The sequence below is a fragment of the Arthrobacter zhangbolii genome (assembly GCF_022869865.1).
GTDB classification, from domain to species: Bacteria; Actinomycetota; Actinomycetes; order Actinomycetales; family Micrococcaceae; genus Arthrobacter_B; species Arthrobacter_B zhangbolii.
The window spans coordinates 1891922-2007264 of sequence record NZ_CP094984.1; the positions used below are offsets into that span (position 1 = coordinate 1891922).

Here is a 115343-nt window from a genome sequence, read left to right on the forward strand (position 1 = left end):
GGCGGTCCCGTGCAGGCGGGGCGCTGCTAAGGTTTTGCTCATGATTGATGCTGCCGCCCTGCTGCTGCGGGCCAAGGAACTGGATGCGGCTGATCCGCTGGCGGGCTACCGGGACCGTTTCCTGCCCGCAGAGGGAGTCCGTGCCTATCTGGACGGTAATTCGCTGGGCCGTCCGCTGCGTGCCACTGCCGAACACCTGCAGGAATTTGTTGCCCGGCAGTGGGGCGGACGGCTGATCCGCGGCTGGGACGAGGAATGGCTGGAGCTGCCCGCCCGCATCGGTGACGAGTTGGGGGAGGTAGCCCTGGGCGCGGCACCCGGCCAGTGCATCGTGGCAGATTCAACCACCGTACTGCTCTACAAACTTGCCCGGGCCGCCGTCGCCGCCCGACCGGACCGCACCGAGATCCTGCTGGACGCGGACAATTTTCCCACCGACCGGTACGTGCTGGAGGGTGTGGCCCGGGAATGCGGCCTGACCCTTCGCTGGGTCAGCGCAGACTATGCCGGCGGCGTGAGCGCCGGGGCGGTTGCCGATGCCGTGGGACCGCAGACCGCGCTGGCTGTCTTCAGCCATGTGGCGTACCGGTCCGGCTACCTGGCCGACGCTGCCGCCATTACCGAAACCGTGCAGCGGGCCGGCGGGCTGGTGCTGTGGGATCTCTGCCACTCCGCGGGGGCCGTTCCGGCAGAGCTTGATACCTGGAACGCGGACTACGCCGTAGGCTGCAGCTACAAATACCTCAACGGCGGTCCCGGTGCGCCGGCCTGGGCCTATGTTGCTGCCCGCCACCAGCCGGATTTCTCCCAGCCGATCCAGGGCTGGCTGGGTTCCCAGGATCCGTTCGGCATGGCCCAGGGCTATGTTCCGGCGGACGGCATCCGCCGTCTGGTGTCCGGCACACCCCCGATCCTGGGCATGCTCGCCATGCAGGACATGATTGCCCTGATCCGCGAAGCCGGCATGGAGGCTGTCCGGGCCAAGTCCGAGGCCCTTACCGCGTATGCCGTAACTGCTGTGGACGCGCTGCTGGCGCCGCACGGCGTGGTACTTGCCTCACCGCGCGATCCGGAGCGCCGTGGCAGCCATATCACCATTGACGGCCCGGGTTTCAAAGCGGTGACTGCCAGGCTCTGGGAACAGGGGATCATTCCCGACTACCGCAACCCGGACGGTATCCGGTTGGGGCTCTCGCCGCTGTCCACGTCCTTTGAAGAGACGTTTACCGGCGTTGAGGCGGTGCTGTCGGAACTCTAGGCCTGCCCGGCCTTAACCGCGAGCACCGGGCAGCCGGCCTCCAGCAGGACCCGCTGGGCGGTGCTGCCCATCAGCAGTTTCCCAACCGGGGTGCGGGGCCGCAGCCCCAGCACGATCAGCCGCGCGTCATGGCTTTCCGCTGCCTTGAGGATCTCCTCCGCGGAATCGTAGTCGCCTACCGGATGCAGCAGCTGATGGGGCAGCCGTGAGCCCTGCAGCACCGTCTCCAGTGCCTGGAGGTAGTCCCGTGGGGCGGCACTCCGGGCGCCGTGGCTGCTCTCCACATTCACCACCACAAGCCCGGTACCCAGTTCCCTGGCAGCACGGATGCCGGCGCTCAGGGCCGATTCGCCCTCCGGTGTGGGGACGTATCCGACGACGACGCTCATGGTCTCCTTCTTCCTGATGTGTACGGGCCGTGCCTTCGCACCTAATTCAACTCCGTGGGGTCGGTAAACCGGGTCCTGCGTGCCTTGACGGCACGGTTCCAGAACCAGGTCAGCACCCAGAGCACCAGGCCCAGGAGCAGCAGGATCCCGGCGATGCGGTATTCGATGGGATCCTGGGCCCACGGGCCGAGCAGGAAGGCACAGGTCAGGGCGCCGATGAAGGGCATGATGCCGGGGGAGCGGAAGTGCGGCCGGTCCGTTGGCGTCCGGCGAAGCACGATGCACGCAATGTTCACCACCGTGAAGACGGCCAGCAGCAGCAGCGCGGTGGTTCCGCCGAGGGCCGTGACCGTTCCCCGGCCCATGAAGTTGGTGACCACCACAATGAGGCCCACGGCAATCGCCGTCGTAAAAACAATGGCCGCCCACGGCGTCCGCCGTCCGTGCAGTACCAGCGAGAGCCCGCGCGGCAGCACATCCTGCCGCGCCATGCCGTAGAGCAGCCGGCTGGCCATCAGCATGTTGATCAGGGCGGTATTGGCTACGGCAAAGATGGACAGGAACGGATAGATACTGTCCACCGGCAGGTTCGGGGCTCCTGCCCGCACCACTTCCAGCAGCGGTGTTGCGCTTTCGGAGAGCTGGCCCACGGGGACCACGGCCACCGCCGCGATGGACACCAGCAGGTAGACCGTCACGGTGATGCTCAGGCCAGTCAGCATTACTTTCGGGAAGATCCGCACCGGGTCGTGGGTTTCCTCCGCCATGTTCACGCTGTCTTCGAAGCCAACCATGGAGAAGAAAGCCAGGGCGGTGGCGCCCGTGAGCGCAAGGAACACGCTCTTGCCCGCCTCGGTCTCGAACACCACCACGCGGGAGAAGTCCGCATTCCCCTGGCCCATGGCCCAGAAACCAATAACGATCACAATCAGCAGCCCGGTCAGTTCAATGGCTGTCAGGACGATATTGAAGCGCACACTCTCCGCGGCTCCGCGCAGGTTAATCGCGGCCAGCAGCAGCATAAAGGCGACCGCTATCCAGGTGACTCCGGTCTGCCCCCATTCCAGCCGGAATCCGACAATGAAGTTTTCGGCCAGGAACTTGGCCGCAGTGGACGCGGAGGTAATACCCGAACAGAGCACAGCGAACGTGACCAGGAAGGTCAGGAAATGTACCCCGAAGGCCTTGTGGGTGTAGAGCGCCGCTCCGGCCGCCTGCGGATACTTGGTGACCAGCTCCAGATACGACAGTGCCGTGATGGTGGCCACTGCGAAGGCCAGCAGAATCGGCGCCCACGCCGCTCCGCCGATCTCACCGGCGACCTGCCCGGTGAGTGCGTACACACCGGTTCCCAGAATGTCACCGACGATGAACAGCAGCAGCAGTTTGGTCCCCATGACCCGCTTGAGCTCGGTCTGACCGGTTTCCGCTTTGATGTCAGCCATGGCTGTCCTCCCGGACGTTCACCGATACCGCATTGGTCGGTATTCTGCGCGGTGCGCGAGGCTAAGGCAATGGCGCCGGGCCACCCGGCTGCCCTGCTGACCCGGGAATCACCCGGACGGCCCCGATCCTGCGCCGGCGTACGCCCAGGACCTCCAGCCGGCACCCCGGTGCAGCGACACTGTCCCCGGGGCGGGCCATGCGGCCAAGCTGTTCAAGGATGTATCCCGCCACCGTCTCGTACTGCCCCTCCGGCAGGCCGATTCCGGTCAGGCGTTCAAACTCCTGGAGGATCAGCGCCCCGTCCACCACCAGCTGGCCCTTTTCCTTCCGGAACCGGTCTTCCGGGTCGCGCCCGGTGTCATATTCGTCGTAAATCTCGCCCACGAGTTCCTCGACCAGATCCTCCAGCGTGACAATGCCGTCCGTTCCGCCGTATTCATCCACCACAACCGCAATATGGCTCTGCTCGGCGCGCATCCGCGACAGCGAGGGCACTACGGTGGCCGTCCCGGGCAGGAACAGCAGCGGGCGGACAATATCCGCGAGGGTCCGAGTTTCGCCCCGGCTTTTGCCCGTGGCGTTCGCCCCGCCGTCCCCGTCTCCCCGCAGGAGGTCACGGACGTGGATGAAGCCGATGACGTCATCCGGGGAGTCCCGGATGACGGGGTACCTGGAATACGGCAGCGAATGGACTGCCACCCGTGCCTGGGGCAGTGTCAGGTCCGCCTGCAGGAAACGTACCTCGGGCCGCGGGCGCATCACTTCCTGGAGCAGGCGCTGGCCTGCGCCAAAAACGTCCGAAAGGATCCGCCTGCTGTCCTCCGCCAGGACCGGACTGGCCGCGACCATGTCCCACAGTTCCTGCGAGCTAATGGGCGGGGTTTTGACCCGCGGGTCACCGCCCAGCAGGCGGACTACCGCGTCCGTGGATACGGACAGCGCCTTGATCACTGGGCGCATCACCACGGCAAAGACGTTCAGCGGCGGGGCGAGGATCCTGGTCACCCGCTCCGCGTTCTGCATTGCCAGGCGTTTGGGGACCAGTTCTCCCAGCACCAGGGACAAATAGGCGACGGCGAGGGTGAGCAGGATGAAGGCGGCAGCATCTGCGGCTGCCGGTCCCAGCCCCGCGCCGCGCAGCAGCGGTGCCACGGCCGGGGCCAGTGCCGAGGCGCCGTATGCGGCCGAGAAAAAGCCTGAAAGCGTGACGCCTATCTGGATGGACGAAAGGAAGAGGTTGGGGTTGCGGGCCAACGCCGCGATCTTCTTTCCGCCGGTGCCCGTTGCTTCGATCCGGTTGATCTGGCTCTCGCGCAGGGACACCAGTGCCATTTCGGCACCGGCGAAGACTCCGCCAAGGAGGATGAAGAAGACAACCAGCAGGAGGTTAAAGCCAGTACCGCCGTCCATGACTCCGAGCGTACCGGCGCCCGGGCGTACAGGACACGTTCCACCGGAATCCCGGGGACGCGGGCGGCCAGTCCGGCGCGTATGCAGTGCCGTCAGCCGCCGCGGGAAGTAAGACGGGCCGTCACGCGGGGGAGGCCCCGGCACCGCCGGCCCTTCGCCGGCTGATCCTCCGGCGCCGCGACCGGATGGCGGCGTCCTCCGCCGAGAGCAGCGGTTCAAGCTCCGTCCGGTCACCGGTCACCGGCCGCCACCAGGACAGGGACGGATTCGAGTCCAGCAGGATGGTCCGCACCAGCAGGGTGAGCGGGATGGCCAGGACGGCACCCACCGGTCCGAGCACCACGGCCCAGAACAGGACCGAGATGAAGGTTACCGACTCGCTGAGATTCACCGCGTTGCCCACATACCGGGGCTGCACAATTGACTGGATGACGGCGTTGACGCCGCCGAAAATGATCACCACGGCAACCACCGTCGGCCAGCCCCCGGTGAGGTAGCCGAAAAACAGCGGCGGAATAATGGCGATGAAGTACCCGATATTCGGTATAAAGCTGCAGATGAAGGACAGCAGCCCCCACAGCAGTGCCCCGGGAATCTGCAGGATGAGCAGGACCAGCCAGTTGAAAAGCCCCTGGAGCAGCCCCAGGACAGTGGTGGCAACCATGTAGCGGCGCACGCTGCAGGCATAGTCCTTCAGCGCCGTCACCAGGACGGGACGGTGGCCGCCCAGGTGCTCCAGCAGGGCGGGGATCCGGGAACCGTCCACGGCCATCAGGATGAGCAGCGTAAGGATAATGACCAGGGCCCCGACCAGCCCGGTGACGTTGCCCAGCAGACCCCCGATGAATCCGAGCAGCCGTTCGGGGGTCAGGCTCTCACCGGCTGCCTGCACCTGCTCCGGCCCGAAGCCCGCAGCGGTCAGTGCGTCCGCCAGCGACGCCCCGGCCTCTTCCAGCTGCCCGGCGTACTGCGGCAGCAGAGCCGAAAACCGGCCCAAGGCCGCCACCAGCACCGCGGCGAAACCGGCGAGCAGGGCAAAAACGGTGACTATCCCCGTTCCGGTTGCCAGACCACGGGGAACGCCGTGGCCATGCAGCCACTGACTCAGCGGATGGACGCAGAGGGTAAGTACCAGAGCAAGAAAGGCCGGGGTGAATACATCCCTGACGGCGGCAAGGCCGAAGGCTGCTACGGTCCCTCCCGCCAGAGTGAGCAGGATAACGGCGCTCCGCGGAAGCGCGGACGCCCTGCCGGTACCTTCTGTCTCCGAAGCCACGGGGGCCTCCTTTTGCCTTGACGTAATCAAGGCAACCCGGATTCGGGGCACCGGCGCAACAGATAACAAAAAAGTCCCCCGGGAATCCAAAGATTCCCGGGGGACTTCGCTGTGCGCGGAGGGGGACTTGAACCCCCACCCTCGTTAGAGGACTAGCACCTCAAGCTAGCGCGTCTGCCATTCCGCCACCCGCGCAGAGAGTGGTTTATCTGCCTTGTCTGCAGCGTTTCCGCTGTTTGAAAGCTTCAAAAGCAACGGAAAAAACTCTAACACGCTTTTGGCCGTAACAACGAATCGGCCCAAGCCGGAGGGCGGTTGTGCACTTTCCAAGGTCCAAATGTGACCGTCCGCACCTCCATTCTGGCTAAGCTTGCTGGACAGCTACGAAGGAGAACCCGCATGCCCGATGATGTCCGTCCAGAGTCCGCGTCCGGACACCTCCGCGCCGAAGACGAGGTTGTTGGGATCTGCCGGAACCTGATCCGCTTCGACACCTCCAACTTCGGCGACAATTCCGGCCCGGGGGAACGGGCAGCGGCCGAATACACCGCAGGGCTGATTGAGGAGGCCGGACTCACAGCTGATCTGTTTGAATCAGCCCCCGGCCGCGCTTCGGTGGTCACCCGGATGGAGGGCAGCGACCCGTCCCTGCCGGCACTGGTGGTGCACGGGCATTTGGACGTGGTTCCTGCCCAGAAGCAGGACTGGACTGTTGACCCTTTCAGCGGCGAGGAACGTGACGGCCTGATCTGGGGGCGCGGCGCCGTCGATATGAAGGACATGGACGCGATGATCCTGTCCGTTATGCGCTCCATGGCAGCCACCGGCACCAGGCCCCGCCGCGACATTGTCTTTGCCTTCTTCGCTGACGAAGAGGCGGGCGGGGACTACGGTGCCCGCTGGGCGGTGGAGCACCGCCCGGAACTGTTCGACGGCGCTACGGAGGCCATCTCGGAGGTGGGCGGGTTTTCGGCCACCATCGGCGGACGCCGCACCTATCTGCTGCAGACCGCCGAAAAAGGCATTTCCTGGCTCCGGCTGGTTGCCCACGGCCGCGCAGGTCACGGCTCCCAGATCAACACGGACAATGCCGTCACGCGGCTGGCCCGCGCCGTCGCCACCATCGGCAGCCACCCGTGGCCCATTGAACTGACCGACACCACGCGGGCCTTCCTCGACGGCGTGACGGAGCTGACCGGCGTCGAGTTCGATCCGGACAACCCGGACCGGATCCTGGCTGAACTGGGAACCGTGGCCCGGTTTGTGGGCGCTACCCTGCAGAACACCTCAAATCCCACCGTGCTGAAGGCCGGTTACAAGCACAATGTCATCCCGGGGACCGCCGAGGCCCTGATCGATGCCCGGACCCTCCCGGGCCAGGAAGAGGCAGTGCTTGCCACCATCCGGGAACTCGCCGGCGAGGGAATAGACGTCAGCTATGAACACCGGGACGTTTCACTGGAGGTCCCGTTCAGCGGAAACCTGGTGGATTCGATGATCTCCGCCCTGCATGCAGAGGATCCGGGCGCACCGGTACTGCCGTACACCCTCTCCGGGGGCACGGACAACAAGTCGCTTAGCCGGCTGGGCATCACCGGCTACGGCTTCGCACCGCTGCGCCTGCCGGAGGACCTGGACTTCACCGGCATGTTCCACGGCGTGGATGAACGCGTACCGGTGGACTCACTCAAATTCGGCACGCGGGTACTCTCCCGCCTGCTGCAGGACTACTAGGCCCCCGGGCCAGACCGCCTTCTGCGAAAGGAGCGCCGCCGTGCCGGCCACCGAAATCCTCAGCCCCGAACTGCTGGAGCGGCTGCGCTCCCGCGCAGCCGGCTATGACGATACCAATTCCTTCTTCACGGAGGACCTGGAGGATCTGCGCGCAGCAGGTTACCTTGCCCTGTTCACGCCGCTCACCGAGGGCGGGTCGGGTATGGGGGTGCCCGACGTCGTGGCCTGCCAGCGGCTGCTGGCAGGCGCGGCACCCGCCACCGCCCTGGCGGTGAACATGCACCTGGTGTGGTGCGGGGTTGCCCACCTGCTGGCCCTGCGCGGAGATGATTCCCTGGCGTTCATTCTCCGGGAGGCTGCCGCGGGGGAGCTGTTCGCCTTCGGGGTCTCCGAACCCGGCAACCCGGCGGTGCTCTTTGACTCGCACACCTCCGCGCGTCCGCTGGGGGACGGCGGCTATGCCTTCACCGGAACCAAGATCTTCACGAGCCTGTCCCCGGCATGGACGCGGCTGGGGATTTTCGGCAAGGACGCCACGGACCCCGGCGAGCCGCGGCTGGTCTTCGGATTCGCTGATCGGGGCACGGCAGGCATCAGCACGGCTGATGACTGGAACACCATGGGCATGCGTGCCAGCCAGTCCTGCACCACACGACTGGAGGGAGCCGAGGTTCCGGCGGGCCGGATGGTCCGGTCCACGCCCGTAGGCCCACACGGGGACGCTTTTGTATTCGGGATCTTCAGCATGTTCGAGACCCTGCTCTCTGCCGTGTACACCGGGATAGGCGACCGGGCCGTCCAGCTGGCAGCCGAGGCAGCGGCGGGGCGCGTCTCGCCCGACGGGGTTCCGGCGTCGGCCCATCCGGAGACCCGGTGGAAGATCGCCGATGCGGCACTGCGCATGGACGGGGTGCACCTGCAGCTCGCAGCCGTCGCCCGGGACCTGGAAGAGGGCGTCGATCACGGGACCTACTGGTTCCCGCTGCTCTCGGGCCTGAAATACCGGTCCACGGAGACCGCCCGCAGCGTCGTGGAAACCGCGGTGCGCGTGGCAGGGGGAAAGGCCTACTCCCGCGGGCAGGAACTGGAGCGGCTGTACCGCGATGTCCTCGCGGGCATGTTCCATCCCTCCAGCGAGGACTCGGTGCATGCCAGTGTGGCCAATGCTGTCCTGGGGCCGGTGGACAGCGGGTAATCCGGGCTCAGGCGGTGCGCTGTACCCGCAGGATCCGGCGGCGCAGCCAGAAACGGCGGCCACCGCCGCTGTAAATCCGGCTTCGGTGCAGCTCCCACTTCCCGTATTCGGCGTGCTCAACCAGCCGTCGGCGCGCTTCGTGAAGCGGCTCAGTGGGATCTACCGACACCACTAGGTACTCATAGTCCCGGGCGTTTTCCGGCCGGCGGGAGACATCCGGTGCAAGAATTTGTTCGCGCATTTCCCTCCAATTTTGCCTACTTTACAGCTAACGTCTAGTGCATGAGCATAGATCCGCGCATCGCGCTCCAGTCCCTGATTACCGCCCTGGAGGAGCACCTTGCCGCCGCCGCAACCCGCCGCGGCGAGAAGGACCCGGTGGTGGAGAGCGCGTATCTGGCAATTGCGGATGCCTTCGAAGTCTACGAGGAAGTCCTCTACGACGCCTACGGGGAAGTCACCCCGCTGGAGATCTATGAGGACGATGACGAGGACTATGAAACCGGTGACGAGCTGGATCCGGCCGAAGACGACAGCATCGACGTCATCGGCCCGGACCTTACCGGCGATGCCCCGTCAACCCGGCCCGAAAGCCGACGCACTCCGGACACCGGAGACAACGGCAGCAACCGCCCGGCGGGCTGGTAATCCCGGAAGAACCCGCTGCCGGCACCGGGGACCCCGTCCGCGGGGCACGGAGTTCGTGTCATAGAGTTCTAGTGTGAATTGGTTTGAAGCGATCTTCCTTGGCCTGATCCAGGGCCTGACAGAATTCCTCCCCATCTCCTCCAGCGCCCACCTGCGCATTGTCGGTGAGTTGCTGCCCGGTGCACAGGATCCGGGTGCCGCCTTTACCGCCATCACCCAGCTGGGCACTGAAACGGCGGTGGCCGTGTACTTCTGGAAGGACATCGTCAGGATTATCAAATCCTGGTGGGGCTCCCTGGTGGGCCGGGTGCCGCGCAGCGATCCGGATGCCCGGATGGGCTGGCTGATCATTATCGGCACACTGCCCATTGTGGTCCTGGGGCTCCTCTTCCAGGACCAGATCGAAAACACCTTCCGCAGCCTGTGGATCGTGGCCACCATGCTGATTGTCTTCGGCATCATCCTGGCGGTGGCGGACACTGTTGGACGGCAGCAGCGCACCCTGGACAAGCTGACCTACAAGCACGGCATCCTGTACGGATTCGCCCAGGCCCTGGCACTGATCCCCGGCGTCTCGCGTTCCGGCGGCACCATTACTGCCGGCCTGCTGATGGGGTACACCCGTGAAGCGGCTGCCCGCTACGCCTTCCTGCTGGCCATACCCGCCGTCTTCGGCAGCGGACTCTTCCAGCTGGTGAAGTCAATCGACGAGCCCATGCCGTACACGGCGCTGCAGACCGGCGCCGCCACCGTGGTTGCCTTCGTTGTGGGCTTTGTCATCATCGGCTGGTTCCTGCGCTACGTCTCAACCCGCAGTTACCGCCTGTTCGTCTGGTACCGCATCCTGCTGGGCGTGTGCATCTACCTGCTGCTGGGCTTCGGCGTCATTACGGCCTAGCCGTGAGCAGTAGAGTTTGTTAGGTGATTGCCTGGAAATCCCCCTCCCTGCCCTCCCTGCCCGGAACCTCGGATGACATCCGTCTGTATGACACGGCTGCACAAAAACATGTGACCGTGCAGCCGGACGGTGCCGCCAGCATGTACGTCTGCGGAATCACCCCCTATGACGCCACCCATATGGGCCATGCCTCCACGTACGTTGCCTTCGACCTGCTCAACCGCCAGTGGCGGGACGCCGGGCACACCGTCACCTACGTGCAGAACGTCACCGACGTGGATGATCCGCTGCTGGAGCGCGCCAACGCCACGGGAGTGGACTGGCGGGAGCTCGCCGCGGAACAGACACAGCTCTTCCGTGACGACATGGAAGCCCTCAACGTCCTGGCACCGGACCACTACATCGGTGCGGTGGAGTCCGTTGAATGGATCGTCCCGGCAGTTGAAGCCCTCATGGACCGCGGACTGGCGTACCGGGTGCCCGGCAGCGCCGGGGAACCCGACGGCGATCTGTACTTCGACGTCGACGCCGCGTCAGCGCTGGCCCCGTCAGACCCGGATGCCTGGTGGCTTGGGCAGGTCTCCCACATGAGCCGGGAGGAGATGCTGCCGGTGTTCGCCGAACGCGGCGGCGACCCTGAACGGCCGGGCAAGCGCAACGCCCTGGATCCGCTGCTGTGGCGCCAGGCACGCACCGGCGAGCCGTCCTGGGACGGCGGCCGGCTCGGCCGCGGCCGTCCGGGCTGGCACATTGAGTGCTCCGTCATTGCCCAGCGGTTCCTTCCCCGGCCGTTTACCGTGCAGGCAGGCGGATCCGATCTGGTGTTCCCGCACCATGAGATGAGTGCCGGCCATGCCTACGCCTGTTCCGGTGCGCCGCTGGCCTCCCACTATGCCCACGCCGGCATGGTGGGCCTTGACGGCGAGAAAATGAGCAAGTCGCTGGGCAACCTGGTGCTCGTCTCGCGGCTGCGTGCCGACGGCGTGGAGCCCGCGGCCATCCGGTTGGTTCTCCTGGGACACCATTACCGGAGCGACTGGTTCTGGACGGCTGACCAGCTGCGCGCGGCCGAACAGCGTCTCGCCGACTGGCGCAGGGCGCTTGAATATACTGCCGAAGACGCCGCCAGGACGCTGCTGCAGCAGATCCGCGCCGCACTGGCAGAGGACCTGGACGCACCTGCCGCGCTGCGGGCCGTGGATGCCTGGGCATCCGCAGCCGTATCCGCGGGCACACCGGGCACCCGGGGCGGCGGGGAACTGGTTTCCGCCGCAGTCAACGCGTTGCTGGGCATCCGCCTCTAGGAACCCGCCTCTAGGAACCCGCCCCCGGCTGCGCGCGTCCCGCGGGATGCTGCCGGCCGGGGGAGTGCTGTCAGTCCCGGCGCCGGCGCTTGAGGTAACGCTCGAACTCGCGGGCAATCGACTCGCCGCTGGCCTCGGGCAGCTCTGCGGTGTCCTTGGCTTCCTCCAGCTGGCGCACATACGCTGCCACTTCCGGATCCTCGGTAGCCAGCTCATCCACCCCGCGTTCCCAGGCTTCGGCCTCTTCGGTGAGCAGCTGGGTTTCCAACGGCACCTGCAGGAGTTCTTCGATGCGGTTGAGCAAGGCAAGCTGCGCCTTGGGCGACGGCGCCTGCCCTACATAGTGCGGCACCGCGGCCCACAGCGAAACCGAGGGAATGTCCGCCAGCCCCGCCATATGGGAGACCACGCCGACAATGCCGATGGGGCCTTCATAGGTCGATGGCTCCAGGGTCAGGGCATCCTGCAGGTCCGCTTCCTCGCACGTGGCGGTGACCGGAATGGGCCGGGAGTGCGGAACATCGGCGAGCAGGGCCCCGGCCAGGACAATACAGTCCACATCGAGTTCCTTGGCCAGGGCAATAATCTCGGCGGTGTAGGCGCGCCACTTGTAGGACGGCTCCACCCCGGTGACGAAGATGACGTCCAGGTTGCTGTCCGGGACTTCCGCCCTTGAAATCCGCGTGGTGGGCCACTTGATCCGCTGGGCCCCGGAGGCGGTGCGCCTGATCGCGGGCCGGGTGAACTGAAAGTCGTAGTATTCGTCGGCGTCTATGCTGGCTATTTTTTCGCTGTCCCAGTGCCTGCTCAGGACCTTCAGGGCGTCGGAGGCGGCTTCGCCGGCGTCGTTCCATCCTTCGAAGGCAGCCAGCATCACCGTGACGCGCCCTGAGGGCGAATCGTCACCAAAATAGTCCTGGAGGCCAGCGGCGCCAAAGCCATCAGTATTGCTCACACGACCACACTATGCCCCGGACCACCTCGTGTCAGGACCGCGTAGCGGGGCTTCGCGGAGAGCAAAAGAAACACACTCTGCCGCCGCCCCTTAGACTGAGGACATGCCCGAACACGCCTCAGCCAATTCCGTCCGCAGTTCCGCCGATCCGTCCCTGCAGGCTGTTTTCTGGGACATGGACGGCACCATCGTGGATACCGAACCGTACTGGATCGCCGCCGAGAAGGACCTTGCCCTGAGTTTCGGAGTGGAATGGACCGAGGCGCAGGCGGAGGCCATGGTGGGCCAGGCCCTGGAATTCGGAGCGGGCATGCTCCGTAAGGCAGGCGTGGACCTCCCCGTCCGTACGATTGTCGACCGCCTCATCAACCGCGTGGCCGATCAGGTGCGGCAGGACGTGCCGTGGCGCCCCGGGGCCCGCGAGCTGCTGGCCGGGCTGAAGGAGGCAGGCATTCCGTGCGGCATGGTCACCATGTCCGAACCGGTCCTGGCGAAGGTGATTGTCGAGTCCCTGCCGGCCGGCAGCTTCGACCTGGTGGTCACCGGTGACATGGTCGACGCCGGCAAACCGCACCCGGAGGCGTACCTGCAGGCATTCGAGACGCTCGCCCGGACTGTTCCGGATCTGCGCCCCGACCGGGTAGTGGCCATCGAGGATTCGCTCCCCGGAACCGCCTCCGCCCGTGCCGCCGGCCTCGTGACCCTTGGCATCCCCAACTTCGTTCCGCTGCCACCCGGGACGGTGGAGCACGAATGGGATACGCTCGCCGGCCGGGGTGTCCGCGATCTGATCAGCCTGCTCCCCGCCACTGTCCCGGAGCCCGCCAGGTGAGCAGTACCGATCCGGCGGGAACCGGACGCAGGGAAGGCATACCGCTGGGCAGCATCGCCGGTGTGCCGATCATCCTGGCTTATTCGTGGTTCATTATCGCCGCGCTGATCGTCGCCGTGTTCGGCCCCCAGGTCCGCGGCGCGTTCCCGTACCTCGGAATCGGTGCCTACGCCGTCGCGTTCGGTTATGCCCTGCTGCTCCTGCTGTCCGTCCTCGCCCACGAAGTTGCCCACGCCCTCACCGCCAGGGCCTACCGCTGGCCCACCGCCAGGATTGTCCTCACCCTCTGGGGCGGTCACACACAGTTCGGCGACCTCCGCTCGACGCCGGGGCGTTCCCTGGTGGTCGCCCTTGCCGGACCGGCGGCCAATTTCGTCCTGGCAGCCATCGGTTTCGGCGTGCTGCAGCTGGTACCGGCCGGCAGCGTAGGCCAGCTGGTCACTCTGATCTTTGTCTACGCCAACCTGCTGGTGGCCATTTTCAACGTCCTGCCGGGCCTGCCGCTGGACGGCGGCCGGATTGTGGAGAGCGCCGTCTGGAAGGCTACGGGCTCCCAGGAGCGCGGCACCGTGGCAGCCGGCTGGGCAGGCCGCATCATTGTGGTGCTGCTGCTGGCGGCACTGTTTGTTCCTCCCTACCTGCGCGGTGAATCGCCGTCGCTGAGCCTGGTCCTGGTGGCTGCACTGCTCTGCGGTTTCCTCTGGATGGGCGCCGGGGCTGCCATCACCAACGCCCGGATGCGGCTGCGGCTGCCGCAGGTCAGCGCCGAAGCCCTGATGAAACCGGCCGTTTCGCTGCCTGCCGGGTCCACCGCCGCCGTCGCCGCGCACCTGATCCGCGAACACCCGGACGCAGCTGTGGTCATCACTGCGCCAACCGGTCAGCCGGAAGCCGTGGTGGACCGCGGTGCCCTGGCCCAGGTGCCGCCGGAACACTCGGCCACCGTCACGGTAAACGCCGTTTCCCGCCCGCTGGCCCCGGGTGCCTACATACCCGATGCCGCCTCCGGGCAGGAACTGGTGCAGTACCTTTCCAAGCTGACCGGCGGTGAGTACGCCGTGATCAACCGGGAGGGCCGGGTGGTCGGCCTGCTCCACAAGGCCGCAGTCATCGCCGCAATGACCGGCAAACCGGCCCGCCCGGCCCGGTAGCACCGGACCCGCAGCCTCCCGTATCCCACATTGACCCCGCCCCGCCCCTCACCGGTCCGAGGCAGTACAGACCCGCACAAGAACCAAAGGAAACACCATGAACTCCGATAACCAGGAGCAGGACACCGCCGCAGCGCCGCACGGAGCTGAAATCCGCAGGGGGCCGCTGCGCCCCGGCGAGCGGGTCCAGCTCACCGACGAAAAGGGACGCCGGAACACCATCACCCTCACCGAGGGCGGGGCATTCCACACGCACCGCGGCTACCTGCAGCACGACTCCGTCATCGGGCTGCCCGAAGGGTCCGTTGTCACGAACACGGCCGGCCACCAGTACCAGATCCTTCGCCCGCTGCTCTCCGACTTCGTCCTCTCCATGCCCCGCGGTGCGGCCGTGGTCTACCCCAAAGACGCGGCGCAGATCGTCACCATGGCGGATATCTACCCGGGCGCGCGGGTGGTGGAAGCCGGCGTCGGTTCCGGTGCGCTGAGCATTTCACTGCTGCGTGCCGTGGGTGACCAGGGCAGCCTGCACTCCTACGAACGGCGTGAGGAATTCGCACAGATTGCCCGCGGCAACGTGGAGACCTTCTTCGGCGGACCGCACCCGGCCTGGGACATCAGCCTGGGCGACTTCCAGGACGAAGTGGTGAAGACCCAGGCACCCGGCAGCGTGGACCGGGTGGTCCTGGACATGCTCGCCCCCTGGGAATGCACCGACGCCGTTGCCACCGTCCTGGCCCCGGGCGGTGTATGGATTTCCTACGTCGCCACGGTTACCCAGCTCTCCCGCACCGCAGAGGCCATCCGGGCCGACGGCCGCTTCACCGAACCCGATGGCTGGGAATCCATGGTCCGTGGCTGGCACCTGGAGGGGCTTGCCGTACGGCCGGACCACCGCATGGTGGCGCACACCGGTTTCCTTCTGACAGCCCGTCGGCTGGCCGAGGGCGCCACCGGCCTCGTGGCCAAGCGCCGGGCGTCCAAGACCAACTTCAGCGAAGAGGACATGAACGCCTGGACCCCCGCTGCGGTGGGCGAGCGGGAGGTCTCAGCCCACAAGCTGCGCCGGGCGGCACGGGACGCCAGTTCCACCGTCCAGCGGGGTGCGTTGGAAAGCGCTGAAAAGTTCCAGCAGGAGTCCGGCACCCCATAACGGGTAACTGCCGAAACACAAGAGACCTGACCCCGTGTTTCTCACGGCGCCCTGGGTTACTGTCGTTGGACAGACCCAGAGCAACGTGAAGGCGGTCGGCATGATGGCTGAACCCGAGAACACCGGACCGGGAACCGGGGAAACCCGGCCCGTATCCTCAGCGGCTGGAACCAGCACGGAAGCACGGCAGTTGAATGTCCTTCGTGACAAACTACGGAATCTGGACCGGCAGCTTGCTGCCCTGACACACAACAACGCCCGGCTCGTGGCCATGCTGGAGACCGCGAAGTCGGAGATCATCCGGTTGAAGGATGCCCTGGAGAACGAGGGTGCCACACCTTTCAGCTTTGGCACCGTGATCGGAGTCAACCAGCGCGGTGACGCGCAGCCCGGTGTGACCACCGCGGCAGCCGTCCAGGAGAGCCTGGACATCATCCAGTCCGGGCGCAAACTGCGCGTGGCGGTTTCCCCCCTCCTGGACCTGGGACAGATAGTCCCGGGCCAGGAGGTACTGCTCAACGAATCCCTCACCGTGATAGCTGCGCTCGGCTTTGAACGGGCGGGCGAACTGTTCACGGTGAAGGAACTCCTGGGATCGGACCGGGTGCTGGTGATCGGCCGGGCCGACGACGAGCGCGTGGTCCGGCTCAATGGTCCCCTTGGCCGGGAGAAAGTGCGGGTGGGTGACGCGCTGACCGTGGACACCCGCATCGGCTACGCGCTGGAGAAGATTCCGCGCAGTGAAGTGGAGAACCTCGTCCTGGAAGAGGTCCCGGACATCTCCTACGCAGACATCGGCGGCCTGGGTCCGCAGATCGAACAGATCCGCGACGCAGTGGAACTGCCCTTTATGCATCCGGACCTGTACCGCGAACACGGCTTGAAGCCACCCAAGGGCATTTTGCTCTACGGCCCTCCCGGCTGCGGCAAAACCCTGATTGCCAAAGCCGTGGCACATGCCCTGGCTGCCCGGGTGATGGAACAGACCGGCATGCAGGGGGCACGCAGCTACTTCCTGAACATCAAGGGTCCCGAACTGCTGGATAAGTACGTGGGGGAGACCGAGCGCCACATCCGGCTGATCTTCGGCAGGGCACGGGAAAAGGGCTCGGACGGAAGCCCCGTGGTCGTGTTCTTCGACGAAATGGATTCGCTCTTCCGCACCCGTGGAACCGGAGTGTCCTCCGACGTCGAAACCACCATTGTTCCGCAGCTGCTCAGCGAGATCGACGGCGTCGAAAAGCTGGAAAACGTGATCGTCATCGGCGCCTCGAACCGTGAAGACATGATCGATCCGGCCATCCTGCGGCCGGGACGGCTTGACGTGAAGATCAAGATCCAGCGGCCCGACGCGGAAGGGGCCGCAGAGATCTTCACCAAGTACCTGACCCCGGACCTTCCCCTGCACCGGGAAGACCTGGCCGAACACGGCTACGATCCGGTGGCCACGGTCCGCGAAATGATCCGCCGCACCGTGGAAAAGATGTACGCAGAGGACAAGGCCAACGAGTATCTGGAAGTCACCTACGCCAACGGGGACACCGAGATGCTGTACTTCAAGGACTTCAACTCCGGGGCGGTGATCCAGAACGTTGTGGACCGGGCCAAGAAGTACGCCATCAAGGACCTGCTCCAGCTGCATCAGCGCGGTTTGCGCATCGAACACCTGATGCGCGCCGTCGTGGATGAATTCCGCGAGCATGAGGATATGCCCAACACCACCAACCCGGATGACTGGGCACGGATCTCGGGCAAGAAGGGCGAGCGCATTACCTATATCCGCACCATCGTCCAGGGCAAGGCCGGTCAGGAACCGGGCCGCACCATCGAAACCGCCGCCAACCCGGGGCAGTATCTGTGACCGTGCGCCGCGTGATGGGAACCGAGACCGAATACGGGATCCTGGCGCCGTCGCTGCCCTCGGCCAACGCCACTGTGCTCTCCAGCCAGATTGTCAACGCCTACGCGGCGAGCCTGCGTGCCGGAGCGGGCAACCTCTCCGGAACGCGCTGGGACTACACGGACGAGGCACCGCTCAATGATGCCCGCGGATTTGCGGTGCCCCGGGCGGCGGCGGATCCCACCCAGCTCACCGATGATCCGCCGGTGCTCGACGCCGAACAGATCGCATTGGAGGGCGGGGGACCCGCTGCCCTCTACGGGGAGCAGACCTCCGATAATCCGGTGCTGATGAACATGGTGCTGGGTAACGGGGCACGCCTGTACGTGGACCATGCCCATCCGGAGTACTCGTCCCCGGAGGTCACCCGGCCGCGCGACGCAGTGCTGTGGGACAAGGCCGGGGACGCGGTGGTGCTCGCGGCGATGCGCCACATTGCGCGTATGCCGGGTTTTGCTCCCGTGAACCTGTACAAAAACAACACCGACAACAAAGGCGCCTCCTACGGTTCCCACGAGAACTACCTGGTGCCCCGCAGCGTCCCGTTCGGCAGCCTTGTCAGCGGTCTGGTGCCGTTTTTTGTTTCACGCCAGGTCATTGTCGGCTCGGGCCGGGTGGGTATCGGCACCAACAACCAGCGCCAGGGGTTCCAGCTAAGCCAGCGGGCGGATTTCTTCGAAACCGAAGTCGGCCTGGAGACCACCATCCGGCGGCCGATTATCAACACGCGGGATGAGCCGCACGCGGTGGCGGAAAAATACCGCCGGCTGCACGTGATCATCGGTGATGCGAACCTAAGTGAGGTGTCCGCGCTGCTGAAGACGGGCACCACCTCCCTGGTCCTGTCCATGATCGAGGCCGGCACCGTTCCCGCCATAGAGCTCCGGGATCCGGTGGGCGCACTGCAGGCGATCAGCCACGATCCCACCCTGCAGCAGCTGGTTGAACTGGCCGACGGCCGGATGGTCACCGGCCTGGACCTGCAGGAGATGTATCTCCAGGCCGCCGCCGCCCACGCCCGCGCGGCAGGGGAGGCGGACGCGGACACCGAGGACATCCTCTCCCGCTGGACGTCGCTGGTGGGCACGCTGAAACGGGATCCGCTGGAAGCCGCAGCCTCGGTGGACTGGGTGGCCAAGCTGAAAATCCTGCAGGCCTACCGGGAACGCGACGGGCTGGCCTGGTCCGATGCACGCCTGCATCTGGTGGACCTGCAGTACTCGGACATGCGCCCGGAAAAGGGTTTGTACTACCGGCTGGCCGCACGCGGGCAGATGGACCGGGTGCTCACCGATGAGGAGATCGCCCGGGCCGTGACGCATCCGCCCGAGGACACCCGCGCCTATTTCCGCGGCAACTGCCTCCGACGCTTCCCGCGTGAAGTGATCGGGGCGAGCTGGGATTCCATCATCTTTGAACTGCCCTCCCGCCGGCGGCTTCAGCGCATCCCCACCCGGGAGCCGCTGCGCGGAACCAGGGCCCTGACCGAGGAACTTTTCAACGCTTCCGCCGATGCGGAGGATTTTGTCGCCAGACTCCTGACCGGTTCAGCGGCCACCGTGGCACCATAGGACTAGGATTCATCCCCCGGGCAAGAAAGGGCTTCGCATCATGGCAACCCAGGACCGCAAAACCACCGGAACGCATCCCGCCGAACAGGAGGAAACCGAAGCAGTTCCTCCTCCCACAGCCGAGACGGAGGCACCCGCGGCCAGCGCGGAAACAGAAGGCGTGGACGACCTGCTGGATGAGATTGACGGTGTCCTCGAGAACAACGCGGAAGAGTTTGTCCGCGGTTTTATCCAAAAGGGCGGTCAGTGACGGATGGGCCCCCGGGACCCTGCTGCCGCTGTCCATCAAGCACCCTCGTCCTCCTTCACCGAACATCTCACCAGGCATAACCCGGAACTGCTGCCCTCATCGCGGACCCTCGGGCCCGTATCCGCGGGATCCGGAGCCGGGCTGGCTCCGCAGGCCACCACCATCGTCTCGCTGTCCTACGCGGGCGGCGTCCTGATGGCGGGGGACCGGCGGGCGACCATGGGCAACATGATTGCCAGCCGGCACATCAAGAAGGTGTTCCCGGCGGACAATTACTCCGTCCTGGGCATTGCCGGTACCGCCGGGCTTGCCCTGGACATGATCCGCCTGTTCCAGGTGGAGCTGGAGCATTACGAAAAGATCGAAGGCACGCCCATGAGCCTGGACGGCAAGTCCAACCGGCTCGCAGCCATGGTGCGCTCCAACCTGCCGCTGGCGCTGCAGGGACTGGCCGTGGTTCCGCTGTTCGCCGGCTACGACACGCAGCGGCGGACCGGGCGGCTCTTCTCCTACGACGTCACCGGCGGCCGTTATGAGGAGTATGAGCACCACTCGGTAGGCTCCGGATCCGTGTTTGCCAGGGGCGCCCTGAAGAAACTCTGGCGGCCGAATATGGACGAGGACGAAGCGGTCCGGGTGGCGGTGGAATCCCTCTACGACGCAGCCGACGACGATTCGGCCACCGGCGGGCCCGATGTGGTGCGCCGCCTCTGGCCCGTGATCTACGTGGTCAACAGCGCCGGGAACCGGGAAATCCCCGAACGCGAGCTGCAGGAACTTTCGACTGAACTGATCCAACGGCGCTCCGCCGCCGGACTGGAGGCGTAACCGTGACCCAGCAGTTCTACGTCTCGCCCGAACAGCTCATGAAGGACCGGGCGGATTTCGCCCGGAAAGGCATCGCCAGGGGACGCTCAGTGGTGGTGCTTACCTGCCGTGAGGGGATTGCCCTGGTGGCGGAGAACCCCTCGCCGTCACTGCATAAACTCAGCGAAATCTACGACCGCATCGGTTTCGCCGCCGTCGGCAAATACAACGAATTCGAAAGCCTGCGCCAGGCAGGCATCCGCTTCGCTGACGTGCGCGGCTATTCCTATTCCCGGGAGGACGTCTCCGCGCGCGGCCTTGCCAGTGTCTACGCACAGAGCCTGGGCTCGGTCTTTACCACCGAGGGCAAGCCGTTCGAAGTGGAACTGGCTGTAGTGGAGGTCGGCGCCGATCCCTACTCCGACCACCTGTACCGGCTCAATTTCGACGGCTCAATCGCCGATGAAAGCAACTACACGGTAATGGGCGGACAGGCCGAAATTGTCAACGAAGCACTGGCGCGCACCTGGAACCAGGACGCGGACTTCCCGTCCGCCATCCGGACGGCAGTGCGTGCACTGGCTGCCACCCGCACGCCCGAGGGCGCCGGATCCGGGCAGCCGGCTGAACCCCTGGGCGCCGGCCTGCTCGAAGTGGCCGTCCTCGACAGGGACCCGCTCTCCACACGGGGGACCGTCAGGGCCTTCCGCAGGATAAACACCGTTGAGCTGGACCGCTTGCTGTCCAGCGCGGAAGGAGACTGATGGACCGCAGGATCTTCGGCGTCGAAACGGAATTCGGCATTGCCTACTCAGGGCCGGACTCACGACCCCTGTCCCCGGAGGAAGTAGCCCGCTACCTCTTCCGCAAGGTGGTCAGCTGGGGACGTTCCTCCAACGTGTTCCTCACCAATGGTTCCCGCCTCTACCTCGACGTCGGATCCCACCCCGAGTACGCCACCGCGGAATGCGACGACCTGGCGCAGCTGGTGGCCCATGACCGGGCCGGTGAGCTGATCCTGGACGATCTGGTGGACGAGGCCGAAGACCGGCTGAAGGCCGAAGGCTTCAACGGCAGCGTCTACCTGTTCAAGAACAACACCGACTCTGCCGGGAATTCCTACGGCAGCCACGAAAACTACCTGATCCCGCGCAGGCTGGAGTTTTCCCGGCTCGCCGATGTCCTGATCCCGTTCCTGGTCACCCGCCAGCTGCTGGTCGGCGCCGGCAAGGTGCTCAAGACCCAGTCCGGTTCCCTCTATGCCTTCTCCCAGCGCGCGGACCACATCTGGGAAGGGGTCTCCTCGGCCACCACCCGGTCCCGGCCCATCATCAACACCCGTGACGAGCCGCATGCCGACGCCGAGCACTACCGGCGCCTGCACGTGATCGCCGGGGACTCGAACATGTCCGAAACCACCCTGCTCCTCAAGGCCGGATCCGTGGACCTGATGCTGCGGATGATCGAAGCCGGGGTGCTGATGCGTGACCTGCGGCTGGAAAACCCTATCCGCAGCATCCGGGAAACCTCCCATGACCTCTCGGGCCGGCAGCCGCTGAGACTGGCCAACGGCTCCACCATCACGCCGCTGGAACTGCAGCGCATTTACCTGCAGCGGGTCAAGGACTTCGTGGCCGTGAACGGCGGGCACAACCGGCATACCGGACGCGTGGTGGACCTCTGGGAACGGACCCTGGACGCAATCGAATCCGGGAACCATTCAGGTATCGATACCGAGATTGACTGGGCCATCAAGAAGAAGCTGGTGGACCGGGTCAGTGAACGGCACGGCCTGGAGATGTCCTCCGCGCGCCTGTCCCAGGTGGACCTGACCTATCACGACATCTCCAGGCGCCGGGGTTTGTTCTACCTGCTGCAGGCACGCGGGGAAACCGCGCGGGTGGTGGAGGACAGTGACATCAAGGAGGCGGTGGACCAGCCGCCGCAGACCACCAGGGCCAAGCTGCGCGGTGACTTTGTCCGCCGTGCCAAGGCCGCCAACCGGGACTTCACGGTGGACTGGGTGCACCTGAAGCTTAATGACCGGGCCCAGCAGACCGTCCTGTGCAAGGATCCGTTTGCCTCCGTGGACGAGCGGGTGGAAGCGCTTCTGTCCACCCTCTAAGGCCGTGCCTTTAGGACCGGCTCCTGCGCCGCGCCTAGGATTCACTCAGGAGAACCCGTTAGGGTGGGCCTGTTGCGGTGTTGCGCGGCGCCCGGCTCCCGGCCGGGAAGCCCCGTGCGCCCCGGGGCCCTTGTGCCCGCCCGCATCACACCCATGTCCACCACTGAAAGAAGTACTGTGCGCAAAGTACTAGCCATCCTCCTTCCTTTCCTGCTGTTCCTCACCGCCTGCTCCGGCGGTGAGGGCGAAGGGAACGACGCCGGCCCGCTGTCCTCTGTGAAGATCGAACGGGGAGAGGACGGTGCCGCCCCCACCGTGGAGTTTGATAAGCCGCTGAGCGCGGAAGACCCCACGCTGACCCGCGTGAACAACGGTGACGGTGCCGAGGTTGCCGCCGAACAGACGGCGATGATCCGTCTGGCCATTGTCAACCCTGAAGACGGTTCCATCAGCCAGGAGACCTACACCGCGGAACAGGCCGAAGGCATTGCCGTGGACGAAAACCTCAAGACCGGCAACTCCCAGATGTATGACGCACTGCTCGGTGCACCCGTGGGCTCCGATTTCGCGTACTACATCCCGGCTGACGAAGAGACGGGCCGTGAGGAGAACTTCCTCGTCTTCACCGTCACCGACGCCAAGGACACCGTGAAGCCGCTGACCCAGGATGAAGCAGCCGCCCGCAACGCGGACGGCAGCCTGCTGATGGCCCCGGAGGAAGTCGAATCCCTCAGCGCTGACGGCAAGCTGCCCGAGGTCACGTTCGCCGAGGACGGAACGCCGACGGTCACCATCCCCGAAGGCGCCGAGGAGCCGGAGAAGCTGATCGTGAAGGTCCTCGAGGAGGGCGACGGTCCTGTGCTGGAAGCGTCCGGCACGGTTGTGGCCAATTACCTGGGCGTGGGACTGCGCGACGGTGCCACCTTCGACTCCAGCTACGAGCGGGGAGAACCCGCCGAGTTCCCGCTGAGCAACGTCATCTCCGGCTGGACCTACGGCCTGGCCGGCCAGAAGGCCGGTTCCAAGGTGCTCCTGGTCCTGCCGTCCGAGCTCTCCTACGGTGATCCTGCCGCCGGCAGCAGCCCGTCCGGTCCGCTGGTGTTTGTCGTAGACATCCAGGAAGTCAAGTAGCCTTTAACACCTGATTCACCAGACACACCTGACTCAACCGCGAGGAGCACCATGTCATTCGGAAAGCGCGAATACGACCGTCAGAAGCCGGAGATTGATTTCCCGGAACACGACGCACCCACTGATCTCGTCATCGAGGACATCGTCGTTGGCGACGGCCAGGAAGTGAAGGCAGGCGACACGGTTTCCACCCACTACGTGGGCGTTGCCTTCTCCACCGGCGAGGAATTCGACGCGTCCTGGAACCGGGGCACGCCCCTGGACTTCCGTGTCGGAGTCGGCCAGGTCATTCAGGGCTGGGACCAGGGCCTGCTGGGCATGAAGGTCGGCGGCCGCCGCCGGCTGGAAATCCCGTCCTCCATGGCCTATGGCGACCGGGGTGCCGGTTCCGCCGTGGCTCCGGGAGAGTCCCTGATCTTCGTGGTGGACCTGCTCGGCGTCCGCTGATCCGAATCCTCCGCAAAGGGCGGAGCCGCCGTCATCACCGACGGCGGTTCCGCCCTTTGTCGTCTGCCCTGCCCGGAAGGGAGGTAGATTAGCTCCCGTGTCCGCCAAGAGAACCGAACGCCTGCTGAACCTGGTCATTGCCCTGCTCTCCACCCGCAGGGGCTTTACCAAGCACGAGCTGTTCGAAGAGATCGAACTGTATGCAGAGGCTTCCTCGCCGGAAGCACGGGAGAAGCTTTTCGACCGGGACAAGGCCTTCCTGCGCGAGCAGGGCATCCCCGTGGAGTCCTACAGCGAAGACCCCATGTTCGAGGACAACACCATCCAGCGCTACCGCATCCGGCAGGACGCGTACCGTCTGCCCGGCGTCCGCTTCACACCGGAGGAATCAGCGGTCCTGGGCCTGGCAGCGCGCATGTGGGACCAGGCCTCCCTGGGCTCCGCCGCCGCCCGTGCCCTGCGCAAACTCCAGGCCCGCGGCGTGCTGCCCGAAGACGCCGGCCGGATCCCGCTGCAGCCCACCATCCGCACCAATGACCCGCACTTCGACGAAATCTGGCAGGCCACCACGACACGCACTCCGGTCACCTTCGGTTACCGGCCGGCCGGGGCCGGAGAGCACTCACTGCGCCGCGTGCAGCCGTGGGGCATGGGCAGCCGCTTCGGCCACTGGTACCTGGCCGGTTATGACCTTGACCGCAACGCCGAGCGGATCTTCCGGCTCTCACGGATGGACGGACCCGTCCGGCTGCGGCCCGGCACCTACACCGTGCCCGCGGACTTTGACATGGATGCCTCCCTGGCCTCGCTCGACGGCGTGTTTCCCCCACGCCCGGCGGCCGTGGACGTGCGTCCCGGGTCCGGCGCCGCACTTCGCCTTGAGGCCCTGACCGTAACCGAAGGATCCGGGGGACGGGACCGGCTGCACCTGCGGGTCCGTGACCTTGATGCCCTCGCTGCCGACACGGCGGCGCTGGGAGCCGCCGCCGTCGCCGTCGAGCCGGCAGAGTACGTGGACCGCGTCCGGACCGCCCTGACGGCATCCCTTGAAGTCCAGGACAGACCGCTGCCGGCATTCGAGCTGCAGGTACCCGCGGCACCCGGGCACCGGCAGGCCTCCGGCGCCCAGGACCATCTCACCAGGCTGCTGGACCTGGTGCCCTATGTCCTGGCCAACCAGGGCGCGGATATGGCGGAAACCGCCGCCGTGTTCGGGGTGAGCAAGGAACAGCTGGCCAAGGACCTGAACCTGCTCTTTGTCAGCGGACCCCGGCATTACCCCAACGGCCTGATGGATGTCAGTTTCGATGATGACCGAATCTACATTGAGAACGCGGACGACCTGTCCGAGCCGGTACGTTTCGGGATGGACGAGGCAGCGGCACTGATCGTAGGACTGGACACGCTTTCCGCGCTTCCCGGAATCGGCTCCTCAGCGGCGGTCGCCAGTGCACTGGAGAAGCTTGCTGCGGCAGCGGGGGAGTCAGGCGGAGTCGGAACCGCCGTCGCCGCACGGCTGGACGACTCCGCGGCCGCGCCGGTCCTGGCCCAGCTCCAGCAGGCCATTGCCGGCGCCCGCCAGCTTGAACTGCGCTATCTGGTACCCAGCCGTGACGAGCTCACCGACCGCACGGTGGACCCGCGGCGCCTGTTCTCCGTGGACAACACCTGGTATCTGGAAGCCTGGTGCCACCGGGCCGAAGCAATGCGGCATTTCCGGCTGGACCGTATCCACGGCGTCCGGGACAGCGGGCCGGCCCTGACCCATGCCCCCGGAACGGATGCCGCCTTCCCGTCGAGCCTCTTCACGCCAGGGCCGCTGGACAGCCTGGTTGTGCTGGTGCTGGAGCCGTCAGCCCTGTGGGTGGCCGAAGCCTACGACGCCGAACGGCGCGCGGACCTTCCCGACGGCAGGACGGCAGTTGAATTGCGCACAGCCCATACCGACTGGATTCCGGCGTTCATTGCCCGGCTGGGCGGAGCCGCCGCCGTCGCATCACCGCCGGAGCTGCGATCAGCAACGCAGGCCTGGCTAAGGGAGGCCGCAGCGAACTATCCGCCCGCCTAGGAACCGTTGCGTTCCCGCACAGCAGACTCCACTATGCTGGGACTATGCCTTGGTGGTCCTGGATACTCATTTGGCTTGCCCTCGCGGCAGGCGCGGCGGCGTTCTACGCCCTGATCGGCTACCGGCTCTTCCAGCGGTTCCTCGGCATCCTGCGCGAGTTCGAGACCGCTTCAGCGAAACTGTCCTTCAGCGTCCCGGAGACGGTGTCCTCCACCGTCGTGGAGGAGGGCGGCGGCGGGATCTTCATGGAACCGGCAACGGCACGAACGTCCTACGAGGCCGGGAAGGCCGCGCGCCGCGACGCACGCCGGCAGCGGCGCATTGAACGCCGTACAGCCAAGGGACAGCCGCGCGCATGGCGCGATCTCCCGGATCTCTGACATAGAATTATTGCTCAACGAAAGGACCCCGCCATGAGGCTTGAAGGCTGGCAAATCATTGTCATTGTTGTACTGGCTATCCTGCTGTTCGGCGCCCCGAAACTTCCGGGCCTGGCAAGGAGCGTTGGTCAGTCCCTGCGCATCTTCAAGTCCGAGGTACGCCAGATGAAGGACGAAGACCCCAAACCCGCCACCGACCCGGTGGAGGGCCACGTGGTGAACCCTGAGCAGCAGGCACAGTCCCAGACGTTCTTCCCCGGTCAGACCCCGCCGTCCGGTACCCCCGGAAGTTCCCCGGATTCCGCGGGTAACCCGCCCGCCAGCCGCTAGCAGCCGTGGCGCTGCGTAAAGGGCGCAAATCCAACCCTGAGGGTCGGATGGCCCTCAAGGAGCACCTGCGGGAGCTCCGCAACCGCCTGGTCAAGGCCGCCGTCGCCGTGGTCCTGGGCACCGTGGGCGGGTTCTTCCTGTACCTGCCCGTCTTCGAAGCCCTGACCAGGCCCCTCATCGATGCGGGCAACAGCGACGGCCGCTTCACCACGATCAACTTTGAGGGTGTGGCTACCCCCTTTGACCAGATGATCCAGGTCTCGGTCTTTATCGGCCTGCTGGTCTCCAGCCCTGTCTGGCTCTACCAGGCATGGGCCTTTGTCACGCCGGGGCTAAAGACCAAGGAACGCCGGGCGGCCCTGGGGTTCCTCGCTGCCGCCGTCCCGCTGTTCCTGGCCGGTGTCGGCCTGGCCTGGCTCATCCTGCCCAACGCCGTGCGTGTGCTGACCGAGTTCACCCCCGAGGGCGGCTCCAACGTCATCACCGCCTCCGTCTACCTGGCCTTTGTGCTGCGGCTGCTGCTGGCCTTCGGCATCGCCTTCCTGATCCCTGTGTTCCTGGTGGGACTGAACCTTGCCGGCCTGCTCACAGGTAAAACCGTGCTGAAGTACTGGCGGATTACGGTGTTTGTGATCTGCCTGTTTGCGGCCATGGCAGCCCCCGGTGCAGACGCCCTGAGCATGTTCTACCTCGCCGCGCCGCTGCTGCTGCTGTTTGCCGTTGCCGTTGGCATCTGCCTGATCAATGACAAGCGCCGGATCCGCAGGCAGGCATCGAGGGAAGCCGCCGTGGCAGCGGACGTGAACACCGCCACGCCCGTACACGAGCTCTGAACCGGCCCCGTCCACGTTCGCCCACCGATGATATGGCGCAGTGCCGGGCACACAGAGCATAGGCTGGGTTTATGACGTCTCCTTCGGAGCGGTATCTCGCCGCAAAACAACGTTCCGAACATAACAAAACCTCCCTCGGAATCTTCGAGAAGTCGCTGGGCTTTGAACTCGATGCCTTCCAGTCGGAGGCGTGCCGTTCCCTGGAAGCCGGCCGCGGCGTCCTGGTGGCCGCTCCCACCGGGGCAGGAAAAACGGTGGTGGGGGAGTTTGCCGTCTACCTCGCCCTTGAAAAGGGTTTGAAGGCCTTCTACACCACTCCCATCAAGGCGCTGAGCAACCAGAAATACACGGAGCTGGCGGCCGCGTACGGCAGTGAACGCGTGGGGCTGCTCACCGGGGACACCAGTATCAATCCGGACGCCGACGTAGTGGTGATGACCACCGAAGTGCTGCGGAACATGCTCTATTCCGACTCCGATGCACTGATGGACCTTGGTTATGTGGTCATGGATGAAGTGCATTACCTGGCTGACCGGTTCCGCGGAGCGGTGTGGGAGGAAGTGATCATCCACCTTCCCTCCGATGTGCTGGTTGCCTCACTGAGCGCCACGGTTTCCAACGCCGAAGAGTTCGGGGCCTGGCTGGACACCGTGCGGGGAGACACCGACGTGGTGGTCTCCGAACACCGGCCGGTTCCGCTGTGGCAGCACGTCATGGTGGGCAGGGACATTTACGACCTGTTCGAATCCGATGTCTCGTTCGACGAAGCCGCCGGCGAACAGCCCGGCATCAAGGAGCGCTACCGGGTAAACCCTGAACTGGCCGAACTCGCGCGGGCCGAGTCCCGCGTGAACCAGCGCGGGCACTGGGGCGGCGCCCGGGGATCATCCCGCGGCGGGCGCAGCGACCGGCACCGCGGCAACCGTCCGGGCGGCCATGGAAACGGCGGTCCGCCGATCACCCGGATTCCGCGTGCATCCCGCCCGCAGGTCATTGCCCAGCTGGACCGCAACGGCCTGCTGCCGGCCATCACCTTTATTTTCTCCCGCAACGGCTGCGAGGGCGCCGTGCGACAGTGCGTCGACGCCGGTCTGTGGCTGACCACCGAGGAGGAACGCCGGGAAATAGCCCGGGTGGTGGATGAGGCTACCCAGGACATTCCGGAGGATGACCTGGAAGTGCTGGGCTTCTGGACCTGGCGCGAAGGCCTGGTCCGCGGATTCGCGGCCCACCATGCCGGCATGCTGCCCACCTTCAAGGAGGTGGTGGAACGTCTCTTCGCAGCCGGGCTGGTCCGTGCCGTTTTTGCCACCGAAACCCTGGCCCTGGGCATCAACATGCCGGCACGATCAGTGGTGCTGGAAAAGCTGGACAAGTTCAACGGCGAAGCCCACGTGGACATCACGGCAGGGGAGTACACCCAGCTCACCGGACGTGCCGGACGCCGCGGAATCGACGTCGAGGGCCATGCCGTGGTGCTGTGGCAGCCCGGAACCGATCCCGCTGCCGTTGCCGGCCTGGCATCCCGGCGGACTTACCCGCTGAACTCCAGCTTCCGGCCCACCTACAACATGAGCATCAACCTCATTGCCCAGTTCGGCCGGGAACGGGCACGCGAAATCCTTGAATCCTCCTTCGCCCAGTTCCAGGCCGACCGTTCAGTGGTGGGCCTGGCCAAACAGGTCCGTTCCCGTGAGGAATCACTGGCCGGGTACGAAAAGGCGATGACCTGCCATCTCGGGGACTTCACCGAGTACTCGGCGCTTCGCCGGGAACTCTCGGACCAGGAATCCGCAGCTTCCAAGTCCCGTGCCCGGAACAGGCGCAGCTCCGCCGCCGCATCGCTGGAGAACCTGCGTCCCGGCGACATCATCCTCATACCCGGCGGCCGCATCGGCGGCCACGCCGTGGTCCTGGACGTGGATGCCGCCGCACACGAGGTGCGTCCCTCGGTCCTGACGGAGGACAAGCAAATCAGGCGGATCAGCAGCATGGACCTGGACGGTCCTGCCGAGGCCGTCTCGCACATCCGGATCCCCAAATCCTTTAACTCCCGTTCCCCCAAGGACCGGCGTGATCTTGCCTCCTCACTGCGTAACGCGCTGCATGACCACCGGCCGCCGCGTCCTGCCGCTGCACGTGCCAATACGCTGCACACGTCCGGAACCGAACGGCAGGAGAAGGCCATTGCCGAGCTGCGCCGCAAGCTGCGTGCGCATCCCTGCCATGGCTGCAGCGAACGTGAAGACCATGCCCGCTGGGCTGAGCGCTGGTGGAAGCTTCGCCGCGAGACCGACAACCTGGTCGGCCAGATCCGTGGCCGGACCAACACGATTGCCAAAACCTTCGACCGGGTCTGCGACGTCCTCACCCGCTACGGCTATGTGGCGCCGGACGCCTCCGGTACGGACGCCGTCACACCGGCAGGCCAGAAGCTGCGGCGGATCTACGGCGAAAAGGACCTCCTGGTTGCCCTGGCACTGGAACAGGGTGCCTTCGATGACCTGGATGCTGCCGAGCTCGCCTGCCTTGCCACGGCACTGGTGTACCAGGCCAAGCGTGAGGAACGCGGCCTGCGGCCCAAGATGCCCAGTATCTCGCTGGAGGTCGCCGTGGACACCGTCATCCGGCAGTGGTCCGAGCTGACCGATATGGAAGAGGCATCCCGGCTGCCCGAGACCGGGGAACCGGAACTGGGGCTGGTCTGGCCAATGTACAAGTGGGTCAAGGGCAAGCACCTGCAGGTCGCCTTGAACGGCACCGAGCTGGCCGCCGGCGACTTTGTGCGCTGGGCCAAGCAGGTGATTGACCTGCTCGACCAGCTGGCCAAGGTGCCGGACCTGCCGCCGGGAATGCGCCGCCGCTTCCTTGACGCCATTGCCCTGGTGCGGCGCGGCGTCGTCGCCTACTCCAACGTGGGCTAACCACGTTCCGTACGTTTTACCGATAGTTCTACAGAAAACAGGTGAGTCCTTGAACGGCAGTCCCATCCAGAGCGCCCCCACCCTGACGCTCTACCGCAACGGCTCGGTCTACAGTGCCGCTGACCCTTTCGCCACCGCCATGCTCGTCGATGGCGACACCGTGGCCTGGGTGGGTTCCGAACACGCCGCCACCTCCATCCAGGACAGCAGGATGGAGGTGGTGGACCTGCACGGTGCGCTGGTGGCCCCGGGCTTCGTGGATGCACACGTCCACACCACCGAACTCGGCATGTCCCTGGAAACGCTGGACCTCAGCGGCTGCAGCTCCCTGGCGGACCTGCTCGGGCGGGTCAGCAGCTACGCGAAGGGGACCGCGGGACCGATCCTTGGTTCCGGATGGGATGAATCGTCCTGGCCCGAGCGCCGGGTCCCCACCGCCGCCGAACTGGATGCGGCCTCCGGCAACCGTCCGGTGTACCTCTCCCGCACCGATGTCCACTGCGCGGTGGTTTCCGGCACCCTTGCAGCCGACATGCAGCTCCACGAATATGACGGGTGGGACAACGGCTTTGTGGTGCGGGCCGCGCACGAAGCGGCCCGTACCGTCTCCCGCGCCATTGACCCGGACCAGCGTGCGGTCTTCCAGCAGGCAGCCCTGAGGCATGCCGCTTCCCGCGGCATAGTGGCCGTGACGGAAATGGCGGCCCCGCACATTGCGCCTCCCGAGGACCTGCGCCGGCTCCTCGGACTGGACGGCGCCCTTCCGGAGACTCCGCTGCCGCAGGTACTGCCGTACTGGGGCCAGCTGGTGGAAACGGAGGCGGAGGTAGCCGGGCTGCTGGACTTCTTTGAGGGCAGGCTGCTCGGTCTGGCAGGAGACCTGAACATAGACGGTTCCATCGGCGCCAGGACGGCAGCCCTGCGTGAGCCTTACACCGACGAACCCGGCGGCACCGGAACCCTGTACCTGACCCCGGAACAGGTAGGCCGGCATCTGGAGCTGATGACCCGGGCAGGGCTGCAGGGCGGCTTCCACGTCATTGGCGACGCGGGCATGGATGTTGCCCTGGCCGGGCTGCAGCTGGCAGCCGACGCGGTGGGTGAGGCAGCCATCCGTGCCGCCCACCACCGGCTCGAGCATGCCGAAATGACCGACGATGCGGCTATTGCCGGGCTCCTCCGCTTCGGAGTGGGCGTAAGCCTGCAACCGGGCTTTGACGCTGCCTGGGGCAACCCGGGCGGGCTGTACGAACAGCGGCTGGGGGAGAGGAGCCGGCAGATGAACCGGATGGCGTCGCTGCTCTCCTCCGGGGTCCCCGTGGCCCTGGGCTCGGACACACCCGTCCTGGCCGTGGATCCCTGGGCCGGGGTCCGGGCAGCCGTCTTCCACTCGAACCCCAAGGAACGGGTTTCCGCACGGGCCGCATTTATCGGACACACCCGGGCAGGCTGGCGGGCGGCAGGTGAGAGCAATTTCATGCTCGGCCAGCTGGCCCCGGGCGCGCCGGCGTCCTTTGCCGTCTGGGAGGTGCAGGAGCTTATGGTGCAAACCCCGGATGCCAACGTGTCGGCCTGGAGTACGGACCCGAGGGCCGGTACGCCGCTGCTCCCGGCGCTGGATACCGGTGATGAACCGCGCTGCCTGCAGACCGTTCATAACGGCATAGAGCTGTACCGCGCATCGGAACTCGCCGGGTAGCTGGCAGCCCGGCAAAAATGCCAACCAATCCATGCACCGCGGAATGCCGCTCTGACCTGCGACAATACGGAAAACCCCTAGTCAGCAGCCTTATTGACAGTTGAGGGTCAGCACGTAGGCTATGAGAACCGCAGTCGGGACCGTCCGTTTCGAAGGCGCACAGAGGCCTTGTCCGGCTACACCCGGCCGTCGTTTTTGTGCTGCTCAGATCGGCCGTGACCGTGCTGCAAGGGCCGCGATACAACGCGCCGGGGTTTCGCGTACGCCGCAGGCCGCCGGTCTCCGGGTCCAGTATTAGCGCACTCGGGTGGGTTCAACCGTCAGTAGAAAACAGGCCCGGCATTCAGCCGGTACTGGCCCGAAGACGGCTGAACCCGCCCGGATGTGTGCGCCTCCGCAGCTGCCGGCCGGAAGAACACCAACACGCACTCCCATATACTGGGTACTCTGCCGGGGGAGAGATCCCCGTGCCGGCCGCGAACAGCGGCGGCGTGCGTCCACGAAAGGCTTAGCGAGTGCGTGTCCTGACCATCATCCCTACTTACAACGAGATCGAGTCGCTGCCCAAAACGCTCACGCGTCTGCGGAACGCCGTCCCCGACTCGGATGTATTGATTGCGGACGATAACAGCCCGGATGGTACCGGCGCCTACGCAGACGAAATCGCCGCCAAGGACCCCCAGGTGCATGTGCTGCACCGCCGGGGCAAGGAAGGTCTTGGCGCTGCCTACATCGCCGGCTTCCGGTGGGGCCTGGAGCGCGGTTACGACATCCTTGTAGAGATGGATGCGGACGGTTCGCACCGTCCCGAAGAACTGCCGCGCCTGCTGGAGGCGTCCAAGGCCGGCTCGGACCTGGTGATCGGTTCGCGCTGGGTACCCGGTGGCTCCGTAGTGAACTGGCCGCTTCGCCGGAAGCTTCTCTCCCGGGCCGGGAGCACCTATTCCCGCCTGATGCTCGGCATCTCGGTGCGGGACATCACCGCGGGCTACCGCGCCTTCCGACGCGGCACCCTGGAGCAGCTGGACCTCGGAGCCGTTGAGTCCGTTGGCTACGGCTTCCAGGTGGATATGACGTTCCGGGTGGCCCGGATGGGGCTGCGGATTACCGAGGTGCCCATCACGTTTGTCGAGCGTGAATTCGGTGCCTCCAAGATGAGCGGCAACATTGTGTTCGAAGCCATCGCCAACGTCACCCGCTGGGGCCTGTCGGCACGCTGGAAGAAGCTCACCGGCCGCGGCTAGGATTCCGGGCACAAAAAAGCAGGGCGGCTGCCGTTACGGCAGCCGCCCTGCTTGTGTCTTCAGTGGCGCCGGGCCGAGGCCCGTGCGGATGCAGGAAGACTAGGCGCTGGTGCGCTCTCCGCGGCGTTCGCGCAGAAGCGTCAGGCGGTCCTGGAGGATCTGCTCGAGTTCCTCGATGCTGCGGCGTTCCAGCAACATGTCCCAGTGCGTACGCACCGGCTTGTCGTTGCTGGTGTCCGGCTTCTCACCGTCTACCAGAAGCGCTTCCTTGCCGGTCTTGGAAATCCAGACCGGGGGAATGTCCGCTTCGGCAGCGAAAGTTACGAAAACACGCTCGCCGTCCTCACAGCGGTATTCCACCCGCTGGCGGGGAGCCGGCTCTACGCCGGATTCTGTCTCCATGCTCTGCGCGCCCAGGCGCATACCCCGCAGGCTACGATCGCTCATCTTTTCTCCCTCATCAATACGCTGGATCCGCTGGCGGACCCTCTGTCATGCCGGTGCCGTCGCCCTGTCGTCCCCGGTAGGCATCCGGCCGGCCACCCCTGGCCGCCTGTTGTTGCACTTGGAACAACGCCGGCGACGCCGTCGCTGTTCCCGCGTCCTGCCGCGTTTAGCGGCTACTGCCCGGCAAACAGTCAATTATACCGGCTGCAGGCCGGCACCGGATACCACAGGGCGGTCTAGGCCTTCGGATCCGCGGACGGGCCGGTCCCGTTCTGCGCCGGCACATTGCCGTTCGCGGAATGCTGCTTGGGGTCGGGTACAAAGTCGCCCAGCGCACTGCCAACACCCTTCAGTGCCTCACCGAGTTCACTGGGAATGATCCACACCTTATTCGAGCTGCCTTCGGCGAGCTTGGGCAGGGTCTGCAGGTACTGGTAGGCGAGCAGCTTCTGGTCCGGGTTCCCCTTGTGGATGGCACCGAAAACCTTCGCAATGGCCTGGGCCTCGCCGTCGGCACGCAGGATTGCTGCCTTCGCGTCACCTTCAGCAGCAAGGATGGCCGCCTGCCGGCGTCCTTCGGCGGTCAGGATCTGCGATTGTTTGGAGCCCTCGGCCGTCAGGACGGTGGCGCGGCGTTCCCGCTCGGCACGCATCTGCTTTTCCATCGAATCCTGGATGGTCAGCGGGGGAGCGATGGTCTTCAGTTCCACCCGGGACACACGGATGCCCCAGCGGCCGGTGGCTTCATCCAGCACGCCGCGGAGCTGGCCGTTGATCTGGTCGCGGGACGTCAGCGCCTCTTCCAGGTTCAGGCCGCCCACCACGTTTCGCAGGGTGGTGATGGTCAGCTGCTCCACACCCTGGATGTAGTTGGCAATCTCATAGGTGGCTGCACGGGCATCGGTGACCTGGAAGTACACCACCGTGTCGATGGAGACAACCAGGCTGTCCTCGGTGATGACCTGCTGCGGCGGGAAGGACACCACCTGTTCGCGCAGGTCCAGCAGCGGCAGCATGCGGTCTACGAAAGGAATCAGGATGGTCAGGCCCGGGGTCAGGGTCCGCTGGTACTTGCCGAGGCGTTCCACTACTCCGGCCCGCGCCTGCGGAACGATCTTGACGGCCTTGACCAGGACCACCAGGACAAAAATCACCAGGACGGCTAGTACTACTATCAGGACGGCTGTTCCCGTTCCCATGTTCCCCCTCGGGTTTGCGCGGGATCCGCGGATCCTGCTCTGTTGTCTCCGGTGCGGCGGCGCCGTCCCGGCTGTAGTCTCAGCGTGCTTCGTTTTGGTTCGGAGCCGGATGCTCCGCGGGGCTGCCGCTGTGCGGCGCTTCCACGACGGCGGTGGCGCCGTCTATCCGGGCAACGCTGACCTGCACGCCGGCCGGCAGCACGGTGGAATCGGCGCTGCGTGCAGACCAGGTCTCTCCGCCGAGCTTGACCGTTCCCGCCGTGCCGGACACGGGCTCCAGGGTCAGTGCGGGAGCACCCAGCAGCCGGTCGATGTTCGACAGCTGGTCCTTGGTGCTGTGCCTCAGGTGCTTCAGGGCCAGCGGCCGCACCACGCCGATCATCAGCACCGAGACCAGCGCGAAGATCACCACCTGCAGGAAAAGCGGTGCGGCGAAGAGGGAGGCGATCATGGCCGCCAGCGCACCGACTGACAACATCCCGAAGAACAGGTCCAGGGTGAGTGCTTCAACAGCTGCAAAGCCCAGGAAGAGCACCAGCCAGAGCGCCCAGCCGTAGCTGAGCATCCATTCGAAAACGTCCTGCATCGTGTGATCCCCTCGGTTCCCCGGTCCGCCGCCTGTGGTGCTGATGTTGGGCGCCGGTCTCCGGTATCTTGCGGGCGTATGCGTTCATTCTGCCTGAATTTCCGCCGCAGACCTAGGGCCCGGGGCACCGGATGGATAACGTTTGTAAAGGCGTGCCTATTCCGCCCGGAACAGCTGCAGGGTGAACGAGGCGGTCACCTGCATCGGATCCGGCAGTGTTGCAACCGCAGCGCGGAGGGCTGCCTCGTCCAGATGCCGGGCCGAAGGGCCCATGAGTGCCACGTTCCGAATATCGGAGGAAGAAAGCTGCATCGGATACGTGCAGGTGCCGGTATACACGGGGGTGAATCCCGGCGCGACGGCCGCAGCGACATCGCCTTCCTTGTTGCCGGCGATATCCAGCATCCCGGCCGCACCGCGGATTTCCTGCAGATGCTCGGGGCGGGGCGTCACCACAGCCAGGAGCCCGCCCGGCGTAAGCACCCGACGGAATTCGGCGGGGTTCCGCGGGGCGAAGACATTGAGCACCACGTCCACCGACGCGTCCGGCAGCGGCAGCCGCCGCCACACATCCCAGGCTAGGCAGTACGTGCCGGGCAGCGCGCGGGCTGCCCGCCGCAGCGCGTACTTGGAGATATCCAGTGCCACCGCTGTTGCGGAGGGAAGGGCCGCGAGCACCTCAGCAAGGTAGTAGCCGGTGCCTGCGCCGGCGTCGAGCACCACTGCCTGTCCCGGCGCCGATTCCGCGGCCAGCCGGGCGAGTTCGGCTGCCAGCGGACGGTAATGCCCGGCGGCCAGGAAATCGGTGCGGGCTGCCACCATAGCGGCGGTATCGGCCTGGAATTTCGTGCCGCTGCCGGTGAGCAGATTGAAATACCCCTGCTTCGCGGCGTCGTACCGGTGTCCGGCAGGGCAGGTCAGTGTTGTGCGGGCAGAATCCGGTTCGAGCCTGCCGCCGCAGACCGGGCAGGCGAGGGGCGGCAGGGGAGGCATATGTCCATCCTAAGGCGGCAGTTGGCCGGGAAGCCGGTGATGATTAGGCTTCGAAGCGTGAATCCATGTGACCTGCCTCTCCTCAATTCCCTTTCCGCCCCCGCCGTGCATCCCGACGCCCTGCACTGCGTCGTGTCGGTGACCCGCCCCGATTTTGCCTCCGACGCCTACACCGGACAGTTGTGGCGGGTTCCCATGGCAGGGGCCGGCCAGCCCCGCCGGCTCACCCGCGGCTTCCGGGACACCATGCCAAAGTACAGTCCCGACGGCGCCTCCCTCGGCTTCCTGCGCGCCGGGGCGGGGGAGCCGCCCCAGTTGTTTGTGCTGGGTGCCGGCAGCGGCGAACCCGTCCGGGTCACGGATGCGAAGCTGGGCGTAAGCTGGTTCTCCTTCTCGCCGGACGGGCAGCAGGTGGTTTTCTCCGCGCGTGTGCCCGAGGAAGGCCGGTACGGCACCGTCAAGGGCGTTCCCGCCGCTGCAGAGGACCCCCGCCTGATCACCACGCTGAAGTACCGGATGAACGGGACGGGATACACGGGGGACAAACCCACGCAGGTTTTCCTGCTGGACCTGCCGGACCTGGATGCCGAGCCGTATGTTGAACCCCGGGGACGCGCGGCGGCCGGACCCGAGGCCCGCCCGGATTCCGGCGGCGTACCTGCGGCTCGGCAGCTCACCACTGCACCGGCCGATCACCTGCAGCCGGTTTTCTCCGCAGACGGGACCCGCATCCTCTACACCCGGGAGCAGGATGACACCACGCTGGTCAGCGACGTTTACAGCATCACGACCGACGGTACCGGGCTGCGCAAGCTGACCAACCCGGGCGGCCGGACGCCGTTGTCCGTTTCGGATCCGGTGGAAAGCACCAACGGGGCCTGGCTGTTCTACCTCGGCCAGGAGCTCGCGGAAAGCGGCACGGACTTCGTGGCGCGCAATACTGCCCTGTATGCCGCGCCGACCGCAGATCCGGCCGCCGTCCGGAGGCTCACGGATCCGGAACACACGGACCTTGCCGAAGGCACCGTCCTTGCCCACCGCGGCGCCGAGGCACTGGTCTTCAACCGGCACCGCGGCACGGGTGAACTCCTGTCCGTGGATCCGCGGGGTGGTGTTCAGACGCTGGTCTCGGGGCCCCGGGTGGTTACCGCCGCCGGGTCCGCGGACGGCACCGTGGTGGTGAGCTACACGGACACGGGCACTGCAGGGGACCTCGCCGTCGTCGAGGAAGGCGGCCTGCGGAGCGTCACGGATTTCTCCGCCGCCCTGCGGGAAAAGTGCCCGGTATCAGCACCCGTGGAAGAGACGCATTCCTCCGCGGACGGCTATCCGGTCCACGGCTGGCTGGCACTGCCCGACGGCCCCGGCCCGCATCCGGTGCTGCTCAACATCCACGGGGGCCCCTTTGCCCAGTACGGCTGGGGATACTTCGATGAGACCCGGATCTACACCCGCGCAGGCTATGCGGTGCTCATGTGCAATCCGCGCGGATCCGCCGGATACGGGCAGGAACACGGCAGGGCCATCAAGGGCGCCATGGGAACCCATGACCTCGCCGATGTCCTGGCGTATGTTGACGGCGCCCTGGCCACCCACCCCGAACTGGACAGCAGCCGGCTGGGAATCATGGGGGGATCCTACGGCGGATACCTCACCGCGTGGACTATTGCCCACGATCACCGGTTCACGGCTGCCGTGGTGGAACGCGGCTTCCTGGACCCGCTCTCCTTCGTCGGGTCCGCCGACATTGGCTGGTTCTTCAGTGCCGGGTACACCGGCACTGACCAGGCCGGCGTGCTGGCTCAGAGCCCGATGGCGTGTGTGGAGTCCGTCCGGACACCCACCTTTGTGGTGCATTCCGAAGATGACCTGCGCTGCCCGGTGGAGCAGGCCCAGCGCTATTACACTGCCCTGAAACTCGGGGGCGTGCCCACGCAGATGCTGCTTTTCCCGGGGGAGAACCACGAACTCTCACGCAGCGGCACGCCATGGCACCGCCGGCAGCGCTTCGAGCACCTGCTGAACTGGTGGGCGCGATGGCTTCCGACCGCGCAGAACCCCGCTCCGGACGAAGCCCGGGAAACGGAGGCCGCCCCTGTTTAGGGGCTAGAACCCAAGCACGTGCCGGGCCTCGCCGATATCCGGCGAGGCCCAGCGCCGGGCATATTCGGTATTGCTGCACAGGGAGCGGGTCAGCATCCGGTCCACATACACGGTTCCGTAGAGGTGGTCCGTTTCATGCTGGACAATACGGGCCTGCCATCCGCTGAACCGCTCCATGTGCTGCCGGGACTGCGCGTCGGTGTAATCCAGCACCACGGACGCGTGCCGGCGGACCACCCCCTGGTATCCCTCAAAGGACAGGCACCCTTCATAAAACTCGGCGGACTGCTCGCCGTCGGCCTCATAACGGGGATTGATGATGGTGAAAAAGGGCAGGGGAGACCGTTCCCGGACCGCCGCCACTTCAGCGCCCACCTCGAAGGTGTCTTCAAGCACCGCGATCTGCAGCGGGATACCCAGCTGCGGTGCCGCGAGCCCCACGCCGGGGGCAGCATGCATCACCCTGCGCATAAGGCTGATCAGGGCCTGCAGTTCGGCAGCGTCCAGTTCGCCGTCGAAGGGCAGGGCAGTACGCCGGAGGGCAGGGTGCCCGAGCTGGACAATCGGCACAAGATCCTGCTCCAGCATGGGAAGAACCAGGTCGCGCAGCAGGGCAGTGGAATCGGTGGGCACCGCTTTATCCTAGTGCCCTCCACGCTGTTGTTGTGCGTGCGTGAAGCGTACCCTCGGCTGGACCATGACAGAGCAGCAGCCCTATACCGTCCTGGGCCAATACCCCGGCTTCGAACTGCGCCACTACCCGGCGCACGTCCTGGCCCAGGTGACGGTAAATGCCGGGTTTGAAGGCGCCGGCAACACCGGGTTCAGACATCTGTTTGCCTACATCAGCGGGCAGAACTCCTCCCGGTCTGTGCTGGAGCCGGATCCCCCCGGGGAGGTGCGGTTCGCGGAAACTCTGGCCATGACGGCGCCGGTGCTGCTTGAGCCGAGCCCTGTCCCCGGCGCCTACAGCGTGGCTTTTGTCCTTCCAGCCGATCTGACCGCCCCTACCGCACCGGTGCCGGCGGATCCGGCGGTCAGCATTGTCCCGGTCCCGGGCCGGACCGGCGCAGCCGCTTCCTTTGGCGGGAGGTGGAGCGAGGCCAATTTCCAGGGCCACCTGGCCGGCCTGCTCGGGGCCGTCTCCGCAGAGGGTTTCACGCCGCTGGGCAGTCCGCGCTTCGCCCGGTTCGATCCGCCGTACCGGCCGTGGTTCCTGCGCCGCAATGAAGTCATCCAGGACGTGGAGGGGCCGGGGGACTGACGGCGGGGCAGGTTCCGGCCATGCTCTCAGTCCGCCGGGGGAACGAACCCGAGCGGCAGGAGATCGCGGGCCTCAACGCTTACCGGGCCCTCCGGTGCCGGCACAACAACGCGGATGCCGGGATAGTAATCGCTGAGCACCTGCCGGTCGCGGCCGCAGGGGCTCTGCACGCCGCGGCCGTGGTTGCCGACGGCCACAATATGGGTTGGCTGCCCCGCTCCGGCGGCCCGGGCTGCTGCCAGGGCAACAAGTTCCGCACAGGGACCTCCGGTGAAGTGATAGAGGTTCACGCCCGCATACGCCCCGCCGTCGGCTGTCCGGACCGCTGCACCCACGGTGTGGATGCCGTCCTCGTCCGGGCCGGCATCGGTGGCTGCGTCGATGGTCCGGCGGGCAAGTTCCACCAGGGCGTGGTCTGCCGGGCCAAGCTGCCGGGCTGAGGCGGGAAGCGTGATGCTCATCCGGAAATCCTAGACGCGAAGGGGGTGGCACCCTGCAGGCGGCGGGGCGTTTCGGGCAGCAAAAAACCGGGCCCCGCCTTACGGACGGAACCCGGCTGGTCCAAGCGGGGAGTGCTTAGCCTTCGCAGTCCAGGCAGTAGGCCTCGCCGTTCTTCTTTTCGCGGGCAATCTGCGAACGGTGGCGGACGAGGAAGCAGGACATGCAGGTGAATTCGTCAGCCTGCGGGGGAACAACCTTGATCAGGAGTTCCTCGCCGGACAGGTCCGCACCCGGAAGGTCAAAACCGTCGATCGCGTCCGACTCTTCGACATCAATGACGGCAGTCATCGCTCCGCCGCGCTGCTGAGCTTTCAGTCCCTCCAGGGAGTCTGTCGGCTGGTCTTCTTCCTTGACGCGCGGGGCATCGTAATCGGTAGCCATTTTGTTGTGTTTATCTCCTGATTTGGGGGGGGTTTGAGCGTAGATCATATAGGCAATCAAAGTCGCTGCACCAAACCGTACAGCGACGGCGGGCCCGTCATGGCGAAATATAGCGTCAAAGTGACCAACATCCCGTTTGTTGGACCGGACCGGCATGCCGTGCGGGTTCAGGGCTCGGCCGCCGCCGGTGCCAGGGCAGCCGGGGGAGGCAACGGCAGCCACAGGCGTCACTGCGCGGTTATGTCAACCTGCCCGGATACCTCTGCCAGCCTGCGGGGGACGTTATGTCAACTCATTCACCGGTGCGCTGCGGGCCGCCCGGCGACGGGAATCTGCGTGACCAGGTCAGCCGTTTTCCGGGATTCGGACGCCTGCGCGGCGCACCCGGCGATCTAGGCGGCAACACCGCAGAACTGAGGCACAGCCGGCCGCGCGCCGAAAAAACACTCAAATCGGTGAAAAATCCGGGGGATCAGGCACAGAAGGAGTTATATGTACCAGAGGCAGAATACGGACAGTAAAGCTCCTTCCGCGAACCCCGGATAAACGCCGATAATCCACATTATGTCAACTAGCGTATTGGAAGAGGTCCCCCGACCCGTGCGGGAGCACCTGTGGATGGCCATCGGGCTACAGTAGGCTTCCGCTAATTGTCCGGCTTCCCGGAAGGTGCATCAATGAGCAGGCATGGCTGGCTTTCCGTGGTGGCGGCACGCAGCGCCGCTGTGCTGGCTGCCGTGCTCGCCCTGGCTGCTTGCGGCACCGGCGGAGCGGACAGCCCCGACGGACGCCCGGACCGCTGGACGGTGAGCGCTTCCGACCCCGGAACCGGTTTATATGAGCAGTGCCTGGAGGATCCGTTGGTTGAGGAATCATACGTGTCCGCCGATTACCCCGCCTCGCATCTTGGTATCTCCCTCGCGGGCGCCGCCACCGATGAGGACGCCCAGCGGGTTGCCGAGTGCCTGCGGCAGGCCCTGCCATCCGCGAAGGTTTCGGTCATGGGCCCGCAAACCGGCAGCTGAGTCCGGATAAAGCAGATAACCCCGGCGTATGTCCGCCAACAGCCCACACCGCCGAACTCCCGGATCCGATCAAACCCCGCCCACTCCCCTGCCGTTCCGGCCTGCCGTTCTGGCCGCCCCGGCCCCCCGGATGTCCGCCTCCGTCAGGCCCGTCTGGCGGTTACGAGCAGATATTCCCAGTCCATGGTCATGCCGCCCGCCTGCGTGCTGTACCTCTTCACCAGAGCCAGCAGTTCCGCATCCAGGGCGCTGCCCCGCTCCGGCGCCGACGCCAGGGACGCGTAAACCGCCATGACCGGTCCGTAGTGTGCCTTCAGGAACACCAGGAAGTCCTTCGGCGTCGAAAACCGGTCAATAAGCAGGGTGCTGCGCTCCGCACGGAATTCCCGCACCCGGCCTTCCAACAGGGACTCCACATGCTCCCGGTTTCCCCACAGGGGCGGAGACTGCGTTCCGGGCGGCGGTGGCGGTGAGTACGGCTTCATGGCGGCGAACATGCTGCCGATAAAGCCTTCGGGCGTCCAGCTGATGATCCCGAGGCCTCCCCCGGGCCGGCAGACGCGAACCAGTTCAGCGGCAGCCAGTCGATGGTGCGGGGCATACATCACCCCCACGCAGGAAACCACCGCATCAAAGGACGCGTCGGCATAGGGCAGATCCTCGGCGTCGGCCACAGACCAGGTCAGCCGGACGGACCGGGCCAGCGCCAGGCGTTTGCCGGCATTCAGTAAATCCGGTGCCAGGTCCGACGCCGTAACGTCCGCTCCCGTTTCGGCAGCCGCGATGGCCGCGTTTCCGGTCCCTGCGGCAATGTCCAGGACCCGGTCGCCGGCACTGACCCCGGCGGCCCGAACCAGGGCCGGTCCCAGAGGCTCAACGGTTTGCGCGGCCACGGCCGCATAGTCCCCCATCGACCAGATGGCCCGCAGACGGTCCTTGATCTCCCTGTCCGCACCGGCGTCGTCCGGAAATGTGGCCATATCCTCACGTCCTTGGAAAATGCTCCCGGGTCCGGTCAGGCCCGGCTCCCGGGTCCGGTCAGGCCCGGCTCCCGGGTCCGGTCAGGCCCGGCTCCCGGGTCCGGTTAGGCCCGGCTCCCGGGAAATGCGGGCCGGGAGGGGCTGCTGTGTGCGGCGCAGCTGCGGGCATGGGCACACTCTAGAACTCCGCAGCGTCCCCGGGAAGCCCGGGACAGGCACCGGGACAGGAGCCGGGAAGGAACCGGGGATCCTGCGGAGAAGCCGTCACCAACTCCGAACGCGGCCGCACCGCGGGCAGAGTAGAGTCCAACCAGACCATTTCCACGGGCACCGCGCACCCGCGCCCCACCAAAGGACCACCTTGACCACAGCCCCGCAGCCCTTCCCCTCCGACGCCGATCCCATGACGGATCCCCACTGGTGGCGGCAAGCCGCCGTCTATCAGGTGTATCCGCGCAGTTTCGCGGATACCAACGGCGACGGCCTGGGCGACCTGCAGGGGGTCACCGCCAAGGTTCCCTACCTCTCCGCACTCGGGATCAACGCCGTCTGGCTGAGCCCCTTCTATCCCTCCGCCCTTGCGGACGGCGGATACGACGTCGACGATTACCGGGACGTCGATCCGCGCCTGGGCAGCCTGGCAGATTTCGATACGATGGCCGCCGCCCTGCATAACGCCGGAATCAAACTCATCGTCGACATCGTCCCCAACCATTCCTCCAACCGGCACACCTGGTTCCGTGAAGCGCTGGACTCTCCCCCGGGTTCCGCGGCCCGTGAGCGGTACATCTTCCGGGACGGCACGGGCCCGGACGGCAGTGAACCGCCGTCGGACTGGCAGTCGGTCTTCGGCGGCAGCGCCTGGGAGCAGGTGCCGGACGGACAGTGGTATCTGCACCTGTTCGCCCCGGAACAGCCGGACTTCAACTGGGAGAACCGGGAGGTCCGGGACGAATTCCTGGCGACCCTGCGGTTCTGGTCCGACCGCGGCGTGGACGGCTTCCGGATCGACGTGGCCCATGCCCTGGCCAAGGATCTGAGCGAACCGCTGCCCTCACAAGCCGAACTCATAGCGGAAGGTGAGGGCACCGACGGCGGGCACCCGTTCTGGGACCGGGACGAGGTGCACGAGATCTACGCCGAATGGCGCACCCTTTTTAATGAGTACACGCCTCCGCGCACGGCGGTGGCCGAGGCCTGGGTCCACGCTTCCCGCCGCGGACGCTACGCGAGCCCCGAGGGCCTGGGCCAGGCCTTCAACTTCGACCTGCTGCAGGCCGATTTCGACTCCGCCCGCTTCCGTTCGGTCATCACGGCAAATCTGGAGCAGGCAGCTGCCACCGGCGCTTCCTCCACGTGGGTGCTCTCCAACCACGACGTGGTCAGGCATGCCACGCGGTACGGGCTGCCGCCCGCACCGGAGGACAGCGGGAAGGGGCAGGACGGCAAGGCCTGGGTGTTCGCCGGAGGACCCGAGGACCAGCTGGACCGCACGGCCGGCCTGCGCCGTGCCCGGGCAGCCACCTTGCTGATGCTGGCGCTGCCCGGTTCGGCCTATCTCTACCAGGGTGAGGAACTGGGTCTTCACGAGGTAGCCGGCATTCCGGATGCCGACCGGCAGGATCCGACGTTCTTCCGCAATGCCGGCGTGGAAAAGGGCAGGGACGGCTGCCGTGTGCCGCTGCCGTGGACCACGGACGGGCCGTCCTTCGGATTCAGCACCGTCCCGGCCCATCTGCCCCAGCCGAAGGAGTACGGGCCGGCGGCCGTGACGGTTCAGGATGCCGACACGGAATCCACCTTGAACTTCTACCGGCGTGCTTTGGAACTCCGGGACAAGCAGCAGTGCGCGGAGGAACTGGCCTGGCTGCCCAGCGCGGATTCGGTGCTGCACTTCGAGCGTCCCGGCGGCTGGCAGAGCATTACCAACTTCGGGCATACTGCTGTCGCTCTGCCCGCCGGGACCGTACTGCATACCAGCGCGCCGCTGCAGGACGGGATGCTGCCGCCCGACACGACCGCCTGGCTGGGCTGAGCGGACCGCTGACTCCCCCCGGCGACCTGGTCGAGGCGGCGGGCGGCCCTGTTGCCGAAGCCCGCGGCTGGTTAGCGTGGAACCTACCGCTTTTCGGAAGGAGCCCCGATGGAATCCGTCCCCTCCATCCCCGGCATCAATGCTTCGGTTCCGCCCAGCGGCCCGGGCTGCGTGGAATGCACGCAGCAGCAGGGCTGCGTGGAATGCACGCAGCAGCAGGGCTGGTGGTACCACCTGCGACGCTGCGCCGAATGCGGCCACATAGGCTGCTGCGACAACTCCCCCGGCCGGCATGCCACCGCCCATGAACAGGACACCGGGCACCCGATCATCCGCAGCTACGAGCCCGGCGAGGACTGGTTCTGGAACTACACGGACGCCTCGGTCTTTGCCGGCCCCGTGCTGGCTCCGCCGGAGCATCATCCGCTTGACCAGTCAGTCCCCGGCCCGGCAGACCGGGTTCCGCCGGACTGGCCGGAACGCCTGCGCTGACTGCCGGTCTGCGCTGGCCTCCAGCTACGGGTTTTTAGCGGCCCTGCCACTGCTCCATTAACGGGTTTACACTGTAAACATGACTAGAACATATATCGTCACCGGATCAGCTTCGGGCATCGGAGCAGCCACCGCCAACCTGCTGAAGGAGGCCGGCAACAACGTCATTGGCGTTGACCTGCGCAACGCCGACGTCGAAGCGGACCTGAGCACCCCCGAGGGCCGCTCGGCCGCCGTCGACAGGGCCGTTGAGCTGGCCGGCGGCAACGTCGACGCCGTGATCGCCTGCGCCGGCATTTCCGCCCCGGCACCCATCACCGTGGCAGTGAACTTCTTCGGCGTCGCCGATTTCCTTACCGCCCTGGCGCCCACGCTGGCCAAGAGCAGCGCCCCGCGCGCCGCCGCCGTCAGCTCCATGGCCAGCCTGCAGCCCAACTCCCCCGAACTGGTCGAGGCAATGCTGGCCGGCAATGAGGAGGAAGCCCTGCGGATCGGCAAGGAACTGGCAGACCAGGGCCCGCAGACCGGCTACCTGAACTACCCGTCCAGCAAGCGTGCCCTGAGCCGCTGGGTCCGCCGCGAAAGCATCTCCCCGGCCTTCGCCGGAGCCGGCATCCCGTTGAACGCCGTCGCCCCGGGCACCGTACTCTCGGCGATGACCCGCGAACTGCTCGCCACCCCCGAAGGCCGGGCCATGGTGGATGAAAACGTTCCAATGCCGCTCAACGGCCACTCCGAGCCCGAGGTCATTGCCCGCCTGCTGATCTGGCTGACCTCCGAGGAGAACACCCACACCACCGGCCAGACCATCTACACCGACGGCGGCGCTGACGCGACGCTGCGCGGCGACGATATCTGGTCCTAGCTTCGCCGCGTGCCGCCGGCACCGGGAAGGACTATCCCCCGGGGCCGGCGGGCGGCATGCCGCAGAACCCCCAGGCGCAGCGTCAGATATGCGAGGGCGCCCACCGGGATCGGCAGCCAATACTGCAGGATCCGCCAGGACAACACTCCCAGGACAGCCACCCCGGCCGGTGTGCCGAACCCCGTCAGCGTTGGCACCAGCAGCCCCTCCACCAAACCCACACCACCCGGCGTGAGCGGAACCATGGCCACCAGATTGGCCAGGCAATAGGCCACGATCAGCTGCCCTGCACCGACTTGGTGCCCAAATGCCGCCAACAGCACCCACAGGCTCGCGGCGTCCAGAACCCAGCGCAGGGTTGCCAGTCCGATCCCCTCCGCAGACCTCCGGGGTTCCGCATGGAAAATCCGGGTTTCCCCGGCGACGGTTCGGACAAAGCGTTCGGCGCCGTCAGGGTGCAGCCGCGGCACGGCCCTCGCCACGGCCCGCGCCACCCGCACTGCGGCATCGAGATGCCGGCCCAGCACCACCAGAAGTACCAGCGCCACACCAAAGAGCACCAGCACTACGGCCCCGGCGACGGCGTAGTTCCTGTTCACGCTTACCTGCCCAGCCATAAAGACCAACCCCACGCCAAACAGGGCGCCGAGGATCAGATACGCGCCCAGGGTCTGGATGGTCGCAGCACTCAGAGCCTCCCGCGGCGGCACCCCGGCCAGCGTCAGCAGCCGGTAGCGCGCAGCCGCCGACGTAGTGCCACCGCCGGGCACCACATGGTTGACGGCACTGTCGCACAGGTCTATCCGTATCAGCGTGAAATAGGACGGCCGGGCGCTCCCCGGGAGTACCACGCTGGTCAGGGCGCTGTAGCTCAGCCAGGACCCAACCTGCAGGCAGAGTGCTCCGATCATCAGGAACGGCGGGAGCCTGGACAGGGACTTCAAGACGTTCTCCGTGCCGGCAAGCTGCGGCAGGACCACGTACTCGAAGGTAAGCGCGAGGACGACGAACACCGCCAACCAGCGCAGATAGCGCCTGCGGCCGTGCCCGGAGCGGGAGGCGGGTCCTCCGCTTTTGGCCATGAGTTAAGCAGACCACCCCGGCGGGGCAGCCGCCAGACACGGCTCCCCCATATTCCGCCGCGGTCAGATCCCGGTTGTTCCTCCAGCATGTTTCTGACAGTATGTTGGTATGTTACCGACAAGCTGTTGGCAACATCTGCATACGATCCAGCAAGGGGTTCCGATGTTTTTAGCGCTTCGCGAGTTGCGTTTCGCACGGGCCAGGTTCGGACTGATGGGTGGCGTTGTCGCCCTTATAGCCGTTCTTATGGTCCTGCTTTCCGGCCTGTCCTCAGGCCTCGTCAATGACGGTGTGTCCGGCCTGAAGTCCATGCCGGCCACCGCCTTCGCCTTTAATGAAGGCACCAAAACCGATAATGCGTTCTCCCGCAGCGTGGTGGACAGGGGCCAGGCCGAAACCTGGGCCGAGCAGCCCGGCGTCGAGGAAGCGGCCCTGATGGGCACCGCCATGATGAACGGCACCACCGGCGACGGCACCCAGGTTGACCTGGCACTGTTCGGCGTCGAAACGGATTCCTTCCTGGCTCCGCAGATTGGCGAAGGCCGCAGCATCAGCGCTCCCGACGAGATCGTGGTCTCCTCCACGGCCGCGGACGCCGGCCTGGCCATCGGCGACGTCGTGACGCTCGAGCGCATCGGCGTCGACCTCACCGTGGTCGGCTACACCGACGGGCAGGCAACCTTCGGACACGTTGACCTCGCCTACCTGCCGCTGGACACCTGGCAGTACCTGGCCAGCGGCCAGAGCGCCCCCGGCACCCCGACACAGGACGCCATTGACTCCGTGGACTTCGCCACGGCCAGCACCGTGGCCCTGAAGGCCGCCGACGGCGCGGACATCGACTTCGCAGCCGGCGACGCCGCCGCGGGCACCGTCACCTCCACCCTGGCGGAATCCTTCAACGCTTCCCCCGGCTACTCCGCCGAAACCATGACCCTGGAAATGATCCAGGTCTTCCTTTACGCGATCTGCGCACTGGTGGTCGGCGCATTCTTCACGGTGTGGACCATCCAGCGCCGTCACGAACTGGCCGTGCTGCGCGCCGTCGGCGCCTCCACCGGCTACCTGCTGCGTGACGGACTGCTCCAGGCCGCCATCATCCTCGTCGTCTCCACCGTGATCGGCATCCTCGCCGGACTCGGCATGGGCGCCGGCCTGAGCGGCACGGCCATGCCGTTCGCCCTGGAAGCCGCTCCGATCGCCACTGCAACCGTGCTGACGATCCTTCTGGGCCTGGTGGGCGCCGCCCTTGCCATTGTCCGGATTTCCCGCGTAGATCCCCTGGTGGCACTTGGAGGACAGCGATGAGCACCGAAACACAGGCACACACTCCCGGCACCCGTACCGGCGGGCTGCTCATCGAGGCAGCGAACCTCGCACTGGGCGACGGCGAAAGCACCGTCCAGGCACTCGACAACGTCACGCTGTCGGTTGCACCCGGGGAAATGGTGGCAGTTGTTGGCCCCTCCGGTGCCGGCAAGTCCAGCCTGCTCGCCGTGGCGGGCGCCCTGACCACCCCGGACTCGGGCACCGTACAGGTGAACGGTGTGGACCTGGGCACCCTCAGCAAGTCCGACCGGGCCAGGTTCCGGCTGAAGGAGATTGGTTTTGTCTTCCAGTCAGGCAACCTGATTCCGGCCCTGAATTCCGCTGACCAGCTGCGGCTTATGCTCAAGCTCGCAGGCAGTCGGGACGGGTTCGATCCCATGGAACTGCTCGCAGCGGTAGGCATGGACCACAAGGCCAAGAGCCGCCCCGACCAGCTCTCCGGCGGTGAACGCCAGCGCGTGGGTATTGCACGCTCGCTCGTGAACCGGCCCACCCTGCTGCTCGTGGACGAGCCCACGGCGGCCCTGGACCGCGCACGCAGCCAGGACGTAGTGGCCCTGCTGGCACGCGAAACCCATGAGCGTGGCGTTGCTACAGTTATGGTGACGCACGATCACGACGTCCTGCACCACTGCGACCGCGTAGTGGAGATGGTCGACGGTCGGCTGGCCGGCTAACCCCGGCGCACAACGCTTGGACAGTACGAACAGGAGGATCAGTGCCCCGAATTAATGCCCCCACGGTGGCCGAACACCGGGCGGCACAGCAGCGGGCGCTGCTGGACGCGGCACGTACCCTCCTGGCCCGCACGGGCGAGGCACCCAGCATGGCCGAAGTTGCCGCGCTGGCGGGCCTCGCCCGTCCGAGCGCCTACCAATACTACAAATCACGGCAGGACCTGCTGCACGCGCTGGTACTGGACGTCTTCCCCCGCTGGACCCGCCGGGTCCGGGAGGCCATGGACGCGGAGCCGGAGCCCGCTGACCGGATCATGGCCTACGTCCTGACCAACATTGCGCTGGTGGCAGAGGGGGAACACGCGGTAGGCAACGCGCTGGCCGCCGTTGCCCCGGGCGAGGAACTGGACAATCAAAGCGCCATGATGCACCGGCAGCTGCTCACGCCCCTGGTGGAGACACTGACCCTGCTCGGCGTTGAGGATCCCGCGGTCACCGCCGAACTCATCAACGCGATTGTGCATTCCTCCACCCGGCTGCTCGAATCAGGCACCGGGCGCGAATCAGTGGAAGCACGGGTACGCGAACTGATCGGACCCTATGTGCGCGAAAACGCGGTAGGACAGAAGGCATGAACATGACCAACACTCCCCGATCCGCGGAGCCTGCGGGCGCCTCGCGGGGCACCGCCGCCTCCCGGGCGCAGCGCCGCAGCTGGCCGGTACTGCTGGGCGCGGACCTGGTGCTCATCACCATCTTCGCCGCCCTGGGCCGGCAGAGCCACGAGCACGGGCTCGCCGTGACCGGAATCCTCCTTACCGCACTGCCCTTCATCCTTACCTGCCTGGCCGCCTGGGCCGTTATGCGGGCGTGGCGCCGTCCCGGGCAGCTGTGGCCCGCCGGCGTCGTAATCTGGCTTAGCACCGTGGCGGCAGGCCTGGGCATCCGGGCCCTGGCCGGCGGTGGCACCGCACCGAGCTTCCAGCTGGTAACCCTGCTGGTGCTGGGCGCCTTCCTTCTCGGCCACCGGCTGGTGTGGCATGTGGTGTCCCGGCGAGGGGCGCAGAACCCCCGGCCGGAACGGATCAACTAGGCTCAAAGGGAAAACAGGCGCCACCGGCGCCACCCCAGCAGCGAAAGGCCCGCCATGATCACCGCTTTTGTACTCATCCAGACGGATGCGGCCCGGATTCCGGAATGTGCCGAAGAGATTTCAGAGATCGAGGGCATCAGCGAGGTCTATTCGGTCACCGGCGACTGCGACCTGATCGCCATCGCGAGGGTCCGCCGCCACGAAGACCTGGCGGACGCTATCGCCAACCGGCTCTCCAAGGTCGAGGGCGTCATCGGGACCACCACACAGATTGCGTTCCGGGCATACTCCCAACACGATCTCGACGCCGCCTTCTCCCTCGGCTTCGACAGCTGAGCCACCGCCGTCAGCCGCGGGGGACCTAGCGGGTTACCTCCACCCAGCGGTCCAGGGCAGCCTGGGCCGCACCGCTGTCAATGGATGCAGAGGCCCGCTCCAGCCCCCGCGCCAGCCGTTCAGGCAGGGTGCCCTCAGCCTCCGGATCCAGTGCCACGAGGGCCGCGGCGGCGTTGAGCACCACAGCATCACGCACCGGGCCCTTGTCACCGGCCAGCACGCTGCGCACAACGGCGGCATTGGCGGCCGCGTCTCCGCCCCGCAGATCCTCCAGCGTGGCCCTGCTGATCCCCAGGTCCAGGGGATCCACTACTGACTCGCTCACGGCCCCGTTACGGACCTCCCAGACGGTGGACACGCCGGTGGTGGTCATCTCGTCCAGGCCGTCATCGCCGCGGAAGACCAGGGCACGCACGCCGCGCCGCGCCAGCACCCCCGCCATCAGCGGCGCCAGACGCGCATCCGCCACACCGATCGCCGAGGCGCTCGGCCGCGAAGGGTTGGTCAGCGGTCCCATGAAGTTAAACGCGGTGGCCACCCCCATCTCGCGGCGCGGCACGGCCGCGAACCGCATGGAGGGGTGGAACACCTGGGCGAAGCAGAACGTGATTCCCGCCTCCACCGCAGCCTGCGCAACGCGGTCCACCGGAAGGTCCAGCCGCACGCCGAGTGCCTCGATCACGTCGGCTGATCCCGAGGACGACGACGCCGCCCGGTTGCCGTGCTTTACCACCTTCGCTCCGGCGCCGGCACAGACCAGGGCAGCCATTGAGGAGATATTCACCGTATTGTGCCGGTCCCCGCCGGTGCCCACGATGTCCAGTGTGTCACCGGGAATATGGATGGGGCGTGCGCTGGCGAGCATGGCCTCAACCAGCCCCGTGAGCTCGTCAACGGTCTCCCCTTTGGCCCGGAGGGCAACCAGGAAGCCCGCAATCTGCGAGTCCGTGGCCTCCCCCGCCATGATCGCGGCCATGGCCCATCGGGTCTGCTCCGTCCCGAGGTTCCTGCCCTCAATCAGGGCAGTAATCAGGCTCGGCCAGGTGTCCGTCGAAGTCGGAATGGTAGTCACACACCTTAGGTTATCTACGATTCGTAGAAATTGCTGGATTGTTTCTGGAACCCCCATTTCCGCGCCAGTACTGGGATCCGGGGGTCCGGTCGCCTTCCTGGACGCGCCGAGCGCCTCCATCTGTTGGAGAACTGGGCGGTTTTACCGCCATAATGTCTATGTGACAACAGCGACCCATGCCCCCAGTACCCCGGCTCACCCTACGCTGAACCGCCCCAATATGGTTTCCGTTGGAACCGTGGTGTGGCTCTCCAGTGAACTGATGTTCTTTGCTGCCCTGTTCGCCATGTACTTCACCCTTCGCTCCACGTCGAGCGATCTGTGGGCCATGGAGACGGAGAAGCTGAACGTTCCGTTCGCTTTCGTTAACACGGTGATCCTTGTTTCCAGTTCCTTCACTTGCCAAGCTGGCGTTTTCGCCGCAGAACGGCTTCAGGCACGCCGCACCGGAGGGCTCCTGAAGCTTTCCCGCTGGGGCATGACTGAGTGGTTCCTGCTGACCTTCGTACTCGGAGCGATCTTCGTCTCCGTACAGGCCTACGAATACGCAATGCTCGTCTCTGAAGGCGTATCCCTCTCGTCGAACTCCTACGGTTCCGCGTTCTACCTCACCACCGGTTTCCACGGCCTGCACGTGGCCGGCGGACTGATCGCGTTCCTCTTCATCATCGGCCGTGCCTACGCCGCCAAGCGCTTCGGACACTTCGAAGCGACCTCGGCGATCGTCACCTCGTACTACTGGCACTTCGTTGATGTGGTCTGGATTGCCCTGTTCGTCATCATCTATTTCCTCAAGTAACACTGCTTGAGGACCGCACCCACGAAATACCCCAAAGTGGCACCTGTTTCCCAAAGACCACATAAGTTAGGAACTACGAAGTGAAGGCACTATCGCAAAGGCGGCGTCATCCCCTCGCAGCAGTCGCGCTGCTGCTGTTGGGACTCCTCGTTACGGGTGGTCTCTATGCCGTAGCCAACGGCACCAACCAGGCCCAGGCCGCGACCACCACGTACACTGCCGAAGACGTCAGCGAGGGGCAGAAGCTCTTCGTCGCCAACTGTGCAACGTGCCACGGCGTTGAAGCCACCGGCACCGAGAACGGGCCTTCGCTGGTAGGCGTCGGCGCCGCATCTGTGGACTTCCAGGTGGGCACCGGCCGTATGCCGATGGCCATGCAGGGCCCGCAGGCCCAGCAGAAGCCTGTCCAGTTCGATGAGGAGCAGACCGCTCAGATGGCTGCCTTCGTTGCCAGCCTCGGCGCCGGCCCTGCAGTTCCGGATTCGGAATACCTCGAGCCGGACACCTCCGACGAGGAAGCTTCCGCCAACGGCGGCGAACTGTTCCGCGTCAACTGCGCCATGTGCCACAACGCCGCCGCAGCCGGCGGTGCGCTGACCCGCGGCAAGTTCGCCCCGTCCCTGGACGGCGTCAGCGAAAAGCACATCTACGAGGCCATGGTCACCGGCCCGCAGAACATGCCTGTCTTCAACGACACCAACATCTCCCCCGAGGACAAGCAGGACATCATCACGTTCCTGAAGGACATCGAGACAAGCGGCTCCCCCGGTGGAGCGCAGCTCGGCTCGCTGGGTCCGGTCTCCGAGGGTCTCTTTATCTGGACCGCTGGTCTGGGAATCATCATCGCTTTCACCATTTGGTTGACCTCCCGGTCTTCCTAACCACCGCCGCGCTCACCCGCACGGGTGACATCACAGTTACACATAGGTCTATAAATGCAGTTTTCAGAGAAGGATGAGGGGGATCATGGGCGACCATAGTCACGGCAGTCCGAACACCTCGGGCACCGTCGCTACGGCTGGCCAGGGAGATGGGGAGAAGTTCCAGGATCCGGGACTTCCTCCGCACCGCCCTCGTCTAGCCGACGTTAATCCCCGCGCCGAAAAGCGGGCCGAACGGCAGGTGGCGCTTCTGTTCGTCATCTCCATCATCGGTACCATCGTGTTTTTCATCGGGTACTTCAGCATCCAACTGGATGATGCCAGCATCGCTACGCTGCGGCTGCAGAACATCCTCCTCGGCCTGGGTACCGCCTTTGCCATGCTCGGCATCGGTGTCGGTATCGTGCACTGGGCCAAGACCCTTATGCCGGACCACGAGATCGTGGAGGAACGCCACGAGATCCGGCCCGAAGAGGACCGCGTCATCGCTGAAAAGATGGTGGGCGACATCATCGAGGAGACCGGCATCAAGCGCCGTCCCCTGATCCGCAACACCCTCCTCGGCGCCATGATCCTGGCTCCCCTTCCCGCCATTGCCGTCTTCCGCGACCTGGGCCCGCTGCCCGGTGACACGCTGCGGCACACCATGTGGGAAAAGGGCCTGCGTCTGGCACGCGATCCCAGCGGCACTCCGATCAAGGCCTCCGATGTCACCATCGGTTCTGCCTTCCACGTGATTCCGGAAGGCCTGCAGGACCTGGAGGAGCACAAGCTCGAGGAGAAGGCCAAGGCAGTTGTCCTGCTGATGCGCCTGGACCCCTCCGAGCTGAACCCGTCCCCCGGCCGGGAAGACTGGGCCGTTGACGGCATCGTGGCCTACTCCAAGATCTGCACCCACGTCGGCTGCCCGGTGGCACTGTACGAACAGCACACGCACCACCTGCTGTGCCCGTGCCACCAGTCAACCTTCGATGTGACCCAGGAATGCAAGGTCATCTTCGGCCCGGCCGGCCACGCGCTGCCGCAGCTGCCGATCGGCGTTGATGATGAGGGTTACCTGATTGCAACTGACGACTTCCAAGAACCCGTTGGACCGAGCTACTGGGAGCGTGGCTAACCATGAGTGTTCCCTCTGCTACGCCGTACCAGGCCAAGACCCGTCTTGGCCGCATCACGAACTTCGTTGACTCCCGGGTTAGCGGTTCGGCCATGGTCAAGGAGTTCGGCCGCAAGGTCTTTCCCGACCACTGGTCCTTTATGTTCGGTGAAGTTGCACTGTACTGCTTCGTCATCCTGCTGCTCACCGGTACGTTCCTGACGTTCTTCTTCGATCCGTCCATGGCGGAAACGCATTACGCAGGCAGCTACGTGCCGCTGCGCGGCGTGGAGATGTCAGTGGCCTATGAATCCTCCCTGAACATCTCCTTCGATGTCCGCGGCGGCCTCTTTATGCGCCAGGTACACCACTGGTCCGCACTGCTCTTCGTAGCGGCGGTCTCCGTGCACATGCTGCGCGTGTTCTTCACCGGCGCCTTCCGCAAGCCCCGCGAACTCAACTGGGTGGTGGGCGGTACGCTGCTCATCCTCTCCCTCGCCGCCGGCTTCACCGGCTACTCCCTCCCCGATGACCTGCTCTCCGGTAACGGCCTGCGCATCATCGACGGCGTGATCAAGTCGGTTCCCGTGGTGGGCACCTACATCAGCTTCTTCCTCTTCGGCGGTGAATTCCCCGGAACCGCGATTATCGGCCGTCTGTACGTGCTGCATATCCTCCTGGTTCCCGCGCTGATCCTGCTGATGATCGCCCTGCACCTGTTTATGGTTGTCATTCACAAGCACACCCAGTTCCGCGGCCCCGGCCGTACGAACAACAACGTGGTCGGCTACCCTGTCGGCCCCGTCTACGCAGCCAAGGCCGGTGGATTCTTCTTCATCGTCTTCGGCGTGATTGCCATCATCGCGGGCCTGTTCACGATCAACCCGATCTGGAACTACGGTCCCTATGACCCGTCGCCTGTGTCTGCCGGTACCCAGCCTGACTGGTACATCGGCTGGGTTGACGGTGCGCTGCGCCTGATGCCAGGGTTCCTGGGTGCGTTCCCCTTCGAATGGGTTATCCCGTTCCCCTGGGGCGATAACACCCTGGTCCTGAACGTCCTGCTCCCGGCCCTGGTGCCGGCAGGCCTGGTCTTCACCCTGCTGTTCGCATGGCCGTGGATCGAAGCCTGGCTCACCAAGGACTACCGGACACACAACCTGCTTGACCGCCCGCGAAACGCACCGTTCCGTACGGCAGTCGGCGTTGCCGGCATCACGTTCTACAGCGTTATGTGGGCTGCAGCCAGCTCCGACCTCATCGCCACGCACTTCCATGTCTCGCTCAACGATGTGACCTACTGGCTCCGTGTCCTGTTCTTCCTCGGTCCGGTACTGGCATTCATCATTACCCGCCGCATTGCCCTGGCACTGCAGCGCAAGGACCGTGAGATTGTGCTCCACGGTGTGGAAAGCGGACGCATTGTCCGGCTGCCGCACGGTGAGTACATCGAGGTGCACGAGCCGCTGGACGAGTACAAGCGCTACCGCCTGGTGGACTTCGAGTCCTACAAGGCACTGCCGGCCCAGCCGGATGCCAACGGCAAGATCTCCCGCAAGGAAAAGCGCCGTGCGAAGATCTCCCGCTTCTTCTTCGAAGACCGTGTCGCCCCGGTGACGCCGTCCGAGCTGGAGAACGCACATCACCACGAGTCGCCTGCCGAGGTTGAGGCCAAGGCCGACGACCAGGCATCGATCGAACAGCACTGATCCAGCCGTAAGGCGTATCAGCACCAAAGGGAAGGGCCCGACCGGATCATCCGGTCGGGCCCTTCCCTTGTCTGTTTCCGGCTACGTACCGGTGCCGCGGCCGGCTAGGCCAGCGTAAAAGGCTGCTTGGCGGGCAGTGGGTGGCGCTTACGCAGCGCCCCTAGGTCGGTCACCGGGGCGGACCCGATGGAGAGCTTGGTAAAGTCCAGCAGCGGATCGCGCAGCACCACTTTGAGCCCGGCCACCGCAAGCTTGACGTCCGGCACCAGGCAATAGATGTTCAGTTTCCGCGGTGCGAACTCGGTGTGGTCCACCTCCCCCAGCCCTCGCCACAGGAAGTAGGACGAGATGGCCTGGGTGGCCTTGTGCTCCAGGTAGCGGTCCCGTTCCGTGCCGGAGACGGTCTTGAGAGCGTACTGGGCGATAACCCAGTGCTGCTCGTCCGGTTCCAGCTCGGAGTAGCCGTCTTCCGCCGAGGCCACGGCGAAGGCATGGAGCAGGCCCTCCGCCGCCTCCGGAGCCACCTGCTGGACCTTCGCTGAGCCTTCATGGCCCACCGGGCCCGAGGTCAGCATCAGCTGCCCCTCGTCCTCCTCGTAGAGGGCCTCGCGGAAGTGCAGCACCCCTGCTTCATCGCGCTTATACATCCGGATGGTGATCATGATTTTCTGTCCTCTTCGTGCTGGGGGTGTGGTGCCGGCCGCGGTATGGCCGCTGTGGCCGGCTGGCCGCCAGGGCCGGGAAGGCGGCTGGCTGGCTATCGAAGGAAATTGGCTGGCCGGGGGCCGGCGGCTAGGAACCGGGATGCCGGCGCGGGTGATACGAACGCGGTGTGCGGACGCCCGGGCGCTGGAGCGGCACCCACAGTTTGTACCGGTCCGCCCGGTAGTAGGACACGGAGTAGTCCACCATCGACCGCGAGACATAGGCATGCCGTTGGATCTTCAGCACGGGTGCACCGAGTTCCACGTTGAGGAGCCGCCCAATTGACGCGGATGCTGCGGTTGCCTCGATGGTGTCCTCACCCCATTCCATCACCAGGCCGTACCGTTCACTCAGCACGTTGTACAAGGACGTCGGCGGATCCTCCTCGAGGATTCCCGGCACATAGTGTGCCGGGATGAAGTTCTCGTCAACGCTCATGGGTTCACCGTCTGCGAGGAGCTGGCGGCGAAAGCGCACCACGGGCTGTCCGGGATCGATCTGCAGCTCCCTGGCCACCAGCGGGGATGCGCCCACCTGCTCGAAGCTGAGGACATGTGCATCGGGCACCATCCCCCGCCTGTGCATTTCTTCGGAGTAGGAGGTCAGCTGGACCTGGAGGTCCATTTTGGGGCGTGCAACGAACGTGCCCAGGCCAACCACCCGTTCCAGGACGCCGTCGGCGACTAGGGCGTCCACGGCCTGCCGGATGGTCATGCGGGCCACGGCGAAGTGTTCGGAGAGTTCCCGTTCGGATGGAATGACATCGCCCGCCCGGGCGTGCGTTTCCACGAAGCGGCGGAGGATACCCTGCAGCTGGACGTGCTTGGCAACTCCCGTGCCGGTATCTATGCCTTCGCTGAGCAGGCGGAGCCGATGGCTGTTCACAGTAGAGTTCCCGTGCCGGGCCTTGTTCCGATTCGTTGCATTCTGTTGCTTCGCCCCTTCCGCCGGGAAAACCAGTGCCGTCTAAGAATACCGGCATCGCCGGGGCACATCCCGCCGGGCGCCGGGACCCGGACATGCCGCAGGTACTCAGCCTCCGCTGCCCTGCAGCGCCTGCAGGAAACGTTTCATGGGGCCTTCCACGTTCCACTGTGCTGCCAGTGCTTCCAACCGCGCCCTGTCCTCCCCTGCCGGCGCCTGCAGGCGTGCACCGGCGTCGTTGAGTGAAGGAACGGCAACGTCCCGCGCCACCCGGACAACTTTCGGTGCGGCGGCGAGGTAGTCACGGGCTGCGCTGAGCCGGGCCCGGACCGGGGCGGATACCGGGCTGTCCGGATCCTCGGCGGCCGCCAGGAGGGCCTGCAGCGTGCCGTAATCGCCCAACAGCGCGGCTGCCGTCTTCTCCCCGATCCCGGCTACCCCCGGCAGTCCGTCGGACGGGTCTCCGCGCAGGGTGGCGTAGTCGGCATATTGGCCCGGAAGGACGCGGTATTTGGCCACCACCGCTTTTTCGTCCAGGACGGCGAGGTTCTTCATCCCCCGTGCGGTGTAGAGCACGCGGACCTCCCGGGCGTCATCGATCAGCTGAAACAGGTCCCGGTCCCCCGTGACCACGTCTGCCGGCATTTCGGCGGTTGCCGCGTAAGTTCCAATGACATCGTCGGCCTCATATCCGTCCCGGCCCACAACGGCGATCCCTGATGTGGACAGGACCTCCCGGATCAGGGGTATTTGGGCGGTTAGTCCGGCGGGCACCTCCTCAGCGCCGCTAGGACCGGCGGCCGACAGCCGGTGCTCCTTGTAGGTGGGAATAAGCTCCACCCGCCACGCCGGGCGCCAGTCATTGTCCCAGCAGGCCACCAGATGGGTGGGGCGGAACTCGGCCACGAGCCGCGCGATCATGTCCAGCAGGCCACGGAGGGCGTTCACGGGTGTGCCGTCGTCGCGCCGGATGGTATCCGGGATGCCGTGAAAGGCGCGGAAGTAGAGGGAGGCAGTATCGAGCAACATAAGGCGCTGGGGCATAGCAGCACCCTACACACTGCACTCCCCCCGCGTGCGGCTGCGCCCTGCAAACGCACGAAAAAGAAGGACCCGCAGTTACCTGCAGGTCCTTCTCTTTACTGGCTAAGCGTTGCCGCTTGTCCTAGTGTGCGTGGTTTCCGCGGCTGTATTCGAAGACCCAGCCGACCAAGGCGATGATGGCCATGCCCATACCGATGTACAGGATCCACCAGCCCACTGCCATGCCGAGGAATCCGGTGGCTGCGGCGGCACCGAGCAGCAGCGGCCACCAGCTCCAGGGGCTGAAGAAGCCCTGTTCGCCGGAGCCTTCATGGATTTCGGCATCCAGCCGGTCCTCGGGACGGGGTCCGACGCGCTTGCCGGTGAAGCCGATGTAGAAGGCGATCATGCCGGACATGCCTGCGGTCAGGAAGAGCGCGAGGTAACCTACGGGCTCCATCCATTCCACCAGGTAGCCGTAGACCACACCGACCACCAGGAAGAACGGCGTCATGTAAGCGAAGAGCTTAGTCTCTACTTTCATTTGACCTTTTCCTCCCGGTCGCCGGGGCCGAAGACCTTGGCTGCGGCTGATTCGTCAGTTACGTGCTGCTGCAGTTCCGGATGGTGCAGGTCCAGTGCCGGACGCTCCGAGCGGATACGGGGCAGCGAGGTGAAGTTGTGGCGCGGCGGCGGGCAGGACGTAGCCCACTCGAGCGATCCGCCGAAGCCCCACGGGTCATCCACTTCCACCTTCTTGCCGTGGCGCCAGGTGATGTACACGTTCCAGAAGAACGGGATCATCGAGGCAGCCAGGACAAAGGAGGCAATGGTGGAGAACTGGTTCATTGCGGTGAAGTTATCCTCCACCAGGTAGTCCGCGTAGCGGCGCGGCATGCCCAGCACACCGAGCCAGTGCTGGATCAGGAAGGTGCCGTGGAAGCCGACGAACAGGAGCCAGAAGTGAATCTTGCCCAGGCGTTCGTTGAGCATCTTGCCGGTCCACTTGGGCCACCAGAAGTAGAAGCCGGCGAACATTGCGAAGACCACGGTTCCGAAGATCACGTAGTGGAAGTGCGCCACCACGAAGTAGGTGTCCGAAACGTGGAAGTCCAGCGGCGGTGCCGAGAGGATGATGCCGGTCAGGCCGCCGAAGAGGAAGGTAATCAGGAAGCCGATGCTCCAGAGCATGGGGGTCTCAAACGTAATCGAGCCCCGCCACATGGTGCCGATCCAGTTGAAGAACTTCACGCCGGTGGGCACCGCAATCAGCATGGTCATGAAGGCGAAGAACGGCAGCATAACAGCACCGGTGACGTACATGTGGTGTGCCCACACGGTCACGGAGAGTGCGGCAATGGCGATGGTCGCGTAGACCAGGCCCTTGTAGCCGAAGATCGGCTTGCGGCTGAAGACCGGGAAGATTTCCGAGACGATGCCGAAGAACGGCAGCGCGATGATGTACACCTCGGGGTGGCCGAAGAACCAGAACAGGTGCTGCCACAGGATGGCACCGCCGCGTTCGGGGTCGAAGATCATTGCGCCGAACCGCCGGTCCGCACCAAGGGCGAACAGTGCAGCAGCCAGGGGCGGGAACGCCATGAGCACCAGGATGGCGGTGACCAGGGTGTTCCAGGTGAAGATCGGCATACGCCACATGGTCATGCCCGGGGCACGCATGCAGATGATGGTGGTGATGAAGTTGACCGCACCCAGGATGGTGCCGAAGCCGGAGAGCGCCAGGCCGAAGACCCAGAGGTCACCGCCGACACCCGGCGAGAACGTGGTGTTCGACAGTGGCGCGTAAGCGAACCAGCCGAAGGACGCAGCGCCCTGAGGGGTGATGAAGCCGGCCACCGCGATGGTGCTGCCGAAGAGGAAGAACCAGAACGCCAGGGCATTCAGACGCGGGAAGGCAACGTCCGGCGCACCGATCTGGAGGGGCATGATGACGTTGGCAAACCCGGAGAACAGCGGGGTGGCGAACATCAGCAGCATCACGGTGCCGTGCATCGTGAACAGCTGGTTGTACTGTTCCTTGGTCTGCAGGATCTGCATACCGGGTTCAAACAGCTCCGCGCGGATGACCAGTGCCATCACGCCTGCGAGGCAGAAGAAAATGAATGAGGCAATCAGGTACATGTACCCGATCGTCTTGTGGTCAGTGGAGGTGATCCAGTTGACGACAATGCGTCCCTTGGAGACGGGTACTACGCGTGGTGCAACCTTGGTGCCGGAATCTTCCGAAGTGTATTCGAGAGTAGTCATAGCGTCCTCCTACCTCCTTACTTCGCTTGATTCTGAGTTGTACATACGGTCGTACTCGCCCGTGACCTGTCCGTCGGGCAGACCGGCTACGTATTCGTTGTAATCGTCTTCCGAGACCACGTCGACGTTGAAGAGCATTTCGGAGTGGTACTCGCCGCAGAGCTCGGCGCACTTGCCGTCGAAGGTTCCGATCTTGCCGGTTTCGAGTGTGATGTAGTTCGTGCGGCCGGGGTAGACGTCCATCTTCTGCAGGAAGGCAGGCACCCAGAAGGAGTGCTGCACGTCGCGGGTGTTCAGCTGCAGTTCGATTGTCTTGTCAACGGGCAGTACCAGCGTCGGGAACTTGTCCTGCGTGACTTCCTGGCCGTCGAGGTTTACCTGGACGCCCTGGCTGTACTTGTCTTCGTTGACGTAGTTGAAGTCCCAGGACCATTGCTTGGCGCGGACGTCAATGACGACCTTGTCCGGATCATCGCTGCGCTCGTTGAGCGCCTGGATGTCCTGGTTGGTGAAGTAGAACAACACCAGGACCATAAACAGCGGGATCACCGTGTAGAAGATTTCCAGCGGCAGGTTGTAGCTGAGCTGGCGGGGGTAGCCCGTCTCATTCTTCCGGCGGCGGTAGGCAACCATGCACCACAGCAGAAGCGCCCAGGTAAGGACACCTACTGCCAGTGCGGCGATCCATGAGTTGACCCAAAGGTCCATGATGCGGCCGGTGTGGTTAGTGGTGTCGCGGTCCGTAGGCAGCCAGCCCTTCTGGACATCCGATGTACACCCCGATAAAAACAACGCGCCGGCCGACGTTACGGCTGAGATCTTTAAGATCCTGGCGCGTCGGCTGCTGGTTCGGTCCTGCGAACTCACAGACGGCCCTTCCTCTTGTTGCGTGCAAGTGCTGTCCGGCCGGAGACAAAAAAGTTCCCGGCTGCGGACATTAGTTTTACTACTACGTGTAGAGCTTACCCGTACGGGCGGCGATCCAGTGACAGATCGCCGCCGCGCCGGGCAAAAAAAGCTCTGCTGTTACGGGCCGTCAGCCTTTTGCGTCTTAGTGGAAGGAATCTCCACAGGCGCAGGATCCTCCGGCGTTGGGGTTGTCGATGGTGAACCCCTGCTTCGAAATGGTGTCTTCGAAGTCGATGGAAGCGCCGGAAAGGTACGGAACGCTCATCTTGTCCACAATGACCTCAACCCCGTCGAAGTCCCGGACGGCGTCGCCATCGAGGACGCGCTCGTCAAAGTACAGCTGGTAGATGAGTCCCGAGCAGCCTCCGGGCTGCACCGCCACCCGGAGGCGGAGGTCGGTACGGCCTTCCTGCTCCAGCAGGCTGCGGACCTTCTGGGCGGCCACATCCGAGAGCAGTACTTCATGCGTGGGCAGTTCTGCCTCTGCCGCAGCGGTCTTGTTTTCGCTCGTGGAAACGCTCATAGTTTCTCTCTTTCCTCAGCTGGCCGTCCGTTCGACAGGCCGTCGCGCCTGCCGCGGACCGCGGCCAGTGTCTCAATGGTACGTCTGGTGGTCCCCATCGATCTAACAGATGCGGGGCAGGAATCAATTCCCGCCCCGCATCCGTACGCAGGCAGTTCTAGCCTTGCCGGGCGCCCAGGCGGGCGAGCAGGAGCGCTTCGGCCAGGATGGCGTTGCGGAAGTCATTCAGGTCCAGTGACTCATTGGCACTGTGCGCCCGGGAATCCGGGTCTTCCACACCGGTGATCAGGATCTGGGCTTCGGGGAACAGGTCCACCAGGTCCGCGATGAACGGAATGGAACCGCCCATTCCGGATTCCACCGGTTCCACGCCCCAGGCCCGTTCCAGGGCCCAGAGTGCTGTGCGCGCCGCACTGGCACTGGTATCGGTTGCGAACGCGTTGCCCTGCTCCCCCGGCGTGAACGTCACCTTGGCGCCGAACGGGGCGTTGGCCTGCACATGGGCCTCAATGGCCTCCATGGCTGCCTCGGGGCTCTGGCCCGGAGCGAGCCGCAGGCTGAACTTGGCCCGCGCCTTGGGCTGGATGGTGTTGGAGGACATGGCGACGGTGGGGACGTCGATGCCGATGATGGAAAGGGCTGGCTTGGTCCACAGCCGGGAGGCAATCGACCCCGTGCCGGCCAGCCGGACACCCTCGAGCACCGAGGAATCCGCACGGAAGTCCGCTTCCGGATACTCCACAGCTGCGTCATCACCGGAGACCAGGCCCTCGATGGCGACGTCGCCGGCGTCGTTGTGGAACGTGGCGATCAGCCGGGCGAGCAGCGTCGGCGCATCCAGCACCGGACCGCCGAACATGCCCGAGTGCACTGCGTGGTCCAGGACCTGGACCTCCACCGTGCCGTCCACCAGGCCGCGCAGGCTTGTGGTCAGGGCCGGAACGCCCACTTTCCAGTTGCCTGAATCGGCGACAACAATGACATCGGCGCGGAGCAGGTCCTGATAGGTCTCAAGGAAGGTGCGGAAGGTGGGCGAACCGGCTTCCTCCTCACCCTCGATAAAGAGTGTGACGCCGACCGGCGAGTCCTCCCCCAGCACGTCCGTCAGGGCCCGGAGGGCACCGATGTGGGCCATAATGCCGGCCTTGTCATCGGCAGCACCCCGGCCGTACAGGCGGCCGTTGCGCTCCTGCGCCGTAAAGGGATCGGACTCCCACAGATCGGGGTCTCCGGGCGGCTGCACGTCATGGTGGGCATACAGCAGCACCGTGGGTGCACCGTCGCGGGCGGGGCGGCGGGCGACGACGGCGGGGCCGCCGGGGGTGCCGTTGTTATCCACGCGCAGCACCTGCACATCCTCGATGCCGGCCTCACGGACGAGATCGGCGACGGCGGCGGCGCTGCGGTTGAGGTGCTCGGGGTCAAAGGAATCCCAGGCTATGCCCGGAATGCTGACCAGGGATTTGAGCTGTTCGACGGTGCGGGGGAAGTCTGCGGCCACGCTGGCGCGCAGGGAGTCTTCATGCACGTCCGGTGACGAATCGTGCTCGGGGGCAGGGTTGGAAGTCATAGCCAAAACCCTACATCCGGCCCGGGTTCGCATTGAAGTGTGCTGCCTGCCGCCGGGCGGGCAGCAGCACAGGCTTTACCCGCCGCTCCCCCGGACTGCAAACGGAGTTTCCGGCGGATCATTCGCGGTATCCTTGGGGTGTGTTTGGACGAAAGAATGAAGCGCCCACCGCGCAGGAAACTGTGGACCAGGCAGCCGCCGCACAAGCCGGTGCAACGGAACGGGTCGGCAAGGGTGCGCCCACGCCCCGCCGCAAGGACCAGGAGGCTGCCCGCCGGCGCCCGCTGGTACCCGATGACCGGAAGGCAGCCAAGGCTGCCAACCGCGAGGCCCTGCGCGAAGAACGCATGAAGACCCGCCGGGCCCTGGACACCGGTGAGGAGCGCTACCTGCCGCTCCGCGACAAGGGACCCAACCGCCGCTTTGTCCGCGACATAGTGGATGCCCGGTGGAACCTTGGCGAGTTCATCATGATTGCCGCCCTGGTGTTTGTTCTCTTCAGCTTCATCCGGAACATCGATGTCCAGCTGATTGTGATGGCGGCCTTCTGGGTCCTCATCCTGCTGGTCATCGCCGACAGTTTTATGCTGCGCCGGCAGATCAGGAAGCGCCTGACCGCCAAGTTCGGGGCCCCCAATCCCGGGGATGTCTGGTACGGGGTCTCCCGGTCCCTCCAGCTGCGCCGCTTCCGCCTGCCGAAGCCGCAGGTCAGCCGCGGACAGTACCCCTCCTGATCCCCACGCACCGCATCAAAAAGGGACCGCCTTCCGGCGGTCCCTTTTTTGATGGGCGGTCCCTTTTTGATGGGCTGACCCTTTTTGATGCGTGGTCCCTTTTTGATGGGCGGACGAGTCTGATGCGCGGGCCCGCCCGGGGTACGGATTCCTCTGCGCGGCGCCCGCCTAGCGGGACCGGGCCAGGCTGCGGTTGATCCGGGCAGCCCAGAACGGTCCCTCATAGAGGAACGCCGTGTATCCCTGCACCAGCGTGGCCCCGGCATCAAGGCGTTCCTTCACGTCCGAGGCCGTCTCCACTCCCCCGACGGACACGATGGCGGGGCCGTCCGCTCCCAGCCGGTTGCGGAGGCGGCGCAGGACGTCGAGGGAACGCTGTTTCAGCGGGGCCCCGCTGAGTCCGCCGACTCCGCAGGCGGTTACGGTTTCCGGATCCGTCACCAGGTTCTCCCGGGTGACGGTGGTGTTCGTGGCAATCACTCCGTCCAGCTGCAGGGACAGGGCCAGATCGGCGACGTCGTCAATATCGGCGTCGCTGAGGTCAGGGGCGATCTTCACCAGCAGGGGTACGTGGCGCCCGGCGGACTCATCCGCGGCCTCCCGCACCCGGGTCAGGAGCGGGCGCAGCGACTCGATGTCCTGCAGCAGCCGCAGGCCGGGAGTATTCGGGGAACTGACGTTGACCACCAGGTAGTCGGCCTGCGGAGCGAGTTCCCGGGCACTAAGCAGGTAATCCTCCACGGCATCCGCCAGGTCCACCTTCTTGGTTTTGCCAATGTTCACGCCGATCACCGGCCGTCCCACACCGGATGTCCGGGCCAGGGCGGCCCGGGCCGAGGCGAGCCGGGGCGCCACCTTCGCGGCGCCGTCGTTGTTGAACCCCATCCGGTTGATCACGGCGCGGTCCTGAACCAGGCGGAATAGCCGTGGCTTCGGGTTGCCCGGCTGGGCCTGCGCCGTCACGGTGCCCACCTCGACATGCCCGAAACCCAGGTTGGTGAGCGCCAGGATGCCGGATCCCTCCTTGTCGAAACCGGCCGCCAACCCGAACGGTGAGGGAAAGTCGATGCCGAAGGCCCGGGTCCGGAGCTTCGGGGACGGGCTCATCAGCCGCCGCATCACCGGCCCGGCGGGGGTACGTGCGGCGGTGCGGATCAGGGTGAAACCGATCCGGTGGGCACGTTCGGGGTCCATCCCGGAGAACACAAGACGGAAAAAGGCAGGATAAATGCGCATGGCTTAAAGATTCCAGAACCCGGACCGGCAACCAAACCCCGCGCTAACCCCTACGCCGGGTCGACTATTCTCGAAACCATGGGTGAGACGCAGGCGGACTGGATTCCGGACATTCTCGGCGACGGATTCCGCAGCCTGACCCTTGACCTGGGAGAGGATGCGGAAGGCCCCGTTGCGGCTACCCTCGTTTCCTATGTTCCTCCGGCCGATCTGGCGGCCGTCCTGCCCGTCCGCACTGTGGGCGGCGTGGACGCCGTCCTCTATATTCACGGCTGGAGCGACTATTTCTTCCAGACCGAGCTGGCCCGCTTCTGGGCGGCGCAGGGCGTGGCGTTCTACGCCGTGGACCTGCGCAAGTACGGCCGGAGCCTGCGCCCCGGGCAGTCGGAGGGTTATGTCGCGGACCTGCAGGAATATGACGCCGATATTGAGGCTGCCCTGGCCGCCATGGACACCGATCTCAGGAACCGTTTCGGTTCGGACACTGCGGTGCGGACCACCCTGATGGCCCACTCCACGGGCGGGCTGGTGGCCTCGCTGTGGGCCCACCGGAACCCGGGGCGGATCAGGGCCCTGATCCTGAACAGTCCGTGGCTGGAGTTCAGCGGCAGTGCCATGCTTCGCTTCGCGACCAACGGGCTGCTGGAACCCGTGGCCCGGCGGCGCCCGCTGGCCCGGCTGAAGATCCCGGAGTTCGGCTTCTACTACCGGAGCATCAGCGCCCAGATGGAGGGTGAGTGGAACGTGGATCCTGCCTGGCGCCCGCCGTTCAGCTTTCCGGTCCGCGCCGGCTGGATCAAGGCTGTGCTGGCCGGGCACGCGCAGGTGGCCCGCGGTTTGGACATCCGGGTGCCGGTCCTGCTCGTGGCTTCGGCTGCCTCCACGATCGCGCCTACCTGGAATCCGCTGATGCTCAGCACCGACAGCGTGCTGGACGTGGGCCTGATGGTCCAGCGCGGCCTGCTGCTGGGCCCGGAGGTTACCGTGTTCCGGTATGACGGCGCCCTGCACGACACCCTGCTCTCAGCCCTTCCGGTGCGTACCCGCGTATATGCAGGGCTGGCACGCTGGGCCGGGGCGTTTATGCTCGGGCGCTAGTCAGAGGGCGGTGGCGGCCTGGTCCACCGCACCGCCATAGCGCCTGTCCCGGCGGGCGTAAATCTCCACGGCCTCCCACAGGGTCCGCCGGTCCACGTCCGGCCAGAGGGTGTTCATAAAGACCATTTCGGCGTATGCGGACTGCCACAGCATGAAGTTGGAGAGGCGCTGCTCCCCCGAGGTCCGCAGGAACAGGTCAACGTCCGGCAGGTCCGGCTCATCCAGGTATTTCTGGATGGTTTTCTCGCTAATGGAGCCCGGACGCAGCCGGCCCTTTTGAACGTCGGCGGCGATCGCAGCCACGGCGTCGGCAATTTCCGCCCGGCCGCCATAGTTCACGCACATGTTCAGGGTGCAGACGGTATTGTCCCGGGTGGCCTCTTCGGCGACCTCCAGCTCCCTGACCACGCTCTGCCAGAGCCGTGGCCGGCGGCCGGACCAGCGGATCCGTACACCCCATTCGTTGAGCTGGTCCCGCTGGCGGCGCAGCACGTCCCGGCTGAAGCCCATGAGGAAGCGGACCTCTTCGGGTGACCGTTTCCAGTTCTCCGTGGAGAACGCGTAGACGGACACGTGCCGGATCCCCATTTCGATGGCCCCGGCCATCACATCCAGCAGCGCAGCTTCACCCGCCCGGTGGCCTTCGGTGCGCGGCAGTCCCCGCTGGTTGGCCCAGCGGCCGTTGCCGTCCATCACAATGGCTACATGGGCGGGCACCAGTTCAGCCGGAACCGCCGGAGGCAGAGCGCCGGACGGGTGGGGTGCGGGGTAGCCGGGGGATCCTGCCGGGACACCGGCCGCGGATTTCGAACGCAAGGTCAGACACGCTCCACATGTTGAAGGGACCGCAGCACCCGTTCCAGGTGCCACTGAAGATAGCCGGCTACCAGCCCGGCGGACTCATGCCGCGGCTGCGGGCCGGAGGCATCGGCCGTGTTCCAGTCACCGCTGAGCAGGGCGGCCAGCAGCGTCATCGTTTCCGGTGACGGCGACGCCGAGCCGGGGGGACGGCAGGCTGCGCAGACGGCCCCGCCCAGCGGCGCCGAAAACGCCGTGTGCGGCCCGGGGGCACCGCAGCGGGCGCACTCGGTGAAGCTCGGCGCCCAGCCGGCAGTGGCCAGGGCCCGCAGCAGGTAGGAATCCAGGATAAGTTCCGGGGCATGCGCGCCCCGGCTGAGCGCGGCAAACGCACCGATGACCAGTTGGTAGTGGGCCTTCGCCGAATCACCGTCAATGTCGGTGAGGCGTTCAGCGGTTTCGGCGACGGCGGCCGCGGCGGTGTAGCGGGCATAGTCGGCGACTATCCCGTGCCCGTAGGCCCCCTTGGTCTGCGCCTGCGTCACAATGTCCAGGTTCCGGCCGTGCGAGAGCTGCAGTTCCGCGACCATAAACGGTTCAAGCCGGGCACCGAATTTGCTGGAGGTCCGCCGCACGCCTTTGGCCACGGCGCGTACCTGGCCGTGTTCCCGGGTCAGGAGGACCAGGATACGGTCCGCCTCGCCCAGCTTGTGCGTGCGCAGGACCACTGCGTCATCCCGGTAGGTGCGGGATGCAAAGGATTTTGCCACGCTGCTATTTTCCCACGTCCCGGGGCGCCCGGCGGACTGCTGCCGTCCGGGCGCGCCCCGACGGTGCTCAGGCCTGGTCGCGGATGGCCCGGTTGACTGCCGAAATCACTGCCTTCAGGGCAGACATGGTGGTGTTGGCGTCAATACCGACGCCCCACAGCACCCGCTCCCCCACGGCCAGTTCCACGTACGCTGCGGCGTGCGCGTTTCCGCTGGCGGAGAGGGCGTGCTCGGTGTAGTCCAGCAGCCGGACGTCGATGCCGTCCTGGCCCAGGATTTCCAGCAGCGCCGCGATGGGGCCGGTACCGCTGGCCATCCGCCGCTGCGACACCCCGTTCGCGCTCAGGGTGGCCGTCAGGTTGAAGCGGCCGTCCGCAGGGGTATCCGCGTTCACCGAGGTGAGTTCGTAGTGTCCCCACGCCTCGCCGTCGGACTCGGGGGTGTGCGGCAGGTATTCGTCCTGGAAGACCTTCCACAGCTCCGCCCCGGTGATTTCGCCGCCGGCGGTGTCGGTACGGCGCTGGATGACGCCGGAGAACTCGATCTGCGCGCGGCGCGGCAGGTCCAGGTTGTGTTCGTGCTTGAGCAGGTAGGCAACCCCGCCCTTGCCGGACTGCGAATTAACCCGAATCACGGCTTCATAGCTGCGGCCGATGTCCTTCGGGTCGATCGGCAGGTACGGCACGGCCCACGGGATCTCGTCCACCGTCCTGCCCTCGGCGGCTGCGTCCTTTTCCATCGCCTCGAAGCCCTTTTTGATGGCGTCCTGGTGCGAGCCGGAGAACGCGGTGAAGACCAGGTCGCCCCCGTAGGGGGAACGCTCGGGAACGGGCAGCTGGTTGCAGTACTCCACCGTGCGGCGGATTTCGTCCATGTCGGAGAAGTCCAGCTGCGGATCAATGCCCTGGCTGAACATGTTCATGCCCAGGGTTACCAGGTCCACGTTGCCGGTCCGCTCGCCGTTGCCGAAGAGGCAGCCTTCAATGCGGTCCGCGCCGGCCAGGTAGCCCAGTTCAGCGGCTGCGACGCCGGTTCCGCGGTCATTGTGCGGGTGCAGGGACAGGATCACCGAATCGCGGCTGGCGAGGTTGCGGTGCATCCATTCGATGGAGTCCGCGTAGACGTTCGGGGTGGTCATCTCTACCGTGGCGGGCAGGTTCAGGATCATCTGCCGGTCCGGCGAGGCCTCCAGGACCTCAGCCACGGCGTCCGAGATCCGTGCGGCGAAGTCCAGCTCGGTGCCGGTGTAGGACTCGGGCGAGTATTCGTAGGTCAGATCGATTCCGCGCAGCTGTTCTTCATACTTTTTGCACAGCCTTGCACCGGAGAGGGCGATGTCAACGATGCCGTCCCGGTCGGTGTTGAACACTACCCGCCGCTGCAGCACCGACGTGGAGTTGTAGAGGTGGACGATCGCGCGGTCCGCTCCCTCGAGGGACTCGTAGGTGCGCTCGATCAGGTGTTCCCGGGACTGGGTCAGGACCTGGATGGTGACGTCGTCCGGAATCCGGTCCCCCTCAATCAGCTGGCGGACAAAGTCGAAGTCCAGCTGGGAGGCTGACGGGAACCCGACCTCGATCTCCTTGAAGCCCATTTTGACGAGCAGGTCAAACATCTTGTGCTTGCGCTCGGGGGTCATCGGGTCAATCAGCGCCTGGTTGCCGTCCCGCAGGTCTACGGCGCACCAGCGCGGTGCCTTGCTGATCCGTTTGTCCGGCCAGGTCCGGTCCGGCAGGTCCACCGTGATCTGCTCGTGGAACGGGGTGTACTTCGACGTCGGCATGCCGGATGTCTGCTGTGCGTTACGCATGGTGTTGAAAGGGCCTTTTCTAATCGAACTTCGCAAGAGAGTGGCCGGCAACACAAACTCCGCAGCGAGGAACCGGCCTAAGCAGGTGCTTGTGTGGCCTCGCCGCGGCAGCTAAGAAGTAGGGTCTCTGCGTGCACGTGATCAGACTAACACGCACCTCTTACGCGGCTTCAAACGCTAGTTCCCAAAGGCGGACTGGCACGTAACCTGCGCTGCGGTCTGTCCGCTCAGGTCCCCCAGATCGCCCAGGTCCTTCATGGCCGAACCCGAGGCAAAGTCGGCGCCGATTTCCACGGACACGCCGGCCGCGGCAGGGCTCAGCACTACCTGAACATCGGGGATATTCAGGACCCGTGCCACTTCCAGTGCCATTTCTTCATAGCCATAGCCGAAGAACACCTGGGTTGCCGGGCTCTCCGCTGCGGCCGTGCCGCCGGCGAGGGCCTGGACAAAGCCCTGGGACACCAGGGACTGAGCTACGGAAGAGTCGCGTCCGGCAGTGCCGGATGCGTTGAGCAGGGTCACGGGAACGGCAGCCGGATCCACTGTGACAGCCGGTTCCTCAACCGGTGCTGCCGGCTCCGTGGCGGCATCCGTCGGTGCCGGGGTTTCTTCCGTGCCGTTGGTGATGCCCTTGTCCGCCTGAAGTGCGTCAAAAAGAGGCTGGGCGTTGGGTTCGTCGAGGACAAGGCGGTTCGGATCGTATTCGTACGGAACCACGGGCGCCGTCACGAATGCGATGCTGCCCAGGTCGGTATCCTTCAGCCGGGTGGCCAGGGATACCAGGTCCGGGATCTGGGCCAGGCCGTCATCAACAGTGAGGTTTTTGGTGACAGTCTCGGCGATCGAGTACAGCTTGGGCAGGTTGTTCAGCGTGCCTTCGTCCTTGACCTTGCGGACCATGGAGGCGAGGAAGCTCTGCTGGGCACGGATACGGCCCTCATCGCCGCCGTTGCCGAAACCGTGCCGGGTCCGCAGGAAGGCCAGGGCCTGTTCACCCTGGATACTGCTGACACCGGCGGGGATATTCAGGCCGGAAAGCGGGTCATCCACCGGCTGATTGACGCAGACCTCCACGCCGCCCAGCGTATTGGACAGTTCTTCTACGGCATCAAAGTCAGCCATCATAAAGTGGTCGATGGTCAGGCCGGTCAGCTCGTTGATGGCCGCGACCGTGCAGCCGGGGCCGCCGTTGCCCAGGGCTCCGTTCAGCTGTCCCAGGTCCATGGCCTCGTAGACAAGGCCGGATTCCGGATCCTGGCACTGCGGCAGCGGAACCAGCAGGTCACGCGGGAAGCTGACAACGGTCACGTTGGAACGGTCGGCCGAAAGGTTGACCAGCATCATGACATCGGAGTTGTTCGAATTCTGGCCGTCACGCTGGTCCGTGCCGAGGACCAGGATCTGCATGGGATCAGTGTTGGCATCCACCTGCTCCACTGAGTCGCCGGAGCCCAGGTTCAGCGGCTGTGTATCGAAGTTGCCCTGCAGGCGCAGTACCTGGACCACGCCGAAGACAACCCCGGCGACGAGCACGAGGGAAAGGAACGCGGCAATGCCCTTAAGAACCGGGTGGCCGGCGGACGCCCTGCGGGACAGGTGTCTGCCGCCGGGTACGGCGGAAGCGCCCGACCCTCCGGTAGATTTTCCCGAGGGGCCGCCGCCCGTTGCGGCACGGCGAGATGACATAGCCGGTCCCCTTCATGAATCGATATGCTCAAACGAATGTTCAAAGTGTAAGGGCTGCTGCTGGGAACAGACCCCTGCCGGTGCTTCCGGCCCGGCCCGCTGCCCGGAGGCAGGGACCGGCCGGGCCTAGAAGCCCAGCTTGACGAGCTGCTTGGGATCCCGCTGCCAGTCCTTGGCTATTTTCACATGCAGGTCCAGGTAGACCCGGGTGCCCAGGAGCGCTTCAATACCGCGGCGGGCGGCGGTACCGACCTCGCGCAGCCGGGATCCGCCGCGGCCAATGATGATGGCTTTCTGGGAGGAACGCTCCACGTAGAGGTTGACCCGTACGTCCAGCAGCTGGTTGTCCTCGCTGCGCCCTTCCCGGGGAACAATCTCCTCCACCACAACGGCCAGCGAGTGAGGAAGTTCATCCCGTACGCCTTCCAAGGCGGCCTCGCGGACGAGTTCGGCGACCATAACGGCTTCAGGCTCGTCAGTGAGCTCACCGTCGGGGTAAAGCGGCGGCGAGGCAGGCATGTGGCCTACCAGTACGTCGGCTACGGTATCCACCTGGAACCCGTCGGCAGCCGAGACGGGCACAACGTCGGCCCACCCCTTCTCGCCGAGCACCTCATTGCCCAGCGCCGTGACGGACATCAGCTGCTTCGCCAGTGCCGCACGGTCCACCAGGTCCGTCTTGGTGACCAGGGCGATCACGGGGGTACGCTTCAACGCCGCCAGCTGGGCCGCGATGTAGCGGTCACCCGGGCCAACCGCCTCGTTGGCAGGCAGGCAGAAACCGATCGCATCCACCTCGGCCAGCGTGTCTGCCACCAGCTCGTTCAGCCGCTTGCCCAGGAGGGTACGCGGGCGGTGCAGGCCGGGAGTGTCCACGAGGATCAGCTGGGAGTCCTCGCGGTGCACGATGCCGCGGATGGTATGCCTGGTGGTCTGCGGCTTGGCGGAGGTGATAGCCACCTTGGAACCGACCAGCGCATTGGTCAAAGTGGACTTGCCGGCGTTGGGCCGGCCCACCAGGGAAACAAATCCTGCGCGGAATTTCGGGTCAGTCATTTCGGGGTACCAATTCTGTAGAGCGGGAGCGGTGGGCAGTGTTCCTGCCGTCGTCGCGGGATTCTTCGTTTTCTGCTGCAGGGGCCGCTTTCCACGCCAGGACGTGGGAGACGCGGTTCCGGCGTCCCTCCAGGCGCTCGGCGTGCAGGGTGATGCCTTCGACCTCTACCTCGCTGCCGACAATGGGGACACGGCCGAGGACCTTCGCGAGCAAACCGCCCACGGTGTCCACTTCATCATCCTCCAGTTCGACGTCGAAGAGCTCACCGAGGTCATCAATACCGGCTTTGGAACTCACCCGGTAGCGGCCGCCGCCCAGGTTTTCTATCTCGGGGCGCTCGGAATCGTACTCGTCAACAATCTCCCCGACGATCTCTTCGATCAGGTCTTCGAGGGTGACCAGTCCGGCGGTGCCGCCGTATTCGTCGATGACGATGGCCACGTGGGTGGACTCCCGCTGCAGTTCCTGCAGCAGTTCGCTGACGGCCTTGGACTCGGGCACGTAGCGCACGCTCCGGGCAAAGTCCTCAACCTTCTGCACGGAGGCGTGATCCGGGTCGCTGTGGACCTGGGCGGCAACGTCCTTCAGGTACAGGATGCCCACCAGATGGTCCGCGCTGTCCTCGATCACCGGGACCCGGGAATAGCCCGAGCGCAGGAACAGGGACATGGCCTGGCGCAGGCTGCTGCCGGCGTCAATGCAGACCATGTCGGTACGCGGGACCATCACCGACCTGACCTTGGTGTCTCCGAGTTCGAAGACGGAGTGGATCAGTTCCGCTTCCGTGTCCTCGATCATGTCCGCATCCGAGGCGCGGTCCAGCAGTTCGCGGAATTCCTCTTCGGTGAAGAAGGCGGCATCCGGTCCCTGGGTGCCGGGTGCCACCGCGGTTCCGAGCCGGACCAGCCAGCCGGGAACCGGTCCGAGCACCGCGCGCAGCACCCGCACCAGTCCCGCCGTCATCACGACGACGGCGGTGACGTGCTTGCGCCCGATCTGCCGGGGTGAAACGCCCACCAGGACGAAACCGACGGCTGCCATGGTGACCGTGGCCAGCAGCCCGGCGAGCCAGATGTTGTCCAGTACCAGCTGGAACAGGGTGGCCACGGACACCGCCATGGCCATTTCAAACCAGACACGCCAAAACCGCAGGGCGTGCATATGGGCCACGGGGTGGGCAAGGATGCGCCGCAGCGGGGCACCGGCCTTGCCGTTCAGCAACGCCTCGGCGTCCTGCCGGGGAAGGTAGCCGTAGGCGGATTCCGCAGCGGTCAGCAGACCTGCCAGGAACATAAACGCCATGGCCATAACGATCAGGACGCCAATACTCAACTGCGCGTCTCCTTGGGCGCTTCTTTGCCCGTGTAGGCAGAGAGCAGGCGGCGCTGGAGGCCGAACATCTCCTTCTCCTCCTCCGGCTCGGCGTGGTCATAGCCGAGCAGGTGGAGCACGCCGTGTGTGGTGAGGAGTAGGAGTTCGTCCTGGGTCTCGTGGCCGGCATCCTGCGCCTGGCGGGCTGCCACCTGCGGGCAGAGCACAATATCGCCAAGCACGCCGGCGGGAGTTATCCGTCCTGCCGTGCCGGGGCGCAGCTCATCCATGGGGAAGGAGAGGACATCTGTGGGGCCGGGAAGGTCCATCCACTCGATGTGCAGCTTCTCCATGGCGTCCTCGTCCACCAGGATGATGGACAGGTCCGCTTCCGGATGCACGTAGAGGCTGTCCAGCAGGTACCGGCCCAGCCGGGCCAGCTCTTCCTCGTCAATGGCCGGGGCTGAGGATTCGTTATTGACTTCGATGCTCATTTACGGGCCTCCCGCCCGTGCTGATTGGATAGTCCGCGGTTGTTGGCACGTCCGCCGCCGCCTTCGGCCGGGGTCCGGCTCAGCCGGCGGGTTTCATCCCACTCGCTGTAGGCAGTAACAATGTCGCTGACCAGCCGGTGCCGCACAACGTCGACGGCCTGCAGCTCGGAGAACGCGACGTCGTCAATGTCACCGAGGATGTCGTGGACGATGCGCAGCCCGGAGGCAGTGCCGCCCGGCAGGTCCACCTGGGTGACGTCACCCGTGACCACCATCTTGGAGCCGAAGCCGAGGCGGGTAAGGAACATCTTCATTTGTTCCGGCGTGGTGTTCTGCGCTTCGTCGAGAATGATGAAGGCATCGTTGAGGGTCCGGCCGCGCATGTAGGCCAGGGGTGCCACCTCGATGGTGCCCGCCGCCATCAGCCGCGGAATGGATTCCGGGTCCATCATGTCGTGCAGGGCGTCGTACAGCGGACGCAGGTAAGGATCAATCTTGTCGCTGAGTGTGCCGGGCAGGAAGCCGAGCCGCTCCCCCGCTTCCACCGCGGGGCGGGTCAGGATGATCCGGTTGACTTCCTTCTGCTGCAGCGCCTGGACGGCCTTGGCCATGGCCAGGTAGGTCTTGCCCGTGCCGGCGGGGCCGATGCCGAAGACCACCGTGTTGCGGTCAATCGCATCCACGTAGTTCTTCTGGTTCAGGGTCTTGGGCCGGATGGTCTTGCCGCGCGTGGACAGGATGTTCTGCGTCAGGACATCCGCCGGGCGGACGGCGGTCTGGTCCCGCAGCATGCTGATCAGCTGCTCCAGGACCTGCGGCGTAACCCGGGTCTGGTTGCGGGCCAGGATCCGCACTTCGTTGACCAGCCGCACCGTCTGCTCCACGTCCGCGGACGGGCCGGACACGGAAAGCTCATTGCCCCGCACCAGCATGCTCACCTCGGGGTTGGCCGCCTCAATGATCCGCAGGGCCTCGTCATTGGCCCCCAGCGACTGGACCATGTGTTCCGTGGAATCAAAGACTATGGTCTGGGTGTCCCGCCGGATGGTGCCGATTTCCATTGAAGATTCGGTCATATAGTCGGCCCTCGCAGGCCTTTCATCGCCCCTTTTGGTAAGTCGCGTTCAGAGTTTGGAATGGTGCAGTCGCCGGGTGCCGCCGGCTCGCGCCCGCAGCACCCCGAAATGTCAACGCCGGCACGGCGCCGGTTATTTCCGATGCGCAACGGCGCCGGCGGGTCTGCCGGCTACCTAAATGTTACTTGATGTGCCCCGCCCCGGGCGGGAGTTGAGCCGGAATATCTCGGCATCGCAACGGTGATGTCTCAATCGTGTTTCAGTCCGGACGCCAGCCGCAAACGGCGCCGGATGGCCCTAAACCGTATGTAAAGGTTGAAGACGTACATTTTGCCCCGACCGCCTGAGGAGGATTGATGGTCACCCTGTTGCCGGGCCGAGCATCCTCCCCTGACGCCGCCCGCCGCAGCCGCAGGCTGGTCCGTGCGGGCGCCGGTGCCGCACTGCTCGTGGCAATGCTGGCCACGGGCGGCTGCGGAGTGGTGGCGGAGTATCCCACCACCACCATGCCCACGGCCTTCAGCGCCGAGTCCCGCAGCCTGGCACCAATGACCATTTCACCGCCGGCGGAAGCGGGCTCCGGCACGCTGATGCCCGTCTACTGGCTCGGACTGAACGACACCACGGTGAGCCTTTACCGCGAATTCCTGCAGTCCGACAATACCGGCGACCCCATCGGCGAAGCGGTCCGCGCCATGACGGCAGGAAAGCCGCTGGATCAGGACTACTTCACGCCGTGGCAGCCCGCGGACAAGGTGACCGCTTCCATTTCCAGCAAAAACGTCATCACGGTGGACATCCCGTCGAAGGCTTTCAAGGGATCCCTGGACGCCGGCATGGCCCACCGAGCGGTGCAGCAACTGGTGTACACCGCCACCGCCGCGGCGGTGAACGCCGGACTGACAACGGTAGGCCAGGAAAGCACCGTGGTGGTGCTGGTGGACGGCAAAGCCGGCTACCGTGCCTTCGGCCACGAATCCCTGGAAGAACCGCTGCGGCGCGATCCGTCCCTGGTAGCCCCCATCTGGATCATTGATCCGCAGGAATCCCAGGTCCGGCCCACCTCGCTCACCGTCACCGGCACAGCCGCATCGCAGCCGGAGGGCCTGTACTGGCGGGCCGAACCCGTAGTGGATGGCCGGCCCTCCTCGGACGCCGTGGCCTCCGGCCGGGTCGACTTCCACGAAGGACCGGGTTCCACCCGGGAATTCACCTTCTCAACCACCCTGGCCCCCGGCACCTACAGCCTCAAGGTGTACTACAAGGGCCATGAGGCGGCAGGCGATTCCAAACGCATCACGGTCACTGCAGCGCCGGGAGACCCGGAGAGCTGACACCGGGCGCGGGACTTCGTTCCGCTACCAGCGGCCCAGCAGCTGGTTCAGCACTGCCAGGGCTGCGGGACCGGCGGTGGAGGAGCGCAGCACATGCGGTCCCAGCCGTACAGCCAGCGCCCCGGCGCCGCGCAGCAGTTCCAGTTCTGCCGCGCTGATCCCGCCCTCCGGACCGACCACTATCGCTATCTCTGCCGGCGCCGCCGTCCTGCCGGTTGCGTCTGCGCTGCGGCCCGGGAGGTTCCGCACCGCGTCCGCCAGGGGCGCGTCGGCTTCCTCATGCAGCACAAGGACCAGGTCCGTGTCCGCGAGCCGGCGGGCCAGGCCCCGGCTGTCCAGGACGGGTTCCACGCCGGGAATCCAGGCGCGGCGCGACTGCTTGGCGGCCGCCGTGGTCAGGGCCTGCCACTTGGCCTGCCCCTTCACCGCCTTTTCCGTCTTCCAACGGACAATGCTGCGGTCCGACTGCCACGGAATGACGTGATCCACGCCCAGTTCAGTGGCTGCCTCCACTGCCTGCTCATCCCGGTCCCCCTTGGCCAGGGCCTGGACCAGGATGAAACGAACTGCTGCCGGTGGTTCCTCCGCCGCGTGTTCCACGCTCAGTTCCAGCAGCGAGGGCCCGGTCGCGGACACGGTACCGGTGAGGCGCCGGCCCGCGCCGTCGACAATGTCCACGTTTTCGCCCGCACTGATGCGCTTGACGGAAACGGCGTGCCGGGCCTCAGGCCCCTCCAGGCGGAATGTGTCCCCCGGACTGGCCGCGGCCACCTGCGCCGGGTCCCCGAAAAAGATGGGGTTGGTCATCTCAGAGGTTGCCCAGCCGGTCCCGCAGTTTGGCAAATACGCCGGTGCCCGAGCTGTTCAGCCGGCCTTCGCTGTATTCCTCACCGCGCAGCTGGGCCAGCCGGCGGAGCAGTTCCTCCTGCTCGGAATCCAGCTTCTGCGGGGTTTCCACGTGCAGGTGGACGCGCAGGTCGCCGCGTCCGTGGCCGCGCAGGTGCGTGACGCCGAGACCGTTGAGCACGGTGACCTCGCCGGACTGGGTGCCGGGCTTGACCGTGACGTCGCGTTCGCCGTCGAAAGTGTCCAGTGTGACCGTGGTGCCCAGCGCTGCGGCGGTCATCGGCACCGTCAGGGTGGCATGGAGGTCATCGCCCTCGCGCAGGAAGGTGGGGTCATTATTGACCCGGATTTCCACGTAGAGGTCACCGGCGGGTCCGCCGGCGAGGCCGGCTTCGCCCTGCTGGCTCAGCTGGATCCGGGTTCCGGTGGCGACGCCGGCCGGGATCTTGATGTTCAGCGTGCGGCGGTTGCGGACGCGCCCCTCGCCGGAGCACTCGTGGCAGGGATCCGGAATGACCGTGCCGAAACCGCTGCAGGTGCCGCAGGGAGCCGAGGTCATGACCTGGCCCAGGATGGAGCGGACCGCCCGCTGGACCTGGCCGGTACCGTGGCAGATGTCGCAGGTACGCGGGGAGGTGCCGGGCTGGCAGCAGGACCCGTCACACGTGGGGCATACCACGGCGGTGTCGACGTCGATCTTTTTGTTGACGCCGAAGACAGCATCCTTGAGGTCAATCCGAACAGTAATCAGGGCGTCCTGGCCGCGCCGGCTGCGCGAGGCCGGGCCCCGGCCGCCGCCGGGTGCGCCGCCGCCGAAGAAGGTGTCGAAGATGTCCTGGAAGCCAAAGCCCTGGCCGCCGAAGCCGCCACCGCCGAAACCGTTGTCGGTTCCGTTTTCGTTCCCGGTGGTGTCATAGATACGCCGCTTCTCGGGATCGGAGAGGACCTCGTAGGCGTGCGTGACGGCCTTAAACTCGTCGGCGGCACCGGGAGCGTTGTTGACGTCCGGGTGCAGCTTGCGGGCAAGCTTCCGGTACGCCTTCTTGATTTCTTCACCGGTGGCGTCTCGTCCGACGCCCAGAACCTGGTAGTGATCGCTCACTCGTGCACATCGCTTCCTGCATTGCCTGCATTACCTGCCTTCATGGCTGAAGGCGTTGTTTGGAGTCCGGCAGGTTTCCCGGCCGGCGGGCGGCCCGCCAACGGCTGGCCGCGTGGAGTTCAATAAGCCTAGTTATTCAGTATTCGGGACAAGTATCGGGCCACGGCACGGACCGCTGCCATGGTGTTGGGATAGTCCATCCGGGTGGGGCCCAGGATGCCGACCTTGGCGGAGGCATCCGGCCCGTAGCCGGTGGCTACCACGGAGGCTTCGGAGAGGCCTCCGTACGGGTTTTCCCGTCCGATCCGGACGGCAACACCCCGGGCGTCCTGTTCCATTTCGGAGAGCAGCCGGAGCATTACCACCTGTTCCTCCAGGGCTTCCAGCACGGGGCCGATGGTCAGCGGGAAGTCTACCGTGGAGCGGGCAAGGTTGGCCGTTCCGGCCATCACCATGCGGTCCTCCCGGTTAATTCCGGCGAGCAGCTCCAGGCTGTGCCCGAGGGCGTCGGCAACCCGGCGGCGCGCCGCCGGAACGGTCGCCAGGGCTTCGGCGACGTGGCCGGTGATGCTGCTGAGCGGCGTCCCGGCCAGAGAGGACAGGAAGTGCTGGCGGAGGTCCGAAAGGTCGGGTTCGGTCACGGGTTCGGGGACCGTGATAACCCGCTGCTCCACCCGGCCCGTGGTGGAGATGAGCACCACGAGCACCTGGGCCGGGGCCAGGAGCACAAACTCGATGTGCCGGATCTTGGCATTGCCGAGGTGCGGGTACTGCACAACCGCCACCTGGTTGGTCAGCTGGGACAGCAGCCGCACGGTCCGGTCCATCACGTCGTCGAGGTCGTCTGCACCCTCCAGCAGGGAGGAAATGGCGCGGCGTTCGGGTGCCGAGAGGGGCTTGACGTCGGAGATCCGGTCCACGAACAGACGGTAGCCCTTGTCGGTGGGGATGCGTCCTGCCGAGGTATGCGGGGCGGTAATCAGCCCTTCTTCCTCCAGGGCCGCCATATCATTGCGAATCGTCGCCGAAGACACTCCCAGGTGGTGGCGTTCCACCAGGGCCTTGGATCCCACCGGTTCACGCGAATGGACGTAATCCTCAACAATGGCACGGAGGACCTCGAGTCGGCGTGGCTCACTCATGGTTTTCCCTCCCTGTTAATTGGCGGGCGCATCAGAAGGGCGCGTCCTTGTGATGCGGCGTGCGGAGCACCTGCGCCGCCGGGGCGCCGCTTAGCACTCACAGTGTTCAAGTGCTAAGTCTAGTACGGAACGGCAGCGTTGTTAGCATTGAGGGATCCGCGGCCCCGCTGCGGTCAGCTCCCTGATTCAGCAACAGTAGCGAGGCAAGCAACGTGTCCAACTTCTCCTGGGGCCCGCAGGACATTACTGCGCCGGCCCGGACCACCCTGCGCAAAGTCGGTGCCGAATCCGGCCTGGTCCTGGAGGACGTCGCCACCGGCTGGGTGGGAGCGGTGATCCGGGTGGAAAAGTCCGGCGGGCTGCACCTTATGGTGCTGGAGGACCGCCGCGGCAAGCGAAAATCCTTTGAGCTCGGTTTTGGTTTCCTGCTGGAGGGCGAGCCCGTGGAGGTCACGGCCCCGCAGGCGGCCGGCACCAAAGCCGGTCCGGCACGCACGGCGTCAGGTTCGGTGAAGGTGGCCAACCAGCGCGCGCGCACCGCACGGGCGAGCCGTATCTGGGTGGAAGGCAAGCACGACGCCGAGCTGGTGGAGAAGGTCTGGGGTGATGATCTCCGGGTGGAGGGAATTGTCGTGGAGCCCCTGCACGGCGTGGATGACCTCTATTCCGCGGTGAAGGACTTCGCTCCCGGCCCGGGGCGCCGCCTCGGCATCCTGGTGGACCATCTGGTACCCGGCTCCAAGGAGTCCCGCATCGCCGCCGAAGCCATGACCTGCCCCGGCGCGCACGGGAACGTACTGATTGTGGGCCACCCCTACGTGGATGTCTGGCAGGCCATTAAACCCTCGGTGATCGGTCGCAGCGCCTGGCCGGTGGTCCCCCGGCACCTGGATTGGAAGACCGGGATCCTGCAGGGACTGGGCTGGCCCCACGCTGACCACACGGATGTGGCCATGGGCTGGAAGAAGCTCCTTGGGCAGGTAAACACCTACGCCGATCTGGAACCGTCGCTGCTGGGCAGGGTCGAGGAAGTCATCGATTTCCTGACCGTGCCGGAATGAGACACACGACTCATCCGCCGTCGCCGTTCCGTTATAAAGCGGCCCAGCCAGTACTCTTGTTCAATACGTAGTAGCGGACCGACCCTGTGTCAGCACGAGTCAGAAGGAAATTACGCCGTGTCCAACACACGCCAGAATCACCAGCCACGACCGGATGAACACGGCAGCGGACAACGCCCTGTCTATCAGGGGGCACCGGCCAACGCCCTGCCCCTGACCGCCTCCGAAGACCGGCAGTGGGCAACCATGGCGCACTTTGGCGGCATCCTTGCTTTTGTTCCGTCGCTGATCATTTACCTTGTTTTCCGCGACCGCGGACCGTTCACCGCCCAGGAATCAAAGGAAGCGCTTAACTTCACGCTTCCGCCCAGCATTGCTGCCCTGATTGTCTGGATGCTGTCCTTCATCCCTGTTGTCGGCGGATTCTTTGCCGTGCTCAACGCCCTGATCTGGGTCTACGTTGCCGTGTCCTCCGTGATCGCGGGCATTGAGTGCAACCGCGGAAGGCCCTACCGCTACCCGTTCAACCTGCGCCGCATCAAGTAGGCATCTTCCCCGGAAGCTGCGCTGCTTAGTCCGGCAGCAGCCGCCGGACCACGGCGTCGGCCAGAAGCCTCCCCCGGCCGGTCAGGATCACCCGTCCCGTCAGCGCGGCACGCGGATCAACCAGGCTGTCAGCCATCAGTCCTGCCACCGCCAGCCGCCCCGGTTCCCGGAGCCTGGACAGGTCCAGCCCCTCGGCCAGCCGCGTGCGCAGCATAATGTCTTCCACATACCGGGTGTCGGCGTCGAGCGTCTCCCGCCCGACCGCCGGCGACTCGCCCGCACCAATCCGCTGGGCGTAGGCCGTGGGGTGCTTGGCGTTCCACCAGCGCACACCGCCTGCATGGGAGTGCGCCCCGGGGCCGATCCCCCACCAGTCATCGCTGCGCCAGTAGGCCAGGTTGTGCCTGCACTGGTCAGCAGGTGTGCGTGCCCAGTTACTGACCTCGTACCAGGACAGGCCGGCGGCGCTCATCATCTCGTCGGCGAGGACGTACTTGTCCGCGTGGTCGTCGTCGTCAATGGGCGGAACCTCCCCGCGCCGCATCCGGGCAGCGAGCTTGGTGCCTTCTTCGATGATCAGCGCATAAGCGGAGATATGGTCAGGCTCGTAGCTCAGCGCTTCCTCGAGGGAGGTTTTCCAGTCCGCCATGGACTCCCCCGGCGTCCCGTAGATCAGGTCCACGCTGACGTGCAGGCCGGCTTCGCGCGCCCACTTCACCGCCTGCGGCACCCGCGAGGGCGTATGCGTGCGGTCCAGGACCGCCAAAACGTGCGGCACCGCGGACTGCATACCAAAGGACACACGGGTAAACCCGGCGTCCGCGAGCAGCTGAAGGGACTCCGGGGTGACCGAATCCGGGTTGGCCTCGGTGGTGACCTCCGCGCCGGGCTCCAGTCCCCACTGGTCGACGGCGGTGCGCAGGATAGCTGCGAGGTCTTCAGCCGGCAGCAGCGTGGGCGTGCCGCCGCCGAAGAAGACCGTGCCCATGCGGCGCTCCGGCAGGCCGGAGCGCCGCATGGCGTCGGCCGCGAAAACCACTTCCCGTTCAGCCGTGCCGGCATAGGCGGCCTGCGAGGCTCCCCCGCCGAGTTCCGTGGCGGTGTAGGTGTTGAAGTCGCAGTAGCCGCAGCGGACGGAGCAGAACGGAATGTGGACGTAGAGCCCGAAATTCCGGTCCGCTGCTCCGTCCGCGGCCTGGGCGGGGAGAAGACCGTCGGCGGGTGCCGGGTCCCCGAGGGGCAGTGCGCTGGGTGTCACTTCTTGGATTTGTCCTTGGATTCGTCGGAGGAAAGTGCTGCCACGAAGGCTTCCTGCGGGACCTCCACGCGGCCCACCATCTTCATGCGCTTCTTGCCTTCCTTCTGCTTTTCCAGCAGCTTGCGCTTACGGCTGATGTCGCCGCCGTAGCACTTGGCCAGCACGTCCTTGCGGATGGCGCGGATGGATTCGCGGGCAATGATGCGGGAACCGATGGCGGCCTGGATGGGCACCTCGAACTGCTGGCGCGGAATGAGTTCGCGCAGCTTGCCCGTCATCATCACGCCGTAGCTGTAGGCCTTGTCCTTGTGGGTGATGGAGCTGAAGGCGTCCACCTGCTCGCCCTGGAGCAGGATGTCCACCTTGACCAGGTCCGCCACCTGCTCGCCGTCGGCCTTCCAGTCCAGCGAGGCGTAACCGCGGGTCTTGGACTTGAGGATGTCGAAGAAGTCGAAGACGATCTCCGCCAGCGGCAGACGGTACCGGATTTCCACCCGGTCCTCGGAGAGATAGTCCATGCCGCCCAGGACACCGCGGCGGGCCTGGCACAGCTCCATAATGGCGCCGACAAATTCGCTCGGCGCCAGGATCGTGGCCGAGACCATCGGCTCGCGGACCTCTTTGATCTTGCCTTCGGGGTATTCGCTGGGGTTGGTCACCTTGACGACCTTTTTGTCCTCAAGCGTCACCTCGTATTCCACGTTGGGTGCGGTGGAGATCAGGTCCAGGTTGTATTCACGCTCAAGGCGTTCACGGGTGATTTCCAGGTGAAGGAGGCCCAGGAAACCAACACGGAAACCGAAGCCCAGCGCCGCAGAGGTCTCGGGTTCGTACACCAGGGCGGCATCGTTGAGCATCAGCTTTTCGAGGGCGTCGCGCAGCACCGGGTAGTCGGCGCCGTCGATCGGGTACAGCCCGGAGAAGACCATGGGCTTGGGATCGGCGTAACCGGGCAGCGATTCGGTGGCCGGCTTGGCAAGGTTGGTGACGGTGTCGCCCACCTTGGACAGGCGGACATCCTTCACACCGGTGATGAGATACCCCACCTCACCAACACCCAGTCCCTTGGACGGGGTGGGTTCGGGTGAGCTGACGCCGAGCTCCAGGAGTTCATGGCTGGCGCGCGTGGACATCATCTGGATGCGCTCGCGCGGGGACAGTGAACCGTCGATCACGCGAACGTAGGTGACCACGCCGCGGTACGTGTCATACACGGAGTCGAAGATCATGGCCCGGGCAGGGGCATCCGGATCTCCGACCGGGGCAGGAATGTCGCGGACAATCTTGTCCAGCAGGTCCTCCACGCCCACACCGGTTTTGCCCGAGACCTTCAGGACATCCGCCGGATCGCCGCCGATCAGGTTCGCGAGTTCCTCGGCGTACTTCTCCGGCTGCGCTGCCGGGAGGTCGATCTTGTTCAGGACCGGAATGATCGTCAGATCGTTTTCCATGGCCAGGTACAGGTTCGCGAGCGTCTGTGCCTCGATGCCCTGCGCTGCGTCCACGAGGAGGATAGCTCCCTCGCAGGCGGCCAGGGACCGGGAGACCTCGTAGGTGAAGTCCACGTGGCCCGGGGTGTCGATCATGTTCAGTGCATAGGACTGTCCATCCAGTTCCCACGGCATGCGCACGGCCTGGGACTTGATGGTGATGCCGCGCTCGCGCTCGATATCCATCCGGTCCAGGTACTGGGCCTTCATGTTCCGATGCTCAACCACGCCGGTCGACTGGAGCATACGGTCGGCCAGGGTGGACTTGCCGTGGTCGATGTGGGCGATGATGCAGAAGTTTCTGATGATCGCCGGATCCGTCGCGGCAGGCACCGGCGAGAAGCGGGCCATAGGTGACACTGTGGCGGTTCCTTTACTGTTCCCGGGACTTTCCGACGCATCACGCGGGTGCGCGGGTATTCGGTGCTGGAGTCCCGGAGGGCTGATGGGTGTTCTTTCGAATTAACAGTCTCCCACGTTTGCCCGTCCGGGCAGGAACTCTGGTGCCGGGCCATTTGCTGCGCCGGGGGGAATAACGTAGTGCCATGCCATTCAACGCCCGCTCTTTTGTCTCCCTGGCCCGTTCGGCGGCACGCCTGCTCCGCCAGGTTTCCGCCACGGGCGCCCAGCCGCAGGGCACGCGTTCGGGCCCCCGTGCCGGCACCGGCGCCCGGACACCGTCGCCGCGGACACCGTCCCCCTCCCCCGGCCTGAGACCCGGCGCCGGACGTGCCGGGAAGAACAGCGCTGCCCGCAACTACCAGGGGCCGCTGAGCCCGGTCTACGCCCCGCAGCCCGACGGCGACCCTGACCCGGGCGAGGTTGTGTGGGCCTGGGTTCCCTTCGAGGATGACCCGTCGCAGGGCAAGGACCGCCCGGTCCTGCTGATCGGCCGGAACCGGGGATTGCTGCTGGGGCTGATGATGACCAGCCGGGACCGGAACAATTCCCGGAGCGCCGATCCGCGGTACCTTGATGTCGGCACCGGGCCTTGGGACAGCAAGGGCCGCCCGAGCGAGGTCAAGCTGGACCGCGTGCTGCAACTGGCACCGGAGGACGTCCGCCGGGAAGGCGCCGTCATGGACGAGTCCGTGTTTCGGCGGGTGGCCGCCGCGCTGGCTCAGCAGCGCCCGGCACGCTGAGGGCTGCGTTGGCGTACACGTGCCCAATCTCTGCTAACATTTATTGCTGTGTGTCCGCGCAGGTCGACGGGCACTTCAGCACAGGCGCCACAAACGGTATCCCCACGCCACTCAGTCAATGCCTGGGCTGAAATTCCCTCACCGACCAAGTCCGCAATACAAAGAGAGTTTATAAGTGGCCAATATTAAGTCCCAGAAGAAGCGCATCCTCACCAACGAGAAGGCGCGTCAGCGTAACAACTCGGTGAAGTCCGAGCTGAAGACCGTCATCAGCAAGGTTGATGCCGCAGTCAAGGCCAGCGACAAGGACGCAGCAGCCGAAGCGCTGAAGACCGCCAGCCGCAAGCTGGACAAGGCCGTCAGCAAGGGCGTTATCCACAAGAACAACGCTGCCAACCGCAAGTCGGCCATCTCCAAGAAGGTCAGCGCGCTCTAAGCAGCCAGTACAGACTTACATCTACGGCCGGTCCCTTCGGGGGCCGGCCGTTTTTGGTTTAACACCGTCTCTGCTCCGGGACCGTCAGCTTTTAGCCACAGGGTCTGCTTTCATCCAGAGGACGCTGCGGCGCGGCTATCGCCCGGAGGCCGCCAGGGCAATGACGGTCACGGCACGTTCCACGGCGTACACCGGATCGCGGCCGGCGCCCTTGACCTGGGCGTCGGCTTCGGCGAGGGCCTGTACGGCTTCGATGAGGGATTCCGAGGTCCACCGCTGGGCATCCCGCCGGGCCTGGTCCACCTGCCAGGGCGCCATGCCGAGCTCTTTGGCCATGGAGGCTGAGGAGCCGCGCAAATTGGCTACCCGCGCTACGGCCCGTACCTTCATGGCCAGGGCACCGACCAGCGGGACCGGGTCCACTCCAGTATCCAGGGCATGCCGCAGCATGGACAGTGCCTGCGCTGCCCGGCCGGCAAGGGCGGCATCGGCGACCTTGAACGCCGTCGCCTCCACGCGGCCGCCGTAGTAGCGTTCCACGAGTTCCTCGCTGACCTCGCCGGTGGAGTCGCTGATCAGCTGCTGGCAGGCGGCCGCGAGTTCGGATAGTTTGGAGCCGACGGCGTTGACCAGTGCCCGGGCGGCAGCAGGGTCGATGCGGCGCCGGGCGGTACGGAATTCGGAGGTCACGAAGTCGAGTTTTTCGGCGTCCTTCTTGAACGGCTGGCATTCCACCACGGGGGCACCGGCTGCCTTGACGGCGTCCAGCAGCTTCTTGCCGCGGTTGCCGCCGCTGTGATGCAGCACCAGGACTGCATCCGGTGACGGATCCTTCAGGTAGGCGAGGGTTTCGGTGAGGAAATCCTCGTTCATGGAGGCCAGGTTGACCGCCTCGATGAGTTTGGCTTCGCCGAACAGTGAGGGACTGGACTGGAGGGTGAGTTCCCCGGACGCATAGGTCGCGGCGTCAAATTGCACCAGTTCGGTGTCAGGCTGTTTTTCCCGCAGCAGGGTGCGGATCCGGTCCCGTGCCCGGGAGGCCAGATAGTCCTCCGGGCCGGCCAGCAGCACAACGGGAGCGGGTTCCACATCGCGCCAGGAGGCCGTCGCGGATGTCTTGCTGCCGGAGGTTTTGCCGCCGGAGCTGCGCTTGGATGGAACGGCCGGATTCACAGCTGGATCTCCTGGGATGGTGCGGGCGGGCCGAGGCGGCGGGCCGAAGCGGGTTGAGCGGGGCGGCGCGTATCCGCAGCGCGGACCGGCCTACTCCAAGATTGCCATGCCGGCCCGGCCCCGCCAATTTTGCACCTGCCCGTGTTTGCTTCCGGCCGGTTCCCTCCGAAGGGCAGACTCCGGGACTCCTCCGTTTTTGCCGGTTGACCCGTCCCGGATCTTTGCCGGTTCCTCGGCCAGGTCAATTATTCACCGCAACCCGCTGATCCGCAGGGCGTCCTCCTCCCGGGCCACCACTATGGTGCCAAGGACATCGGTGCGCGCCACCGCCGTACCGGAGCGTTCCAGCCCTTCAATAATCTGCGGAGCGGGATGTCCATAGTCATTGTCCGCACCGACCGATATGACCGCCAGAGAGGGACGGGTTGCACGCAGCCAGGCGTCGCCGCCGTTGCGGGCACCGTGATGGGGCACCTTGAGGACATCCACCCCGGACCGCAGTCCAGGATGGGATGCCAGCACCGCTGTCGCGGCGTCTGTCTCCGCATCACCGGTGAGCAGGATTGTCAAGGGCGTCCGGTCCGCCGTGCCGACACTCAGCAGCAGGACGGCGCTGGCATTGTTCTCATCGTCCTCCCCCGCAGCGGACCCCGACGTGCTCCCGGCCGTTTCCGGCGGCCAGAGAACTTCCCAGCTCACATCCCCTGCACTGCCCGTCATTCCCGCCGTCAGCTGCGTACGTGGCGCCGTTGATCCGGCGAGGGCGTCTTCGAGGTCCCGGGGCAGCCCGGCTCCCGCCGTGGAATAGCCCACCTCCCGTACGGTCCGCCCGGAGATAACACCGGCGGCTCCGCCGTAGTGGTCCAGGTGTGCATGCGTGAGCACCAGCAGGTCGACGTTCTGCACACCCAGCCTGTCCAAACAGGTCTCCATGGCAGCCGGTTCCCCGCCGGTATCCACCACGACGGCGCTGCCCGGCCCGGTACGGACGGCCAGCCCGTCTCCCTGCCCTACGTCGCAGGCAGCAAGAACCCACTCATCTGCCTGACCCGGCAGCCCCTCCCCCACGCTTCTGAGTGCCAGCACCGTTCCCGCCGGCAGGATCAGTACGACGACGGCGCCGGCTACCGTCCAGCGGCCAACCTTGCCGGGCCTGGCCTGCCAGGGAACGACGCTCCACCGTCCCGCCTTCCAACCATGGCCCCGGCGCCGGGGCGGACGGTCCCGATGCCTGCTTCTGCCGCGGGACAGGTACAGGACCAGAGCGGTCCCTCCGGCCGCCGCCGCTGCCATCAGCACGAACCCCGGTCCGCCGGCGGGCCAGGGCTGCAGCGCGCCGGGCGCGGATTCGAAGGTGCGGGCGGTGCCGGCCACCCACCAGGCCCCTGCGGCCGAAGCGACCAGCGGCGCCGCGGCCAGCGGCGGGGCCAGGCCCACTACGGCGACGGCCAGCATGCCGACAATGGTCACCACCGGGACAACAGGGGCGGCCACTAAATTGGCGGGCACCGAATATACCGGCAGCTGCGGCTGCAGAAGAACCAGTACCGGGGCGCAGAACAGCTGCGCGGCGATCGGTACGGCCAGCGATGCCGCGAACCAGAGCGGAAGTCTGCGGGACAACACCAGCACCAGGTGCGGCCCGAGAACCACCAGGCCCAGCGTGGCGCAGACCGAGAGGATGAACGCGTAGCTGGTACACAACCACGGATCGATGGCCAGCAGGACGGTGATGGACAGGAGCAACAGTGCCACGGGCAGGCGGCCGCGTCCGGAGAGAACTGCCAGCGTGCCCAGGCCGCCCATGACCGCTGCCCGCAACACGCTGGGATCGGGCCGGACGAGCAGGACAAACGCCGCCAGTCCGGCCAGTGCCAGGAGCACTGCCGCTGCTCGGGGCACGCGGGCCGCGCGGGCGGTGAGGAAGATGAAGGCCAGGAGATACGAGCAGTTGGCGCCGGAGACTGCCGTCAGGTGGGTCAATCCGGTGGTTTTCATCGCCTGGCCAAGGTCCGGGTCCAACGTGCTGCGGTCGCCGAGCACCATTCCGGCTAAAAGCCCGTCCACGGATACGCCGCGGTCCGCAGAGGCCTGCACAAAGTCGGCCCGCAGCTGCGCGGTAGCACCGTACCAGCCTCCGGCGGGGCGGATGTCCGGGGCCGCTGCTGCACGAAGGAGCGCCAGGTTCCGGTCGCCGGGCGGAAGTTTGCTCAATGCCCCGGCACTGCTAAACCCGTCACCCCACCGGATGCCTGCATAGTCATCTCCACCGACCACCAGAATGGGTGCGGCACTGCCAAAGCGCTTCCCGTCCGCCGTAGCGCTGTCGGCGACGGCGTCCACCAGATAGCGGGGCCTGCCGGTGAAGCGGTCCGGTGTGGCCGCCCGGGCATCGGAGACGGCACGGAACTCTCCGCTTACTGATCTCTCCGCGGCAATCACCCCGGCCATCGGACCGTTGCTGCGCTCCGCCAACGCACCGGCCGCCCCGGCACAGACCAGTGCCACGGCCGCCAGGGGCACTGCCGTCCCCCTGAACAGGGCAGCGGGATTGAACCGGGCAGGGGAATCGGACAGTGCGGCGCGATTGGACAGCTCGGCGCGGCTGGACCGCTCGGCGCGATCGGACAGTGCGGCAGGGCGGCGGCGCGCCAGGACCCCCGTTAGCAGCAGGAAACCGACACTCACCGCAGCCACGATGCCTGCTGTCAGCCATCCGGACGAGGGTGGCAGCCGGACCGCGAGGAAAGCGGCAGCCCACGCCGCCGCGGCCGTCGGGAGCAGCCGCATTTCACGCAGCGGTACCGGCTCCGCTGCCCCTAACCTGGACCGCCGGGTTGCCTCCCGCCGGATCTGCCGTCGTGCAGCAGGCACCGGTAACGGCTTCTCCGCTCCCGGCTCGGCTGAACACGGTTCGGCTGCACCAGGTTCGCTTGCACCGGGTTCGGCTGCACCGGGCATGGAGCCCCGGGCCGAAGACACATACCGGGCCCAGTCCCCCTGCTGACTCATACCGGAGCAGCTATACCGTCACGAGCGGCAGGAGCGCGGCCATCATGGCTTCACCGATGCCCGGCACTGCGTCCAGGTCCTCGGGCCGGCTGAAGCTTCCGTGCTCGGTACGCCACGCAATGATCCGCTCCGCGAGGACCGGCCCCACCCGCGGAAGCGTCTCCAGCTCGGCAGCGTCGGCGGTGTTCAGGTTGACCTTGGCAGCCGAACCGGCATCGGGCCCTGTCGGTGAACCGCCGGCGGCCGCGCCGCCTCCAGTTCCCCCGCCGGTGTCCCCGTTGGCCCCGGCGGGTGGAGGTGCCTCTTCACCGATCCGGGGAACCAATACCATCGCCCCGTCCTGCGCCGGGGCGGCAAGGTTCACGGCGGTGAGGTCCGCGTCGGCGGCCGTTCCGCCGGCGGCATCAACGGCATCGACTATCCGGCTGCCGGGCGGCAGACGCACAATACCTGGACGCTGCACGGCACCGGCGATGTGGACTACCACCGTGGCGGGACCCGGATCCGCTTCCGCCGCCTCAGGTGAAGGAACCGGGGAAGCCGGCCGGGTGCTCCCCGCTGTGCCGGTACCGGCAGCTCCTTCGGCATCTGCCGGGGCAGTGGAGGCGGGCGCGGACAGCTCAACGCTGGCGATGGGCGCAGGGCCTGTGTCGCGGAGCAGCACAGCTGCCGCTGCGCATCCCAGCAGCAGACACACTGCCAGCACTGCCGCCGGCAGCGAAAGCGCCCACCGGCGCCGAAACCCGGGAGGATCCGGGGACTCATCCTGCCCGGTGTCCGCGGTGCCCGCAGTGTCCCAACGATGCTGTGCCATCCGCCGAACCTAGCTGCAGGCCTGCCCCTCCCTGCGCACCGATTGGCAGCGAGTGGAGCGGGACCGCCGGAACGCTGCCGGCAGCCGCGGTGTGGAGGACAAGAACATAGTGTGGAGGACAAGAACATGCTGAAGGAAGACGCCGCCGAGGACAACACCCGGGAATCCCGGGCGTGCTTCCCTAGGCCTTGTCTGCAGGGGCAACCCCGCCGGATCCCAGCTCACCGGGGTTTGCGGGCCCCTCCTGTGTGCGGGTCCCGGACCCGGCAGCCCCGTCGCCGGCCACCGCCACCGCCAAAACGCCCAGCCCGGCATGGGCCGCCAGAACTGCCGGGAGCGGACAGATAAGGATTTCCACCTCCGGGGCCGCGGCACCGATGATGCCGGCAAGCCGCTCCGCCTCGGCCGCATTGCCGAAGTGGTGCACCGCGGCACGGACCTTTCCGGTCCGGCCGGCAATATCCTCCTGCACCAGTTCGGCCAGCCGGGCCAGCGCTTTCGGGGCGGTGCGGACACGTTCCAGCGGGACCACCCGCCCGTCACGGATCACCAGGATCGGTTTGACGGCCAGCAGGGTACCCAGCCAGCCGGCGGCAGCCCCGATGCGCCCTCCGCGGCGCAGCTGGTCCAGGCTGGGCACGTAGAAAAGTATGTTTGAGTCCGCGGCCACGGCGCGTGCGCACGCGGAGACGGTCTCTGCCGAGTTGCTGCTCCGGGCACTCTCGGCAGCCGCGGCCACGGCAAAACCCAGTCCCATGGCCGCCGTCGTGCTGTCGATCACTTCCACCGGAACGGATGCGGAGCGGGCGGCCAGCCTGGCGGAGTCCACGGTGCCGGAGAGCTGCCCGGACAGGTGCACGGAAACCACCGAGGTGCAGCCGGCGGCTGCCAGCTCGGCATACGCAGCCTCAAACCGGCCCGGCGCCGGACGGGAGGTGCGTACCGGGTGCCCCTGGGCCAGGGCCATGGCCAGTGCCGGGATCAGGTCTTCGGAGCCTTCCCCGTAGATCTGGTCGCCGATCATCACCGGCATCGGAACAACCCGCACGAACTCCGACACCTTCGCCGCTTCGGCCCACCCCGCGGGCAGGGCGGCTGCCGAGTCGGTGACTATGCCCACGACCGGCCCGGGGGCGGCGGCAGTTGCCCGCTGCCGCCCCCTGGCCCGCAGTGCGAGCCGTTCCAGCCAGTCCATGGTTCCGGTGCCTAGGCCGGAACGATGTTCACGAGCTTGGGCGCCCGGACAATCACGGTGCGGATGCCGCGGCCGTCCAGGGTGCGCTGCACGGCCTCGGAGGCCAGCGCGGCCTCACGCAGGTCATCCTCGGAAATGTCCGCGGCCACCTCGAGCCGGTCACGGACCTTCCCCTGGACCTGGACCACGGCGGTGACCGTGTCCTGCACCAGCAGGGTTTCATCCACAGTCGGCCATCCGGCGTTCACCACGGAGGCGTCGCGGCCCAGCAGGTTCCACAGATCCTCGGCCGTGTACGGGGCGAAGAGGCTCAGGATCACCGCAACCGCCTCGGCCGCTTCGCGTACTGCCGGGTCGGCACCGCCCACGCCGGAATCGATGGCCTTGCGGGTGGCGTTGACCAGCTCCATCAGCTTGGCCACCACCACGTTGAACTTGTTGTTCTCCAGCAGTTCGGTGGCGTCCGCGACGGTCCGGTGGGTCATGGCACGGAGTTTTTTGTCCCCGCCCGTGAAGGCGATGCCGGGTTCGCTGCTGACGTCCTGGCCGAGGCGCCAGGCGCGGGCCAGGAACTTCGCAGAGCCCGACGGCGAGACGTCCGCCCAGTCGACGTCGTCCTCCGGCGGGGACGCGAAGATCATGGTCAGGCGCACGGCGTCGACGCCGTACTTATCCAGCTGCTGGCCCAGGTCCACGCCATTGCCCAGGGACTTGGACATGGCCTTGCCCCCGTTGAGCACCTGGCCCTGGTTCAGCAGCGAGCTGAAGGGCTCACTTGCCGGCAGCAGGCCCATGTCATGGACCACCTTGGTGAAGAACCGCGCGTAGAGCAGGTGCAGGATGGCGTGCTCGACGCCGCCCACGTACTGGCCAACGGGCATCCAGTTCTTCGCAGCCTCGGGATCGAACGGGCCCTCGGTGAAGTGCGGGGAGACAAAGCGCATGAAGTACCAGGACGAGTCCACGAAGGTGTCCATGGTGTCGGTGTCGCGCTTGGCGGGGCCGGCACACTTCGGGCAGGAGACGTTGACCCATTCCTCGGCCGAGGCCAGGGGTGAGGTGCCCTTCGGCGCCAGGGCCTCGCCCTTCAGCCCGGTGGGCAGGGTGACGGGCAGCTGGTCATCCGGAACCGGAACCTCGCCGCACTTTTCGCAGTGGATGATCGGGATGGGCGTGCCCCAGAAGCGCTGGCGGGAGAGCAGCCAGTCCCGCAGGCGGAAGTTCACGAACTTCTCCCCCGTGCCCTGCTCTTCGAGCATGGTGATGGCGGCCGGGATCGCTTCGGACTTCGGCAGTCCGTCGAGGGTGCCGGAGTTGATCAGGGTGCCTTCGCCGGTGGTGGCCACGCCGCTGACGGCGGGATCCTCTTCGCCGGTGTCCAGGACCGCCTTCACGGGCAGGTCGAAGGTCCTGGCGAAGTCCAGGTCACGCTGGTCGTGCGCCGGGACCGCCATGATGGCGCCCGTGCCGTAGTCGGCCAGCACATAGTCGGCGGCCCAGACGGGCAGCTTTTCGCCGTTAAGCGGGTTCACTGCGTAGCGGCCGGTAAAAACGCCGGTCTTGGTGCGTTCGGTGGACTGGCGCTCGATGTCCGAGAGGGCCTTGACCTGTTCCCGGTACGCCGTCAGCGCATCGCGGTTCTCATCGGTGACCAGGTCCATCGCCAGCGGTGCGTCTGCCGCCACGACAAAGAACGTGGCACCGGCCAGGGTGTCCGGGCGGGTGGTGAAGACGGTGACCTGCTCTTCGCCCTTGCCGCCGGCGGCTTCGATGACGAAGCGGACGTGGGCACCTTCGGAGCGGCCGATCCAGTTCTTCTGCATAGCCAGCACGCGCTCGGGCCAGTGGCCCTTGAGCTGCTCCATGTCATCGAGCAGGCGGTCCGCGTAATCGGTGATCTTGAAGTACCACTGGTTCAGGGACTTCTTGGTGACCTGGGTGCCGCAGCGTTCACAGGCGCCGTTGACTACCTGTTCGTTGGCCAGCACGGTCTGGTCCTTGGGGCACCAGTTGACCGGGGAGTTCTTCCGGTAGGCCAGACCACGCTCGTAGAAGCGCGTGAACAGCCACTGGGTCCAGCGGTAGTACTCCGGGTCCGAGGTGTGGATGCGGCGGGACCAGTCAACACTGATGGCGTAGCGCTTGAAGGATTCAGCCTGGGTTTCAATGTTGCGATAGGTCCAGTCGCTGGGGTGCGCGTTGTTCTTGATCGCGGCATTCTCAGCCGGCAGGCCGAAGGAATCCCAGCCGATCGGGTGGAGCACGTCGTAACCGAGCTGGCGCCAGTAACGGGCGACGACGTCGCCCATGGCGAACGCTTCGGCATGGCCCATGTGCAGGTCACCCGACGGGTAAGGGAACATGTCCAGGACGTAGCGGCGCTCGCGCGAGCCGTCGTCGGCAGGGGTGAATACGCCAAGGTCCTCCCAGACCTGAGGCCATTTCTGCTCGATGGCCGCGAAACTGTAGACGGCCTCTTCCTGCTGATCAGTCTGTGACTGCGTGCTCACTATGCTTCGCCTCTGTCCTGAAAGAAAAATGTTGATCCGCGCATTCCGGGCCCGTGTTCCCCGTCCCGGAAAACCGGGTCCTCCCCAGACACACAAAAGCCCCTCGACAAGCAAGGGGCGGCCGCGCACGGACGGTGCGCGGCTAGCTAAGGAGGAGTACTGCGCTCATTTCTCCACTTTACAACAGAGCGTGCGCTCCGGAAGCAGGATGACGGGGTGAGCCGCAGCGGGAAATTCCGACCGGCAGCGTATCTTTTTGCCGGCTCCGTGCGTCTACCGGTTAAAGACTCTGGCGCAATGCCATTGTTGGTTCAGGACCGCCGGGGGCGGCCCGGGAAAAGGAGCGGAGAAATGTCAGTGGAGACAACCCCTGCTGTGTCATTGGCGGGCATGGAAAGCAACAGTGCGGGACTGGGCGGGATTCCGCATCGGCTGCGGCAGGTCCGGCGCGATTTCCTGCTCGCATTGGAGCCGGTTCGTCCTTCCGTTTACCGTTACTGCCGAAGCCTGGCCGGAAACGTGTGGGACGCGGAGGATCTGCTCCAGGACACCCTGGCCAAGGCACTGGCCGAGGCATCCCAGCGGCACGAACCCATCCGGAACCCTCAGGCCTGGCTGATCCGCATTGCCACCAGCACCTGGCTGGACACCGTCCGGCGCAGCAACCGGAGCACGACGGCGGATTTCAGCACACCGGAGATGGACCGGCCCGACCACGGCGCCGCCGATCCCCTTACAGCCGTGGCCGTGGAAGCCGCCCTGCGGCGCCTGGTGCTTCTTCTGCCCCCGAGGGAGCGCGTCTGCGTGGTCCTCAAGGACGTCTTCGGCTATTCCCTGGCCGAAACCGCTGACGTGCTTGAGACCAGTGCCGGTGCGGTGAAATCGGCCCTCCACCGCGGCCGGAGTACGCTGGCTGCCGCGCAGGAGCCGTCCTCCCGTGCCGATAGTCCGGCCGACGGTTCGGCCCGCAGTTCCGCGGGCACTCCAGCGGGCAGTTCCGCGGCAGGCGCTCCTGCCGGGCACGCCGACTTGCTGCGCCGGCTGGCGGATGCGTTCAATTCCTACGACATTGAGTCCATGGTCAGCCTGTTCCTTGCAAACGGCCGGACCGAGGTGGTGGGCAACGTCAGCGAAACCGGACACGAGGAAATCCGTACCGGTTCGCTGGACCACACGTTCGGTCCGGATGCGCCCGAGATCTACCGGGCCACCGTGCATGCGTTCGACGGCGAGGAAGTTATCCTGCTGTGGGAGCGGCCCAAGGACAGTCCGCACGCTGCGGACGTGGTGGCCGACGTCGTCCGGATGCGCGCAGCCGACGGCGTGCCGCTGATTGCCGAAACCAAGGTCTATTACTTCTGCCCGGAACTGCTGGCGGAAGTGGCCGGCGGCCTGGGACTGCCTTTCAAAACCAACGGAGTGTCCTACTTCTGACCGGCGGTGCTGCGGCTCCTGACCGGCAGCGCTGCGGCGCCGGGGAATTTCCCGGCGCCGCAGGCCCGTCCGTCATCCAAGTGCACCCGGCCCTAGCGTGCAGCCGCGTCCCGGCGTCTGCGGGCTCCCTGCGCTTCCCCGGCTTCCTGTGCCTCGCGCGCCGCCCGAAAGGCCAGGAACGCTTCCCTGCTCGTGCGGCCGGGGGTGTAGCCGAACTCCTCTTTAAGTGCCCTGTTGTCCAGCACCGGCCGATAGCGCAGGAACCGCACCCGTTCCGGACCGTGCACCGTCAGCCAGAGCCTGCTGCCGAGCCAGAGCGCTGCGGCCAGCACAGGAGCCGGGACCGTGATGGTGCCCCGCCGCTGGAGCGCGGCGATCTCCCGGACGGTCAGTGCGCCGTCGCCGGCCACGTTGTAGATGCCGCTGCGGCCGGTGACGGCAGCCTGCACCATCACCCCGGCAACGTCTTCGTCCCAGACAAAAACGAAGGGTGACTCGCTGCCCGCCACCCTCAGCAGCCGCGGGGCGTCCAGCAGGGCGGTGATCTGGTTGCGGACCCGTTCCCCCAGGATGGTGCCGATCCGGAAAACTGTCTGCTTCAGTTCCGGATGCTCAGCGCGGACCCGGGCCAGCTCCTCCTCCACCAGGCGTTTGTGCTGTGAATAGGCGAATTCGTCGTTGCCGCGGATCGGGTCGGCTTCGGTCAGCCACGGGGAGTTATCCGGGTGGTAGCCGTAGGCGGCCCCGGAGGAGGAAATGATCACGTGTTTGACGCCGGCGGCAATGCAGGCCGCCAGGACGTTGCGTGACCCGTCCACGTCCACCCGGTATTCCTGTTCCCGGGTGGTGCTTTTCCCGGGGTTTACGATTGCCGCCAGGTGCACCACCGTGTCTATCCGGTGCTCTGCCAGTAGCCGCGCGACCTCCGGTGAGCACACGTCTGCGAGGGCGTAGGCGACGCCGTCGAGCCGTCGCTCCGGAGCCGGTTCCCGGATGTCGAGGCTCAGCACATGGGTGATATCGGGGTGTTCGGCCAACCGTGCCACCACGGCACTGCCCAGGAACCCGTTGCCGCCCGTGACGCAGACGCGGGTCACCGGTCTGCTCCGTTTGTTGCCGCGGCCGGCGGTTCAGCAGCCGGCGGTTCAGCATCCGGCGGTTGGGCCGCTGCCCTGCCTGCCCGGGCGTCCCTGCGCCGCCACCAGGCGGCCAGCAGGAGTCCGGCCAGGATGTCCCAGATGCCCCACCAGGCAGCAACCATGGCCATACCGCCCAACCCGGCGAAAAAGGTCAGGGTCAGGCCGAGGCCCAGGCCGGTATTCCGGGCTCCCACTTCGAAGGCGAAGGCCCTCCGGCTGGGCTCGTCCAGCCGGACGGCTGCCGCAGTCCAGTAGCCCACGGCCAAAGCCACGGCGTCGTGCAGCAGTACCACCAGGAAGATGGTGCCCAGGTGTTCGCGCAGCGGCCCGAGGTTGCTCGCCGTGCCCGAAACAATAAAAACCAGCAGGGCGATCAGGCCGATGCGCTGGACCCAGGGCCGCACTTTATCGGTAATGCGCGGGTAACGCCGGGCCAGCGGCATCCCCAGGGCGAAGGGAAGTCCGATGATCAGCAGGACCTGGATCAGCATCTCCCACCGGTCCAGCGAGAATTCCCGCATCAGGGATTCGGTGCCAGGGTTCAGCCGTGCCCACAGGGCTACGTTCAACGGCATCACTGCAATGGCCACCAGGTTCGACACCGCGGTCATGGACGCCGAGAGTGCCACGTTTCCGTGGGCCCGGTGCGTCAGAACGTTGGATATCCCGCCGGGCGGGCAGCACGCCACCAGGATCATGCCCAGCGCAATCGACGCCGGCACATTCAGGAGCAGAGCCAGCCCCACGGTTACTGCCGGCAACACCAGGTACTGGGCGGCAATGCCCACCAGTACCGCCTTGGGGCTGCGCAGCACGGTTTGGAAATCAGCCGGCCGGACTTCCAGGGCGATGCCGAGGATGATGACCGCAAGGACCACGTTCAGGATCACCAGGGACCCCGGGGTGAAACTCAGGACAACGTCGTCAATGGACATCAGGCATTCACCTCGTCCCGTGCCGGGGCGGGCGCAGCCAGCTGTTCCAGGTGGGCGTCCAGTTCGGCCCGGTACGCGTCTTTGTTGACGTAGTAGCTCATTCTGTCGAGGCCGAGGTAGCGGTACCCGCCCGTGACGTCCGGGCCGGGCCCGGCGATGCGCCGGGCGAACCGCTCCGCCGACGCCGGATCGTCGCGTTGGGCCGCAAGATAGGCCGCGGCCAGCTCGGCCTGCCGGTACCGGCCTTCCCAGCCCAGGCCCGAGGCTTCCACCATGCCGATCATCAGCAGGTTGGCTGCCTGCCGGCTGAAGATGTTCAGGTACAGCGACGGTGACGGTCCGGTCCAGCCCAGCAGCTGTGGGTCCAGGAACGGATAGTCCAGCAGGTACCCCGTGGACAGCAGGATCAGGTCATACTCCCCCGATGTGCCGTCCCGGAAGTGCACCGTGTGCCCGTCCAGCCGGTCTATGTCCGCCCGGACCCGGAGATCGCCGTGTCCCAGGTGGTGCAGCACCAGGGAGTTCACGACCGGGTGCGACTCGTAGATACGGTAATCCGGCTTCGGAAATCCGTACCGCTGCGGGTCCCCGGTGAACATGCGCAGGAGCCGCTTGTCCAGGAACTGCTTCAGGGGGCGCGGCAGTGGCCGGCCCTGGTTGAGGGTGTCCGTCGGCCGGCCGAAAACATACTTGGGCACGAAGTAATAACCGCGGCGGACACTGATATCAACGGCGGCTGCGTGATGCACGGCGTCCACCGCTATGTCGCAGCCGCTGTTGCCTGCCCCGACTATCAGTACCCGCTTCCCGGCCAGCTCAGTTGCCCGCTTGTAGGCCGCGGAATGAAGGATCTCGCCGGCAAACTGTCCGGCGAAACGCGGAACCGACGGGGTGTGCAGTGTTCCGGATGCGACCATCACCGCGCTGAACCTGCCGTTTCCGGGCCCGTCGGGACCGTCCCAGCTGACGGTCCAGGCATCCCCTGACGGGACTGCGGACGTGACCGCTGTGCCGAAGCGGATTCGGTGGCTCAACCCGAAGTGCTCGGCATAGGCCGTGAAGTAGGCCTTCAGGTGCCTATGCCCGGGATAGTCCGGGGTTCCCTCCGGCATCGGGAACTCGCTGAACTGGGTGGTGGACTTGGAGGAGATCAGATGCGCGGACTCATAGACCGTGCTGGCCGGATTCCCGATGTTCCAGAGCCCGCCGACCTCGGTGTGGCGTTCGAAGCCCACAAAGTCGAGTCCCTGTTTTGCCAGTGCACGCATGGCCGCAAGGCCGCTGGGCCCGGCGCCGATAACGGCAACCGGAAGCGCCGTATGTGTTGTATTGGATTCGGAAGACACTTCTACCTGTTTCTGTGATCTGCATCACCATTGATGCTGACCGAACGCTACCGAACCTGTCCCGGGGCCGCCAACCAACGCGCCGAATGTGACGAACTCCGGGTACGCAAATGCCCCGGCGGATATCCGCCGGGGCATTTGCCAGCCGTTACCCGACGAGCTCTGTCGCCGGTTGGGACCGTAGGTTACTGGACGTCGTCATCAACCCAGTCGAAGGTCTTGGTGACGGCCTTCTTCCACAGGCGCATCTGGCGCTGCCGCTCGGAATCTTCCATCTGCGGGCTCCAGCGCTTGCCTTCATCCCAGTTCTGGGAGAGTTCCTCGGTGTCATTCCAGAATCCGACGGCCAGGCCGGCGGCGTAGGCGGCACCCAGCGCGGTGGTTTCAATGACCTTCGGGCGGACAACGTCCACGCCGAGGATGTCGGCCTGGAACTGCATGAGCTCATCATTGGCCACCATGCCGCCGTCAACGCGCAGCTCGGTCAGCGGAACACCGGAGTCAGCGTTCACGGCGTCAAGAACCTCGCGGGTCTGGAAGGCGGTAGCCTCCAGGGCGGCGCGTGCAATGTGGTTCTTGTTCACGTAACGGGTCAGGCCAACGATGGCGCCGCGGGCGTCGGAGCGCCAGTACGGTGCAAAGAGGCCGGAGAATGCCGGGACGATGTACACGCCGCCGTTATCCTCCACCTTGCGGGCCAGTTCTTCGATTTCCGGAGCGCTGTCGATCATCCCCAGGTTGTCCCGCAGCCACTGGATCAGGGACCCGGTAACCGCAATGGAGCCTTCCAGTGCGTAGACCGGCTTGGCGTCACCCAGCTGGTAGGCAACCGTGGTGATCAGGCCGTTCTCCGAACGGACAATTTCCTCGCCCGTGTTGAAGATCAGGAAGCAGCCCGTGCCGTAGGTGTTCTTCGCAGCACCCTTGGTGAAGGCTGCCTGGCCGAAGGTCGCGGCCTGCTGGTCACCCAGGATGCCGGCCACCGGGGTTTCGCGCAGCAGCTGCGAACCGGCCACCTGGCCGTACACCTCGGAGGAGGAACGGATTTCCGGCATCATGGACTTCGGAACGCCGAATTCCCGAAGGATGTCCTCATCCCAGGTCAGGGTTTCCAGGTTCATGAACAGCGTGCGGGACGCGTTGGTCACATCGGTGATGTGGACACCGCCGTCGGGTCCGCCGGTCAGGTTCCAGACGATCCAGGAATCGGTGTTGCCGAAGATGAGGTCCCCCGCCTCGGCCCGCTCCCGGGCCCCTTCGACATTGTCCAGGATCCACTTGATCTTTGTGCCGGAGAAGTACGTTGCCAGCGGCAGGCCAACGGTGTCCTTGAAGCGGTCCAGGCCGCCGTCCTTGGCCAATTCGTTGACGATCGGCTGGGTCCGGGTGTCCTGCCAGACAATGGCGTTGTACACCGGCTCGCCGGTCTTGCGGTCCCAGACAACGGCGGTTTCGCGCTGGTTGGTGATGCCCACCGCCGCGATGTCGTGCCGGGTCAGGTTTGCCTTGGACAGCGCGGTGCCGACAACCTCGCGCACATTGGTCCAGATTTCCTGCGGATCGTGCTCCACCCATCCGGCGTGCGGGAAGATCTGCTCGTGTTCCTTCTGCCCGGTGGAAACAATGCTTCCGTCATGGTCGAACACGATAGCCCGGCTGCTGGTGGTGCCCTGGTCGATGGCGATGATGTACCTGGGATTGTCAGGCATTGGTTCTGCTCCTTGAGTGGGGGTTTAGACGTATGGCCGGGCTGCGGCCGTGTGGGTTACAGCGGAAGGACGGGAAGGGGGATCTGGGCCCCCAGCAGACCGCCCAGGGCGCCGCCGATGAGCGGACCGACAACCGGAACCCAGGAGTAGGACCAGTCGCTGTTGCCCTTGTTGCGGATGGGCAGCAGGGCGTGGACGATGCGGGGTCCGAGGTCACGTGCAGGGTTGATGGCGTAGCCGGTGGGGCCGCCGAGGGAGGCACCGATACCGAGAACGACCAGCGCGACGGCCAGCGGGCCGAGGCCCGACGGGGTACCTGCAAAGGCGACGATGGTGAAGACGAGGACAAACGTGCCCACGACCTCGGTGACAACGTTCCATCCGTAGGAGCGGATGGCCGGGCCGGTCGAGAAAACGCCCAGGATGTTGGCGGCGTCGGGTTCGTCGTCGAACTGCTTTTTGTACGCGAGCCAGGCGACAAAGGCGCCGATCATCGCGCCGACCATCTGTCCGGCGAAGTACACCAGCGTTGAGGCAAAGGAAACTTCGACACCGGGGGCATACTCGTCGGCGCCGCTTGCCCACAGGCCCACGGTGACGGCGGGGTTGATGTGCGCGCCGGAAATGGCGGCAGCGTAGACACCGGCAAATACACCGATTGCCCAACCAAAGTTGACCATCAGGAAGCCGCCGCCGGCTCCCTTCGTCTTGGCCAGGGCCACGTTGGCAACAACGCCGCAGCCGAGAATAATGAGAATGGCGGTACCCGCCAGCTCACTGATGAAAACTTCACCCAGAGTCACCATCGACTCCTCCGATCATTCGTATCTGTCCACAACCCAAGCGGGTGTGCGGACTCTTGGTTTCTATGCAACCAATCTTTTGCAAGAAGCGCCATTACCTTAGCCGACCTGTTTGTCGGCGCGCCAATCTTAGGGGAATGAAACAGGTAGTCAGGGCAGGATTTCAGCGCTGTGCCCCTGCCTCGGTAAAGTCGTCCTATGCAGCCGGCACCGAAAATCCCGCTCAATAACGGCGTCCTTATGGACCAGGTTGGCTTCGGCACCTACAAGGTGCCGTCCCAGGATGCCGCCGGACTGTGCCGTGAGGCCCTCACCGCCGGGTACCGCCATGTGGACACCGCGGCCCTGTACGGCAACGAAGCGGGCGTGGGTGAGGCTGTCCGTGGCTTCGTGGCGGACGGCGGTGCCAAGCGCAGCGATGTGTTTGTCACGTCGAAGGTCTGGAACACCGATCAGGGCTACGACACCACTCTGCAGGCCTTCGATGCTTCGATGTCCCGGCTGGGCCTGGACTACTTGGATCTCTACCTCATCCACTGGCCATGCCCTCAGCGCGGCGAGTATGTGAACACGTACCGGGCACTCGAGGAGCTCTACGCTTCCGGCCGGGTCCGCGCCATCGGGGTCTCCAACTTCCAGCCCGCCCACCTCGAGCAGCTGCTGGAGGCAACAGGTATTGTTCCTGCGGTAAACCAGATTGAACTGCATCCCTGGCTGCAGCAGGACCAACTGCGCAGCCTGCATCAGCGGCTTGGCATTCAGACCGTGGCATGGAGCCCGCTCGGCCGCGGCGCCGTCCTGGCGGATCCGGTGGTTCTGCGGATTGCGGCGGAGCTGAACCGGACCCCTGCCCAGGTGATCCTGCGCTGGCACCTGGATTCGGGAAATGTGGTGATCCCCAAGGCCAGCACGCCGGAGCGGATCGCGGGCAATCTGGATGTTTTCTCCTTCGAACTCTCCGATGAACAGCGAGCCGCCATTAGCGGCCTGGACCGGGGGCAGCGCTCGGGATCCCACCCGGACGAGGTCAACTGATGCCGGGCACCACGGCGGACCCGGCGTCGCATGCCGTCCCCGTGCAGCTCTCCCGGACAGCTGAGGTCCGCCCCATCACAGTTGCCGGAACGGCGCAGCGGTGCTGGGACTTCGCCCCCGCGGATACCGGCGCCGCAGGCAGTGCCGGGGACGACGCCGGCCTTCCGCCGGTTTTTATGGTCCACGGCTTTCGCGGCGACCACCACGGCCTGCTCCGTATTGTGGAGGCCCTCCCCCGCCACCGCGTACTCGTACCCGATCTGCCCGGCTTCGGCGAAGGCAGCCCGCTGCCCGGCCGGCATGATGTGCCGGCCTACGCCGGATTTGTCCGCACGGCCCTGGCGGAACTGGGCCTGGGCGCGGAAACGGTTCTGCTCGGGCACTCATTCGGATCCATCATCGCCTCCCGCGTTGCCGCTGAGTCCCCGGAGCTGATCAGCGAGCTGGTGCTGGTAAACCCCATCTGCGAGCCTGCCCTCGAAGGACCGAAGGCCATAACCAGCAAGGCTGCGGAGCTGTATTACCGGGCGGCAGCGGCGCTGCCGGAGAAACCGGGCATGGCGCTGCTGCGCAGTCCGCTGATTGTCCGCGGCATGAGCATGCTGATGGCCAAGACCAGGGAACCGGGGCTGCGCCGGTGGATCCACGGCCAGCACGATGCCTACTTCAGCGCCTTCGCCAACCGCACCGTGGTCCTTGATGCGTTCCGGGCGTCCATCTCCGAAACGGTGCGGGATGTGGCGGCCCGGCTTTCCATGCCCGTGCTGCTGGTGGCCGCTGAACTGGATGACATCGGTTCGGTTCGCGGGCAGCAGCATCTGGCCCGGACCATCCCGGATGCCGAACTGGTGATGCTGCCCGGCGTGGGGCACCTGGTGCACTACGAAAAGCCGAACGAAGCGGCGGCAGCCATCGAGGATTTCCTGGCCCGGAGGCATTCATGAGGATGCGGCTGGCGGTGGACGCCCGGTTCACCCGCACCGACCACCATGACGGCATCAGCCGGTACGGCGCCAGCCTGATCCGGGCGGTCAGCGAGCATGCCGACGTGCTGATGCTGATTTCGGACGAGCGCCAGCTGGCGCTGCTGCCGGATCTGCCGTGGGTGAAGATCAACAGCCCGATCTCCCCTGCCGAGCTCTTCGTAGCGCTCCGCGTTAACCGGCTGGGGGCTGACGCCGTTTTCTCGCCGATGCAGACCATGGGCAGCTGGGGGCGCAGGTATCCGCTGATTCTCACCCTGCACGATCTGATCTATTACCAGAACCCCACGCCCCCGGGGTTCCTGCCGCTGCCCGTGCGCGGACTGTGGCGCCTGTACCACCTGGCGTACTGGCCGCAACGGCTGCTGCTGAACCGCGCCGATGTTGTGGCCACCATCAGCGAAACCACCCGCGGCCTGATGGCCCGGCACCGGCTCACGCGCCGTCCGGTCAGGATGGTGGCCAACGCGCCGCAGGAGGGTTCGACGCCGAGGAACCCGGATGCCCCGGTGGAGAAGTCCCTGCTGTATATGGGCTCGTTTATGCCGTACAAAAACGTGGAAACCGTCATCCGGGGCATGGAGCACCTGCCGGGCTTCACGCTGCATCTGCTGAGCCGGATCAGTGACGAACGGCGTGCCGAACTGGAGGCGCTGGTACCGGCCGGCGCCCGGGTCCGGTTCCACAACGGCGTCAGCGATGAGGACTATGACCGGCTGCTGCGCCGGGCAACGGCCCTGGTCACGCTGTCCAGGGCCGAGGGCTACGGTCTGCCGGTCATCGAGGCGATGGCGGTAGGCACTCCCGTGGTGGCGAGCGACATTCCGATTTTCCGGGAGGTTTCGGGCGGCGCGGCACTGCTGGTGGACCCGGACTCCCCTGCCGGATTCGCGGACGCGGTACGTGCCCTGGCCGAGCCGGACCGGTGGCGAAAGGCGTCCGACGCCGGTATCCGGCGGGCGAACGATTACGGCTGGGACGTCTCTGCCCGCCAGCTCATGGCAGCGGCCGGGGAGGCTGTCCGCCTGTTCCCCGGCCGCCGCCGTCGTTCGTAGTCCCTCGTCCGTAGTCCCCCGCCAGCTGTCCTGCTGCTCAGCCCAGGTTGACGATCATCTTGCCCTTGTTGGCGCCCTTCATCAGGTCAATGAAGGCCTGGGGCGCATTTTCGAGGCCGTCCACGAAGGTTTCGTCATAGCTGACCGCGCCTTCCTGCAGCCACGTGGCCATTTGGGTGTTGAACTCGTCCACATACCGGCTGTAGCTGCCCACAATGAATCCGCGCAGGGTGATTTCCTTGCCGATGGCGAGGGCCAGGTTGCGGGGGCCGGAGGCGGCACCCTTGTCGTTGTACTGGGAAATCGCACCGCACATGGCCACCCGGCCGCCCTTGTTCATCACCGAGAGTGCGGCTTCAAGGTGCTCGCCTCCCACGTTGTCGAAGTAGACGTCAATGCCGTCCGCACCGGCAGCCTTCTTCAGGGAGTCCTTCACGGGACCGTCGTGGTAGTTGAAGGCCTCGTCGAAGCCGAGGTCTAGCAGGCGCTGGACTTTTTCCGCCGAACCGGCGCTGCCAATGACCTTCTTTGCTCCCATGACCTTCGCGATCTGGCCGACCAGTGAGCCAACGGCGCCGGCTGCCCCGGAGACGAACACCACGTCCCCTTCCCGAAACTCTGCCACCTTGGTCAGGCCGATGTAGGCGGTTTCACCCGGCATGCCGAGCACACCCAGATACGCACTGGCCGGGGCCAGATCGGTATCGATGACACGTGCACGGGCCCCGTCCAGGACTGCGTAGTCGCGCCAGCCGAGCCAGTGAACCACCTTGTCGCCGGGCTTGTGCGCGTCCGAACGGGATTCCACCACTTCACCGATGGCTCCGCCTTCCAGCGGGGCGTCGAGCTTAAAGGGCGGGACGTATGATTTCACGTCGTTCATGCGCCCGCGCATGTAGGGGTCCACGGACATGTGCAGGTTGCGCACAAGCACCTGCCCGTCCTGCAGTTCCGGGACCGTCACCTCGGTGAGGCGGAAGTTCTCTTCCGACGGCCACCCCGTGGGGCGGGAAGCAAGGTGGATTTCACGGCCGGTTTCGGGGTACGTGCTCATCAAGTGAACCTAACTGTTGGGATGGATGGTGCGGATGGTCTTACCGTGACGGTGCCTCATGGTCCTTCACCACGGCCTGCCGCAGTGCCGAATTCACCTTCGCCAGCGTGTCCTGCAGGCTGCGCAGTTCCTCCGGGTCGAGGCCGGCAGCCGCCGCAACGCGGTCAGGAAGGTCCCGGGACTTCTGTTCCAGGGCGCGGCCGGCAGCAGTGAGGTGGACCCGGACCCGTCGTTCGTCCTCGACGGCGCGGTGGCGCTGCACCAGTGCTGCCGCTTCCAGGCGTTTAATCAGCGGCGAGAGTGTGCCCGAGTCCAGTTCCAACGCCTGCCCCAGGTCCCGGACGCTTTGCCCGTCCTGTTCCCAGAGCAGGGTCATCACGAGGAACTGCGGGTAGGTGAGGTTCAGTTCCTCGAGCATGGGCCGGTACAGGGACGTGGCCGCACGGGAGGCGGAGTACAGCGAAAAGCACACCTGACGCTGCAGTGATTCGTTCATCCGCCCACCCTAGGACACGATTCAATTGTGCACAACCAAGTGGTGCACCAACCGTGGGTGCACCACAGCTGTGCCGGACATACTTCCGGGACCGGCCGTTGGTTCCCGGCTACAGCACCCTCCGGCGCATAGGCTGTGCGGATGCACTCCCCTACAGTTCCGGTCACCGATTACCGCCGCACCGCCAGCCGCCGGCCCTGGGCCGGCCTGCCCGCGCCCGTCCGGCAGGAACTGACGGACCTGCTGGGCGGCAGCGTCACGTCCGTACGGCCGGCCGGCGGAGGGTTTACGCCGGGATTCGCCGCAGTGCTCTCCCACGGCGAAGGGCGCAGCATTTTCGTGAAGGCGGCACCGGCGTCGGACGCGTTTGTCTACCCCGCCTACGCACGGGAGGCCCAGGTGGCCCCGCTCCTGCCTCCGGACATGCCGGCGCCCCGCCTGCTGGGTACCCGCACCGTCACCGCCGCGGACACGGACTGGCTTCTCCTGGCCTACGAGGCCGTGGACGGAACAATGCCCGGGCACCCGTGGACCGGGACGGACCTCGCCGCGATAGAGGCATCCTGCACCGCATCAATCCGTCTCCTGTCGAACTTCCCGGGGCACCTCTCCGGCAGCCCGGTTTCACAGGACATCACCGCGGTTCCGTCCCCGTTCCAGGCTGTGGCCGACGGCGGGGCGGCGCCCTGGTTCCTGCCGTCCCTCACAGCCGGTGATGCCCGCCGCCTCCAGGAGCTGTGGGAGCTCAGCCCGGAAGCCCTGGCCGGGGACTCCGTGCTGCACGGTGACCTTCGGCCGGACAATATCCTGCTGCGCTCGGGCAAGGCCCTGTTCTGTGACTGGAACTTCCTGGGCACCGGTGCGGCGTGGATCGACTGGGTGGGGGTGCTGCCCTACGCGCGCGGCGGCGGTCTCGACGTCGATTCCTGGCTAACGCGGTCCGCGCTCACCCGCGGGGTTCCGCCCGAGCATATCGATGCATTCCTGGCGGCACTGCTGGCCTACATGATCCATTCCGGATGCCAGCCGGAGGTCGAGTCGAGCCCGCAACTGCGCAGCCACGGGCGGCACACCGCACAGCTGATCCACGCCTGGACCTTAAGCCGTTGGGCACAGAAATAGCACTTGGCACTCTAGCCATGAGAGTGCTAATCTCTTTTCGCAAGTTGAGTGACACTGACTCAACTTTGAAACCGGATACCGCTTGTCTCAAGCGATCGAATGGAGGAGTTGATTTTCTATGGCTATGAAGTTTGATCCGTTCCAGGAACTCGACCGGATGGCACAGGCCCTGCGCGGCGAAGGTTCCCTGCGCGGCATGCCCATGGACCTCTACCGGCAGGGTGACCACTACATTCTTGCGGCCGATCTCCCGGGCATCGACCCCGGATCCATCGACGTCGACGTTGACGGCCAGCTCCTGACCATCCGTGCCCAGCGCACGCTGCACGGCGCTGACGGGGTGAAGTGGCTGACCCGGGAACGTGAAAGCGGATCCTTCCTGCGCCAGCTGAACCTGGGCCAGGGCATCGACACCGAAAGGATTGCCGCCAGCTACGAGAACGGCGTCCTGAGCGTGACCATTCCGGTGAGTGAGAAAGCCAAGCCGCGCAAGATTGCCGTCCAGGCGCCGACGGATGGCGCGGTAATCCAGCAGGACGAACAGCGTGAGGCGGTATCCGCCTAGCGGCACGGACGCAAAAGGGAACGCCCGTCCGGCGGGCGGGACACGGATAGGCGCCAAGGGGCCCGGGAATATCTCCCGGGCCCCTTTTTTGCCCGCCGCAGGCGGTGGCCAATGTCACCGGCAGCGGATTCGGGCACGGCCTCCGGATGGCGGGATACTGGGTGTTAATCGGCTTTTTCTCCACGGGAAAGAGGGATGACGTTGCGAATGCCCACCATCAACCGTCCAGGCTGGATGATCCACGGCGTGCCCCGCGGGCTCCTGGGCCGGCTCTCCCGGCTGGCTACCGCAGCCCAGCTCTCGCTGCTGTCCCTGCTGGGTGCGGCAGCGGTGCTGCTGGAACTGTTGTAGCCGTGGGCCCGGGTTAGAGAACGTCTATTCCGTCTACCCGTACGTAAACAGGATCTCCGGTACGCCTGGCAGATGCTGCGGCTTTGGTGGAGCGCAGGGCAGCCGTAACGGCCGGTGCCGCCGCATAGGGGAAGAAAAGCAGTGTGCGGAAGCGGCCGCCTGCCCCGCCGAGCTGGCCGTCCCGGACCTCCCGTGCCTCCGGACCCGTACCCGCATCCGCCAGCGGCGCCGGTCCCACGGTTCGCGTGCCGTCCGGCAGCCCAAGCCGTGCAATGAAGGCATCGAGGCCTTCCCTGGACCCGGTCAGTTCCGCATAGCGGACAGCAGGGGGCAGCCCGAGTTCGCGCCGCAGTTCCAGCTCCCGTTCGGCTGCGCCGGCCGGGTCCCAGCGCAGCAGGTGTCCCACGGTGGTGCTGTCATCGGCGGTGACCACCACCAGCCCCTTTTCGCCAGCCGGCCGCACCAGTGCCGCAGCACTGAACCAGCGGCGCAGCGTATCCTCGCCGGCCCGCAGCGATTCGCGGGAAAGCATCGCGTTGCCGTCCAGCAGGATGGCTGCAGCGTAGCCGCCCGGCGCCACCGGCTCCGCGCCGGGCGTGGCAACCACCAGTGCCGGGGCGTCGGGAATCTCGGCACGGACGTGGTCTCCGGCCGATGAGATCACCGTGGTGGAGGGAAACGCGCGGCCCAGCTCTTCGGCTGTGCGTCCTGCCCCCGCAGTGGAGCCGCGAAGGTGCACTCCCCCGCAGTTGCTGCAGTGCCACATAGGCTCCGGCCGGCCACACCAGCGGCAGGCCGGAGTACCGTTGCGGCTGGCCAGCCCCAACGGGCCCGAGCAGTTCCGGCACCGCGCCGGTTCCCGGCAGTCCTGGCAGGACAGTGCCGGCGAAAAGCCGGTGCGTGCCACCTGGACCAGCACCGGACCGCGGGTCAGCCCGTCCTGTGCCGCTTTCCAGGCGGTGTGCGGTATCCGTGCCCTGGCAGCCAGCGGGTCCCGCTCCATGGTGAAGGAATCAGCGGTGCTGACCACCCGGGGCGCCGAGGCACGCACCGTGGAGCGCTCCGCAGCAATCCCTGCGGCCCAGCCGCTGGCCACCAGCCGCTGGGCCTCCGTGCTGCGCGAATGCGATGCCAGGAGCAATGCTGCCCCCTCCAGCTCGGCCCGCAGCAGCAGCACATCACGGGCATGCTGATAGGGTGCCCGCTGTTCGGCATGCAGATCATCGGCGTCGTCCCAGATCACGGCCAGTCCCAGATCCACCACCGGAGCATACGCGGCGGAACGGGTGCCGATAGCCACCCGGACATCCCCGTGCAGCAGCTGCAGGAAACTGCGGTAGCGCGGGGTGGGGCCGTCTTCGGCGGTGAGCCGGACGAAGGCGTCGGCGCCTATCCGGGCGGTGAGCGCCGTTTGCAGCCGGGCAAGATCCTTGTTGTCGGGCACCACCACCACGGCGCCCCGGCCGGAGATCAGCGTGGACCGGACCGCTTCGGCCACTTCAGCGGGCCAGTCGCGCGGGCCGTAGCCGCCCAGCGAGGAGAGTACGGCGCGCGGACTGTGCCCGGCGGCAAGATGGGTCAGGAAGCGGGGACCGTGCGGATACCGCGCAAACGGGTTGACTCCGGCGCCCTCCGGGCCGGGCAGGACATCTTCCGTTCCGCCCGGAACCCCGGCCGGAGGCTCCCCCGCCCGGGTCTGCAGCCGGGCCTCGGGGGTGAACTCCTTATCCACCCTGGCGGCCCGGGGCGGGATGGCCACTCGCAGTACGTCATGCACGGTGCCGGCATAGCGGGCGGCAACTGCTTCGGCCAGGCGCAGGATCCGGGGGGTCAGTACAGGCTGGGGGGAAATAACCTTTCCCAGCGGCATCAGCCGCGCGGTGGTATCCGCTTCGGCGGCACGTTCGGTGATGAAGCCCGGCAGTTCCTGGCCTCCGAACCGAACCTTCACGCGTGCTCCCGGCACGGCATCCCGGTCGAGTTCGTCAGGAACCAGATAGTCGAACGGCCGGTCCAGGTGCGGCAGCGGCGAGTCCAGCAGCACGCGGGCAATCGGGAGCACCGATGCAGGCCGGGCCTTGCCTACGGGCTTGGCCGACGGCGCGAAGCCGTGCAGCAGGGAAAGCTGCACGGCTTCATCGGAGCGATCCGCGGCCATGGCGGTACTACACGTTGAAGTAGCTGCGGAGGTCCTCGACCTTGTCCTTGCGCTCCCAGGTGAAGCCTTCATCCTCGCGGCCGAAGTGGCCGTGGGCGGCTGTGCGCTGGTAGATGGGACGCTTCAGGTCCAGTCCGTTGATGATGCCCAGCGGGCGCAGGTCAAAGACTTCCTGCACGGCGTCGGCAATACGGGCCGGGTCCACCGTTTCGGTGCCGAAGGTCTCCACGTAGATACCCACGGGGCGGGCCATGCCGATGGCGTAGGCAATCTGGATTTCCGCGCGCCGGGCCAGGCCGGCGGCCACCACGTTTTTGGCCACCCAGCGCATGGCGTAGGCCGCGGAGCGGTCCACCTTGCTCGGATCCTTGCCGCTGAACGCTCCCCCGCCGTGGCGGGCGAATCCGCCGTAGGTGTCCACAATGATCTTGCGTCCGGTCAGTCCGGCGTCCCCCACCGGCCCGCCGATAACAAAGGGACCGCCGGGGTTGATGATGTGCTGGACCTCGGAAATGTCCAGGTCGGTGCCTGCCAGCACCGGATTGATGACGTGGGCCGCCATGTCGGCGCGCAGCTGCTCAAGATCAAGATCGGCGGCGTGCTGGGTGGAGACCACCACGGAGTCCACGGATACGGGGCGGTCTCCGTCGTAGCCGATGGTGACCTGGGTTTTCCCGTCCGGGCGCAGGTACGGGAGCGTTCCGTCCTTGCGGACGGTGGTGAGCCGCTCCGAGAGACGGTGGGCCAGCCAGATGGGGGTGGGCATCAGGACGGAGGTTTCGTCGCTGGCGTAGCCGAACATGATGCCCTGGTCCCCGGCGCCCTGGGCGTCATAGGGGTCCTCAACCTTGCCGGTGCGGTTCTCCAGTGAGTTGAACACGCCGGAGGCAATTTCCGGGGACTGCTGGCCGATGGATACGGAAACGCCGCAGCGGGCGCCGTCAAAGCCGTTGGCCGAGGAGTCATAACCAATGTCCAGGATGGTGTCACGGACCAGCTGCGGGATCTCAACGTATCCCTCGGTGGTCACCTCGCCGGCTACATGGACCAGGCCGGTGGTTACGAGTGTTTCGACGGCTACCCGGGATTCGGGATCAACCTTGAGCAGGCCGTCGAGGATTGCGTCACTGATCTGGTCACAGATTTTGTCCGGGTGGCCTTCAGTGACGGATTCCGAGGTGAAAAGGCGCAGGTTGGACTGCGTCTTGGGAGAGGCGGAAGTAGAAGTCACAGCATTTACTCTACCGGGCGGCCCGGACACTCCCCGAACCGCCCGGATGCGTGCTCAGGTCTGTCAGGGGCGGCGGGCAGCCAGTTCGGCGGCAATCCTTGCAATGATGCGTGCCGAAACCTCGGTTTTGCTGCCGGCCGCGCTTTCCCCGGCGGACCCGGCGGGCTCTGCCGGTGAGAGAATCCTCACCTCGGTCTGGTCCTGGCCGAAGACCAGCGACTTGCCAACCTGGTTCAGGACCAGCAGGTCGCAGCCCTTGCGGGCCAGCTTCCGGCGGCCGTATTCCAGGACATCAGTGGTCGCGTCGCCGGTTTCCGCAGCGAACCCCACGATAAGTGCCGGTGTGGCACCGGTTCCCCGGGCCTGCACGATCTCCTGGAGAATGTCCGGGTTGCGCACCAGCGTGATCACCGGGTCGGCAGTGTCGTCGCTCTTTTTGATCTTGGTCTCCACCACCTTGTCCGGGCGGAAGTCGGCGACGGCGGCAGCCATCACCACGACGTCGGAGTCGGCGGCAGCCTTGTGTACCGCCTCGCGCAGTTCAAGGGCGGTTTCCACCCGCACCAGTTCGATGCCGCCGGGCGCCGGAACCTCCATGTGCGCGGCGATCAGCCGTACCCGGGCACCGGCGGCGAGGGCTGCCTCGGCCAGTGCGGTGCCCTGTTTCCCCGAGGAACGGTTGCCCAGGAACCGGACCGGATCCAGGGGCTCACGGGTTCCGCCGGCCGTGACCGTGACGGTAATGCCGGACAGCAGGCCGGAAAGCTCTCCGGCCGAACCGGCGGCCTCTTCCACAGCGGCAAGGGCGGCGGTGAAGATGGTTTCAGGTTCGGGCAGGCGGCCCGGGCCGGAATCCCGGCCGGTCAGCCGGCCCACTGCGGGATCGATCACGACGGCGCCGCGGCTGCGCAGGGTGGCCACGTTGGCCACGGTGGCGGGATGCGCCCACATCTCAGTGTGCATGGCCGGGGCAAACACCACCGGGCCGCGGGCCATCAGCAGGGTGTTGGTCAGCAGGTCATTGGCCTGCCCCGTTGCAGCCCGGGCCAGCAGATCCGCGGTGGCCGGAGCCACCACAATCAGGTCCGCCTCATGGCCCAGGCGCACATGGTTGACTTTGTCCACCTCGTCGAACACCGACGTGGACACGGGGTTCCCGGAAAGTGCTTCCCAGGTGGCAACCCCGACAAACCGGGTGGAGGATTCGGTGGGGACAACGGTGACGTTGTGCCCGGCCTCGGTAAAAAGCCGCAGCAGCGACGCAGCCTTGTAGGCGGCGATTCCGCCGCCCACACCCAGAACTATGCGCACGCTGCTGCCTTCCCCCGGTGAACTGCCGCTGCTTATTCGGCGGTCTCGTTCGGGCGGACCACCAGCATGCCGTCATTGATCTCGCGCAGGGCGATGGACAGCGGCTTTTCGTTCAGCTTGGTTTCCACGAGCGGGCCGACATACTCGAACAGGCCCTCGTGCAGCTGGGAGTAGTAGGCGTTGATCTGGCGGGCACGCTTGGCACCGTAGATGACCAGCGCGTACTTGGAATCGGCTGCTTCGAGCAGGTCGTCGATCGGCGGGTTGATGATGCCTTCAGACACAGGGTTCTCCAAAATTCTTGAACGGGATTCGCGGTTTGTCAGCGCTGGCGCGGACTGATTCCCATGAGTGATACAAGCTCAGCTGCAGCCCGCTGGACGTCATCATTAATGACGGTGTGATCGAACTCGGACTCGGCAGCAAGTTCCAGTTTAGCTGTTTCCAGCCGTTGCTGCTGCTCTTCGGGCGTTTCCGTGCCGCGCCCGACCAGACGGCGGACCATTTCGTCCCAGGTGGGCGGGGCCAGGAAGACGAAATTTGCCTCCGGCATGGACTTCTTGACCTGCCGGGCACCCTGCAGGTCAATCTCCAGGAGCACGCTGCGGCCTTCGGCCATGGCGGCCTCAACGGTGCGGCGAAGGGTTCCATAGCGGTTGCGGCCGTGGACTACGGCCCATTCCAGCATCTGGTCCTGCTCGATCATGGAATCGAACTCTTCGGCGCTGACGAAGAAGTAGTGCACACCGTCTTCTTCGCCGGGGCGCGGGGCCCTGGTGGTGGCGGATACGGAAAGCCAGACCTCGGGATAGTTGTCCCGGATGTAGGTGGATACAGTGCCCTTGCCAACTGCGGTTGGACCTGCCAGAACTGTCAGCCGCGGTTGCGACACGTAAACCTCATTCACTCGGTGTTTCTTTGGTGGTGCCGGGACCTCAGTGGTGATCCAGCAGGTCGATCAGCGCCTTGCGCTGATGCACTCCCAGCCCCCGGACCCGGCGGGTAGGCGCTATACCTACCGTAGCCATTATTCCAGCTGCGCGGCGTTCCCCGACACCAGGCAGTGCGCGGAGCAGATCCATCACTTTCAGCCTGCCCACTGCTTCCTCTCCGGAACGGGAAAGAATGACTTCTTCAATGGAGAGGTCCCCGGATTTAATACGTGACTTGATGTCGGCGCGGACAGCCCGGGCCGCTGTGGCTTTTTCCCGGGCCCGGGTGCGCTCGGCTTCTGTCAGTGGCTTGAGGTTCAAAAG

The 115343-nt window shown here is 65.9% G+C and carries 108 protein-coding genes, 1 tRNA gene and 1 pseudogene; 53 read left to right on the forward strand and 57 right to left on the reverse strand.

What is annotated here, in order from left to right; all coding sequences use genetic code 11:
• Positions 1-40 precede the first annotated feature (40 nt).
• Entirely contained in the window at positions 41-1258 is a 1218-nt protein-coding gene (locus MUK71_RS08745; RefSeq protein ID WP_227901870.1) for a kynureninase, read from the forward strand.
• Here MUK71_RS08745 and MUK71_RS08750 read toward each other — a convergent pair.
• From MUK71_RS08750 to MUK71_RS08770, 5 genes are all read right to left on the reverse strand, one after another.
• Positions 1255-1647 (reverse strand): universal stress protein, encoded by a 393-nt coding sequence (locus MUK71_RS08750; RefSeq protein WP_227901869.1) that lies wholly within the window; start codon positions 1645-1647, stop codon positions 1255-1257. The two genes, MUK71_RS08745 and MUK71_RS08750, sit on opposite strands and share 4 nt — an antisense overlap.
• A 41-nt stretch (positions 1648-1688) precedes the next feature.
• The gene (locus MUK71_RS08755; protein WP_227901868.1) at positions 1689-3092 is read right to left on the reverse strand and encodes an APC family permease; all 1404 of its coding nucleotides are present in this window, start codon (positions 3090-3092) and stop codon (positions 1689-1691) included.
• A 61-nt stretch (positions 3093-3153) separates the two neighbouring features.
• Positions 3154-4503: a hemolysin family protein gene (locus MUK71_RS08760; RefSeq protein WP_227901867.1), complete on the reverse strand. Its 1350-nt coding sequence runs from the start codon at positions 4501-4503 to the stop codon at positions 3154-3156.
• A gap of 121 nt (positions 4504-4624) precedes the next feature.
• A complete protein-coding gene (locus tag MUK71_RS08765) occupies positions 4625-5779 on the reverse strand; it encodes an AI-2E family transporter (RefSeq protein WP_227927802.1) in 1155 nt (384 codons plus the stop codon).
• 112 nt (positions 5780-5891) lie between these two features.
• A tRNA-Leu gene (locus tag MUK71_RS08770) sits at positions 5892-5974 on the reverse strand.
• A 204-nt stretch (positions 5975-6178) separates the two neighbouring features.
• Between MUK71_RS08770 and MUK71_RS08775 the strand changes: the two genes are divergently transcribed.
• Positions 6179-7513 (forward strand): M20/M25/M40 family metallo-hydrolase, encoded by a 1335-nt coding sequence (locus MUK71_RS08775; RefSeq protein ID WP_227927801.1) that lies wholly within the window; start codon positions 6179-6181, stop codon positions 7511-7513.
• 40 nt (positions 7514-7553) lie between these two features.
• Entirely contained in the window at positions 7554-8708 is a 1155-nt protein-coding gene (locus tag MUK71_RS08780) for an acyl-CoA dehydrogenase family protein (RefSeq protein ID WP_227927800.1), read from the forward strand.
• Positions 8709-8715: 7 nt separating this feature from the next.
• Here the strand turns inward: MUK71_RS08780 and MUK71_RS08785 are convergent, their stop codons facing one another.
• Positions 8716-8949: a DUF5703 family protein gene (locus MUK71_RS08785; protein ID WP_227901863.1), complete on the reverse strand. Its 234-nt coding sequence runs from the start codon at positions 8947-8949 to the stop codon at positions 8716-8718.
• Positions 8950-8990: 41 nt separating this feature from the next.
• Between MUK71_RS08785 and MUK71_RS08790 the strand changes: the two are divergent.
• The 3 genes and pseudogenes from MUK71_RS08790 to mshC form a co-directional block, all read left to right on the forward strand.
• Positions 8991-9257 (forward strand): annotated as a pseudogene (locus MUK71_RS08790) (hypothetical protein); the annotation flags it as partial.
• A gap of 172 nt (positions 9258-9429) precedes the next feature.
• Positions 9430-10254: an undecaprenyl-diphosphate phosphatase gene (locus MUK71_RS08795; RefSeq protein ID WP_227901861.1), complete on the forward strand. Its 825-nt coding sequence runs from the start codon at positions 9430-9432 to the stop codon at positions 10252-10254.
• 23 nt (positions 10255-10277) lie between these two features.
• Complete coding sequence (gene mshC, locus MUK71_RS08800) at positions 10278-11558, forward strand: cysteine--1-D-myo-inosityl 2-amino-2-deoxy-alpha-D-glucopyranoside ligase (protein ID WP_227901860.1); 1281 nt, start codon at positions 10278-10280, stop codon at positions 11556-11558.
• Positions 11559-11628: 70 nt separating this feature from the next.
• Here the strand turns inward: mshC and MUK71_RS08805 are convergent, their stop codons facing one another.
• Positions 11629-12513: a PAC2 family protein gene (locus tag MUK71_RS08805; RefSeq protein WP_227901859.1), complete on the reverse strand. Its 885-nt coding sequence runs from the start codon at positions 12511-12513 to the stop codon at positions 11629-11631.
• A gap of 103 nt (positions 12514-12616) precedes the next feature.
• Between MUK71_RS08805 and MUK71_RS08810 the strand changes: the two genes are divergently transcribed.
• From MUK71_RS08810 to MUK71_RS08895, 18 genes are all read left to right on the forward strand, one after another.
• Positions 12617-13345, forward strand: a complete 729-nt coding sequence (locus MUK71_RS08810; protein ID WP_227927798.1) for an HAD family hydrolase — start codon at positions 12617-12619, stop codon at positions 13343-13345.
• Positions 13342-14496 (forward strand): site-2 protease family protein, encoded by a 1155-nt coding sequence (locus MUK71_RS08815; protein WP_227927797.1) that lies wholly within the window; start codon positions 13342-13344, stop codon positions 14494-14496. Before MUK71_RS08810 ends, MUK71_RS08815 begins: the two co-directional genes overlap by 4 nt.
• A 97-nt stretch (positions 14497-14593) precedes the next feature.
• Complete coding sequence (locus MUK71_RS08820) at positions 14594-15649, forward strand: tRNA (adenine-N1)-methyltransferase (protein WP_227901856.1); 1056 nt, start codon at positions 14594-14596, stop codon at positions 15647-15649.
• Positions 15650-15749: 100 nt separating this feature from the next.
• The gene (gene arc, locus MUK71_RS08825; protein ID WP_227901855.1) at positions 15750-17510 is read left to right on the forward strand and encodes a proteasome ATPase; all 1761 of its coding nucleotides are present in this window, start codon (positions 15750-15752) and stop codon (positions 17508-17510) included.
• Positions 17511-17524: 14 nt separating this feature from the next.
• Positions 17525-19120: a depupylase/deamidase Dop gene (gene dop, locus MUK71_RS08830; protein ID WP_227901981.1), complete on the forward strand. Its 1596-nt coding sequence runs from the start codon at positions 17525-17527 to the stop codon at positions 19118-19120.
• A 40-nt stretch (positions 19121-19160) separates the two neighbouring features.
• Positions 19161-19370 (forward strand): ubiquitin-like protein Pup, encoded by a 210-nt coding sequence (locus tag MUK71_RS08835; RefSeq protein WP_227901854.1) that lies wholly within the window; start codon positions 19161-19163, stop codon positions 19368-19370.
• Between the two features lie 3 nt (positions 19371-19373).
• A complete protein-coding gene (prcB, locus tag MUK71_RS08840) occupies positions 19374-20198 on the forward strand; it encodes a proteasome subunit beta (protein ID WP_227901853.1) in 825 nt (274 codons plus the stop codon).
• A gap of 2 nt (positions 20199-20200) precedes the next feature.
• Positions 20201-20941 (forward strand): proteasome subunit alpha, encoded by a 741-nt coding sequence (gene prcA, locus MUK71_RS08845; RefSeq protein ID WP_227901852.1) that lies wholly within the window; start codon positions 20201-20203, stop codon positions 20939-20941.
• Positions 20941-22302 carry a Pup--protein ligase gene (pafA, locus tag MUK71_RS08850; protein WP_227901851.1) on the forward strand — a complete coding sequence of 454 codons (1362 nt, stop codon included), beginning with the start codon at positions 20941-20943 and terminating at the stop codon, positions 22300-22302. Before prcA ends, pafA begins: the two co-directional genes overlap by 1 nt.
• A gap of 177 nt (positions 22303-22479) precedes the next feature.
• Positions 22480-23433, forward strand: coding sequence for an FKBP-type peptidyl-prolyl cis-trans isomerase (locus MUK71_RS08855; protein ID WP_227927796.1), 954 nt, complete (start codon positions 22480-22482; stop codon positions 23431-23433).
• A 51-nt stretch (positions 23434-23484) separates the two neighbouring features.
• Positions 23485-23880 (forward strand): FKBP-type peptidyl-prolyl cis-trans isomerase, encoded by a 396-nt coding sequence (locus tag MUK71_RS08860; RefSeq protein WP_227901849.1) that lies wholly within the window; start codon positions 23485-23487, stop codon positions 23878-23880.
• Between the two features lie 97 nt (positions 23881-23977).
• Positions 23978-25948, forward strand: coding sequence for a helix-turn-helix transcriptional regulator (locus tag MUK71_RS08865; protein ID WP_227927795.1), 1971 nt, complete (start codon positions 23978-23980; stop codon positions 25946-25948).
• A gap of 44 nt (positions 25949-25992) precedes the next feature.
• Positions 25993-26328 (forward strand): hypothetical protein, encoded by a 336-nt coding sequence (locus MUK71_RS08870; RefSeq protein ID WP_227901847.1) that lies wholly within the window; start codon positions 25993-25995, stop codon positions 26326-26328.
• A 33-nt stretch (positions 26329-26361) separates the two neighbouring features.
• Positions 26362-26658, forward strand: coding sequence for a Sec-independent protein translocase subunit TatA (gene tatA, locus MUK71_RS08875; RefSeq protein ID WP_227901846.1), 297 nt, complete (start codon positions 26362-26364; stop codon positions 26656-26658).
• Between the two features lie 47 nt (positions 26659-26705).
• Entirely contained in the window at positions 26706-27491 is a 786-nt protein-coding gene (tatC, locus tag MUK71_RS08880; protein ID WP_227901845.1) for a twin-arginine translocase subunit TatC, read from the forward strand.
• A 71-nt stretch (positions 27492-27562) separates the two neighbouring features.
• Positions 27563-30415, forward strand: a complete 2853-nt coding sequence (locus MUK71_RS08885) for a DEAD/DEAH box helicase (protein ID WP_227927794.1) — start codon at positions 27563-27565, stop codon at positions 30413-30415.
• 49 nt (positions 30416-30464) lie between these two features.
• A complete protein-coding gene (locus MUK71_RS08890) occupies positions 30465-32114 on the forward strand; it encodes an amidohydrolase (protein ID WP_227927793.1) in 1650 nt (549 codons plus the stop codon).
• Between the two features lie 515 nt (positions 32115-32629).
• The gene (locus MUK71_RS08895; protein WP_227901842.1) at positions 32630-33358 is read left to right on the forward strand and encodes a polyprenol monophosphomannose synthase; all 729 of its coding nucleotides are present in this window, start codon (positions 32630-32632) and stop codon (positions 33356-33358) included.
• 99 nt (positions 33359-33457) lie between these two features.
• Here MUK71_RS08895 and MUK71_RS08900 read toward each other — a convergent pair whose 3' ends face one another.
• From MUK71_RS08900 to MUK71_RS08915, 4 genes are all read right to left on the reverse strand, one after another.
• Positions 33458-33805, reverse strand: coding sequence for an RNA polymerase-binding protein RbpA (locus MUK71_RS08900; protein ID WP_227901841.1), 348 nt, complete (start codon positions 33803-33805; stop codon positions 33458-33460).
• Positions 33806-34041: 236 nt separating this feature from the next.
• Positions 34042-35004 (reverse strand): SPFH domain-containing protein, encoded by a 963-nt coding sequence (locus MUK71_RS08905; protein WP_227901840.1) that lies wholly within the window; start codon positions 35002-35004, stop codon positions 34042-34044.
• A gap of 79 nt (positions 35005-35083) precedes the next feature.
• Positions 35084-35590, reverse strand: a complete 507-nt coding sequence (locus MUK71_RS08910) for an NfeD family protein (RefSeq protein WP_227901839.1) — start codon at positions 35588-35590, stop codon at positions 35084-35086.
• Between the two features lie 156 nt (positions 35591-35746).
• Positions 35747-36583 (reverse strand): methyltransferase domain-containing protein, encoded by an 837-nt coding sequence (locus MUK71_RS08915; protein WP_227901838.1) that lies wholly within the window; start codon positions 36581-36583, stop codon positions 35747-35749.
• A 57-nt stretch (positions 36584-36640) separates the two neighbouring features.
• Here MUK71_RS08915 and MUK71_RS08920 point away from each other — a divergent pair, with 57 nt between their 5' ends.
• Positions 36641-38686, forward strand: coding sequence for a S9 family peptidase (locus MUK71_RS08920; protein WP_227927792.1), 2046 nt, complete (start codon positions 36641-36643; stop codon positions 38684-38686).
• A gap of 3 nt (positions 38687-38689) precedes the next feature.
• Here the strand turns inward: MUK71_RS08920 and MUK71_RS08925 are convergent, their stop codons facing one another.
• Entirely contained in the window at positions 38690-39319 is a 630-nt protein-coding gene (locus tag MUK71_RS08925) for a peptide deformylase (RefSeq protein WP_341482010.1), read from the reverse strand.
• Positions 39320-39383: 64 nt separating this feature from the next.
• Between MUK71_RS08925 and MUK71_RS08930 the strand changes: the two genes are divergently transcribed.
• Positions 39384-39950, forward strand: a complete 567-nt coding sequence (locus tag MUK71_RS08930) for an SOUL family heme-binding protein (protein ID WP_227927791.1) — start codon at positions 39384-39386, stop codon at positions 39948-39950.
• Between the two features lie 26 nt (positions 39951-39976).
• Here the strand turns inward: MUK71_RS08930 and MUK71_RS08935 are convergent, their stop codons facing one another.
• Both MUK71_RS08935 and MUK71_RS08940 read right to left on the reverse strand, forming a co-directional pair.
• A complete protein-coding gene (locus MUK71_RS08935) occupies positions 39977-40411 on the reverse strand; it encodes a cytidine/deoxycytidylate deaminase family protein (protein WP_227927790.1) in 435 nt (144 codons plus the stop codon).
• Between the two features lie 115 nt (positions 40412-40526).
• The gene (locus tag MUK71_RS08940) at positions 40527-40832 is read right to left on the reverse strand and encodes a DUF4193 domain-containing protein (protein ID WP_227901834.1); all 306 of its coding nucleotides are present in this window, start codon (positions 40830-40832) and stop codon (positions 40527-40529) included.
• Positions 40833-41509: 677 nt separating this feature from the next.
• Here MUK71_RS08940 and MUK71_RS08945 point away from each other — a divergent pair.
• Entirely contained in the window at positions 41510-41857 is a 348-nt protein-coding gene (locus MUK71_RS08945; RefSeq protein ID WP_227927788.1) for a hypothetical protein, read from the forward strand.
• A 143-nt stretch (positions 41858-42000) separates the two neighbouring features.
• Here MUK71_RS08945 and MUK71_RS08950 read toward each other — a convergent pair whose 3' ends face one another.
• A complete protein-coding gene (locus MUK71_RS08950) occupies positions 42001-42837 on the reverse strand; it encodes a class I SAM-dependent methyltransferase (protein WP_227901832.1) in 837 nt (278 codons plus the stop codon).
• 403 nt (positions 42838-43240) lie between these two features.
• Between MUK71_RS08950 and MUK71_RS08955 the strand changes: the two genes are divergently transcribed.
• From MUK71_RS08955 to MUK71_RS08965, 3 genes are all read left to right on the forward strand, one after another.
• Positions 43241-44872 carry a glycoside hydrolase family 13 protein gene (locus MUK71_RS08955; protein ID WP_227928077.1) on the forward strand — a complete coding sequence of 544 codons (1632 nt, stop codon included), beginning with the start codon at positions 43241-43243 and terminating at the stop codon, positions 44870-44872.
• A 108-nt stretch (positions 44873-44980) separates the two neighbouring features.
• The gene (locus MUK71_RS08960) at positions 44981-45364 is read left to right on the forward strand and encodes a UBP-type zinc finger domain-containing protein (RefSeq protein WP_227927787.1); all 384 of its coding nucleotides are present in this window, start codon (positions 44981-44983) and stop codon (positions 45362-45364) included.
• Between the two features lie 79 nt (positions 45365-45443).
• On the forward strand, positions 45444-46229 hold the full coding sequence (locus MUK71_RS08965) for an SDR family oxidoreductase (RefSeq protein ID WP_227927786.1): 786 nt from the start codon (positions 45444-45446) through the stop codon (positions 46227-46229).
• On the opposite strand, the gene MUK71_RS08970 is transcribed toward MUK71_RS08965, so the two are convergent.
• Positions 46226-47311, reverse strand: a complete 1086-nt coding sequence (locus tag MUK71_RS08970; RefSeq protein WP_227927785.1) for a lysylphosphatidylglycerol synthase transmembrane domain-containing protein — start codon at positions 47309-47311, stop codon at positions 46226-46228. The two genes, MUK71_RS08965 and MUK71_RS08970, sit on opposite strands and share 4 nt — an antisense overlap.
• A gap of 163 nt (positions 47312-47474) precedes the next feature.
• Between MUK71_RS08970 and MUK71_RS08975 the strand changes: the two genes are divergently transcribed.
• The 5 genes from MUK71_RS08975 to MUK71_RS08995 are packed head-to-tail and all read left to right on the forward strand — an operon-like array spanning position 47475 to position 50747.
• Complete coding sequence (locus MUK71_RS08975) at positions 47475-48620, forward strand: ABC transporter permease (protein WP_227927784.1); 1146 nt, start codon at positions 47475-47477, stop codon at positions 48618-48620.
• The gene (locus MUK71_RS08980; RefSeq protein WP_227927783.1) at positions 48617-49318 is read left to right on the forward strand and encodes an ABC transporter ATP-binding protein; all 702 of its coding nucleotides are present in this window, start codon (positions 48617-48619) and stop codon (positions 49316-49318) included. The genes MUK71_RS08975 and MUK71_RS08980 overlap by 4 nt, the downstream gene beginning before the upstream one ends.
• 41 nt (positions 49319-49359) lie before the next feature.
• Positions 49360-49953 carry a TetR/AcrR family transcriptional regulator gene (locus MUK71_RS08985; protein WP_227901826.1) on the forward strand — a complete coding sequence of 198 codons (594 nt, stop codon included), beginning with the start codon at positions 49360-49362 and terminating at the stop codon, positions 49951-49953.
• A gap of 2 nt (positions 49954-49955) precedes the next feature.
• Positions 49956-50411, forward strand: coding sequence for a DUF3054 domain-containing protein (locus MUK71_RS08990; RefSeq protein WP_244802764.1), 456 nt, complete (start codon positions 49956-49958; stop codon positions 50409-50411).
• Positions 50412-50465: 54 nt separating this feature from the next.
• Positions 50466-50747 carry an Lrp/AsnC family transcriptional regulator gene (locus MUK71_RS08995; protein WP_227901824.1) on the forward strand — a complete coding sequence of 94 codons (282 nt, stop codon included), beginning with the start codon at positions 50466-50468 and terminating at the stop codon, positions 50745-50747.
• A 25-nt stretch (positions 50748-50772) separates the two neighbouring features.
• On the opposite strand, the gene trpD is transcribed toward MUK71_RS08995, so the two are convergent.
• Positions 50773-51819: an anthranilate phosphoribosyltransferase gene (gene trpD, locus MUK71_RS09000; protein ID WP_227901823.1), complete on the reverse strand. Its 1047-nt coding sequence runs from the start codon at positions 51817-51819 to the stop codon at positions 50773-50775.
• A gap of 160 nt (positions 51820-51979) precedes the next feature.
• Between trpD and ctaE the strand changes: the two genes are divergently transcribed.
• The 4 genes from ctaE to qcrB all read left to right on the forward strand — a co-directional run bounded on the left by ctaE (position 51980) and on the right by qcrB (position 56304).
• Complete coding sequence (ctaE, locus tag MUK71_RS09005) at positions 51980-52618, forward strand: aa3-type cytochrome oxidase subunit III (RefSeq protein WP_227901822.1); 639 nt, start codon at positions 51980-51982, stop codon at positions 52616-52618.
• Between the two features lie 80 nt (positions 52619-52698).
• Positions 52699-53499: a cytochrome bc1 complex diheme cytochrome c subunit gene (qcrC, locus tag MUK71_RS09010; protein ID WP_227927781.1), complete on the forward strand. Its 801-nt coding sequence runs from the start codon at positions 52699-52701 to the stop codon at positions 53497-53499.
• Between the two features lie 85 nt (positions 53500-53584).
• Positions 53585-54616, forward strand: a complete 1032-nt coding sequence (gene qcrA / locus MUK71_RS09015; RefSeq protein ID WP_227927780.1) for a cytochrome bc1 complex Rieske iron-sulfur subunit — start codon at positions 53585-53587, stop codon at positions 54614-54616.
• Between the two features lie 2 nt (positions 54617-54618).
• Entirely contained in the window at positions 54619-56304 is a 1686-nt protein-coding gene (qcrB, locus tag MUK71_RS09020) for a cytochrome bc1 complex cytochrome b subunit (protein ID WP_227901819.1), read from the forward strand.
• A gap of 104 nt (positions 56305-56408) precedes the next feature.
• On the opposite strand, the gene MUK71_RS09025 is transcribed toward qcrB, so the two are convergent.
• From MUK71_RS09025 to MUK71_RS09060, 8 genes are all read right to left on the reverse strand, one after another.
• Positions 56409-56966, reverse strand: a complete 558-nt coding sequence (locus tag MUK71_RS09025; protein ID WP_227901818.1) for a hypothetical protein — start codon at positions 56964-56966, stop codon at positions 56409-56411.
• Between the two features lie 130 nt (positions 56967-57096).
• Positions 57097-57894 carry a GntR family transcriptional regulator gene (locus MUK71_RS09030; protein WP_423723316.1) on the reverse strand — a complete coding sequence of 266 codons (798 nt, stop codon included), beginning with the start codon at positions 57892-57894 and terminating at the stop codon, positions 57097-57099.
• A 147-nt stretch (positions 57895-58041) separates the two neighbouring features.
• A complete protein-coding gene (locus MUK71_RS09035) occupies positions 58042-58977 on the reverse strand; it encodes a 5'-3' exonuclease (RefSeq protein ID WP_227927779.1) in 936 nt (311 codons plus the stop codon).
• A 121-nt stretch (positions 58978-59098) separates the two neighbouring features.
• A complete protein-coding gene (locus MUK71_RS09040) occupies positions 59099-59500 on the reverse strand; it encodes a cytochrome c oxidase subunit 4 (protein ID WP_227901816.1) in 402 nt (133 codons plus the stop codon).
• A complete protein-coding gene (gene ctaD, locus MUK71_RS09045; RefSeq protein ID WP_227901815.1) occupies positions 59497-61224 on the reverse strand; it encodes an aa3-type cytochrome oxidase subunit I in 1728 nt (575 codons plus the stop codon). The genes MUK71_RS09040 and ctaD overlap by 4 nt, the downstream gene beginning before the upstream one ends.
• 9 nt (positions 61225-61233) lie before the next feature.
• On the reverse strand, positions 61234-62091 hold the full coding sequence (ctaC, locus tag MUK71_RS09050) for an aa3-type cytochrome oxidase subunit II (RefSeq protein ID WP_227901814.1): 858 nt from the start codon (positions 62089-62091) through the stop codon (positions 61234-61236).
• 184 nt (positions 62092-62275) lie between these two features.
• Positions 62276-62656, reverse strand: a complete 381-nt coding sequence (locus tag MUK71_RS09055; protein WP_227901813.1) for a HesB/IscA family protein — start codon at positions 62654-62656, stop codon at positions 62276-62278.
• 157 nt (positions 62657-62813) lie between these two features.
• Positions 62814-64226 carry a dipeptidase gene (locus MUK71_RS09060; RefSeq protein WP_227927778.1) on the reverse strand — a complete coding sequence of 471 codons (1413 nt, stop codon included), beginning with the start codon at positions 64224-64226 and terminating at the stop codon, positions 62814-62816.
• Positions 64227-64366: 140 nt separating this feature from the next.
• On the opposite strand from MUK71_RS09060, the gene MUK71_RS09065 reads away from it, so the two are divergent.
• The gene (locus MUK71_RS09065; protein ID WP_227901811.1) at positions 64367-64960 is read left to right on the forward strand and encodes a DUF3043 domain-containing protein; all 594 of its coding nucleotides are present in this window, start codon (positions 64367-64369) and stop codon (positions 64958-64960) included.
• Between the two features lie 168 nt (positions 64961-65128).
• Here MUK71_RS09065 and MUK71_RS09070 read toward each other — a convergent pair whose 3' ends face one another.
• On the reverse strand, positions 65129-66196 hold the full coding sequence (locus MUK71_RS09070) for a quinone-dependent dihydroorotate dehydrogenase (protein ID WP_227927777.1): 1068 nt from the start codon (positions 66194-66196) through the stop codon (positions 65129-65131).
• Between the two features lie 78 nt (positions 66197-66274).
• On the opposite strand from MUK71_RS09070, the gene MUK71_RS09075 reads away from it, so the two are divergent.
• Positions 66275-67294 carry an alpha/beta hydrolase gene (locus MUK71_RS09075; protein ID WP_227927776.1) on the forward strand — a complete coding sequence of 340 codons (1020 nt, stop codon included), beginning with the start codon at positions 66275-66277 and terminating at the stop codon, positions 67292-67294.
• On the opposite strand, the gene MUK71_RS09080 is transcribed toward MUK71_RS09075, so the two are convergent.
• From MUK71_RS09080 to MUK71_RS09115, 8 genes are all read right to left on the reverse strand, one after another.
• Entirely contained in the window at positions 67295-68110 is an 816-nt protein-coding gene (locus MUK71_RS09080; protein ID WP_227927775.1) for an isoprenyl transferase, read from the reverse strand. It lies immediately after the preceding gene.
• 2 nt (positions 68111-68112) lie between these two features.
• Positions 68113-68862 carry a DNA repair protein RecO gene (recO, locus tag MUK71_RS09085; protein WP_227901807.1) on the reverse strand — a complete coding sequence of 250 codons (750 nt, stop codon included), beginning with the start codon at positions 68860-68862 and terminating at the stop codon, positions 68113-68115.
• Between the two features lie 67 nt (positions 68863-68929).
• Positions 68930-70672, reverse strand: a complete 1743-nt coding sequence (leuA, locus tag MUK71_RS09090) for a 2-isopropylmalate synthase (RefSeq protein ID WP_227901806.1) — start codon at positions 70670-70672, stop codon at positions 68930-68932.
• A gap of 177 nt (positions 70673-70849) precedes the next feature.
• On the reverse strand, positions 70850-72361 hold the full coding sequence (locus tag MUK71_RS09095) for an LCP family protein (RefSeq protein ID WP_227927774.1): 1512 nt from the start codon (positions 72359-72361) through the stop codon (positions 70850-70852).
• A gap of 126 nt (positions 72362-72487) precedes the next feature.
• Positions 72488-73417 (reverse strand): GTPase Era, encoded by a 930-nt coding sequence (era, locus tag MUK71_RS09100; RefSeq protein WP_227901804.1) that lies wholly within the window; start codon positions 73415-73417, stop codon positions 72488-72490.
• Positions 73410-74726 carry a hemolysin family protein gene (locus tag MUK71_RS09105; RefSeq protein WP_423724599.1) on the reverse strand — a complete coding sequence of 439 codons (1317 nt, stop codon included), beginning with the start codon at positions 74724-74726 and terminating at the stop codon, positions 73410-73412. Before MUK71_RS09105 ends, era begins: the two co-directional genes overlap by 8 nt.
• A 20-nt stretch (positions 74727-74746) precedes the next feature.
• Positions 74747-75223 (reverse strand): rRNA maturation RNase YbeY, encoded by a 477-nt coding sequence (ybeY, locus tag MUK71_RS09110; protein ID WP_227901802.1) that lies wholly within the window; start codon positions 75221-75223, stop codon positions 74747-74749.
• On the reverse strand, positions 75220-76299 hold the full coding sequence (locus MUK71_RS09115; RefSeq protein WP_227901801.1) for a PhoH family protein: 1080 nt from the start codon (positions 76297-76299) through the stop codon (positions 75220-75222). The genes ybeY and MUK71_RS09115 overlap by 4 nt, the downstream gene beginning before the upstream one ends.
• A 356-nt stretch (positions 76300-76655) precedes the next feature.
• Between MUK71_RS09115 and MUK71_RS09120 the strand changes: the two genes are divergently transcribed.
• Positions 76656-77633: a GerMN domain-containing protein gene (locus MUK71_RS09120; protein WP_227927772.1), complete on the forward strand. Its 978-nt coding sequence runs from the start codon at positions 76656-76658 to the stop codon at positions 77631-77633.
• A gap of 24 nt (positions 77634-77657) precedes the next feature.
• Here the strand turns inward: MUK71_RS09120 and MUK71_RS09125 are convergent, their stop codons facing one another.
• The 3 genes from MUK71_RS09125 to hrcA all read right to left on the reverse strand — a co-directional run bounded on the left by MUK71_RS09125 (position 77658) and on the right by hrcA (position 80723).
• Positions 77658-78440 carry a 16S rRNA (uracil(1498)-N(3))-methyltransferase gene (locus tag MUK71_RS09125; protein WP_227901799.1) on the reverse strand — a complete coding sequence of 261 codons (783 nt, stop codon included), beginning with the start codon at positions 78438-78440 and terminating at the stop codon, positions 77658-77660.
• A 1-nt stretch (position 78441) separates the two neighbouring features.
• Positions 78442-79581 (reverse strand): molecular chaperone DnaJ, encoded by a 1140-nt coding sequence (dnaJ, locus tag MUK71_RS09130; RefSeq protein ID WP_227927771.1) that lies wholly within the window; start codon positions 79579-79581, stop codon positions 78442-78444.
• 128 nt (positions 79582-79709) lie between these two features.
• Positions 79710-80723, reverse strand: a complete 1014-nt coding sequence (gene hrcA / locus MUK71_RS09135) for a heat-inducible transcriptional repressor HrcA (RefSeq protein ID WP_227901797.1) — start codon at positions 80721-80723, stop codon at positions 79710-79712.
• 212 nt (positions 80724-80935) lie between these two features.
• On the opposite strand from hrcA, the gene MUK71_RS09140 reads away from it, so the two are divergent.
• Positions 80936-81784, forward strand: coding sequence for a DUF3097 domain-containing protein (locus tag MUK71_RS09140; protein WP_227901796.1), 849 nt, complete (start codon positions 80936-80938; stop codon positions 81782-81784).
• Positions 81785-81901: 117 nt separating this feature from the next.
• Positions 81902-82330, forward strand: a complete 429-nt coding sequence (locus MUK71_RS09145) for a DUF4870 domain-containing protein (protein ID WP_227901795.1) — start codon at positions 81902-81904, stop codon at positions 82328-82330.
• Positions 82331-82355: 25 nt separating this feature from the next.
• Here MUK71_RS09145 and hemW read toward each other — a convergent pair whose 3' ends face one another.
• Entirely contained in the window at positions 82356-83588 is a 1233-nt protein-coding gene (gene hemW / locus MUK71_RS09150) for a radical SAM family heme chaperone HemW (protein WP_227927770.1), read from the reverse strand.
• Complete coding sequence (gene lepA / locus MUK71_RS09155; RefSeq protein WP_227901793.1) at positions 83585-85438, reverse strand: translation elongation factor 4; 1854 nt, start codon at positions 85436-85438, stop codon at positions 83585-83587. Before lepA ends, hemW begins: the two co-directional genes overlap by 4 nt.
• Positions 85439-85623: 185 nt before the next feature.
• On the opposite strand from lepA, the gene MUK71_RS09160 reads away from it, so the two are divergent.
• The gene (locus MUK71_RS09160) at positions 85624-86220 is read left to right on the forward strand and encodes a type II toxin-antitoxin system PemK/MazF family toxin (RefSeq protein ID WP_227927769.1); all 597 of its coding nucleotides are present in this window, start codon (positions 85624-85626) and stop codon (positions 86218-86220) included.
• A gap of 175 nt (positions 86221-86395) precedes the next feature.
• Positions 86396-86656, forward strand: a complete 261-nt coding sequence (gene rpsT / locus MUK71_RS09165; RefSeq protein WP_146361896.1) for a 30S ribosomal protein S20 — start codon at positions 86396-86398, stop codon at positions 86654-86656.
• A gap of 135 nt (positions 86657-86791) precedes the next feature.
• Here the strand turns inward: rpsT and holA are convergent, their stop codons facing one another.
• From holA to leuS, 5 genes are all read right to left on the reverse strand, one after another.
• Positions 86792-87829, reverse strand: coding sequence for a DNA polymerase III subunit delta (gene holA, locus MUK71_RS09170; protein ID WP_423723306.1), 1038 nt, complete (start codon positions 87827-87829; stop codon positions 86792-86794).
• 249 nt (positions 87830-88078) lie between these two features.
• Positions 88079-90619: a ComEC/Rec2 family competence protein gene (locus tag MUK71_RS09175; RefSeq protein ID WP_227927768.1), complete on the reverse strand. Its 2541-nt coding sequence runs from the start codon at positions 90617-90619 to the stop codon at positions 88079-88081.
• 232 nt (positions 90620-90851) lie between these two features.
• Positions 90852-91655 (reverse strand): ComEA family DNA-binding protein, encoded by an 804-nt coding sequence (locus MUK71_RS09180; protein WP_227901790.1) that lies wholly within the window; start codon positions 91653-91655, stop codon positions 90852-90854.
• A gap of 181 nt (positions 91656-91836) precedes the next feature.
• Positions 91837-92850 carry a DegV family protein gene (locus MUK71_RS09185; protein WP_227901789.1) on the reverse strand — a complete coding sequence of 338 codons (1014 nt, stop codon included), beginning with the start codon at positions 92848-92850 and terminating at the stop codon, positions 91837-91839.
• Positions 92851-92861: 11 nt separating this feature from the next.
• The gene (gene leuS, locus MUK71_RS09190) at positions 92862-95363 is read right to left on the reverse strand and encodes a leucine--tRNA ligase (protein ID WP_423724598.1); all 2502 of its coding nucleotides are present in this window, start codon (positions 95361-95363) and stop codon (positions 92862-92864) included.
• A 348-nt stretch (positions 95364-95711) separates the two neighbouring features.
• Between leuS and MUK71_RS09195 the strand changes: the two genes are divergently transcribed.
• The gene (locus MUK71_RS09195; RefSeq protein WP_227927766.1) at positions 95712-96794 is read left to right on the forward strand and encodes an RNA polymerase sigma factor; all 1083 of its coding nucleotides are present in this window, start codon (positions 95712-95714) and stop codon (positions 96792-96794) included.
• Positions 96795-96886: 92 nt separating this feature from the next.
• Here MUK71_RS09195 and MUK71_RS09200 read toward each other — a convergent pair whose 3' ends face one another.
• From MUK71_RS09200 to MUK71_RS09220, 5 genes are all read right to left on the reverse strand, one after another.
• A complete protein-coding gene (locus tag MUK71_RS09200) occupies positions 96887-97891 on the reverse strand; it encodes an SDR family oxidoreductase (protein ID WP_227927765.1) in 1005 nt (334 codons plus the stop codon).
• A complete protein-coding gene (locus MUK71_RS09205) occupies positions 97888-98868 on the reverse strand; it encodes a bile acid:sodium symporter family protein (RefSeq protein ID WP_227927764.1) in 981 nt (326 codons plus the stop codon). Before MUK71_RS09205 ends, MUK71_RS09200 begins: the two co-directional genes overlap by 4 nt.
• Complete coding sequence (locus MUK71_RS09210; RefSeq protein WP_227901784.1) at positions 98868-100214, reverse strand: flavin-containing monooxygenase; 1347 nt, start codon at positions 100212-100214, stop codon at positions 98868-98870. Before MUK71_RS09210 ends, MUK71_RS09205 begins: the two co-directional genes overlap by 1 nt.
• 185 nt (positions 100215-100399) lie before the next feature.
• A complete protein-coding gene (gene glpK, locus MUK71_RS09215; RefSeq protein ID WP_227901783.1) occupies positions 100400-101923 on the reverse strand; it encodes a glycerol kinase GlpK in 1524 nt (507 codons plus the stop codon).
• 56 nt (positions 101924-101979) lie between these two features.
• The gene (locus tag MUK71_RS09220; protein ID WP_227901976.1) at positions 101980-102726 is read right to left on the reverse strand and encodes an MIP/aquaporin family protein; all 747 of its coding nucleotides are present in this window, start codon (positions 102724-102726) and stop codon (positions 101980-101982) included.
• Positions 102727-102924: 198 nt separating this feature from the next.
• Between MUK71_RS09220 and MUK71_RS09225 the strand changes: the two genes are divergently transcribed.
• From MUK71_RS09225 to MUK71_RS09235, 3 genes are read left to right on the forward strand one after another with little or no spacing between them, the layout of a single operon-like run.
• Positions 102925-103761: an aldo/keto reductase gene (locus MUK71_RS09225; protein ID WP_227927763.1), complete on the forward strand. Its 837-nt coding sequence runs from the start codon at positions 102925-102927 to the stop codon at positions 103759-103761.
• Complete coding sequence (locus MUK71_RS09230) at positions 103761-104705, forward strand: alpha/beta fold hydrolase (protein ID WP_227901781.1); 945 nt, start codon at positions 103761-103763, stop codon at positions 104703-104705. Before MUK71_RS09225 ends, MUK71_RS09230 begins: the two co-directional genes overlap by 1 nt.
• Before the next feature lie 2 nt (positions 104706-104707).
• Positions 104708-105799: a glycosyltransferase family 4 protein gene (locus tag MUK71_RS09235; protein ID WP_227928076.1), complete on the forward strand. Its 1092-nt coding sequence runs from the start codon at positions 104708-104710 to the stop codon at positions 105797-105799.
• Positions 105800-105836: 37 nt separating this feature from the next.
• Here the strand turns inward: MUK71_RS09235 and MUK71_RS09240 are convergent, their stop codons facing one another.
• On the reverse strand, positions 105837-106853 hold the full coding sequence (locus MUK71_RS09240; RefSeq protein ID WP_227927762.1) for an NADP-dependent oxidoreductase: 1017 nt from the start codon (positions 106851-106853) through the stop codon (positions 105837-105839).
• 40 nt (positions 106854-106893) lie between these two features.
• The gene (locus MUK71_RS09245) at positions 106894-107349 is read right to left on the reverse strand and encodes a MarR family winged helix-turn-helix transcriptional regulator (RefSeq protein ID WP_227927761.1); all 456 of its coding nucleotides are present in this window, start codon (positions 107347-107349) and stop codon (positions 106894-106896) included.
• Positions 107350-107490: 141 nt separating this feature from the next.
• On the opposite strand from MUK71_RS09245, the gene MUK71_RS09250 reads away from it, so the two are divergent.
• From MUK71_RS09250 to MUK71_RS09260, 3 genes are all read left to right on the forward strand, one after another.
• Entirely contained in the window at positions 107491-108471 is a 981-nt protein-coding gene (locus tag MUK71_RS09250; RefSeq protein ID WP_227927760.1) for an aminoglycoside phosphotransferase family protein, read from the forward strand.
• A 118-nt stretch (positions 108472-108589) separates the two neighbouring features.
• Positions 108590-109036 carry an Hsp20/alpha crystallin family protein gene (locus tag MUK71_RS09255; RefSeq protein ID WP_227927759.1) on the forward strand — a complete coding sequence of 149 codons (447 nt, stop codon included), beginning with the start codon at positions 108590-108592 and terminating at the stop codon, positions 109034-109036.
• 207 nt (positions 109037-109243) lie between these two features.
• Positions 109244-109387, forward strand: a complete 144-nt coding sequence (locus tag MUK71_RS09260; protein WP_227927758.1) for a hypothetical protein — start codon at positions 109244-109246, stop codon at positions 109385-109387.
• Positions 109388-109400: 13 nt separating this feature from the next.
• Here the strand turns inward: MUK71_RS09260 and MUK71_RS09265 are convergent, their stop codons facing one another.
• The 6 genes from MUK71_RS09265 to mihF form a co-directional block, all read right to left on the reverse strand.
• Positions 109401-111545: a primosomal protein N' gene (locus MUK71_RS09265; RefSeq protein WP_227927757.1), complete on the reverse strand. Its 2145-nt coding sequence runs from the start codon at positions 111543-111545 to the stop codon at positions 109401-109403.
• 7 nt (positions 111546-111552) lie between these two features.
• Positions 111553-112776, reverse strand: coding sequence for a methionine adenosyltransferase (metK, locus tag MUK71_RS09270; protein ID WP_227901774.1), 1224 nt, complete (start codon positions 112774-112776; stop codon positions 111553-111555).
• A gap of 63 nt (positions 112777-112839) precedes the next feature.
• Positions 112840-114123 (reverse strand): bifunctional phosphopantothenoylcysteine decarboxylase/phosphopantothenate--cysteine ligase CoaBC, encoded by a 1284-nt coding sequence (gene coaBC, locus MUK71_RS09275; RefSeq protein WP_489884322.1) that lies wholly within the window; start codon positions 114121-114123, stop codon positions 112840-112842.
• A complete protein-coding gene (gene rpoZ, locus MUK71_RS09280) occupies positions 114120-114383 on the reverse strand; it encodes a DNA-directed RNA polymerase subunit omega (protein WP_186764241.1) in 264 nt (87 codons plus the stop codon). Before rpoZ ends, coaBC begins: the two co-directional genes overlap by 4 nt.
• A gap of 26 nt (positions 114384-114409) precedes the next feature.
• Complete coding sequence (gmk, locus tag MUK71_RS09285) at positions 114410-114994, reverse strand: guanylate kinase (protein WP_227927755.1); 585 nt, start codon at positions 114992-114994, stop codon at positions 114410-114412.
• A gap of 28 nt (positions 114995-115022) precedes the next feature.
• A complete protein-coding gene (mihF, locus tag MUK71_RS09290) occupies positions 115023-115340 on the reverse strand; it encodes an integration host factor, actinobacterial type (RefSeq protein WP_227901770.1) in 318 nt (105 codons plus the stop codon).
• Positions 115341-115343: the final 3 nt, after the last annotated feature.

Bases quoted from the DNA above. Each gene is read 5' to 3' on its own strand.
- MUK71_RS08745 (WP_227901870.1), top strand. From the start codon at position 41: ATGATTGATGCTGCCGCCCTGCTGCTGCGGGCCAAGGAACTGGATGCG.
- MUK71_RS08750 (WP_227901869.1), bottom strand. From the start codon at position 1,647: ATGAGCGTCGTCGTCGGATACGTCCCCACACCGGAGGGCGAATCGGCC.
- MUK71_RS08755 (WP_227901868.1), bottom strand. From the start codon at position 3,092: ATGGCTGACATCAAAGCGGAAACCGGTCAGACCGAGCTCAAGCGGGTC.
- MUK71_RS08760 (WP_227901867.1), bottom strand. From the start codon at position 4,503: ATGGACGGCGGTACTGGCTTTAACCTCCTGCTGGTTGTCTTCTTCATC.
- MUK71_RS08775 (WP_227927801.1), top strand. From the start codon at position 6,179: ATGCCCGATGATGTCCGTCCAGAGTCCGCGTCCGGACACCTCCGCGCC.
- MUK71_RS08785 (WP_227901863.1), bottom strand. From the start codon at position 8,949: ATGCGCGAACAAATTCTTGCACCGGATGTCTCCCGCCGGCCGGAAAAC.
- MUK71_RS08810 (WP_227927798.1), top strand. From the start codon at position 12,617: ATGCCCGAACACGCCTCAGCCAATTCCGTCCGCAGTTCCGCCGATCCG.
- MUK71_RS08820 (WP_227901856.1), top strand. From the start codon at position 14,594: ATGAACTCCGATAACCAGGAGCAGGACACCGCCGCAGCGCCGCACGGA.
- arc (WP_227901855.1), top strand. From the start codon at position 15,750: ATGATGGCTGAACCCGAGAACACCGGACCGGGAACCGGGGAAACCCGG.
- dop (WP_227901981.1), top strand. From the start codon at position 17,525: ATGGGAACCGAGACCGAATACGGGATCCTGGCGCCGTCGCTGCCCTCG.
- MUK71_RS08835 (WP_227901854.1), top strand. From the start codon at position 19,161: ATGGCAACCCAGGACCGCAAAACCACCGGAACGCATCCCGCCGAACAG.
- prcB (WP_227901853.1), top strand. From the start codon at position 19,374: ATGGGCCCCCGGGACCCTGCTGCCGCTGTCCATCAAGCACCCTCGTCC.
- pafA (WP_227901851.1), top strand. From the start codon at position 20,941: ATGGACCGCAGGATCTTCGGCGTCGAAACGGAATTCGGCATTGCCTAC.
- MUK71_RS08860 (WP_227901849.1), top strand. From the start codon at position 23,485: ATGTCATTCGGAAAGCGCGAATACGACCGTCAGAAGCCGGAGATTGAT.
- MUK71_RS08870 (WP_227901847.1), top strand. From the start codon at position 25,993: ATGCCTTGGTGGTCCTGGATACTCATTTGGCTTGCCCTCGCGGCAGGC.
- tatA (WP_227901846.1), top strand. From the start codon at position 26,362: ATGAGGCTTGAAGGCTGGCAAATCATTGTCATTGTTGTACTGGCTATC.
- tatC (WP_227901845.1), top strand. From the start codon at position 26,706: ATGGCCCTCAAGGAGCACCTGCGGGAGCTCCGCAACCGCCTGGTCAAG.
- MUK71_RS08885 (WP_227927794.1), top strand. From the start codon at position 27,563: ATGACGTCTCCTTCGGAGCGGTATCTCGCCGCAAAACAACGTTCCGAA.
- MUK71_RS08900 (WP_227901841.1), bottom strand. From the start codon at position 33,805: ATGAGCGATCGTAGCCTGCGGGGTATGCGCCTGGGCGCGCAGAGCATG.
- MUK71_RS08905 (WP_227901840.1), bottom strand. From the start codon at position 35,004: ATGGGAACGGGAACAGCCGTCCTGATAGTAGTACTAGCCGTCCTGGTG.
- MUK71_RS08910 (WP_227901839.1), bottom strand. From the start codon at position 35,590: ATGCAGGACGTTTTCGAATGGATGCTCAGCTACGGCTGGGCGCTCTGG.
- MUK71_RS08915 (WP_227901838.1), bottom strand. From the start codon at position 36,583: ATGCCTCCCCTGCCGCCCCTCGCCTGCCCGGTCTGCGGCGGCAGGCTC.
- MUK71_RS08930 (WP_227927791.1), top strand. From the start codon at position 39,384: ATGACAGAGCAGCAGCCCTATACCGTCCTGGGCCAATACCCCGGCTTC.
- MUK71_RS08935 (WP_227927790.1), bottom strand. From the start codon at position 40,411: ATGAGCATCACGCTTCCCGCCTCAGCCCGGCAGCTTGGCCCGGCAGAC.
- MUK71_RS08940 (WP_227901834.1), bottom strand. From the start codon at position 40,832: ATGGCTACCGATTACGATGCCCCGCGCGTCAAGGAAGAAGACCAGCCG.
- MUK71_RS08945 (WP_227927788.1), top strand. From the start codon at position 41,510: ATGAGCAGGCATGGCTGGCTTTCCGTGGTGGCGGCACGCAGCGCCGCT.
- MUK71_RS08950 (WP_227901832.1), bottom strand. From the start codon at position 42,837: ATGGCCACATTTCCGGACGACGCCGGTGCGGACAGGGAGATCAAGGAC.
- MUK71_RS08955 (WP_227928077.1), top strand. From the start codon at position 43,241: ATGACGGATCCCCACTGGTGGCGGCAAGCCGCCGTCTATCAGGTGTAT.
- MUK71_RS08960 (WP_227927787.1), top strand. From the start codon at position 44,981: ATGGAATCCGTCCCCTCCATCCCCGGCATCAATGCTTCGGTTCCGCCC.
- MUK71_RS08965 (WP_227927786.1), top strand. From the start codon at position 45,444: ATGACTAGAACATATATCGTCACCGGATCAGCTTCGGGCATCGGAGCA.
- MUK71_RS08970 (WP_227927785.1), bottom strand. From the start codon at position 47,311: ATGGCCAAAAGCGGAGGACCCGCCTCCCGCTCCGGGCACGGCCGCAGG.
- MUK71_RS08975 (WP_227927784.1), top strand. From the start codon at position 47,475: ATGTTTTTAGCGCTTCGCGAGTTGCGTTTCGCACGGGCCAGGTTCGGA.
- MUK71_RS08980 (WP_227927783.1), top strand. From the start codon at position 48,617: ATGAGCACCGAAACACAGGCACACACTCCCGGCACCCGTACCGGCGGG.
- MUK71_RS08990 (WP_244802764.1), top strand. From the start codon at position 49,956: ATGACCAACACTCCCCGATCCGCGGAGCCTGCGGGCGCCTCGCGGGGC.
- MUK71_RS08995 (WP_227901824.1), top strand. From the start codon at position 50,466: ATGATCACCGCTTTTGTACTCATCCAGACGGATGCGGCCCGGATTCCG.
- qcrA (WP_227927780.1), top strand. From the start codon at position 53,585: ATGGGCGACCATAGTCACGGCAGTCCGAACACCTCGGGCACCGTCGCT.
- qcrB (WP_227901819.1), top strand. From the start codon at position 54,619: ATGAGTGTTCCCTCTGCTACGCCGTACCAGGCCAAGACCCGTCTTGGC.
- MUK71_RS09025 (WP_227901818.1), bottom strand. From the start codon at position 56,966: ATGATCACCATCCGGATGTATAAGCGCGATGAAGCAGGGGTGCTGCAC.
- MUK71_RS09035 (WP_227927779.1), bottom strand. From the start codon at position 58,977: ATGCCCCAGCGCCTTATGTTGCTCGATACTGCCTCCCTCTACTTCCGC.
- MUK71_RS09040 (WP_227901816.1), bottom strand. From the start codon at position 59,500: ATGAAAGTAGAGACTAAGCTCTTCGCTTACATGACGCCGTTCTTCCTG.
- ctaD (WP_227901815.1), bottom strand. From the start codon at position 61,224: ATGACTACTCTCGAATACACTTCGGAAGATTCCGGCACCAAGGTTGCA.
- MUK71_RS09055 (WP_227901813.1), bottom strand. From the start codon at position 62,656: ATGAGCGTTTCCACGAGCGAAAACAAGACCGCTGCGGCAGAGGCAGAA.
- MUK71_RS09060 (WP_227927778.1), bottom strand. From the start codon at position 64,226: ATGACTTCCAACCCTGCCCCCGAGCACGATTCGTCACCGGACGTGCAT.
- MUK71_RS09070 (WP_227927777.1), bottom strand. From the start codon at position 66,196: ATGCGCATTTATCCTGCCTTTTTCCGTCTTGTGTTCTCCGGGATGGAC.
- MUK71_RS09075 (WP_227927776.1), top strand. From the start codon at position 66,275: ATGGGTGAGACGCAGGCGGACTGGATTCCGGACATTCTCGGCGACGGA.
- leuA (WP_227901806.1), bottom strand. From the start codon at position 70,672: ATGCGTAACGCACAGCAGACATCCGGCATGCCGACGTCGAAGTACACC.
- MUK71_RS09095 (WP_227927774.1), bottom strand. From the start codon at position 72,361: ATGTCATCTCGCCGTGCCGCAACGGGCGGCGGCCCCTCGGGAAAATCT.
- era (WP_227901804.1), bottom strand. From the start codon at position 73,417: ATGACTGACCCGAAATTCCGCGCAGGATTTGTTTCCCTGGTGGGCCGG.
- MUK71_RS09105 (WP_423724599.1), bottom strand. From the start codon at position 74,726: ATGGCCATGGCGTTTATGTTCCTGGCAGGTCTGCTGACCGCTGCGGAA.
- ybeY (WP_227901802.1), bottom strand. From the start codon at position 75,223: ATGAGCATCGAAGTCAATAACGAATCCTCAGCCCCGGCCATTGACGAG.
- MUK71_RS09115 (WP_227901801.1), bottom strand. From the start codon at position 76,299: ATGACCGAATCTTCAATGGAAATCGGCACCATCCGGCGGGACACCCAG.
- MUK71_RS09120 (WP_227927772.1), top strand. From the start codon at position 76,656: ATGGTCACCCTGTTGCCGGGCCGAGCATCCTCCCCTGACGCCGCCCGC.
- MUK71_RS09125 (WP_227901799.1), bottom strand. From the start codon at position 78,440: ATGACCAACCCCATCTTTTTCGGGGACCCGGCGCAGGTGGCCGCGGCC.
- hrcA (WP_227901797.1), bottom strand. From the start codon at position 80,723: ATGAGTGAGCCACGCCGACTCGAGGTCCTCCGTGCCATTGTTGAGGAT.
- MUK71_RS09160 (WP_227927769.1), top strand. From the start codon at position 85,624: ATGCCATTCAACGCCCGCTCTTTTGTCTCCCTGGCCCGTTCGGCGGCA.
- MUK71_RS09175 (WP_227927768.1), bottom strand. From the start codon at position 90,619: ATGCGGCTGCTCCCGACGGCCGCGGCGGCGTGGGCTGCCGCTTTCCTC.
- MUK71_RS09180 (WP_227901790.1), bottom strand. From the start codon at position 91,655: ATGGCACAGCATCGTTGGGACACTGCGGGCACCGCGGACACCGGGCAG.
- MUK71_RS09185 (WP_227901789.1), bottom strand. From the start codon at position 92,850: ATGGACTGGCTGGAACGGCTCGCACTGCGGGCCAGGGGGCGGCAGCGG.
- MUK71_RS09195 (WP_227927766.1), top strand. From the start codon at position 95,712: ATGTCAGTGGAGACAACCCCTGCTGTGTCATTGGCGGGCATGGAAAGC.
- MUK71_RS09205 (WP_227927764.1), bottom strand. From the start codon at position 98,868: ATGTCCATTGACGACGTTGTCCTGAGTTTCACCCCGGGGTCCCTGGTG.
- glpK (WP_227901783.1), bottom strand. From the start codon at position 101,923: ATGCCTGACAATCCCAGGTACATCATCGCCATCGACCAGGGCACCACC.
- MUK71_RS09225 (WP_227927763.1), top strand. From the start codon at position 102,925: ATGCAGCCGGCACCGAAAATCCCGCTCAATAACGGCGTCCTTATGGAC.
- MUK71_RS09230 (WP_227901781.1), top strand. From the start codon at position 103,761: ATGCCGGGCACCACGGCGGACCCGGCGTCGCATGCCGTCCCCGTGCAG.
- MUK71_RS09235 (WP_227928076.1), top strand. From the start codon at position 104,708: ATGCGGCTGGCGGTGGACGCCCGGTTCACCCGCACCGACCACCATGAC.
- MUK71_RS09240 (WP_227927762.1), bottom strand. From the start codon at position 106,853: ATGAGCACGTACCCCGAAACCGGCCGTGAAATCCACCTTGCTTCCCGC.
- MUK71_RS09245 (WP_227927761.1), bottom strand. From the start codon at position 107,349: ATGAACGAATCACTGCAGCGTCAGGTGTGCTTTTCGCTGTACTCCGCC.
- MUK71_RS09250 (WP_227927760.1), top strand. From the start codon at position 107,491: ATGCACTCCCCTACAGTTCCGGTCACCGATTACCGCCGCACCGCCAGC.
- MUK71_RS09255 (WP_227927759.1), top strand. From the start codon at position 108,590: ATGGCTATGAAGTTTGATCCGTTCCAGGAACTCGACCGGATGGCACAG.
- MUK71_RS09260 (WP_227927758.1), top strand. From the start codon at position 109,244: ATGCCCACCATCAACCGTCCAGGCTGGATGATCCACGGCGTGCCCCGC.
- MUK71_RS09265 (WP_227927757.1), bottom strand. From the start codon at position 111,545: ATGGCCGCGGATCGCTCCGATGAAGCCGTGCAGCTTTCCCTGCTGCAC.